Annotated in this window: 146 protein-coding genes, 4 tRNA genes and 14 pseudogenes; 75 read left to right on the top strand and 89 right to left on the bottom strand. The window is 45.9% G+C overall.

All coding sequences use genetic code 11. The features are described from left to right. Positions 1-379: 379 nt before the first annotated feature. On the bottom strand, positions 380-1156 hold the full coding sequence (locus JCM14467_RS10230; RefSeq protein ID WP_054850051.1) for a hypothetical protein: 777 nt from the start codon (positions 1154-1156) through the stop codon (positions 380-382). 528 nt (positions 1157-1684) lie between these two features. On the opposite strand from JCM14467_RS10230, the gene JCM14467_RS17835 reads away from it, so the two are divergent. The 6 genes from JCM14467_RS17835 to JCM14467_RS10210 all read left to right on the top strand — a co-directional run bounded on the left by JCM14467_RS17835 (position 1685) and on the right by JCM14467_RS10210 (position 4896). After that, entirely contained in the window at positions 1685-1828 is a 144-nt protein-coding gene (locus tag JCM14467_RS17835) for a hypothetical protein (RefSeq protein ID WP_252901343.1), read from the top strand. A 125-nt stretch (positions 1829-1953) separates the two neighbouring features. After that, positions 1954-2223 (top strand): FkbM family methyltransferase, encoded by a 270-nt coding sequence (locus JCM14467_RS10225; RefSeq protein ID WP_256359244.1) that lies wholly within the window; start codon positions 1954-1956, stop codon positions 2221-2223. A 158-nt stretch (positions 2224-2381) separates the two neighbouring features. Next, a complete protein-coding gene (locus JCM14467_RS10220) occupies positions 2382-3272 on the top strand; it encodes a hypothetical protein (RefSeq protein ID WP_252901342.1) in 891 nt (296 codons plus the stop codon). A gap of 12 nt (positions 3273-3284) precedes the next feature. After that, positions 3285-3833, top strand: a complete 549-nt coding sequence (locus tag JCM14467_RS17830) for a hypothetical protein (RefSeq protein WP_252901341.1) — start codon at positions 3285-3287, stop codon at positions 3831-3833. A gap of 2 nt (positions 3834-3835) precedes the next feature. Next, positions 3836-4384 (top strand): hypothetical protein, encoded by a 549-nt coding sequence (locus JCM14467_RS17825; RefSeq protein ID WP_252901340.1) that lies wholly within the window; start codon positions 3836-3838, stop codon positions 4382-4384. Beyond that, positions 4369-4896, top strand: a complete 528-nt coding sequence (locus JCM14467_RS10210) for an HAD family hydrolase (RefSeq protein ID WP_054850048.1) — start codon at positions 4369-4371, stop codon at positions 4894-4896. The genes JCM14467_RS17825 and JCM14467_RS10210 overlap by 16 nt, the downstream gene beginning before the upstream one ends. Positions 4897-5016: 120 nt before the next feature. Here the strand turns inward: JCM14467_RS10210 and JCM14467_RS10205 are convergent, their stop codons facing one another. The 14 genes and pseudogenes from JCM14467_RS10205 to JCM14467_RS10145 all read right to left on the bottom strand — a co-directional run bounded on the left by JCM14467_RS10205 (position 5017) and on the right by JCM14467_RS10145 (position 16361). Beyond that, a complete protein-coding gene (locus JCM14467_RS10205) occupies positions 5017-5205 on the bottom strand; it encodes a carbamoyltransferase C-terminal domain-containing protein (protein WP_252901339.1) in 189 nt (62 codons plus the stop codon). Next, positions 5186-5290 (bottom strand): annotated as a pseudogene (locus JCM14467_RS17820) (hypothetical protein); the annotation flags it as partial. The pseudogene JCM14467_RS17820 and the gene JCM14467_RS10205, both read right to left, overlap by 20 nt. Positions 5291-5529: 239 nt before the next feature. Then, positions 5530-6189, bottom strand: a complete 660-nt coding sequence (locus JCM14467_RS10200) for a hypothetical protein (protein WP_054850046.1) — start codon at positions 6187-6189, stop codon at positions 5530-5532. A 517-nt stretch (positions 6190-6706) separates the two neighbouring features. Then, a complete protein-coding gene (locus JCM14467_RS10195) occupies positions 6707-7195 on the bottom strand; it encodes a hypothetical protein (protein WP_054850045.1) in 489 nt (162 codons plus the stop codon). Between the two features lie 107 nt (positions 7196-7302). Then, complete coding sequence (locus tag JCM14467_RS10190; protein WP_252901338.1) at positions 7303-8019, bottom strand: hypothetical protein; 717 nt, start codon at positions 8017-8019, stop codon at positions 7303-7305. After that, positions 7956-8783 (bottom strand): hypothetical protein, encoded by an 828-nt coding sequence (locus JCM14467_RS10185; RefSeq protein ID WP_054850043.1) that lies wholly within the window; start codon positions 8781-8783, stop codon positions 7956-7958. The genes JCM14467_RS10190 and JCM14467_RS10185 overlap by 64 nt, the downstream gene beginning before the upstream one ends. Next, positions 8773-9114 carry a hypothetical protein gene (locus tag JCM14467_RS10180; RefSeq protein WP_054850042.1) on the bottom strand — a complete coding sequence of 114 codons (342 nt, stop codon included), beginning with the start codon at positions 9112-9114 and terminating at the stop codon, positions 8773-8775. The genes JCM14467_RS10185 and JCM14467_RS10180 overlap by 11 nt, the downstream gene beginning before the upstream one ends. Positions 9115-9346: 232 nt before the next feature. Further along, entirely contained in the window at positions 9347-9568 is a 222-nt protein-coding gene (locus JCM14467_RS10175; protein WP_252901337.1) for a hypothetical protein, read from the bottom strand. Continuing rightward, entirely contained in the window at positions 9523-10413 is an 891-nt protein-coding gene (locus tag JCM14467_RS10170) for a hypothetical protein (RefSeq protein WP_054850040.1), read from the bottom strand. Before JCM14467_RS10170 ends, JCM14467_RS10175 begins: the two co-directional genes overlap by 46 nt. Before the next feature lie 41 nt (positions 10414-10454). Then, entirely contained in the window at positions 10455-10838 is a 384-nt protein-coding gene (locus JCM14467_RS10165) for a hypothetical protein (RefSeq protein ID WP_054850039.1), read from the bottom strand. Between the two features lie 11 nt (positions 10839-10849). Beyond that, complete coding sequence (locus JCM14467_RS10160) at positions 10850-11992, bottom strand: hypothetical protein (RefSeq protein ID WP_054850038.1); 1143 nt, start codon at positions 11990-11992, stop codon at positions 10850-10852. After that, the gene (locus JCM14467_RS10155) at positions 11970-12215 is read right to left on the bottom strand and encodes a hypothetical protein (RefSeq protein ID WP_054850037.1); all 246 of its coding nucleotides are present in this window, start codon (positions 12213-12215) and stop codon (positions 11970-11972) included. The genes JCM14467_RS10160 and JCM14467_RS10155 overlap by 23 nt, the downstream gene beginning before the upstream one ends. Next, entirely contained in the window at positions 12203-14920 is a 2718-nt protein-coding gene (locus JCM14467_RS10150) for a hypothetical protein (protein WP_054850036.1), read from the bottom strand. Before JCM14467_RS10150 ends, JCM14467_RS10155 begins: the two co-directional genes overlap by 13 nt. A gap of 292 nt (positions 14921-15212) precedes the next feature. Beyond that, positions 15213-16361: a hypothetical protein gene (locus JCM14467_RS10145; RefSeq protein ID WP_054850035.1), complete on the bottom strand. Its 1149-nt coding sequence runs from the start codon at positions 16359-16361 to the stop codon at positions 15213-15215. A gap of 340 nt (positions 16362-16701) precedes the next feature. On the opposite strand from JCM14467_RS10145, the gene JCM14467_RS10140 reads away from it, so the two are divergent. Both JCM14467_RS10140 and JCM14467_RS17815 read left to right on the top strand, forming a co-directional pair. Further along, on the top strand, positions 16702-17181 hold the full coding sequence (locus JCM14467_RS10140) for a hypothetical protein (RefSeq protein WP_054850034.1): 480 nt from the start codon (positions 16702-16704) through the stop codon (positions 17179-17181). After that, on the top strand, positions 17181-17444 hold the full coding sequence (locus JCM14467_RS17815) for a type II toxin-antitoxin system RelE family toxin (RefSeq protein WP_252901336.1): 264 nt from the start codon (positions 17181-17183) through the stop codon (positions 17442-17444). Before JCM14467_RS10140 ends, JCM14467_RS17815 begins: the two co-directional genes overlap by 1 nt. Positions 17445-17453: 9 nt before the next feature. Here JCM14467_RS17815 and JCM14467_RS17810 read toward each other — a convergent pair whose 3' ends face one another. Beyond that, on the bottom strand, positions 17454-18107 hold the full coding sequence (locus JCM14467_RS17810; protein ID WP_252901335.1) for an AAA family ATPase: 654 nt from the start codon (positions 18105-18107) through the stop codon (positions 17454-17456). A gap of 26 nt (positions 18108-18133) precedes the next feature. Then, positions 18134-18532 carry an ATP-binding protein gene (locus JCM14467_RS17805; protein ID WP_252901334.1) on the bottom strand — a complete coding sequence of 133 codons (399 nt, stop codon included), beginning with the start codon at positions 18530-18532 and terminating at the stop codon, positions 18134-18136. An 86-nt stretch (positions 18533-18618) separates the two neighbouring features. On the opposite strand from JCM14467_RS17805, the gene JCM14467_RS10130 reads away from it, so the two are divergent. The 4 genes from JCM14467_RS10130 to JCM14467_RS10115 are packed head-to-tail and all read left to right on the top strand — an operon-like array spanning position 18619 to position 20135. Then, positions 18619-18981 carry a retroviral-like aspartic protease family protein gene (locus JCM14467_RS10130; RefSeq protein ID WP_054850033.1) on the top strand — a complete coding sequence of 121 codons (363 nt, stop codon included), beginning with the start codon at positions 18619-18621 and terminating at the stop codon, positions 18979-18981. A 35-nt stretch (positions 18982-19016) separates the two neighbouring features. After that, positions 19017-19418: a HEPN domain-containing protein gene (locus JCM14467_RS10125; RefSeq protein WP_054850032.1), complete on the top strand. Its 402-nt coding sequence runs from the start codon at positions 19017-19019 to the stop codon at positions 19416-19418. Beyond that, on the top strand, positions 19406-19729 hold the full coding sequence (locus JCM14467_RS10120; protein ID WP_054850031.1) for a nucleotidyltransferase family protein: 324 nt from the start codon (positions 19406-19408) through the stop codon (positions 19727-19729). Before JCM14467_RS10125 ends, JCM14467_RS10120 begins: the two co-directional genes overlap by 13 nt. A 46-nt stretch (positions 19730-19775) precedes the next feature. Continuing rightward, positions 19776-20135, top strand: coding sequence for a retroviral-like aspartic protease family protein (locus JCM14467_RS10115; protein ID WP_054850030.1), 360 nt, complete (start codon positions 19776-19778; stop codon positions 20133-20135). A gap of 21 nt (positions 20136-20156) precedes the next feature. Here JCM14467_RS10115 and JCM14467_RS10110 read toward each other — a convergent pair whose 3' ends face one another. Both JCM14467_RS10110 and JCM14467_RS10105 read right to left on the bottom strand, forming a co-directional pair. Further along, entirely contained in the window at positions 20157-20828 is a 672-nt protein-coding gene (locus JCM14467_RS10110; protein WP_054850029.1) for a hypothetical protein, read from the bottom strand. Positions 20829-20876: 48 nt separating this feature from the next. Next, entirely contained in the window at positions 20877-21434 is a 558-nt protein-coding gene (locus JCM14467_RS10105) for a 30S ribosomal protein S4 (RefSeq protein WP_054850028.1), read from the bottom strand. Positions 21435-21468: 34 nt separating this feature from the next. On the opposite strand from JCM14467_RS10105, the gene JCM14467_RS20100 reads away from it, so the two are divergent. Genes JCM14467_RS20100 through rrp4 form a run of 8 tightly spaced genes read left to right on the top strand, consistent with a single transcriptional unit; the run spans position 21469 to position 24615 of the window. Continuing rightward, on the top strand, positions 21469-21732 hold the full coding sequence (locus tag JCM14467_RS20100) for an ATP-binding cassette domain-containing protein (RefSeq protein WP_342765524.1): 264 nt from the start codon (positions 21469-21471) through the stop codon (positions 21730-21732). Further along, on the top strand, positions 21729-22361 hold the full coding sequence (locus JCM14467_RS10100; protein ID WP_342765523.1) for an ABC transporter ATP-binding protein: 633 nt from the start codon (positions 21729-21731) through the stop codon (positions 22359-22361). Before JCM14467_RS20100 ends, JCM14467_RS10100 begins: the two co-directional genes overlap by 4 nt. After that, positions 22348-22482, top strand: a complete 135-nt coding sequence (locus tag JCM14467_RS19515; RefSeq protein WP_256359241.1) for a hypothetical protein — start codon at positions 22348-22350, stop codon at positions 22480-22482. Before JCM14467_RS10100 ends, JCM14467_RS19515 begins: the two co-directional genes overlap by 14 nt. 38 nt (positions 22483-22520) lie before the next feature. Beyond that, the gene (locus JCM14467_RS17800; protein WP_252901333.1) at positions 22521-22949 is read left to right on the top strand and encodes a hypothetical protein; all 429 of its coding nucleotides are present in this window, start codon (positions 22521-22523) and stop codon (positions 22947-22949) included. After that, positions 22949-23104, top strand: a complete 156-nt coding sequence (locus JCM14467_RS17795; protein ID WP_252901332.1) for a hypothetical protein — start codon at positions 22949-22951, stop codon at positions 23102-23104. Before JCM14467_RS17800 ends, JCM14467_RS17795 begins: the two co-directional genes overlap by 1 nt. A 45-nt stretch (positions 23105-23149) precedes the next feature. Further along, complete coding sequence (locus JCM14467_RS10090) at positions 23150-23848, top strand: ribosome assembly factor SBDS (protein WP_054850027.1); 699 nt, start codon at positions 23150-23152, stop codon at positions 23846-23848. A 45-nt stretch (positions 23849-23893) separates the two neighbouring features. Beyond that, the gene (locus tag JCM14467_RS20095) at positions 23894-24025 is read left to right on the top strand and encodes a hypothetical protein (RefSeq protein WP_342765522.1); all 132 of its coding nucleotides are present in this window, start codon (positions 23894-23896) and stop codon (positions 24023-24025) included. A gap of 23 nt (positions 24026-24048) precedes the next feature. Beyond that, a complete protein-coding gene (rrp4, locus tag JCM14467_RS10085) occupies positions 24049-24615 on the top strand; it encodes an exosome complex RNA-binding protein Rrp4 (RefSeq protein WP_342765521.1) in 567 nt (188 codons plus the stop codon). On the opposite strand, the gene JCM14467_RS10080 is transcribed toward rrp4, so the two are convergent. Then, positions 24605-25585: an acyl-CoA thioesterase gene (locus JCM14467_RS10080; RefSeq protein ID WP_054850026.1), complete on the bottom strand. Its 981-nt coding sequence runs from the start codon at positions 25583-25585 to the stop codon at positions 24605-24607. The genes rrp4 and JCM14467_RS10080 overlap by 11 nt on opposite strands. Before the next feature lie 84 nt (positions 25586-25669). On the opposite strand from JCM14467_RS10080, the gene JCM14467_RS10075 reads away from it, so the two are divergent. Further along, positions 25670-26443 carry a nicotinamide-nucleotide adenylyltransferase gene (locus tag JCM14467_RS10075; protein WP_342765520.1) on the top strand — a complete coding sequence of 258 codons (774 nt, stop codon included), beginning with the start codon at positions 25670-25672 and terminating at the stop codon, positions 26441-26443. 18 nt (positions 26444-26461) lie between these two features. On the opposite strand, the pseudogene JCM14467_RS10070 reads toward JCM14467_RS10075, so the two are convergent. From JCM14467_RS10070 to JCM14467_RS10060, 3 genes and pseudogenes are all read right to left on the bottom strand, one after another. Beyond that, positions 26462-27520, bottom strand: a pseudogene (locus JCM14467_RS10070) (acetoin utilization protein AcuC). Between the two features lie 74 nt (positions 27521-27594). After that, a complete protein-coding gene (locus tag JCM14467_RS10065; protein WP_054850025.1) occupies positions 27595-28494 on the bottom strand; it encodes a hypothetical protein in 900 nt (299 codons plus the stop codon). A 47-nt stretch (positions 28495-28541) separates the two neighbouring features. Next, positions 28542-29027: an HIT family protein gene (locus tag JCM14467_RS10060; protein ID WP_054850024.1), complete on the bottom strand. Its 486-nt coding sequence runs from the start codon at positions 29025-29027 to the stop codon at positions 28542-28544. A 78-nt stretch (positions 29028-29105) separates the two neighbouring features. On the opposite strand from JCM14467_RS10060, the gene JCM14467_RS10055 reads away from it, so the two are divergent. Beyond that, positions 29106-29375: a hypothetical protein gene (locus tag JCM14467_RS10055; RefSeq protein WP_054850023.1), complete on the top strand. Its 270-nt coding sequence runs from the start codon at positions 29106-29108 to the stop codon at positions 29373-29375. Next, on the top strand, positions 29347-30417 hold the full coding sequence (locus tag JCM14467_RS10050; protein ID WP_252901331.1) for an AAA family ATPase: 1071 nt from the start codon (positions 29347-29349) through the stop codon (positions 30415-30417). The genes JCM14467_RS10055 and JCM14467_RS10050 overlap by 29 nt, the downstream gene beginning before the upstream one ends. On the opposite strand, the gene JCM14467_RS10045 is transcribed toward JCM14467_RS10050, so the two are convergent. From JCM14467_RS10045 to JCM14467_RS10035, 3 genes are read right to left on the bottom strand one after another with little or no spacing between them, the layout of a single operon-like run. Further along, positions 30414-30719: a hypothetical protein gene (locus JCM14467_RS10045; RefSeq protein WP_252901330.1), complete on the bottom strand. Its 306-nt coding sequence runs from the start codon at positions 30717-30719 to the stop codon at positions 30414-30416. The two genes, JCM14467_RS10050 and JCM14467_RS10045, sit on opposite strands and share 4 nt — an antisense overlap. A gap of 40 nt (positions 30720-30759) precedes the next feature. Next, complete coding sequence (locus JCM14467_RS10040) at positions 30760-31062, bottom strand: glycosyltransferase family 2 protein (RefSeq protein WP_054850020.1); 303 nt, start codon at positions 31060-31062, stop codon at positions 30760-30762. 13 nt (positions 31063-31075) lie between these two features. Beyond that, on the bottom strand, positions 31076-31594 hold the full coding sequence (locus tag JCM14467_RS10035; RefSeq protein ID WP_054850019.1) for a glycosyltransferase: 519 nt from the start codon (positions 31592-31594) through the stop codon (positions 31076-31078). Between the two features lie 132 nt (positions 31595-31726). Between JCM14467_RS10035 and JCM14467_RS10030 the strand changes: the two genes are divergently transcribed. Continuing rightward, positions 31727-32707 (top strand): hypothetical protein, encoded by a 981-nt coding sequence (locus JCM14467_RS10030; protein WP_252901329.1) that lies wholly within the window; start codon positions 31727-31729, stop codon positions 32705-32707. A 108-nt stretch (positions 32708-32815) separates the two neighbouring features. Here JCM14467_RS10030 and JCM14467_RS10025 read toward each other — a convergent pair whose 3' ends face one another. Then, the gene (locus JCM14467_RS10025; protein ID WP_054850018.1) at positions 32816-33283 is read right to left on the bottom strand and encodes a GNAT family N-acetyltransferase; all 468 of its coding nucleotides are present in this window, start codon (positions 33281-33283) and stop codon (positions 32816-32818) included. Positions 33284-33347: 64 nt separating this feature from the next. On the opposite strand from JCM14467_RS10025, the pseudogene rrp41 reads away from it, so the two are divergent. The 6 genes and pseudogenes from rrp41 to JCM14467_RS10000 all read left to right on the top strand — a co-directional run bounded on the left by rrp41 (position 33348) and on the right by JCM14467_RS10000 (position 38403). Next, positions 33348-34087 (top strand): annotated as a pseudogene (gene rrp41 / locus JCM14467_RS10020) (exosome complex exonuclease Rrp41). Between the two features lie 53 nt (positions 34088-34140). Then, the gene (gene rrp42 / locus JCM14467_RS10015) at positions 34141-34992 is read left to right on the top strand and encodes an exosome complex protein Rrp42 (RefSeq protein WP_054850017.1); all 852 of its coding nucleotides are present in this window, start codon (positions 34141-34143) and stop codon (positions 34990-34992) included. Between the two features lie 121 nt (positions 34993-35113). After that, positions 35114-35239, top strand: a complete 126-nt coding sequence (locus JCM14467_RS19510) for a hypothetical protein (RefSeq protein ID WP_256359240.1) — start codon at positions 35114-35116, stop codon at positions 35237-35239. Continuing rightward, the gene (locus tag JCM14467_RS10010) at positions 35239-35769 is read left to right on the top strand and encodes an endonuclease (RefSeq protein ID WP_252901328.1); all 531 of its coding nucleotides are present in this window, start codon (positions 35239-35241) and stop codon (positions 35767-35769) included. The genes JCM14467_RS19510 and JCM14467_RS10010 overlap by 1 nt, the downstream gene beginning before the upstream one ends. A gap of 25 nt (positions 35770-35794) precedes the next feature. Then, positions 35795-37256 (top strand): annotated as a pseudogene (locus JCM14467_RS10005) (carboxypeptidase M32). A 47-nt stretch (positions 37257-37303) separates the two neighbouring features. Then, positions 37304-38403 (top strand): annotated as a pseudogene (locus JCM14467_RS10000) (S-methyl-5-thioribose-1-phosphate isomerase). On the opposite strand, the gene JCM14467_RS20090 reads toward JCM14467_RS10000, so the two are convergent. The 7 genes and pseudogenes from JCM14467_RS20090 to JCM14467_RS09970 all read right to left on the bottom strand — a co-directional run bounded on the left by JCM14467_RS20090 (position 38389) and on the right by JCM14467_RS09970 (position 42592). Further along, positions 38389-38985 (bottom strand): hypothetical protein, encoded by a 597-nt coding sequence (locus JCM14467_RS20090; protein ID WP_342765519.1) that lies wholly within the window; start codon positions 38983-38985, stop codon positions 38389-38391. The pseudogene JCM14467_RS10000 and the gene JCM14467_RS20090 overlap by 15 nt on opposite strands. Positions 38986-38990: 5 nt before the next feature. Continuing rightward, on the bottom strand, positions 38991-39764 hold the full coding sequence (locus tag JCM14467_RS20085; protein WP_342765518.1) for an NAD(P)/FAD-dependent oxidoreductase: 774 nt from the start codon (positions 39762-39764) through the stop codon (positions 38991-38993). 55 nt (positions 39765-39819) lie between these two features. Continuing rightward, on the bottom strand, positions 39820-40509 hold the full coding sequence (locus JCM14467_RS09990; RefSeq protein WP_054850016.1) for a metal-dependent hydrolase: 690 nt from the start codon (positions 40507-40509) through the stop codon (positions 39820-39822). 45 nt (positions 40510-40554) lie between these two features. Further along, positions 40555-40833, bottom strand: coding sequence for a hypothetical protein (locus JCM14467_RS09985; RefSeq protein ID WP_054850015.1), 279 nt, complete (start codon positions 40831-40833; stop codon positions 40555-40557). 43 nt (positions 40834-40876) lie between these two features. Next, positions 40877-41295: pseudogene (hjc, locus tag JCM14467_RS09980) on the bottom strand (Holliday junction resolvase Hjc). Positions 41296-41297: 2 nt separating this feature from the next. Continuing rightward, the gene (locus JCM14467_RS09975; protein ID WP_054850014.1) at positions 41298-41885 is read right to left on the bottom strand and encodes a hypothetical protein; all 588 of its coding nucleotides are present in this window, start codon (positions 41883-41885) and stop codon (positions 41298-41300) included. A gap of 126 nt (positions 41886-42011) precedes the next feature. Then, positions 42012-42592, bottom strand: a pseudogene (locus JCM14467_RS09970) (TATA-box-binding protein). A 124-nt stretch (positions 42593-42716) separates the two neighbouring features. Between JCM14467_RS09970 and JCM14467_RS09965 the strand changes: the two are divergent. After that, positions 42717-43067 carry a 30S ribosomal protein S25e gene (locus tag JCM14467_RS09965; RefSeq protein WP_054850013.1) on the top strand — a complete coding sequence of 117 codons (351 nt, stop codon included), beginning with the start codon at positions 42717-42719 and terminating at the stop codon, positions 43065-43067. Here JCM14467_RS09965 and JCM14467_RS09960 read toward each other — a convergent pair. Next, positions 43005-43991: a hypothetical protein gene (locus tag JCM14467_RS09960; protein ID WP_252901327.1), complete on the bottom strand. Its 987-nt coding sequence runs from the start codon at positions 43989-43991 to the stop codon at positions 43005-43007. The genes JCM14467_RS09965 and JCM14467_RS09960 overlap by 63 nt on opposite strands. A 53-nt stretch (positions 43992-44044) precedes the next feature. Between JCM14467_RS09960 and JCM14467_RS09955 the strand changes: the two genes are divergently transcribed. Next, positions 44045-44863, top strand: coding sequence for an ArsR family transcriptional regulator (locus JCM14467_RS09955; protein WP_054850012.1), 819 nt, complete (start codon positions 44045-44047; stop codon positions 44861-44863). Positions 44864-44866: 3 nt separating this feature from the next. After that, positions 44867-45463: a methyltransferase gene (locus tag JCM14467_RS09950; protein WP_054850011.1), complete on the top strand. Its 597-nt coding sequence runs from the start codon at positions 44867-44869 to the stop codon at positions 45461-45463. Positions 45464-45482: 19 nt separating this feature from the next. On the opposite strand, the gene JCM14467_RS09945 is transcribed toward JCM14467_RS09950, so the two are convergent. From JCM14467_RS09945 to JCM14467_RS09925, 5 genes are all read right to left on the bottom strand, one after another. Then, complete coding sequence (locus JCM14467_RS09945) at positions 45483-46538, bottom strand: phosphate signaling complex PhoU family protein (protein WP_054850010.1); 1056 nt, start codon at positions 46536-46538, stop codon at positions 45483-45485. A 102-nt stretch (positions 46539-46640) separates the two neighbouring features. After that, on the bottom strand, positions 46641-47072 hold the full coding sequence (locus JCM14467_RS09940) for an Hsp20/alpha crystallin family protein (protein WP_054850009.1): 432 nt from the start codon (positions 47070-47072) through the stop codon (positions 46641-46643). 99 nt (positions 47073-47171) lie between these two features. After that, positions 47172-48344 carry an NAD(P)/FAD-dependent oxidoreductase gene (locus tag JCM14467_RS09935; RefSeq protein ID WP_252901326.1) on the bottom strand — a complete coding sequence of 391 codons (1173 nt, stop codon included), beginning with the start codon at positions 48342-48344 and terminating at the stop codon, positions 47172-47174. Next, complete coding sequence (locus JCM14467_RS09930) at positions 48341-50143, bottom strand: FAD-dependent oxidoreductase (RefSeq protein WP_054850007.1); 1803 nt, start codon at positions 50141-50143, stop codon at positions 48341-48343. The genes JCM14467_RS09935 and JCM14467_RS09930 overlap by 4 nt, the downstream gene beginning before the upstream one ends. Positions 50144-50180: 37 nt before the next feature. Further along, complete coding sequence (locus JCM14467_RS09925) at positions 50181-50417, bottom strand: hypothetical protein (RefSeq protein WP_054850006.1); 237 nt, start codon at positions 50415-50417, stop codon at positions 50181-50183. A gap of 100 nt (positions 50418-50517) precedes the next feature. On the opposite strand from JCM14467_RS09925, the gene JCM14467_RS09920 reads away from it, so the two are divergent. From JCM14467_RS09920 to JCM14467_RS09905, 4 genes are read left to right on the top strand one after another with little or no spacing between them, the layout of a single operon-like run. Further along, the gene (locus tag JCM14467_RS09920; protein ID WP_054850005.1) at positions 50518-51087 is read left to right on the top strand and encodes an ATP:cob(I)alamin adenosyltransferase; all 570 of its coding nucleotides are present in this window, start codon (positions 50518-50520) and stop codon (positions 51085-51087) included. Between the two features lie 41 nt (positions 51088-51128). Beyond that, the gene (locus JCM14467_RS09915; RefSeq protein WP_054850004.1) at positions 51129-51365 is read left to right on the top strand and encodes a hypothetical protein; all 237 of its coding nucleotides are present in this window, start codon (positions 51129-51131) and stop codon (positions 51363-51365) included. Then, the gene (locus JCM14467_RS09910; protein WP_054850003.1) at positions 51343-52014 is read left to right on the top strand and encodes a TIGR00296 family protein; all 672 of its coding nucleotides are present in this window, start codon (positions 51343-51345) and stop codon (positions 52012-52014) included. The genes JCM14467_RS09915 and JCM14467_RS09910 overlap by 23 nt, the downstream gene beginning before the upstream one ends. Beyond that, positions 51992-52690 (top strand): PHP domain-containing protein, encoded by a 699-nt coding sequence (locus tag JCM14467_RS09905; RefSeq protein WP_054850002.1) that lies wholly within the window; start codon positions 51992-51994, stop codon positions 52688-52690. Before JCM14467_RS09910 ends, JCM14467_RS09905 begins: the two co-directional genes overlap by 23 nt. Here the strand turns inward: JCM14467_RS09905 and JCM14467_RS09900 are convergent. The 7 genes from JCM14467_RS09900 to JCM14467_RS09870 form a co-directional block, all read right to left on the bottom strand. Further along, positions 52674-53186 (bottom strand): hypothetical protein, encoded by a 513-nt coding sequence (locus JCM14467_RS09900; protein WP_054850001.1) that lies wholly within the window; start codon positions 53184-53186, stop codon positions 52674-52676. The genes JCM14467_RS09905 and JCM14467_RS09900 overlap by 17 nt on opposite strands. Positions 53187-53229: 43 nt before the next feature. After that, positions 53230-53439 carry a hypothetical protein gene (locus JCM14467_RS09895; protein WP_252901325.1) on the bottom strand — a complete coding sequence of 70 codons (210 nt, stop codon included), beginning with the start codon at positions 53437-53439 and terminating at the stop codon, positions 53230-53232. A gap of 65 nt (positions 53440-53504) precedes the next feature. Continuing rightward, positions 53505-54182 carry an HAD family hydrolase gene (locus JCM14467_RS09890; protein ID WP_054850057.1) on the bottom strand — a complete coding sequence of 226 codons (678 nt, stop codon included), beginning with the start codon at positions 54180-54182 and terminating at the stop codon, positions 53505-53507. Positions 54183-54228: 46 nt separating this feature from the next. After that, positions 54229-54960 (bottom strand): DUF1614 domain-containing protein, encoded by a 732-nt coding sequence (locus tag JCM14467_RS09885; protein WP_054849999.1) that lies wholly within the window; start codon positions 54958-54960, stop codon positions 54229-54231. Between the two features lie 38 nt (positions 54961-54998). Continuing rightward, positions 54999-55985 carry an NfeD family protein gene (locus tag JCM14467_RS09880; RefSeq protein ID WP_252901324.1) on the bottom strand — a complete coding sequence of 329 codons (987 nt, stop codon included), beginning with the start codon at positions 55983-55985 and terminating at the stop codon, positions 54999-55001. A gap of 359 nt (positions 55986-56344) precedes the next feature. Continuing rightward, positions 56345-57181 carry a slipin family protein gene (locus tag JCM14467_RS09875; RefSeq protein WP_252901323.1) on the bottom strand — a complete coding sequence of 279 codons (837 nt, stop codon included), beginning with the start codon at positions 57179-57181 and terminating at the stop codon, positions 56345-56347. 69 nt (positions 57182-57250) lie between these two features. Further along, positions 57251-57730 (bottom strand): hypothetical protein, encoded by a 480-nt coding sequence (locus JCM14467_RS09870; RefSeq protein WP_252901322.1) that lies wholly within the window; start codon positions 57728-57730, stop codon positions 57251-57253. A gap of 167 nt (positions 57731-57897) precedes the next feature. Here JCM14467_RS09870 and JCM14467_RS09865 point away from each other — a divergent pair, with 167 nt between their 5' ends. Then, the gene (locus JCM14467_RS09865; protein ID WP_054849997.1) at positions 57898-58440 is read left to right on the top strand and encodes a phosphoribosyltransferase; all 543 of its coding nucleotides are present in this window, start codon (positions 57898-57900) and stop codon (positions 58438-58440) included. A gap of 2 nt (positions 58441-58442) precedes the next feature. Here JCM14467_RS09865 and JCM14467_RS09860 read toward each other — a convergent pair. Beyond that, a pseudogene (locus JCM14467_RS09860) lies at positions 58443-60071 on the bottom strand (B12-binding domain-containing radical SAM protein). A gap of 113 nt (positions 60072-60184) precedes the next feature. Between JCM14467_RS09860 and JCM14467_RS09855 the strand changes: the two are divergent. Then, on the top strand, positions 60185-60901 hold the full coding sequence (locus tag JCM14467_RS09855) for a hypothetical protein (protein WP_054849996.1): 717 nt from the start codon (positions 60185-60187) through the stop codon (positions 60899-60901). On the opposite strand, the gene JCM14467_RS09850 is transcribed toward JCM14467_RS09855, so the two are convergent. The 5 genes from JCM14467_RS09850 to JCM14467_RS09835 form a co-directional block, all read right to left on the bottom strand. Continuing rightward, positions 60896-61603: a phosphoglycolate phosphatase gene (locus JCM14467_RS09850; RefSeq protein WP_054849995.1), complete on the bottom strand. Its 708-nt coding sequence runs from the start codon at positions 61601-61603 to the stop codon at positions 60896-60898. The genes JCM14467_RS09855 and JCM14467_RS09850 overlap by 6 nt on opposite strands. A gap of 32 nt (positions 61604-61635) precedes the next feature. Then, positions 61636-61827, bottom strand: coding sequence for a hypothetical protein (locus JCM14467_RS17790; protein WP_252901321.1), 192 nt, complete (start codon positions 61825-61827; stop codon positions 61636-61638). Between the two features lie 90 nt (positions 61828-61917). Continuing rightward, positions 61918-62136 carry a hypothetical protein gene (locus JCM14467_RS17785; RefSeq protein WP_252901320.1) on the bottom strand — a complete coding sequence of 73 codons (219 nt, stop codon included), beginning with the start codon at positions 62134-62136 and terminating at the stop codon, positions 61918-61920. A gap of 229 nt (positions 62137-62365) precedes the next feature. Then, entirely contained in the window at positions 62366-62812 is a 447-nt protein-coding gene (locus JCM14467_RS09840; RefSeq protein WP_054849994.1) for a class I SAM-dependent methyltransferase, read from the bottom strand. 8 nt (positions 62813-62820) lie between these two features. After that, positions 62821-63240: a NifB/NifX family molybdenum-iron cluster-binding protein gene (locus tag JCM14467_RS09835; protein ID WP_054849993.1), complete on the bottom strand. Its 420-nt coding sequence runs from the start codon at positions 63238-63240 to the stop codon at positions 62821-62823. 122 nt (positions 63241-63362) lie between these two features. On the opposite strand from JCM14467_RS09835, the pseudogene psmA reads away from it, so the two are divergent. The 4 genes and pseudogenes from psmA to JCM14467_RS17775 all read left to right on the top strand — a co-directional run bounded on the left by psmA (position 63363) and on the right by JCM14467_RS17775 (position 65559). Further along, positions 63363-64105: pseudogene (gene psmA / locus JCM14467_RS09830) on the top strand (archaeal proteasome endopeptidase complex subunit alpha). Positions 64106-64133: 28 nt separating this feature from the next. Next, positions 64134-64742, top strand: coding sequence for a YkgJ family cysteine cluster protein (locus JCM14467_RS09825; RefSeq protein WP_054849992.1), 609 nt, complete (start codon positions 64134-64136; stop codon positions 64740-64742). A 27-nt stretch (positions 64743-64769) separates the two neighbouring features. Continuing rightward, positions 64770-65267, top strand: a complete 498-nt coding sequence (locus JCM14467_RS17780) for a methyltransferase domain-containing protein (protein WP_252901319.1) — start codon at positions 64770-64772, stop codon at positions 65265-65267. Positions 65268-65349: 82 nt separating this feature from the next. Continuing rightward, a complete protein-coding gene (locus JCM14467_RS17775; protein WP_252901318.1) occupies positions 65350-65559 on the top strand; it encodes a hypothetical protein in 210 nt (69 codons plus the stop codon). Here JCM14467_RS17775 and sepP read toward each other — a convergent pair. Next, entirely contained in the window at positions 65512-66192 is a 681-nt protein-coding gene (gene sepP / locus JCM14467_RS09815) for an undecaprenyl-diphosphatase SepP (RefSeq protein ID WP_054849991.1), read from the bottom strand. The genes JCM14467_RS17775 and sepP overlap by 48 nt on opposite strands. Before the next feature lie 119 nt (positions 66193-66311). Here sepP and JCM14467_RS20490 point away from each other — a divergent pair, with 119 nt between their 5' ends. The 5 genes from JCM14467_RS20490 (at position 66312) to JCM14467_RS09800 (ending at position 69718) form a co-directional block, all read left to right on the top strand. Continuing rightward, positions 66312-67088, top strand: coding sequence for an ATP-binding cassette domain-containing protein (locus JCM14467_RS20490; RefSeq protein WP_252901317.1), 777 nt, complete (start codon positions 66312-66314; stop codon positions 67086-67088). 2 nt (positions 67089-67090) lie between these two features. After that, positions 67091-67567, top strand: a complete 477-nt coding sequence (locus JCM14467_RS20485) for an ATP-binding cassette domain-containing protein (protein WP_252901316.1) — start codon at positions 67091-67093, stop codon at positions 67565-67567. 13 nt (positions 67568-67580) lie between these two features. Then, a complete protein-coding gene (locus JCM14467_RS20480; RefSeq protein WP_444823190.1) occupies positions 67581-68123 on the top strand; it encodes an ATP-binding cassette domain-containing protein in 543 nt (180 codons plus the stop codon). Positions 68124-68167: 44 nt separating this feature from the next. Then, positions 68168-69280 carry a saccharopine dehydrogenase family protein gene (locus JCM14467_RS09805; RefSeq protein ID WP_252901315.1) on the top strand — a complete coding sequence of 371 codons (1113 nt, stop codon included), beginning with the start codon at positions 68168-68170 and terminating at the stop codon, positions 69278-69280. Positions 69281-69388: 108 nt separating this feature from the next. Next, entirely contained in the window at positions 69389-69718 is a 330-nt protein-coding gene (locus JCM14467_RS09800) for a hypothetical protein (RefSeq protein WP_252901314.1), read from the top strand. A 53-nt stretch (positions 69719-69771) separates the two neighbouring features. On the opposite strand, the gene JCM14467_RS09795 is transcribed toward JCM14467_RS09800, so the two are convergent. Beyond that, on the bottom strand, positions 69772-69996 hold the full coding sequence (locus tag JCM14467_RS09795) for an AbrB/MazE/SpoVT family DNA-binding domain-containing protein (RefSeq protein ID WP_342765517.1): 225 nt from the start codon (positions 69994-69996) through the stop codon (positions 69772-69774). A 295-nt stretch (positions 69997-70291) separates the two neighbouring features. Between JCM14467_RS09795 and JCM14467_RS09790 the strand changes: the two genes are divergently transcribed. Together JCM14467_RS09790 and JCM14467_RS09785 are read left to right on the top strand one after the other, a co-directional pair. Beyond that, positions 70292-70366 (top strand) — tRNA-Val (locus JCM14467_RS09790). A gap of 155 nt (positions 70367-70521) precedes the next feature. Continuing rightward, positions 70522-70881: a hypothetical protein gene (locus JCM14467_RS09785; protein WP_054849990.1), complete on the top strand. Its 360-nt coding sequence runs from the start codon at positions 70522-70524 to the stop codon at positions 70879-70881. Here the strand turns inward: JCM14467_RS09785 and JCM14467_RS09780 are convergent. Together JCM14467_RS09780 and JCM14467_RS09775 are read right to left on the bottom strand one after the other, a co-directional pair. Beyond that, complete coding sequence (locus JCM14467_RS09780; protein WP_054849989.1) at positions 70873-71787, bottom strand: Gfo/Idh/MocA family protein; 915 nt, start codon at positions 71785-71787, stop codon at positions 70873-70875. The genes JCM14467_RS09785 and JCM14467_RS09780 overlap by 9 nt on opposite strands. A gap of 39 nt (positions 71788-71826) precedes the next feature. Beyond that, positions 71827-72291 carry a hypothetical protein gene (locus JCM14467_RS09775; RefSeq protein WP_252901313.1) on the bottom strand — a complete coding sequence of 155 codons (465 nt, stop codon included), beginning with the start codon at positions 72289-72291 and terminating at the stop codon, positions 71827-71829. Positions 72292-72424: 133 nt separating this feature from the next. Between JCM14467_RS09775 and JCM14467_RS09770 the strand changes: the two genes are divergently transcribed. Together JCM14467_RS09770 and JCM14467_RS09765 are read left to right on the top strand one after the other, a co-directional pair. Beyond that, positions 72425-72775 carry a hypothetical protein gene (locus JCM14467_RS09770; protein WP_054849988.1) on the top strand — a complete coding sequence of 117 codons (351 nt, stop codon included), beginning with the start codon at positions 72425-72427 and terminating at the stop codon, positions 72773-72775. Further along, positions 72772-73266 (top strand): hypothetical protein, encoded by a 495-nt coding sequence (locus tag JCM14467_RS09765; protein WP_054849987.1) that lies wholly within the window; start codon positions 72772-72774, stop codon positions 73264-73266. The genes JCM14467_RS09770 and JCM14467_RS09765 overlap by 4 nt, the downstream gene beginning before the upstream one ends. Before the next feature lie 69 nt (positions 73267-73335). On the opposite strand, the gene JCM14467_RS17755 is transcribed toward JCM14467_RS09765, so the two are convergent. After that, positions 73336-74067, bottom strand: a complete 732-nt coding sequence (locus tag JCM14467_RS17755; protein ID WP_252901312.1) for a carboxypeptidase-like regulatory domain-containing protein — start codon at positions 74065-74067, stop codon at positions 73336-73338. After that, complete coding sequence (locus JCM14467_RS17750) at positions 74010-75347, bottom strand: hypothetical protein (RefSeq protein ID WP_252901311.1); 1338 nt, start codon at positions 75345-75347, stop codon at positions 74010-74012. Before JCM14467_RS17750 ends, JCM14467_RS17755 begins: the two co-directional genes overlap by 58 nt. A gap of 271 nt (positions 75348-75618) precedes the next feature. Between JCM14467_RS17750 and iorA the strand changes: the two are divergent. Both iorA and JCM14467_RS09750 read left to right on the top strand, forming a co-directional pair. Beyond that, positions 75619-77468, top strand: a pseudogene (gene iorA, locus JCM14467_RS09755) (indolepyruvate ferredoxin oxidoreductase subunit alpha). A gap of 10 nt (positions 77469-77478) precedes the next feature. Further along, positions 77479-78075, top strand: coding sequence for an indolepyruvate oxidoreductase subunit beta (locus JCM14467_RS09750; RefSeq protein ID WP_054850053.1), 597 nt, complete (start codon positions 77479-77481; stop codon positions 78073-78075). Positions 78076-78107: 32 nt separating this feature from the next. On the opposite strand, the gene JCM14467_RS17745 is transcribed toward JCM14467_RS09750, so the two are convergent. The 3 genes and pseudogenes from JCM14467_RS17745 to JCM14467_RS09740 form a co-directional block, all read right to left on the bottom strand. Further along, entirely contained in the window at positions 78108-78278 is a 171-nt protein-coding gene (locus JCM14467_RS17745; protein WP_252901310.1) for a hypothetical protein, read from the bottom strand. A 62-nt stretch (positions 78279-78340) separates the two neighbouring features. After that, positions 78341-78568: pseudogene (locus JCM14467_RS17740) on the bottom strand (MFS transporter); the annotation flags it as partial. Positions 78569-78716: 148 nt separating this feature from the next. Next, entirely contained in the window at positions 78717-79274 is a 558-nt protein-coding gene (locus tag JCM14467_RS09740; RefSeq protein WP_252901309.1) for a hypothetical protein, read from the bottom strand. Between the two features lie 168 nt (positions 79275-79442). On the opposite strand from JCM14467_RS09740, the gene JCM14467_RS09735 reads away from it, so the two are divergent. Continuing rightward, complete coding sequence (locus JCM14467_RS09735; protein WP_252901308.1) at positions 79443-79889, top strand: hypothetical protein; 447 nt, start codon at positions 79443-79445, stop codon at positions 79887-79889. A 609-nt stretch (positions 79890-80498) separates the two neighbouring features. Next, positions 80499-80643 (top strand) — tRNA-Tyr (locus tag JCM14467_RS17735). A 20-nt stretch (positions 80644-80663) separates the two neighbouring features. On the opposite strand, the gene JCM14467_RS09725 is transcribed toward JCM14467_RS17735, so the two are convergent. Then, on the bottom strand, positions 80664-82169 hold the full coding sequence (locus tag JCM14467_RS09725; protein ID WP_054849983.1) for a hypothetical protein: 1506 nt from the start codon (positions 82167-82169) through the stop codon (positions 80664-80666). Between the two features lie 150 nt (positions 82170-82319). Then, positions 82320-82511 (bottom strand): chromatin protein Cren7, encoded by a 192-nt coding sequence (locus JCM14467_RS09720; protein ID WP_054849982.1) that lies wholly within the window; start codon positions 82509-82511, stop codon positions 82320-82322. A 155-nt stretch (positions 82512-82666) separates the two neighbouring features. On the opposite strand from JCM14467_RS09720, the gene JCM14467_RS09715 reads away from it, so the two are divergent. Further along, positions 82667-82742, top strand: a tRNA-Gln gene (locus JCM14467_RS09715). Positions 82743-82840: 98 nt separating this feature from the next. On the opposite strand, the gene JCM14467_RS09710 is transcribed toward JCM14467_RS09715, so the two are convergent. Together JCM14467_RS09710 and JCM14467_RS09705 are read right to left on the bottom strand one after the other, a co-directional pair. After that, positions 82841-83578 (bottom strand): hypothetical protein, encoded by a 738-nt coding sequence (locus JCM14467_RS09710; protein WP_054849981.1) that lies wholly within the window; start codon positions 83576-83578, stop codon positions 82841-82843. A gap of 26 nt (positions 83579-83604) precedes the next feature. Next, positions 83605-83910, bottom strand: a complete 306-nt coding sequence (locus tag JCM14467_RS09705) for a hypothetical protein (RefSeq protein ID WP_054849980.1) — start codon at positions 83908-83910, stop codon at positions 83605-83607. Between the two features lie 110 nt (positions 83911-84020). Here JCM14467_RS09705 and JCM14467_RS09700 point away from each other — a divergent pair, with 110 nt between their 5' ends. After that, positions 84021-85103 carry an AAA family ATPase gene (locus tag JCM14467_RS09700; RefSeq protein ID WP_054849979.1) on the top strand — a complete coding sequence of 361 codons (1083 nt, stop codon included), beginning with the start codon at positions 84021-84023 and terminating at the stop codon, positions 85101-85103. A gap of 6 nt (positions 85104-85109) precedes the next feature. On the opposite strand, the gene JCM14467_RS09695 is transcribed toward JCM14467_RS09700, so the two are convergent. From JCM14467_RS09695 to JCM14467_RS09685, 3 genes are all read right to left on the bottom strand, one after another. Then, positions 85110-85667, bottom strand: a complete 558-nt coding sequence (locus JCM14467_RS09695) for a hypothetical protein (RefSeq protein ID WP_054849978.1) — start codon at positions 85665-85667, stop codon at positions 85110-85112. Between the two features lie 17 nt (positions 85668-85684). Further along, positions 85685-85975: a hypothetical protein gene (locus tag JCM14467_RS09690; protein WP_054849977.1), complete on the bottom strand. Its 291-nt coding sequence runs from the start codon at positions 85973-85975 to the stop codon at positions 85685-85687. Positions 85976-86153: 178 nt separating this feature from the next. Continuing rightward, positions 86154-87311, bottom strand: coding sequence for a molybdopterin molybdotransferase MoeA (locus tag JCM14467_RS09685; protein WP_054849976.1), 1158 nt, complete (start codon positions 87309-87311; stop codon positions 86154-86156). A 51-nt stretch (positions 87312-87362) separates the two neighbouring features. On the opposite strand from JCM14467_RS09685, the gene JCM14467_RS17730 reads away from it, so the two are divergent. Both JCM14467_RS17730 and JCM14467_RS09680 read left to right on the top strand, forming a co-directional pair. After that, positions 87363-87701 (top strand): hypothetical protein, encoded by a 339-nt coding sequence (locus tag JCM14467_RS17730; RefSeq protein ID WP_252901307.1) that lies wholly within the window; start codon positions 87363-87365, stop codon positions 87699-87701. Beyond that, positions 87695-88432 (top strand): hypothetical protein, encoded by a 738-nt coding sequence (locus tag JCM14467_RS09680; RefSeq protein WP_252901306.1) that lies wholly within the window; start codon positions 87695-87697, stop codon positions 88430-88432. Before JCM14467_RS17730 ends, JCM14467_RS09680 begins: the two co-directional genes overlap by 7 nt. Here the strand turns inward: JCM14467_RS09680 and JCM14467_RS09675 are convergent. Genes JCM14467_RS09675 through JCM14467_RS09665 form a run of 3 tightly spaced genes read right to left on the bottom strand, consistent with a single transcriptional unit; the run spans position 88429 to position 89532 of the window. Then, complete coding sequence (locus tag JCM14467_RS09675) at positions 88429-88728, bottom strand: hypothetical protein (RefSeq protein WP_054849975.1); 300 nt, start codon at positions 88726-88728, stop codon at positions 88429-88431. The two genes, JCM14467_RS09680 and JCM14467_RS09675, sit on opposite strands and share 4 nt — an antisense overlap. Positions 88729-88760: 32 nt before the next feature. Continuing rightward, positions 88761-89177 carry an HIT family protein gene (locus tag JCM14467_RS09670; protein ID WP_054849974.1) on the bottom strand — a complete coding sequence of 139 codons (417 nt, stop codon included), beginning with the start codon at positions 89175-89177 and terminating at the stop codon, positions 88761-88763. 43 nt (positions 89178-89220) lie between these two features. Next, entirely contained in the window at positions 89221-89532 is a 312-nt protein-coding gene (locus JCM14467_RS09665) for a hypothetical protein (protein ID WP_054849973.1), read from the bottom strand. Positions 89533-89825: 293 nt separating this feature from the next. On the opposite strand from JCM14467_RS09665, the gene JCM14467_RS09660 reads away from it, so the two are divergent. Together JCM14467_RS09660 and JCM14467_RS09655 are read left to right on the top strand one after the other, a co-directional pair. Next, positions 89826-90407, top strand: coding sequence for a ZPR1 zinc finger domain-containing protein (locus tag JCM14467_RS09660; RefSeq protein WP_054849972.1), 582 nt, complete (start codon positions 89826-89828; stop codon positions 90405-90407). 49 nt (positions 90408-90456) lie between these two features. Then, a complete protein-coding gene (locus JCM14467_RS09655; RefSeq protein WP_054849971.1) occupies positions 90457-90630 on the top strand; it encodes a preprotein translocase subunit Sec61beta in 174 nt (57 codons plus the stop codon). Here the strand turns inward: JCM14467_RS09655 and JCM14467_RS09650 are convergent. Next, positions 90616-91389, bottom strand: a complete 774-nt coding sequence (locus JCM14467_RS09650; protein WP_054849970.1) for a geranylgeranylglyceryl/heptaprenylglyceryl phosphate synthase — start codon at positions 91387-91389, stop codon at positions 90616-90618. The two genes, JCM14467_RS09655 and JCM14467_RS09650, sit on opposite strands and share 15 nt — an antisense overlap. Before the next feature lie 31 nt (positions 91390-91420). After that, the gene (locus JCM14467_RS09645; RefSeq protein WP_054849969.1) at positions 91421-91861 is read right to left on the bottom strand and encodes a hypothetical protein; all 441 of its coding nucleotides are present in this window, start codon (positions 91859-91861) and stop codon (positions 91421-91423) included. Between the two features lie 212 nt (positions 91862-92073). On the opposite strand from JCM14467_RS09645, the pseudogene JCM14467_RS17725 reads away from it, so the two are divergent. The 4 genes and pseudogenes from JCM14467_RS17725 (at position 92074) to JCM14467_RS09630 (ending at position 94493) form a co-directional block, all read left to right on the top strand. Continuing rightward, a pseudogene (locus JCM14467_RS17725) lies at positions 92074-92549 on the top strand (DUF92 domain-containing protein). Then, on the top strand, positions 92546-92983 hold the full coding sequence (locus tag JCM14467_RS17715; protein ID WP_252901304.1) for a DUF92 domain-containing protein: 438 nt from the start codon (positions 92546-92548) through the stop codon (positions 92981-92983). Before JCM14467_RS17725 ends, JCM14467_RS17715 begins: the two are co-directional and overlap by 4 nt. 142 nt (positions 92984-93125) lie before the next feature. Further along, positions 93126-93464, top strand: a complete 339-nt coding sequence (locus JCM14467_RS09635; RefSeq protein ID WP_252901303.1) for a hypothetical protein — start codon at positions 93126-93128, stop codon at positions 93462-93464. A 60-nt stretch (positions 93465-93524) separates the two neighbouring features. Then, complete coding sequence (locus tag JCM14467_RS09630; protein WP_054849967.1) at positions 93525-94493, top strand: thiamine-phosphate kinase; 969 nt, start codon at positions 93525-93527, stop codon at positions 94491-94493. Here the strand turns inward: JCM14467_RS09630 and JCM14467_RS17710 are convergent. From JCM14467_RS17710 to JCM14467_RS17700, 4 genes are read right to left on the bottom strand one after another with little or no spacing between them, the layout of a single operon-like run. Next, complete coding sequence (locus JCM14467_RS17710) at positions 94490-94657, bottom strand: hypothetical protein (protein ID WP_252901302.1); 168 nt, start codon at positions 94655-94657, stop codon at positions 94490-94492. The genes JCM14467_RS09630 and JCM14467_RS17710 overlap by 4 nt on opposite strands. Continuing rightward, on the bottom strand, positions 94642-95898 hold the full coding sequence (locus tag JCM14467_RS09625) for an MFS transporter (protein WP_252901301.1): 1257 nt from the start codon (positions 95896-95898) through the stop codon (positions 94642-94644). Before JCM14467_RS09625 ends, JCM14467_RS17710 begins: the two co-directional genes overlap by 16 nt. A gap of 25 nt (positions 95899-95923) precedes the next feature. Continuing rightward, positions 95924-96829: a COG1361 S-layer family protein gene (locus tag JCM14467_RS17705; protein ID WP_252901300.1), complete on the bottom strand. Its 906-nt coding sequence runs from the start codon at positions 96827-96829 to the stop codon at positions 95924-95926. Between the two features lie 35 nt (positions 96830-96864). Continuing rightward, positions 96865-97764 carry a hypothetical protein gene (locus tag JCM14467_RS17700; protein ID WP_252901299.1) on the bottom strand — a complete coding sequence of 300 codons (900 nt, stop codon included), beginning with the start codon at positions 97762-97764 and terminating at the stop codon, positions 96865-96867. Between the two features lie 112 nt (positions 97765-97876). Between JCM14467_RS17700 and JCM14467_RS09615 the strand changes: the two genes are divergently transcribed. Continuing rightward, positions 97877-97964 (top strand) — tRNA-Leu (locus tag JCM14467_RS09615). A 15-nt stretch (positions 97965-97979) separates the two neighbouring features. Here JCM14467_RS09615 and JCM14467_RS09610 read toward each other — a convergent pair. Then, the gene (locus JCM14467_RS09610; RefSeq protein ID WP_054849966.1) at positions 97980-99503 is read right to left on the bottom strand and encodes a hypothetical protein; all 1524 of its coding nucleotides are present in this window, start codon (positions 99501-99503) and stop codon (positions 97980-97982) included. A 184-nt stretch (positions 99504-99687) separates the two neighbouring features. On the opposite strand from JCM14467_RS09610, the gene JCM14467_RS17695 reads away from it, so the two are divergent. Continuing rightward, positions 99688-99834: a hypothetical protein gene (locus JCM14467_RS17695; RefSeq protein WP_252901298.1), complete on the top strand. Its 147-nt coding sequence runs from the start codon at positions 99688-99690 to the stop codon at positions 99832-99834. On the opposite strand, the gene thpR is transcribed toward JCM14467_RS17695, so the two are convergent. From thpR to JCM14467_RS09590, 5 genes are all read right to left on the bottom strand, one after another. After that, complete coding sequence (thpR, locus tag JCM14467_RS09605) at positions 99829-100392, bottom strand: RNA 2',3'-cyclic phosphodiesterase (protein WP_054849965.1); 564 nt, start codon at positions 100390-100392, stop codon at positions 99829-99831. The two genes, JCM14467_RS17695 and thpR, sit on opposite strands and share 6 nt — an antisense overlap. A gap of 39 nt (positions 100393-100431) precedes the next feature. Then, positions 100432-100866: a MarR family transcriptional regulator gene (locus JCM14467_RS09600; protein ID WP_054849964.1), complete on the bottom strand. Its 435-nt coding sequence runs from the start codon at positions 100864-100866 to the stop codon at positions 100432-100434. A 134-nt stretch (positions 100867-101000) separates the two neighbouring features. After that, positions 101001-101846: a transcription initiation factor IIB family protein gene (locus JCM14467_RS09595; protein ID WP_252901297.1), complete on the bottom strand. Its 846-nt coding sequence runs from the start codon at positions 101844-101846 to the stop codon at positions 101001-101003. Then, positions 101812-101934, bottom strand: coding sequence for a TFIIB-type zinc ribbon-containing protein (locus JCM14467_RS17690; protein ID WP_252901345.1), 123 nt, complete (start codon positions 101932-101934; stop codon positions 101812-101814). The genes JCM14467_RS09595 and JCM14467_RS17690 overlap by 35 nt, the downstream gene beginning before the upstream one ends. Then, positions 101918-102130, bottom strand: a complete 213-nt coding sequence (locus JCM14467_RS09590; protein WP_252901296.1) for an H/ACA ribonucleoprotein complex subunit GAR1 — start codon at positions 102128-102130, stop codon at positions 101918-101920. The genes JCM14467_RS17690 and JCM14467_RS09590 overlap by 17 nt, the downstream gene beginning before the upstream one ends. Before the next feature lie 247 nt (positions 102131-102377). Between JCM14467_RS09590 and JCM14467_RS09585 the strand changes: the two are divergent. Continuing rightward, positions 102378-103300, top strand: a pseudogene (locus JCM14467_RS09585) (carbamate kinase). Positions 103301-103327: 27 nt separating this feature from the next. Here the strand turns inward: JCM14467_RS09585 and JCM14467_RS09580 are convergent. After that, positions 103328-104770, bottom strand: coding sequence for a cytosine permease (locus JCM14467_RS09580; protein ID WP_252901295.1), 1443 nt, complete (start codon positions 104768-104770; stop codon positions 103328-103330). Further along, complete coding sequence (locus JCM14467_RS17685) at positions 104749-104934, bottom strand: hypothetical protein (protein WP_252901294.1); 186 nt, start codon at positions 104932-104934, stop codon at positions 104749-104751. Before JCM14467_RS17685 ends, JCM14467_RS09580 begins: the two co-directional genes overlap by 22 nt. Positions 104935-105036: 102 nt before the next feature. Here JCM14467_RS17685 and JCM14467_RS09575 point away from each other — a divergent pair, with 102 nt between their 5' ends. The 5 genes from JCM14467_RS09575 to JCM14467_RS09555 are packed head-to-tail and all read left to right on the top strand — an operon-like array spanning position 105037 to position 107032. Next, positions 105037-105225 carry an enoyl-CoA hydratase/isomerase family protein gene (locus tag JCM14467_RS09575; protein ID WP_054849963.1) on the top strand — a complete coding sequence of 63 codons (189 nt, stop codon included), beginning with the start codon at positions 105037-105039 and terminating at the stop codon, positions 105223-105225. Between the two features lie 5 nt (positions 105226-105230). Further along, the gene (locus JCM14467_RS09570; protein ID WP_342765525.1) at positions 105231-105779 is read left to right on the top strand and encodes an enoyl-CoA hydratase/isomerase family protein; all 549 of its coding nucleotides are present in this window, start codon (positions 105231-105233) and stop codon (positions 105777-105779) included. Positions 105780-105811: 32 nt separating this feature from the next. Continuing rightward, the gene (locus JCM14467_RS09565; RefSeq protein ID WP_054850052.1) at positions 105812-106345 is read left to right on the top strand and encodes a hypothetical protein; all 534 of its coding nucleotides are present in this window, start codon (positions 105812-105814) and stop codon (positions 106343-106345) included. A 19-nt stretch (positions 106346-106364) separates the two neighbouring features. Further along, the gene (locus tag JCM14467_RS09560; RefSeq protein WP_054849961.1) at positions 106365-106652 is read left to right on the top strand and encodes an NAD(P)-dependent oxidoreductase; all 288 of its coding nucleotides are present in this window, start codon (positions 106365-106367) and stop codon (positions 106650-106652) included. Then, on the top strand, positions 106601-107032 hold the full coding sequence (locus JCM14467_RS09555) for a precorrin-2 dehydrogenase/sirohydrochlorin ferrochelatase family protein (RefSeq protein WP_252901293.1): 432 nt from the start codon (positions 106601-106603) through the stop codon (positions 107030-107032). The genes JCM14467_RS09560 and JCM14467_RS09555 overlap by 52 nt, the downstream gene beginning before the upstream one ends. Here the strand turns inward: JCM14467_RS09555 and upp are convergent. The 3 genes and pseudogenes from upp to JCM14467_RS09540 all read right to left on the bottom strand — a co-directional run bounded on the left by upp (position 107029) and on the right by JCM14467_RS09540 (position 109527). Then, a complete protein-coding gene (upp, locus tag JCM14467_RS09550) occupies positions 107029-107688 on the bottom strand; it encodes a uracil phosphoribosyltransferase (RefSeq protein ID WP_054849959.1) in 660 nt (219 codons plus the stop codon). The two genes, JCM14467_RS09555 and upp, sit on opposite strands and share 4 nt — an antisense overlap. Positions 107689-107894: 206 nt before the next feature. After that, positions 107895-108749 (bottom strand): Fis family transcriptional regulator, encoded by an 855-nt coding sequence (locus JCM14467_RS09545; protein WP_252901292.1) that lies wholly within the window; start codon positions 108747-108749, stop codon positions 107895-107897. A gap of 32 nt (positions 108750-108781) precedes the next feature. Continuing rightward, positions 108782-109527 (bottom strand): annotated as a pseudogene (locus JCM14467_RS09540) (HesA/MoeB/ThiF family protein). Positions 109528-109585: 58 nt separating this feature from the next. On the opposite strand from JCM14467_RS09540, the gene JCM14467_RS09535 reads away from it, so the two are divergent. Then, positions 109586-110015, top strand: a 430-nt coding sequence (locus JCM14467_RS09535; RefSeq protein WP_252901291.1) for an MFS transporter, incomplete at its 3' end; no start/stop codon positions are given.

Raw genomic sequence — 110015 nt, 5'->3', positions numbered from 1 at the left:
TTTTACATTTTTCATTTAACATATAATATAATATTTAATACAAAAGTATATTTTCTTAGGTTCTTTAATACTGATAATATTAATTATTGATCATAAACTCTTCCTGAATTATAATCTTTATTTAACTTGATCTTGATCTATATAATATTTTACCAACTCCCTTACATCATTTAAGGGCTTAAGTAAGATGATGGCTTCATTAGACTTAACCAATCAAATTATTTGTCAGATTGTTAAACAGGTATGTAACGATTAAACCCTCTTATACGTAAATACCGTCATAAAAACTATCATGGTTAAATACCATTATTTAATGAGGTTCCCTAGATTTCTAATCATAGACAATGAGTACTTAATTCTGTATCTCATGAACTCATGCCTATGAAACTCCCTGTATAGCCTTGGCGAATTGATGATGAGCAATAGCTACAAATAATTCAGTGATTTTTCCCAGAGTTGACCCGTGATAGTGATGATGGCTGGCTATTGTCCAGAGAGTCTCCTTAATATCCATTAAATAAGCAATCACCCCCAAGAGCGTTTCATCGCTTATAAAGTTTCTGAGCCAGGGATCGATTTGATTAACGGTCTTCTCTACACGGTTTATTAACTCAATGTCTGGTAACTTCATGAAGGCAATTACTTGTTTAGGACCTATAAAGAATATAGGGCCGCCTCTAAATAACCCGCCTAATGAATCGTCATAAACCTTATATGCATAAATGGGTCTCGTGTCATTACCCAGCTTAACATCGCCTATCTCCCTGCTTCTAATTAGTAAATGCTTGGGGTTTCTCTTCCACGTCTCGACATCAAGTATTGTGTATATAGGAGCTTGGGCACTCAGTACTTTATGAACCTCGGTTAATACTGGCTCAACAACGTTATCGCTATCCACAACCATGACCTCACTACCAATGCTATGGAAGTCTTTAAGCATTGTTAGCCACGTGTTATTCCTATTGCGCCAATTACCAAGCTTAACTTCAATACCGTTCGGCACTACTTTACTAATGATCTCTTTCTGTCTCTCATGAAAGACATTATCTACATAAACAATGGCAGTCTTTGGCATTAAAATCTCAACATTTCTCATGAAATACTCATTAATCTCATGAATCCTATAAAACGGTAAATAGGTTACTAAAGTCACCATTTCAAATTCGCTTAAAGAAAGGATCTATTTAAGTTTGAAGACATCTTAAGACATAATCCATCTTATTATGACGGTTATAGATCAGTAAATAAGTCATCGAAATAAGAAATAAAACATAATAGTATGAAGCTTAATTAAATAATATTTAATTTTATGTCTATTTTATTAGATAAAATTAGGATTAAGTTTAAATATGTTATATTTAAGAAATAACGAAAATTAGTGTCCCTACACTAATTAGGATAATTCTAAGTAAGTTCTATCAAACGCAATGAAAAGAAACTGTATTAAGATTAATGTAGGTCAGGAGGTGAGACTTGTATTGGTACTTTACTTTATTCGAACATTATATGATACTTTACCTTTGGTCTCTTTAGGAGATGTTAAATGCTATCCTAAAGCGATGCCCTAATAATTAATGGCTTAACTGTTAAGCTTCAATTTCATGATGACTATATAAATTTAGGACCTGCTAAATTTAAGGATCTCCATCTTGAAGATGGCTATTCTCCGGTAATCGAAACTTTCGTGAAACAGGAGTATTGGTTTGGTAATGTTAGTGATTTTGTTGATGATTCTGTAATTTACTTCGCACTTAAAGGTGCCAAGAAGGCTTACGCTGTTGAGCTCATCCGTGTGCCCAATGCTGAAATGCTCAAAACACCAAACTAAACAAAATGACGGAATAACCTCAATAAACACAGCAATAGGAAGCAGGCCGGGAAAAATCAGTATCAAGCAGTATTGATATCGGCAGTACGAGAAATGTCTATTACGGCCTATGAGTCAATGACGATATTGAGGTACCAATGGTCACGCTAAAGCAATTAATCAACAATTACAATATCGAACCAGGCATACTTAAAATGGACTACGAAGGCTGCGAATTTGACATAATACTCAACGACTACGAAAGCGTTAGGTTATTCAGGGAATTAATATTCGAATTACATGAGTACAGGGGTCCCTCAAAGGAATTAATGAATAGATTAATTAACGATTATAGGTGCAGGGAGGTAAGGATTGGTAAGGATTTAGAGATAGTACATTGCGTAAGACTGTGGTGATTTAATACCTGGTCTTTCATTAAGGCTGAGGATTATGCCTTAGGGGTTTAAAGTAATAACAGTGTTAGGATGAGTGGAGTTAATATTAATGGTTGTATTCATATGATTTAGTACTTAGTGTGTAGGTTTAGGATTTAGTTTTTATTTGGGTTTCCTTGATGTGGGTTGTTATGTCTGTGTTTCCGTTTGGTAGTATTGCTGAGGTTAGGCCTGTGCTTGTTGGTATTGCCGATTATGCTGTTTGGGGTTCCGTCTTTAGGGACTTTGATAGTTCAATTAATTTGTACGCATCTATTTGCGGTGGTCCCCGGGATTGTTCCATCGTCCTTTATAGGTCACTTGATGGGATTTCGTTTAGGGAGGTTGGCACAGTGATTAGTGATGGGTTGACTGCGGCGCCCTTTAGGTTTGGTGAATTGTATTACATCGTTTATGTGGATAGGAAGAGGGGTAATAGGGTTAGGCTTGCGGTTTCGAGGAATCCGGACTCCGGCTTTAAGGATGAGGCGATAATCGCAACACCACAGGTCTTTGGTAATGCCGCTGAGATTGACCTTGGGTGCAACGTATATATGAGGGGTCCCATGGTTGATTTGATAGTGAGTAATATATTGCCGTACCCAAGGAATCTATATCTACTTAGGTTTTCCGTCAGCGGCAATTTCGTAATGGCTAGGCCCCTGGTTAATGGCTCCGGTGTTCCAGGTCCTTGGCATAGCCTGCATAATGCGTCTGTTTATAGGGTTGGTGATACGTACTACCTATTATCGGCATCTAATGATTACTCACAGAAGCCGTATAGAGGCTACATACTTACCTTCATAATGGATTCCCCATACAATGTTAGTGACTCATTTAGGTACGTACTCATCGACGCAACACAGCTATCTAAGTTATTTGTCGGTAGGGAGACGGTACTTGGTGCGGACACGCCGTCACTGTTAGTGAGCGGTAATGAGATATTACTATACCTGAGTGTTGTGGATAGGAGTGATGGTCCCTGGAACCTCTATGTAATTAAATATAAAGGTGAGAATTACGCGTTTTAGGGGTTGAGAAGAATGCGTAGTGTCAGGGCATTAATCACGGGTATTGGCGGTATTGGCGGTGTAAACTTCGTCAATGCCTTAAGGCTCGCGGAGAGCCAGGTTGGTTTGAAGTTATACCTCGTGGGTACTGACCACAACCCATACTACATACACTTCGCCAGTGTAGACACCAGGTATAGGACACCACGCCATGATGACCCAACCTTCCTAAGCACGTTATTGGACATAATCAAGAGACACGGCATCGAATTCCTACATCCACACCCAAGCGTTGAGGCTAGGGTGGTGGCGAGTAATAGGGAATTGTTTGATTTAATCAAAGTGAGGACCTACTTACCGAGCCCTGAGTCCATAGCTCCCGATAAGGACGTGATAGTCGAGAAGATGGTCAGGGCGGGAGTTCCCGTACCAAAAACGGTGGCCATAAAGTCCCTGGATGATATTAACGAGGCATTTTCCAGGCTGGGAAGCCCACTGTGGATAAGGGCTAGACGTGGTGCGGGTGGTAGGCTTAGCCTTAAGGTTAATAGCCTGAGGAGGCTAAACTTTGGGTTAAGCTAAATGTGATTCAGGGTAGGGCATCAATTGAGGACTTCATAATACAGGAGTACCTGCCAGGTAGGGACCTGGCCTTCGACTCCCTGTGGTATAGGGGTAAGTTAGTTACGTCCTACTCTAGGGAACGCATTGAGTACCCATTTAAACATATATCTCTCTCGGGAATAACAGGCACGCCCTCAGTGGCTAGGATAATAAGCAATGATGAGGTTAATAAAGTGGGTGTAAGGGCCGTACTCGCACTCGACCCAGAACCTCACGGCTTCTACTCAGTCGACTTAAAGGAAGGTCCTGATGGAAAAATAATGGTTACAGAGGTTGACGGTAAGTGGCACACAACCGCGCCTCTCTGGGGTTTCTCAATGGCGAAGGCTTACCAGGAACCAAGATATAACCTAGCCTATATCTACCTGGCACTCGGCATGTGGGGTGAATTACCCTGGGATCTTCCTCAGTACGACTTATTCCCAAGTGATCACTACCTAATTAGGCAAATGGATAGTGGCGTACTACTAATGCGTGGGAGGGATGGTAATCTATGGAGAATACTATAGCCAGGGTTAATTACGCACTTGTCCTTGACTTTGACGGTGTAATAACCAGACTAAGCATTAATTGGAAATCATTAAGGGAAGAACTCAGTAGGTACCTGGGCATTAAGGTCGTGAGTATTAATAAGCTCTTTGAGGAAGCCTATGGAACACAAACCTACTGGTTAGCGCACGAATTCGTGGAAAGGCAGGAGTTAGAGGCAATAAAAACGAGCATATTGAATAGTGGAGTCAGGGAGTTAATCACATCATTCCCCGGCATTAAATACATAGCAACACTACAGTCCGAGAAAGCGGTAATCGAATTCCTAAAGATGCATGGACTGCTCAACCTTTTCAAAGAAATACTCGGCAGACCAAGGTTTGCTAATAAGGAGCAGGAACTTAGGTATATAATTAACATGATAGAGCCAGATAGGGTAATATTCATAGATGATTCACGAAAAAAACATAGAGACCTGCGAGAAACTCGGAATAAAGTATTGTATTCACATGAGAGATCCCTCAGAGATTAATCATATCATTAAATCACTAAAAGATTTGCTTCATTAAGGCAGCCATGTTTCAAAGAAAACCGTGAAACAAGAATAGCAATACTCAGGTAAGACTGTATAAGGTTATCTTTTATGAATTAGTCATCCTTGTATGTATATTGCGTTGAATTTCTTTAGTGCGAAGTCTCTCAGTGCCTCCTGTGGTGTTTCTACGAATGGTTTTCCGGCCAAGTTAAAGCTTGTGTTCAATATGATTCCTTCGCCGGTTATGTCTTTGAAGGCTTTTATGAGTTCGTACCATGTAGGGTTCTCATCCTTGGCAACGCCCACCACTCACGACCCTTAACATCATTGACCATCCCCACACGTCAGCCCTCCTCGGGTCGGCAATGATGGACCTATTACCAAGAACCCTAGGACCAAGCCCAGCCCTACCCTGAAACCAAGCAACAACACTAGGTTAATTCCTCAAAAACCCATAATTAACCCTTACGTTGCCCTAAAGAACCCAGAGCTCCAATGAACGTGAGACAATAATTTCCCCAGTCATTAAGAGCTGTGATGTCCAATATTCCTAAAAGACGTGAACCTTATTGCCTGGGCCTTACCCTGGGAATGGGGTTCTCTCGTTACCGACCTCGATTAGCCACACGCCTAATTCTTTGGCTTTCTCCACGGCGTCCGGCAGTGCCTCATGCAGTAGGCAACAATAATGACCCTCCCAGGGAATTTATCTGGGAATAATTTCACTGCCTCCTTAACCCTCTCCACGACGCGGTCAATAATTGCGGCACTGACCCTAATCTTCGCCTCGCCAACAATGGTTACCTGCCCGTTCGAGCCATAGATGCCGAACTCGTACCTATAGTCGAGCTGAACCCTATCCGTATCAATATTAATACCCCTCCGCCTAAGGTAGTTAGACACTAGGCTATTAGCCTCAGCCTCAAGACCCAGCGTTAGATTCTCTACGGTTCTATCTAACTTATTCAGTCTCTCCTTCACCTCCCCCATATCCTTCCTTAACCCCTCCTGACCCTTCTCCAGTGAGTCTACCTTAGCCTTTAAGTACTCAACGTCTTGCTTGAGCACGTTGAAGTCCTGCCTTAGGGCAGTTACCTCCTTAGCCAAACCATCAACCCTATCCTCCAACTTACCAACCCTTTCTTTTAAACCGGCAACCTCGTTGGTTAAGGCAGCCACAGCCTTAATAAGCTCCTGAACACCCAACAAACCCATCACAGCATACCTAAATTCCCAATCCTCCTCCAAAGCCCTCAGAAAACGCTCCTTCTCCTCAGAACTAAGACCCATGACCCAGCACTAATATCCTATAACCAATTTATAAGTCTATTACCAATTAAATGAGTTAAGTATGCCTAATATAAGATTCATGTCTGACCTGGTAATCCTATCCGCGAGTTTAAGATAAGCCTATCCTTCCTATGATGTGAGTTAATCATTACCAACCTGCACATCAGCGAGACGCTTAACCGTTTAAAACTGCCGGACTTTCATTACAAGTGTATGATACGATGTAAGGTTGAATCATGATAGTTTTTCTAATGGCTGATTTTTTTGACTTCATTAGTCTTGTAATCATTGATGGAGATTACAGATTGAAGAATGCTAGGACTTACCGGTTTTAAGGAGGCGGTTAAGAGAATGCCGTGAAGCGTAAGGCTCGGAGTATCATTGGCATGATGATACACGCCATGCCTGACTCTATGTAATACCTATAAAATGATTGTGTCAGGAAGTCAGACCCTCCTTAGGCCCTTACCTCCTGGAGTAGGGCGTTTTGCACGTCCTGCATTGCCCTAACCTCCTGTCAGAGCCTTCCCTGGGACTCAATGGACTGCCTGAGTAGGCTTAGTACCTCGCCCTCGTCACTGCGAACCTGCCCAACCACCTCCCAGGTGTTTCTCTGGGCCTCCACTAACTGCTTAACGGCTTCCCCAAGACCCTCCTGCGCCTTGACAATCCTCTCAACCATGTCTATGTCCCTGCCCAGAGTCTCGGCTAGGTTCATTATCGCCTCATCAATCTTGGCAAGCGTGTCAGTGACCTTACCAAGCATCTCCGTAATCCTCTCCTCACCCTTGGTCATTCCCTGCATGGCATTGACCGACTTGCCCTGGGACTCGGCAAGCCTAGCAATAGCGCTGACCAACTGCTTAATGCCGGACTGGATATCCATGATACCCAGCAGACCCATTACCGCGAGCCTAAACTCCTCATCCTCACGAAGCAGCCTAAGCAACTTATCCATATCAACACTGAGTTTGGTACCATTAGCCAGTAACCACGGCCTGAGCATATAAGGTTAGTGGCGTTAAGGGAAAGAGGGAAAGGGTGAAGGAAAAATTGAGGGAATTTTGAAGGAGGAATTTTGAGGCTTTTAAGGTGTTCTAGGCGGTTAAGTCATTACTTCGGCGGACCAAGTAGGCCGGCTAGTCTCCTCCTCCTCCAGTTGCTGTACTCAATCAGCAGTATCACTATCAGTATTATCACTATTATTATCACCACAGCCAGCAGTATGAAGGTGCTCACAGGCACAAAGCCAACGCCAGGTATTTTAACGCCACTCACCGGTATCGTCAGCGTCCTCGTTATCGTCTGCCCAGCCTCACTACTCGTCAAAGTCACTGTGGTGCTCGCACTCTTTCCATAGCTATAGCCAGTTATTGTACACGTTATTGAGCCACTGCTCGGTATTGGCACAACAACGGTCTGCGCACCAACACCACTGGCAATAGGCACGCCTGAGCACGTCACATTAACCGTGGCCTCACTCGTCAATGGCTGACCACTGGCACTCACAGGCGTTACTGTTAACTCAACGGCTGGTACGGACACTTGAATTGGCGTTGTGGCATTGCTACTCGTCACGTAGTAGGTGTAGGTGTAGCCCAGTGGTATGCCCTTCCATGACTGCACTGACACTGTTACCTGGGCTGCGAATGGGGCTATCGGCGTTACGAAGGTCGCCGTAGTCAACTGGCCCTGGGCATTCGTCGTTCCAGTACCAGTTACTGCAGTGGTTGATGTACATACACTTGGTGATGGCATTAGCGGAGTCACACTGTACGTGTAGCCAACAATTGTTGATGCCGGTGATGCTGCGTAATCGTCACTGGGCACTCAGGCTCAGACACACTGTAGCTTAGGGTAACGCCGGGCGCTGGGCCGAAGCTCGACAGCACAACCACTATGTTGGCTGTCGTCAGTATGTTGCTTAGTGTGAAGGACTCAATGGCCTCGGTAGCCGTCACAGTCCTCTGTATGCTGAAGGTGTTCTCAAACACAGGCACTAATTGCAATGTTACACTATGACTTGAACTACTGCTTATTGCCTGCTGTATCTCCTGCCAAGTCAATGGCGTGCCGTTAGCGGCGTAGTAGGCAACAACGTAGTAGTTAGTCGGCGGTAACTGGCTCGTGGCTGGTGGGTATATCCTATAATCAACAGGTGTTATTGAGCCGTCAGTGCCGGTCACGTTGAAGGCCAGGAGCTCATTGCCCGTTGTTGGCTGGTCAAACACAACAACCAAGGCGCCAGGTATCCCAGTGCCCGTGGCACTCTTTAGGTATATTGTAGCGGGCACAACGTGCGTCTCAACAGCCGTTGAACTAAACGCATTGCCTAGCGTCTGTACGTCAGTGGTTATGTTGGTGTCGTAGATGTTGATGTATGGGTAGGCGCCATTTGTTATCTTATACAATAGGCAGCTGTCGTACCAATACACAACAGTCCTGTTATTAGCTGGCAACGGCTGCATTAACTGCCCATAGGCATTGCTAAAGTCTATCGCAACCGCTCCAGTGCCTGCGCAGAGCCACGGTGATGTACTTGTTCCGTAGGCAACAACCATCTGGTTGGGCAGCGGCCTACCATCAGTCCTCAATAGCCGCTAGCGGTATTGTCGGGTACGTGAACACCAACTTAGCCTCAGTATCATTGCTCGCACTGGGCAGTAGGTCTGGCGCCGATGGAATACCAACATAGCCAGAGACATCCCACCATACACCTGAAGCAAATGGCATATTAATAGTTGCATAGAATGTCGGTGCCGGTATTGGGTATGGTAAGTCATCGTAGAACACGTGCTGAGCACCAGTTATCGAGCTTGAGCTGCTGTAGTATGGCGGATACAGCGGTATTACTACTGTCATGTTTACATTATCTAGCTCACTGCCTGCATATAGCGTGGTGAAGTTAATGGGTGGCGACGTCAACGTAGCTCCAGCTGACTTATGTTGTAGGTGTACGGCCCAATACTCACCGTGCCATTCGGGTACACTGTGAATGGTAATGCCGTGCCATTGGCTAGGTAGAAGGTGGCGTTAGGCGGTACATAGTAGACAGTGGCGGATAGGTCCGGTATATATGGCGCGTAGCTGCCGTTATCGCACCACGTTGAGGCGAACTCATAGCTGCTGCCGTAGATGTACTTAACGGGTATATCGACTATCGCCCCTCGGGGAGCTCAACGGTTGGTATACTTATTGGGAATGTCTTGCCAGCCGATGAGTACTTGAAGCCAACTATGAATATTGGGAATGATGCATTGTTATAGACCTCAACACTCTCCAGGGCAACCGTCCTAATGTTATACACTCCATTAGCCGGCATTGTACTCAGCGTCACGTTCCACAGGTCCTCTGGGAATAGCGTATCGACAAGTAGCATTGGGCTGATGTACCGCCAGTGCCTGCGCCTATCGCGGTCATGTTACCATTTGGCACCCTTATCTGGAACTGCTGCGGTCCTATTTGCTGCGGCGCACTCCCACTCACTACTACGCCAGGCGGTATCTCGCCCGTGTATACCGCCTTAGCTCCATACTTAGGCGTTATGTAATTCAACAACACGTAGCTGCTTATGGCTAGCTGAGGCAGTGGTGATGGGGCTGTCGGCGTGTACTGGCTCGGCGTGTACACAGCCTTTATGCTTCCGTAACCAATGTTAGGCGTGCTCGTCGTGCCCATGACCCAGAACCTCGCGATCCTCGTGCCGTAGGCGCCAGTCGTCGGTGCCCACCACGGCATGTCAAACACAGCCTCACCACTGCTTGGTACTGGTATCACAACAGTCAGTGGGCTTCCGAAGTACGGGAACCACTCACTATTTGGCGTTGGGTAAGTGAAGGGCAAATATCCCGTAATGTCCGTACTATTGGTCGAGTTGTAATAGGTGTATAACGGTGCCTCGTAGTGCTTCACATAACCGCCAAATCCAGTGCTTAGCACTGGGGTTAGCACATGCACGTGGTCGCTCTCAGTAGCTGGTGGTAGTACGTAGTAGGTGCCGCTGCCGTAGACGTAGAGTATCACTGCTAACCCGGTGATCTTTCCTTCCACCTTGGTCTCTATCAAGGTGATATTTAGTGGTAGGTATAGCGGAACCGTCCTAGTCATCGCCTCCTGGAATAGTGACGTCTCGTTAATACTGTAGACGTAGTACCACGTAACCTTGCCTGTACTCGTTACGTTGGCTGCGTATATGCCTATCGTGGCGTTGGTTATCGAGGTCATCCCAGTGGCGTTTATGTAGGCCTCCCACAGTCTATAGCTTATTAGGTTGGGCGATAGTGTGTAGTTGAAGCCAGTATTGAGTAGGTGTTCTGCGTTATGTAGATTGCAGGTATTGGGGCAGGCCCATTGGGTATCTCCTCGAAGTAGTAATTCGTGGCTAACTGACCGGGTGCTATATGTGAGTACTGCACTGGAGTGCTTGTGCTATTTAGCAGGAGTATACTCGGCGTTAAGTACGTCTCATTGACCAGGAGTCTGAACTCGCTATAGCCCGTGGTGCCGACATACAGCATCGAGTCCGCAGGCAGTGCCGTCACTAGTTGACCAGCCGCTGTTGCATAGATTGGTATGCCCATCGTTAGGTTGAAGTAAACATCGTTTGGCATTGTGGCCTCGTCGAATACGTTCGGGGAAATGCTACTCATGTATAGTGGTGTTAGGCTTGTTGTTGGAATACGTGAGTTGACGTAGAAGCCATTAGGTCTGGCAGTACGTAACCAGCCATCGAGTATAGATTATCAATAAGCTCAGGTGTTGGTGCTGGCACTGGGACTGGCGTTCTTGATACTGACTCTGATATATTCTTAGTACCGTTTAGGTACACGTATAACTCATTCGGCGTTAGTATTCCTGAACCAGCCACGTTAAATGGATATAGTATGTCGCTAATGTACTGCTGTACCTCATCGCTGTATAGGTTTGACCCTGGCATTACGTATTCCCTGTATAGTACGTCTGTGAATGTTAGGCCTAGGTAGGTGTTGCCCACTGGGTATAGCCCACTCTTACTGGTTATGTTGAACTTGACTGGGTAGACACTCGCCTCAATGACTATGCTGCCCGGCGGCACTGAGACCGCCTTACCGCCCTCGTAGACTGTGTAGCTCGTCACGTACTGTACCTGCCCGGTCGGCGTCACCACGGCTATCTCATTGGGCTGCGGCACTGGGACTAGGTTGTTGAAGACTTCCTGGCCTAGGTAGTAGACCTTCATTGGGAATACTTGGCCCGGCATGAATAGTCTAACGAATATGGTGCCCTCGTGCGGCGGTATTGATGGGAAGCTGAACACAGCGTATGGCGATGCAGTGCTGTAGTTAGCCAGTAGCGCGGCTAGTGCGTAGTAGCTGTAGTTGCCCACGTACCAGGCGAAGTACTGCTGCTGCGTTATTGAACCACTCTGGTAGGCGGACTGCGTGGTTGATAGTAATGACTCAAATGTGCTCTCTAGGCTCTTGTATATTGGCTGCATCCAGGTCTGCCCAACAACCCTGAAGTCAGTTAGGTTGAGGTACAGCGTTGGGAATGACTGCCACTGGCTGGCTAGGTAGTACGGGCTGTACTGGTCATCGATCACCAGCGTCACGTTGTAGTAGAAGCTTGGGCAGTAGCTCGGTGTCGCGCATGGGTAGACCGGCTGGCTACTCAGTACATTGCCTTCCAGATCCGTCACATAAATCTTTAGAGTCTCAACGGCCACGGTTAGTGGGAATACTTGGCCGCACGTGGTGGTCACTGGTATGCTGAACTGGGCGTTGTAGTACACGGTTAGGTCCTCATCGAATGGACCTAGTACCAAGCGTGTATACGTAGGAGTTTGGTGATAGGCCTAGGGCAGTTGCATATGCTTGATATGTCTGCCCGTAATCAGACAATACCTTGGCATATGAGTAGGCACTGTCCGTGGCTGGGCTTATGGTCCTCACCTTAAGCACCACGTATGACACGGGCTTTATGTAGCTTGCATTCAGCGGCACATTCATTACGTAGGCATAACCACTGGAGTTGGTTATTGCTCCCACATCTTCTGCCCAGTCACTGCGCTATACATATTCACTGCAAAGCCCCACAGTGGGTATGCCGGCGTTGTATTGCTCAGCACCTGCACGTTGATGTCGATCAGTGGGAAGTAAACGATACTGATCACGCCAGGCGTCAGTACGTAGTTATACTCGGGCTGCCTACTGGTGTAATTGACGCTGGGCATTACATAGCCGTAGTAGTTCAGCGTGAAGTTGAACGTCGGTGATAACATCTCTATATACGGCGCGCCGGATACTGAGGATATCTCCAGCGCCACGGGCGCCGTGATCTTCAGCACATACGCCGTGGGACTCAGGGTGACCGGTGGTAGTGTCGCCGTTGCACCACTCGGCGTCTTCTCGGTTATAGACACAACACCGCCGGTCAGCGTCTCATTGCATAGGTTCAGGAACTGCACGTTGAAGACCGTGTAGGTAGCCGCTATGTAGGCAACCTCGGATAGGACATTCTCATACTGCAACATACCATAACCAGTGGCATTAATGTGTACACCGGTTGGTGTGCGGATGTAAGGCTCAGTAGTACTATTATCGTAGAACGAGAGCAACGTAGTATTACTCTCGCTTATTGGGTACACATCAAACATTGGCATCCATGGTACCGTTACTCCATTGTTCTTTAACGAGCCTGGCTCGTAGCCGAGCTCATACACTCCGTAGCCCACTGTCACGCCGTTGTACATTAGCCAGAAGCTGTAGTAGTAGTACTGCGGTGATTTAACCGTTATTGTTAGCTTTGTTTGCTGTCCGACACTTATTGAAGCGTTTAGTGGCGGTGCTGGGAACCAATTAACCTCGGGCGTCACCAACACGCCTGATATTGATGACTGCTCAAACGGTGGGAATTGGGCTATTGTGGCTGGGAATGTCGTTGGCGTTGCACCCAGTTGGGTGGTTGCTGAAACCTGCTCCTCGTAATATAGCATACCAGAGACTGCGCCGGTTGGCGGTGTCTGGCTTATTATTGGGCCTGTTGATGAGAATGCGTAGTAAATGGTTACGTAGGGTACCTGGTCTGGGCTGAGTGGTAACTGCTGTGATGCGGAGACTGTGGATGAGAACTGCGTTATGTTTATGAACACGGGCATCAACGCAACATATATATTATTTATCGTCACTGGGGTTAATGGGCCTTTCAGGAATGATTGGGCAACGCTTATTGTGGCTGTGAATACGGGCTGGTTCTCATAGAATATGTAGAGTTCGGGCGTTGGGAATGAGGAGCTCTGGAATGACGGCGCTCCTGGACCAGTACCGCTGAAGTAACCGATGGGTACCAATGCCGCTGTTGTTTCGTAGTACTCAAGGTAGTTCTCACTGACTACGGTTGCCACAGGCGTTGTCTTGAGTAGCCACTTGACGTAGAGCTTCTGGGCAAGTATTGGGTTGGGTATATTCGTGGCACTATAAATTATTGGGTTGCCCTTCAGGTCATAAACACTACCAATGAGGAACTCAACGACTGGAATGCCGATAAATAGTGCTGGGCTCGTATTTGATGCATTATCTAGTGCCGTTAAGGCTACTGCACCAACCGTCCAGTTATAGGCCACGGCTACATTAAATGACTCAGGCGTTGTATAATTATTTGTTGTTGCCGTTGTGTAGTTGAATAGTACCACTGACTGGCCGCTTGGGTATACGTAACTAACGGTTATTACTATTGGCTGGGCTTTGACGCTTGGGTAGTTATTATCTGCTGAGTTGAGCCCACTGAATTCATTGGTTACGTAGTAGATTGGGCCGAAGCCCGTGTATTCACCGTTGAATAGTGCTGATACGGTGCTGTTGTACGTGGTTGGTCCAAAGACCGTCACGCCAGTGCCCAGTGTAACCGAGGCCTCAAGCTGCGATGCTGATGATAATGGCTCTAGTGGTATTGATGCATTTGCAGATGCACCAACGTATAGGAAGAAGAAGTATAGGTCTGGAAGCACCACGTATAGGTCGCTTGATGTAGTCTCGCTGCCATTGACGGGCCTGAATAGTGGGTATTTATACGCCGTTATGGGTGTCTCGCTTGGTGGTGTGTAGGTTACCGTAGTTGTGACTTTAGGTATTAGGTATTTAGCTATTGATGGTGATACCGGTATGTAGCTGGCGGTGCTGACTGTTGTTAGGTTGTTCATTAGGTCTGCCAGGTCCATGAATGTTGATGTTACGTTGAATACGAGCCAGTTGGCGCCGCCGTAATTATCAAGCACCACCACCACTGTCCAGTTTGCGTAGACCTGGCTTGGTAGTACATTGCTGAATGGTGTGGTTACTGTCCACGTGATGCCACCGGTGCTGTTTGCTGTGGCGGTTGCGTGCATCATTACCGGTGAGAATAGCTGAAAACCGGTGCCATTCCAGTAGTAGACGTCGCTTGCGTTGGCTATGTAGATGGTGAAGGTTTTACCGGCTGTGAAGTACCATGGAGTCATATTACTAATTAAGTAACCATATATTAGATTGGCTAGGCCGCTTGGCGTTACTCCGTACTCAAGCCTTGCGTCTGTTAGGTTCCAGGATATTGTCCATGTTGTTGGTGGTATTGGTACTGACGTTGGTCCGTATGTTGGTCCGTATTGCTGGGCGAGTGCTGGGTGTCCTAGTCCGGCAACTACTCCTATTATTACTAGTAGAGTTATTAGTGGTATTATTGGTTTAGGTAGTCCCCAATTGGTTTTGGACCTGGTCATCGGGCTACGCACTACGGCTGGGTTTATAAGGGACTCGTTTGGAAAATTCGTTGAACAGGTTCGTGGAACTTGCCCGCTCTCGTGGAACAAATAAATATAATATATAGAATCATACCTATTATATATTTTGATTACGGGCGATTATTAATGCCTAAGGGTTTTTACTGTGTGGTTATTTTAATTCCTCTTGGTCTTGTTTATGGTTTTATTATATTTACGTATTGTTGGGTTAGCCATGGGGCTGGTTGGGGATTGCCGTTGTTTACCTGCCAGGTGAAGAATACCGCCGGGGTTAGTATGTCATTCTTACAGTTTTGGAAGTTTGGGGGTGAGCTAGGTATACGGTGCAGTACTTGACCCAGATGATCATTATTAGGTAGTAGTTGTTTGGTTGTTGTGGGGCTGTTATCGTTACTGGGTTTGTGATTACTGTTGCTGGTGTGTTGTTTATTGTCGTCACATTCATGGGTAGTGTTAGGTAACCAGTGTTGCCGTTCCAGGTTGGCCAGTTTGTGGTGTTTAAGTTTTTGATGTAGTATACCTCGCTGTATGTGAATTCCGCATTGCTTGTTAGTTCGAAGATTCCAATTGCCGTGGGCAGGCTACTGTATAACGCCGTGTTGCTGGGTATTGTTATGCTTAGCTCATTCCCCGAAGTACTTATTGATGGCCAGTTCCCCTCGAAGATCTCGTTGTTGCCGCTTGGTGGGGGCGGTGGGCATATGTTTTGGTAAAGTATTGTGCAGCCTATGATGCCGGGGCCTGCGTCACCGCTGATTCTGCTGTTGAGTGTTGTTAATGGGCCTACTAGGAATGGTATGCCCGGTGTTTGGCTTAGGAAGTAGCTCCATGATTCGCCATACAGCGGATTGAGGTTTATTGGGTCGGGTCCTAGGCTGAGTAGGTAGTAGCCGTTGCTCAGGTTTATTATGATGCCCGCAAAGCTTAGGTAATTAGTGTCCGAGGCACCTACGTAGTTAAGTGCGGCTCCGTATGCGTAGGTTGCGTTAACGCTAATCTCAACCCAGTGATAGAGGTAAGGGCCGTAATAGGCATTGTTGGCTGTGTCTGCAGCATCCAATGCATTACTCGTCTGCGGATCAAGCATCACAGGCCCCACATTCGTCAGTAGCAACACGGGTTCTGTGTTGTTGCTCACGTATTCGTAGGATGTGAGGTTAATGAGGGTAAATGCACTTGGTGTTACTTCGCCTATTATCGTTACAGGTCCCTTGGTGCTTATTAGGGTGTTTCCCTGGGTTATTAATCCGCTGTATGTTGCCGCTGCCCTGCCCACGGTATTTACGTGGTTAGCAGCCATGTTCTCCAGGGTTATTACCGTCGATAGTACGGTTATGGCTATGCCAATGCCCATGAGTAGGGCGATAAGCACAAGCACTCCTGCGAGTATCGTCGATAGTGAACCCTTGTTCCTACTCATCAATTAATTATTAGCAATACTGTTAATAAGGCACTACGAGGAATACCTACGGAAGGTATTTTAAGGGGTGATAAACGACAAATTACGTGTTAGCACCAGCAGTGTCATTACAGCACCTAGTTCCTAAACCCATAGGACTTGGTGGAACTGTGGCGCTAACCGTGGGGCAATTTAGCGATTATGTGGCCGCTTTAGGTGTACCACGTGATTTGATGGATTATGTTATGAGGCGTTTAAAGATGCCCTGGATCGTGAGGTACGTACGGTCTTAAACTCCACTGACCTAACCAATGAGTTTCTACTTGACTTATCAATGTTCACAAATAGGGTTATTAATCCCATGATTAGGTTGACCCAGGAGTTGGCTAATGGTATCGTCTTTAGGGGAATTTCTGTTGATGACTTTAATAAGGCTGAGTTAGCTATTGGTAAGGAATTGGCTAAATTAATTAGGTCTACGAATTATCCATATGCTGAGGACCTTGTCTATGCATTATCAATATTAATTGAACATGATCACTGGGTCATAAATAATGTGGCCAGGTATGGGTTTAACGGGCTCCTGTCTCGGATCAATGAGAGGGCGCTTAATGAGGCGGGTGACACGTCGGTATACTTAATGGCTACGGCATTTGCGTGGTACTCAGCCACTGCCGCTGTGCTGGGCCTTATCAAGGAGTTTAGGGGAGTTAATAGGGATGCGCTCGCTCAATGGTCTAGGGCGTATGCTGAGGAATTGAATGCATATATAGACACCCTGGATCTATTGATTAATGATGAAACGTATAAGACGTTAAAGGAAGAGGGCGTGATTACGTAATGAGTGAATATAGCGTAAGGTTTACGCGAAAAGCCAAGAAGACATTAGATAATTTGCCTAATGATGTTCGAAATAGAATCCTTGCTAGAATTAACGAGTTAATCATCAACCCAATCTGCGAGAAGAGACTTAAGGGAAGGCTTGAGCGATTATGTCGAATGAGGATTGGCGATTATAGGGTGGTTTATTTAATAGACCATGAGAATCAGGTCGTAGTGATCATTGATATTGGTAAACGTGAGAATATCTATGACAGATTATGAATACCCTACTCATTTTGTTAGTCTGAGCACGGCGTACCTAATTATTGGGTCTGGGATTCCGTATTGCTCACCGTCCTTGGTTAGGAAGCCCATTTTCACGAGGTTGTTCAGGTCCCTGGACAGGGTGGCGTTTGTTGGCTTCGCTCCAGTCCTAGCCATTACGTACCTCAACACGTCACTCCACCTAGCCCTGCCAAGAACGGCCACGGCCTCCATCACGTACCTGTAGTACTGGCTCCTCGAGAACAACTCCTCAAGCTCAGCCCTAACCAGGTTCGCGCCCAATTCCTTAACCTCCTCAATCGCGTCTTCGCCCTTCTCCGGGTAGAGCCTGCCGAAGTAGACGAGCCAGCCCACAATACCACCGAGCTCATCCGCAGCCCTCTCCAGGACCTTGTCCTCCACGTTAATGCCCAACTCCCTGAATCCCCTCCTTAGGAACTCGATGGATTTCTCCCTATCGAATGGCTTGAGCTCTATTGCGTAGTAATACCTGCCGTAGAGCTCCGATGACGGGTCGTCAAGTCCCAGGAAGTCGTGCAGCAGCCCAACCTCGCTGCCCGTGAGTACCATGGTTATGTTCCTCAGGTGGTCATAGGTGTAGGCTAGTAGGGGCCTAAGCCCAATCGTTGAGTACCTGAGGTACTGGGCCTCGTCAAGCACGAGGATAACGTGCTTACCAACGTTGTTTATCGCCTTAAGAACCTTGCAATGCCATCCCTAACCCTCGAGGCGCTAACTCTAACCCTGGCAGGTCCGAGGGCTATGTCAATTTCGTTAATGGCGTCTTTAATCTTACTCCAGATGCTGAGATTGCCCAGCGATGCCTTCAATTCCTCGTAAATCCTCTCCGCAGGGACCTTCCTGGAAACATTGTCATAGAGCTTCCTGACGTCGATGAACACATAGTCAATACCCAGGGAGTTGAGTACTGAAAGTACTAGGCTTGACTTACCAACCCTCCTAATACCGAGTACGAGGACCAACCTCTCGTTAAGACCCCTCCTGAACCTATCAACCTCAAACTCCCTATCGAATAACTCATCTAGTGAGGACTTGGGCTCGGTGCTGAATAACGTTAGTATCACCCCTGATACTAAGTATCACTCCCAATACTTAAGTCTTCTCTGAAACGAAAAAGTTTAAGGTTAGCGGCTTAGGATAAATATTGATTATGGGCCATGTGTATGTTGATGTTGAGGTAGTTGGAAGTAAGGGAGTTGGTAGGTTCAGGGCTCTCGTGGATGCTGGGGCTACCTACACGGTTATTCCCAGGAAGGTTGCCGAGGAGTTGGGCGTGGCCACCACTGGTAGGCGTGTTAGGGTTGCCACGGCGAAAGGCGAGGCCTTCCTTGATGAGGGCATTGCGGTCATTAGGTTGATGGGTGAGGAGAGGGCTAACGTGGTCCTGATCAGCGATGATGTTGACCGAGTGCTTGTTGGCGTGACGACTCTCGAGACCTTCGGCCTCAGGGTAGACCCAACAACGGGTCAGTTGGAGAGGGTTGGCGTACTCCTCCTTAATTTACGTCAATAGGTTTATTACCCTGAGCATCGGCATTAATATACTTCATGAGTCTCGACGCAGCAGAGGACTTCATGAGGAGGGCCGAGGAATACCTAATGGTTGCCAGGGTATCCTTTGAGAGAGGTTTCTATAATGCCACGGCTGTTAATGCCGAGATGGCCGCTCAATTGGCTGTTAAGGCATTGCTCATTAAGTTGGGTGTTGAGCCACTAAGGACGCATAATATTAGGGCATTGCTGGGCCTACTGGCTAATCAGTTGAGCGGCGGTGTTGGTGAGGAGGTTAGGAATTTCGTGGGTAGTAATCGTAGGGATTTAATAATACTTGAGGACTCAGGGAGTTTGGGTCAATACGGCGCGCCGAGTGTTGATAGGGATAGGGCCGAGATTGCGTTGAAGGCTGCGAAGTCCGTCATTGACCTGGTGAGGAGGTTATGGAACCTATAGAGAGGATTAGGTTGCTCAGGGATTGGAGGTCGTTGATTAGTAAGGTCCTGCCCATACTCAGGAAGTACGCCATTGAGACTTACGTGTTTGGTTCCGTGGTCACGGGCAGGGTGACTGGCTCTAGCGACCTGGACATACTCCTCGTAATTGAGGATGGAGACCCTCTCGACGTTAAGGTTAGGGTAATTGAGGAGGTCGAAGACGCGTTTGGCGAGTTGGCTTACTTGATTGATGTTAAGGTTGTTAATGCCAGGGATAGGGATAGGCCGCCGTATGCGTGGTTTTTGAGGAATGCCGTTAGGGTCCTTTAGGCGGGGCTAAAGACTTATTAGTCCAGTCCACGGTATTAGATCGGTCATGGGTGAGGTTTGGGTTAGGGTTAGGATTGGTTCCCTGGATGGTTCCGTGATCAAGGATGTGGATGCCCTAGTCAATACGGGTGCCACCGACACTGCCGTGCCTAGGGACCTGGCCGATGAGTTAGGGTTACCTGCATTTTATAGGGATGCCGCCGAGACCGCCAGTGGTGAGGTTGAGTATGTGGCGAGTGCTGCGTTAGTGGAGGTTGAGGGCCGTAGGAAGATTGTACCCGTAATGATAATCAACGGCTTGGATAAGGTCCTCATTGGACAGACGACTCTTGAAACCCTGAACCTAATGGTTGATCCGGGCACTGGTAGGTTGGTTAGGAAGAGGAGGGGTGCGTTGCTTTATTGAGCCAGGCACCGGGTTTGGTGCTTAGCACTGCTTCTGTTGTTCCTGCCCTTTCCGCTCCTCTTGCCCCTGCTGTTGCTGCTGAGACCTCCTGATGGCCTCACCAACCATTATGCTGGCGTAGATATGTAGCTTCCAAGCCTCCGGGTACTCACCGTACTCCCTAACCACCTTCCTAGCAAGCTCACGAAGCTCCAGGGCCTCCTCCAGCGTGAGCACGTCCTTATCAAGCAACTCCTTAATCCTCTCCCACTCTTCCTTACTCAGGGGATTGCCGGAAACCGCGAGTCTCATAACCCTCCTGGCCTCATTACGGAGCATCGATGCCTTCTCAGCCTTAAGAAGCCCCTCAGCACTCAAGTACTCAACGAAGAACTCCTGGTAATCACTGTAAGCCTCGGCCAACCTACTAATCCTAGCATTAACTTGGTTAAACTTCTCATCAACGTAGCTCTTTAGGTTCTTTTCTAGTTCGTTGAATCTTTGGTTTATTTGTTCGAATCTCCCGTCGATCTCCCTGAATCTCTCGTCGATTTGCCTAAACCTCTCGTCAATCTGCCTGAACCTTTCATCAATCTGTTGGAACCTCATCTCAATCTCCTTAAACTTGCCGCCAAGCCAGTAAAGCGAAGTACCCAAAATAACAATAATCGTCACTACAGGCCCAACAATACCAAGTAGCAGCGATGCATCCATATCTAAGATAAGGTGATACCTTGGGTTAAAAACCTTCCCTCAGCTTGATTACTGGCTTTGTTGGGCCTCCTGGGCCTGTTGAGCGCCCTGCTGTGGCTGTGCGAGTAGCCTCTTTAGTATTGGGCTTGTTATGGCGTAGGTCACCTTGTCCTCCAGGTCCCTGGGCACTAGGTAGCCTGGTGACTTGACAACCCTGCCATCCACCGCGATGTGCCCGTGAGTCACCAACTGCCTAGCCTCGTATATGGTCCTTGCCAACCCCTTCCTATAGACAATGGTCTGTAACCTCCTGTCCAGTATTGCCCTGACATCGAGTGATAGGACTGCGTCGAGTGGTATGTCCTGCTCCGGTATGAACCCCGCCTTGAAGAGCCTAGCCTTGAACTCCGTCTCAAGCTTAGCCCTCTGCTCGGCTGGCATTGAGAGTAGTGACCTCGCCCTATGCTTCAACCCCCTCAGTATGGTCTTGGCAAGCCAAAGCTCCCTCTTATTCCTAAGCCCGTACTCACCAATGAGCCTAAGCTCCTCCTCGAGTAACTGCCTATTCCAAAGCCTCCTTGGCTTACCGCCGATGTACTTCTTCCTTGGCTTCCTTGGATCGCCCATTCAAAACGGCATATGCACAGAACCCTTTTTAAATTTGAGGTTCCCCACAGCTACGCAAATGCAAGCAATAATGGTTAGGGGATTACGAAGAAGCTTTGGAACCAGAGAGGTCCTTAGGGGCGTCGACCTTGACGTTGATTACGGCATGATAGCCACATTACTGGGCCCCAATGGCGCCGGCAAGACTACACTCATTAGGATATTAACCACGGAATTAATGCCGCATAGCGGCGAGGCCTATGTTGCTGGCTTTGACGTTGTTAGGCAGGCACCCGAGGTTAGGCGTAGGATTGCGTGATTCCACAGGATGCCAGGCCCATATCCTACATGACGCCGCAGGAATTCGTTTACTCATACTTACTACTTCGTGGCTTGTCCAGGAATGATGCAAAGAGGGCGACTAGGGAGTCGCTTGAGGAGCTTGGTTTATGGGAGCTTAGGAATACGCCTATCTACCAATTGTCGGGTGGCATGACTAGGAGGGTTTTAGTTGCTGCGGTGCTCGCTTCGAACGCTGAGGTGGTGTTTCTCGATGAGCCAACCGTGGGTCTTGACGCCGCGTCCCGGCGCGTTGTTTGGAATTCCCTACGGCGATACAGCAACAACGGCGCTTCAATATTCCTAACGACCCACTATATCGAGGAGGCTGAGCAGATATCGGATATGGTATTCCTAATTGATAAAGGCTTGATAGTTTCTCATGGTCGGCCAGACGAGCTTGTTGAGAGACTGCCTGGTAAGTACGTGGTTGAGTACCCAGCATCTATGAGTGATGGATCGTGCATTCGTGTTGGCTCCTCATGCTTCTCCTTCGTGAACTCCCTGGACGAGGTTGGTGATGGCGCCATTAGGGTTTCGCCGAAGTCCCTTGAGCACTATGTCCTGGTTACGATTAAGTCATGGGGTGAGGAGGGTGAGGAGGGTTAGGGGTGGCTTGAGGCATCAGTTGAGGGCTATCCTAGTGCTTGCCTGGCTCAATGGATTGCTACCAATACTTAGGTCTCCACTTTGGACGGTATCTACCTGGCAACCCCAATCTCCCTACTGATATTACTTACGGTGCTTTACCGGGGCATTGGCATGATCATGGGCATTGTGGGAGGGCTTGTTTGGACAATGCTGTCAAGTGGCACAGCCCTTATTGGCGATGCCGCGTATTATAGGCTTGAACTCAAGTTCCAACAGATGATTGTGGCAACACCAACAAGCCCGTTGGCATATACCATCGGTCTCGCACTTAGTGAAGTCATATTTACGTTGCCTGGCATCGTCCTGTTTACGGTGTTATTAATTCTTAAGGTGCCCATTAATTTGTGGGGCGCCTTGGAAATCATGGCATCACTAGTACTCCTTTGGTATGCCGTGTCCTCCATAGCCTTTTACTCATCGACCCTATTCACATACATTAGGTATACATGGGCTGTTGTTAGCCTACTAACGCTGGCGCTGGGTGTTTTACCCCCTGTTTATTACCCAGCCACTTACCTGGCAGTGCCTGGTGGGTTGCGTATTTAGTGCCGACCTCGGTCACTGCCATGGTTATACAAAATGCAGTTGGGGTTACCCACTACTCCATGCTTCAAATAAGCATTGCCTATGTCTCCAGCATTGCCTGGTGCGTCGTGGGTACCGTGCTAACACTGAAGGTTGCTAAGTGGAGAACCCCGTAACTTACGTGTAAAAGAATTAAAAATTCCCCTGCATAGTTGGGTGATATGAGTAAGAGAAATTATGTGATTGCCAGGTATGAGAAGGATGGCTACGTCTTCGAGATACTTGTCGACCCGGATGCAGCCCTGGACATGAGGCTTGGTAAGTCAGTGAGTATTGATAAGGTTCTGATAACGGACACGATATATAAGGACGCCAGGAAGGGCCTTAGGGCTAGTGAGGAGTCTTTGATGAGGGTTTTCAAGACCACGGACCCGAGGAAGGTGGCTGAGTTCATTGTTAAGAATGGCGAGTTACCACTCACGGCTGAGCAGAGGAAGAGACTCATTGAGCAGAAGAGGAAGCAGATAATTGATTGGATTAGTAGAAATTGCATAGATACTAGGACCAGGACTCCCGTGCCTCCGCAGAGGGTTGAGGCTGCCATGCAACAGGTCGATGTAGCGATAGACCCATTCAAGCCCGTTGAGGAGCAGGTTAATGCCGTAATAAAGGCCCTCCAGAGGGTGTTGCCGCTTAAGGTAGCCGTTAGCGTCCTCGAGATTAGGGCGCCAGCCGAGCATGCCCATAAGGTCAGGAATACCCTATCGAGGATGGGTAGGGTGATTAAGGAGAGGTTTGAGGGTGATGGCTCGCTGGTCATGCAGCTGGAGGTCCCCGCTGGGCTTCAGGACACGATAATTGCTAAGGTGAATGAGTTGACCCATGGTTCTGGTGATGTGAGGATTATTTCCACGTCGTAACGCTTAGTCTAGGATTAAAAATAAAATAGGGAAAACACAGGTTATTTGATTATGCCACTATACGTCAGTGATAAGCAGATAGTACTGCCGGGGGATGCTGTGGCAACTAAGGACTACAACATTAGCGGTAGCGTTTACTGGGATGGCGATGTGGCTACTCAGCAGTTGTTGGGCTAATAAACATCAGGGGTGAGAGGGATGTGGAGGTAATACCGCTTAGCGGCATTTATAAGCCTAGGATTGGCGATATAGTAATTGGTTACGTAGTCGACATCGGACTCACTGGGTGGGTTATCGACATTAAATCTCCATACCCAGCCTACCTACCTGTCCAGGAGGCCACATTAAAGCCCATTGATTTGACGACCGTTGACCTGAAGAGCTTATTGGGTATTGGTGATATCGTGTTAGCTAGGATAATCGACTTTAACCTAACCAAGGACTACCCAGTGACGCTCACGCTCAAGGAGGCTAGGCTTGGTAGGATTGAGGGTGGTACCCTTGTTGAGATTGATGCGAGTAAGGTGGCTAGGGTCATTGGTAGGAGGGGTTCCATGGTCGGCATATTCACTGAGGAGCTTGGCTGCGACGTTACGGTTGGCCAGAATGGTAGGGTTTGGATTAGGTGCAGGGATCCTAGGGATGAGTCGTTTGTTGCCAGGGTCATAAAGCTAATAGAGCGTGAGAGCCACACGAGTGGGTTGACTGATAGGGTCAGGTCTATAGTGACTCAATACAAAGCTAATAAGGCAGGTACTAAGGGTTAGGGCCGGGGCTTAACCACATCCTCTTAATCCTAGCCAACTCCTCATCCCTAACCTGCCTCCTCCTCTCACCCTCCATGAATAGTTTCCTCTCATAATCATTACTAGGTATGTACTCAGGAATGGGTGCGGGTCTTCCACTACTGTCAACATGTATGTACGTGTAGTATGCCGTGCATACATGCCTAGCCTGACCGTATGTACCCTCGGCAATTACGTCAAGCATTATCTCCATTGATGACTTACCGACATATGTAATCCCAGCCCTCACTATGACTATGTCACCAACCCTAATTGGTGCGTAGAATGCCGTCTCATCCACGGAGCCCGTCACGGCCGCACCACCCGAGTACCTAGCCGCCAATAGCCCGGCTATCTCATCAAGCCAGGCCAATAATCTGCCTCCAGATACCAGGTTTCCCACGAATGCGTCTGAAGGCATGGCCCAGCGACTGGACTCAACACGCCACCTAAGTCCCTTAGTCGGATCCGTCAGGTCAAACCTCTTGATTTTCCTATCCCCAATCTTTCTCTTCCTCTCCTCATACCTCCTCCTGGCCTCCTCGTAAATCTGCCTCTCATCCTCAGCCGGCTCTATGGAGTTCTTTATCGGCCTTGGGACTCCGTACTCGTCAACAGCCACGTAGGATGCCGTGGTCATGGTGACCAACTCCTGCTTACCGCCTGGGCTCTCCTTCCAAGCCTCGATCCTCACCTCCATGGATGATGTACCCACGTACTCCACCCTCGCCTTGAGGATTACGAACTCGCCGAGCCTGACGGGCCTTATGAAGAAGTGCCTATCTAAATATGCAAGGACTGCTGGGCCCCTGGAGAATCGTGTGGCGGCTACAGTACCTATGTTAGCCATCCACTCAAGCATTCTGCCGCCGAATAAATTGCCGAGGGAGTTTATGTCGAAGGGTTGGACGGCCTCAACGAGCGTCACCTCCGTATCCTTAATACTAACCATACCATGTTACTTCTCAGTGGCATTAATTTAAGTATAATCGTTCCCTGGGAAATAGATAAAATGTCCTGCACTAATTAGTGTTGTATGGTTAGGGCGTTATTCGTTGGAAGGTTTCAACCCCTGCATAAGGGTCATGAGGAGGTGATTAAGTGGTTATTAAGTAAGTATGAGGAATTGGTTATTGCAATTGGGTCTGCTAATGAATCGTTCACGCCGAGAAATCCCTTCACAGTTGGTGAGAGGATTGAAATGCTTCATTCGATGCTTAAGGAATTGAACTTAATAGGCAGGGTCCTTTACTGTGCCGTACCCGATACTAAGGGCGATTCGGCCTTGTGGTATGCCTACGTCCGTGAGCAATGCCCCTCATTCGACATAGCCTACACGAATGATGAGTTCACCAGGTTATGCCTTGAGTATGGTGGTGTTAAGGTCTTAAGCACGCCGCTCTTTAATAAGGAGGTTTACAGTGGCACGAGGATTAGGGAGTTAATGGCTGCTGGTGATAAGTCGTGGCGGGACCTGGTGGCAACCGGCGTATTGCCGGTATTGAGTAGGATTAATGCCGAGGATAGGGTGAGGAGGATAATGCAAAAAAATAATTTAAGGGGTTTCCTTAACCGATTCGGCGTGAGTGAGGAGTTCTTTGAGGAGGGCGGTGAGGAGCAAACAAAGGCATTAGGTGAGGGGGGTGGCGGCGGTGAGGAAGGTGGTGAAGCCACTGGTCGAAAGATATACATGTGCCTTAGGTGCGGCAGGGTATTCTCGCTTGAGGACATGATAACGCCAGGCGTTCACTGCCCATACTGTGGCTATAGGATTATTGTTAAGATAAGTCATTCCAGACAAAGAGGATAACGCATATTGAGTGAGTAATCATAAACCAAACCTCTGCTTTATGGCGTCAATCACATACAATGCCTCCTCATAATAACGCCCTGGAGTCCTCGTGGGCTCTTTATCGAAGTAACCTGAGTACTGACTGAGCTTGCTGGGGTCTGTGAGGAATACTGTGGCTAGGAACCAGGTCTTAACCGTATTATAGACGTCATAACCTCCACCGCCCGTTAGGACTAACTTGCCGCCGGCGTACTTATGGGCGATTTCATGAACGACGCGAAGAACCTTCAGGTACGATTCCGTGGTTAGGTCAAGAATTCCAAGCTCATCGCCTGTATGGGCATCAACGCCAAATTGAAGCACTAGGAATTCGGGTGAGTACCTATCGAGTATGGGCTTTATTACCTCGTCAATCACCATTGAGTACACGTCATCGCCTATATGGGGTGGTAATGGTATATTCACCTTAAGCCCCTTACCTGCACCGACGCATCCTCATCAATCCACCCAGTGCCTGTAGAACCGACCGTCGTAACCGTGGGTTGATATTAACAGCACATCCTCATCATCAAAGACCGCTTGTGTACCATCAGCATGATGGACGTCGACATCGACCACGGCAACGCGCCTAACGCCATGATTCCTAAGCCACCTAACCGCAATCGCTATGTCATTATACACGCAGAAGCCAGCCGCCTCACTGGGCTTGGCATGGTGAAATCCACCACCTGGGTTAAAGCCATGCACGTACTCACCCTCATTAACGAGCCTCGTAACGAGTAATGTACCACCAACCCTAATAGCGGCAGCCTCATGAACGCCCCTGAAGGCAGGTGTATCGCCATAGTCCAGGTAGCCAACACCGTTAATGCTAGCGCTCTTGACATAATCGACGTAATCCTTAGTATGAACCAACATCAACTCCTCATCTGAGGCAGGACTAGGTTCCACTAAATCAATGTATAAACCCAACAGCCCATGCTCCCTAAGCAAATCGACTAACTGCTTCTCCCTATGCGGCTTGAATGGATGCCATGGACCGAAGTTATAATCTAAGTATTTATCTGAGTATGCTAGTACGAGTTTTTTCCATATTCTAATTATGTAAAGTTGAGGAATAATTAAGCTTTCTGAATAGTTATTTATTTATTAAGTATATTAAGAAATAACTATTGAAGATGAATCTCTGAAATCTCAACATCAAAGTAATGCTCGATTAAATTATTATCTACCAAAGCATTCAACAGTAACTGAGACTTACTACCGGCTCTGATTATTAACTTATCCCCATCAACACTGACCAGGAACCCGTGAAGCTTAAGCACATTTGATATATTATCAAGGCCGCCGTGAACCCTAACCACAACCTCCAGGGGCTTACTCTCCCGTACCTTAATGCTGTGCTCCTTAATTAATTGAATAACCTCACTGGTTATTTCACGTGGTTCGGCATCCCTGGGTACCGATAGTATTATAGTTGGATAATTCTCAAGAGAGAAGTGGTGAACAAAGTCGGCTGGGTCTGAATCAACGATGCCGTAGTCATTAATTCTTATTGACTCGGGGGTTACTATTGACCACTTATCGGAGTTCATGAGCATTATTATGAGCTCGGGATTTACCTCATGTACGAGATTATGAAGCTTTATTGAGTACTTGCTCCTAAGCGTTAGTGCATCATACCTTACTGGTATTCCTTCATCGTCAATTGAGTAGAATGGCCCCTTTCCTCGGATCATGTCCCATGAGTTGTATGGCCAGGGGTTTGCCATGGGTATTACCTTAATTGACCACTTGCTTAGTTGTGAGGCGCTGAAGGTAGGTATTGGGTATATGTGGTTCACGCATTTATTAAGAACCATGTAAATCAACGTATTGCTTATCCTGTAATCATTTACTGAGAACCCAGTCACTATTAATATTTGCCTTGTTCCAGCACCTAGCGTTAGTATTGGGAATTCCCTATCTGTTACTGAGCCACACTTGAGGGATTCCATAAGTGAGTATACGTACTTGGGCGTTACTATGTCCGTGAGTAATGCCTTCAATGGCTCACCTGTAAATGGCACAAATCCCGTTAGTTTAGGCGTTTATAAGAAGTACATTTATTGGTTGCTTATTCAATGAATTGCTGCATAACCTCCCTAAGTCTCTCTGCAATTTCCTTGGTCTTATTCATTACGAATTCAGGATCCACCGACTTGAAGGATATCACTGATGGTTTGGGAACAACGTGAATGTGCATGTGCTCCTCAATACCTGCGCCGGCGACTCTCCCAATGTTTATCCCTACGTCAAAATCACCATATTCAATACCGAGGACCTTGGCCAATGCCTTAATAATAGCCACTAAGAGCATTCCACATTCACTTACTTCATTGTTGTTTAAATCTGTTATTGATGGTACGTGCCTATTGGGTACTATCATAACGTGACCAATGTTGTATGGGTACTTATTCATGATGATGAAGCACCACTTACCCCTGTAAACCATCAACCCATCATCATTACCTCGCAGGTAAGCACACAGCGCACACTCACTGCTTTTGTTATTCGTTGATTTTATGTAGCTCCACCTCCACGGTGTGAATACAACCTCCATTCATGTACGCATTACTTTAGTTAATAAAAGGCTTATCCGGCGGAAAGATATTTTACCCTACATAGGCGATTATTTTCAATGACAAAGATAGTCCATGTCAGGAAATTCATACCACTCAATGTGAGCGTTGGTCAGTTAGTCAGGGGCGTTGAGTTTGATGTTGCGTTGAATAGGCTTGATGAGTCGTTAAGCAAGGCATTGAGTGAGTTAAGTAGTATTGCTGGGTCGCATATTAGGCAGGTGGGTATTAACGTTAGTAATGTGAGCCTAGGCAATGTTAGCGGAATATTAATAATAGCCTACGCACTGGTTGATGAGGATGACGAAACTCGTGAAGACAGTGGTTAAGGGGTTCAAGGGCCTCGGTAGGGGATTAACCGTAGACTTAAATGGTAATACAGTGATTGTGGGCCGCAGTGGTTCAGGTAAGACGAGCCTAATGGAGGCCCTAGCCCTATTAATGCAGAGCCGGGGCGAGGAGTGGCTCGTCCTTGAGGGAAACCTATTAATTATTCATGAACCTGAGGACCTGGCCTATGGGTTAGACCCTAGCGAGGTCATAACGATTGGTGTTTATTACGAAGTTGATGAGGATGGGGAAAACCTTGGGCGTAGTACAGGTCTTGAGTTAAGTAGGGGCTCCATCATTGGCTATCACTATAGTTTCAGGCTGAGTGATTACTGGGTTCGCCAGGAACTATACCTGGATGGGGAATTAGTGGCGGTTGCCGAGAAGGTGGGTAATGAGGGGTACATGAGGTATCCTGTGAGTGCCAGGTTATGTATTGCGCCGACCCACGTTATGCATGAGGATGCATTCATCACGTGTGACGGAGATGCCTCAAGGAGGGCTTATTCCCTGGCGTTCATTTTGAGGAATATGCTTAAGAATAAGTTTTACTACCTCAGTGAAGGCAGGGTTTGCTGGTGGAAGAGGGATTACGAGACCACGGTGGATTTACCGAGCAACTCCGTGGGATCTGACGGTCAATACACCGTGCATCAACTCTCAGTAATACAGACGAGGCCCGAGTATGAGGGTATCTACAATGAGTTGATGGATCTGGTTAGGGAGCTTGGTATAGAGGGTGTTAAGGCAGGTTTCACAGCTCCAAAGAGGGTCTCTGGGTACATTAAGGTTGGTGGTAAGTGGGTTCCCATGTTCCACACCGGCCTTAAGATGAGGGCTCTGCTGCCGATATTCGTTCAATTAATCCTCACACCGCCAGGCTCTGTATTGCTTATTGATAGTGTTGACCTGGGTCTCACGAATGATGAGTTAAACACCGTGGTTGATATAATTGATAGGATGGCTAGGAGGATTGGGTATCAGGTGGTAATGAGCAGTAAGGTGGCTCCTATCGGTAACATAAGGGTTGTGACGATTTAACGGGCAGTCTTCAACCAATTATTGACTGGCACTAGCGGTGATGTTATTGTCACCGTACCAAGTAATAACCAATACGCTGGTAATAGAATGATCGCCCTCCCCATGTTCATGCTCTCATTTATGAAGTCACGCATTAGGTATAGAACTACGACCTCCGATATAGCCATAGCAAATATTAATTGATAAAGGGATCCTAGTGCGAGTATCCTCGTTATTACGGCCATGTAAGTAACGGCGATAAAGCCAATGATGGAGATTAGTAGTAATGCCGAGGGTAGCGCTATTAATATGTACAACGCCAACACCCTGAGGCATAATCTAATTGAACACCCTGCTTAAGTATCAAAACCAGGTTCTGGGCATAGCCTTATTCCACCTAATCCTCTGCCTTATGAAACTAATTATATTCACAGGCGCCAACTCATACACGTAGGAATCAAGGAGGCCCACTGAGTATCCATGGCTGGATAGCTTTAACGATAATAATGCATCCTCAGCTAGGCTAAGTGGTATTGAATCGATGACGTCCTTCCTTATGAAGAGCCCCTCCCCGGATAGCGGCGTTATCTTGATTGTCGACTTTAGAAATGGTATGACTGCATTATACCAAACCATTGACTCAAGGTACATTAAGCCACCAAGCACGCTATTCCTAAACCTATAAACTGGTGCCCACGGCTGCGTAATTCCTCTCAATCATTAGGAGAACGGCATTGAGAACCTGGTCGTTTGGAAACACGTCATCAGCGTCGTAAAAGCCGATTATCAAGCCTCCCGCATGTTTAATCGCGGTGTTCATAGCCACGGCTTTAAGCCTACGTCCAGAATTCTCATTAATCACCATCTTAACATTGAGCGAGCTTAGGAATTTCTCGACGGCCTTTAGCGCCTCATTGAGGGTGTGCATATCGTCCTTATCAACAATTATTAGGACCTCGAGGAGGTTCTTAGGGTAGTTTTGCGATGATATGCTGTCGAGGGTCTTCTCAATACTTTGTCTCCGCTCCTTATAAACGGGTACTACGATTGAAACCTTTGGTAAATTCTCAACCTGGGTATTGGTTAATGATGGTCTTTCATATGCGTGGACCTTCCTTGAAATTAGGTATTGTATTGCCCATAATGACGTGCCTATTATTACTAGGGCTTCTAATACGGTGATCACGCTGGCTGTCATATTACGGGTATCTATGTTTAAGCCATTTAAAGCATTTTTATTCACAGGATAATAAGGCTGGTAATATTGTGGTGGGTATTACAGCTATGGCTGAAATGAGTGCTTTAAATAGTGACAGGTCATTGATGTGCTGTGGACCTAAGCATTAGGATTATTCAGGAGAGTGATGAGTATCAAGTGATTATTGAGGGTGATGGGGCGACGCGCATTCTTAAGGCTAAGTCCATTAACGAACTCATCGATTCATTAAGTACTGAGATTAAGGACCTATTAACGGTTAAGGAGAGCAGTGATACCCTAAAGTCAAGTAACTGCACCCTGAGGGGTTGGTACATCAGGATACCAATCACTAAGTTGCTCGACATGATCGCATTCCTGGTAAGGAATAGGCAGGGTGGTGATGATACGGAGTTAATAATGAAGTACCTGGACTCCCACGGGCTTAGTAGGTCGAATTATAGGGTCATCATTCCAACCCTATCGGCGCTAGGTCTTTGGCGGCAGGGTAAATTGGCGAGGGAGGCTGAGGAGTTAGGTAAAGCTGTAATTAGTGGTGGTTCGGAATTACCCAATTTACTTTATAGGATTGCCATTAGGAACTGCGCATTGAGGGAGGTAATTGAGAGGATGGCGGAGGGATTGCCGATAAATGACTCGATAAAGCTTCTGGGGCTTACGAGGAGAGACGAGATTAACTACACGAGTAACCTGCTGGAGATCATAATGAGTAGTGATGAGTTTAAGTGTCTTCAATACTCAAAGGCCCTGGATAATTACCTAAGGGGTAGTGGGTGCTTCACCGTGAACGACCTACCCAGGGGTTGCGTATTGAATCAGGTGATTACAATATTCAATTACTTAGTGAGCAATAAGGGCTTTCACCTAATGAGCCTTCTCGGTGATGTTGATGTTACGGTAAATCTAAGCCTAGTTACTACACAGCAGAGCAATGATTATGCGATGATAATCCAGGGTGGTAAGCCCATTGGCGCGTTGATTGGTGATGTCATAACCACGAACAGTAACTACGCGCCTAGGGCTAGGGAGGCCGTGGATAGGCTTGAACCCATTGCGGCGAAGGTTATCAGGCTAATAACCTATTGTTTAGCATGATCATAGTGCCTATCGTCATAATGGATGAGTGCCCCAGGATAAAGGTTTACGTAATGGTTGGTAATAAAATGGGGGATTGGATTGCGAGGGTTTTTGACTTGCCCTGACTCAGGTCTCCCTCGCATAGATGCTAACGAGTGATCTGAACCCCATCTTATTGTAGAAGTTCACCGCTATTTGGTTCTGCGTTGGGAACTCAGCCGTTATTAATTGAGCGCCTCTCTCACGGAGCATCATTATGGCCTTTTCAAGCATTGTCCTACCCAGGCCCTTACGCCTGTACTCAGGCATTACGTAAAAGTCCACGATGGCGCCCTCAATACTTGGTGAATAGAATAATCGCTCCCTAATGTCGGCCTTCAACACGCCAATTATCTTACCCATATCCTCAGCAACAAGCACCAAGTGGTTCTTGTTATCACGTATTGTGTTTAATAGGTATTCCCTGGTACGCTCTGCACAGTCACTCCTCGTGCTGAATAATGGGTCAAACTCACTATTAAGTCTTTTTAATCTAACCAAGAGATCTACCAGCACATCCACATCACTTTCCCGGGCCTCCCTGATCGTAACCATACAAATAACTAGAGGAGTCACTGCCTTAAAAATGCTTTTATACCAAAAGGCGAGGGGTGGCTTAATGGGTAAGCAGCCTCCTGTACCATTGCTTGCTAATGGCAGAAGAAGCGATGGTAGATTACCGAATGAGCATAGACCCGTTAGGATGGAGGTTGGCGTAATAAACAATGCCGAGGGCAGCGCATTGGTTGCTTATGGTAACACCGTAATACTCGCAGCTGTTTATGGGCCAAGGGAGGTACCACAGAAGCACCTGGAATTGCCGGACAGGGCCATATTGAGGGTTAGGTATCACATGGCTCCATTCAGCACGTCTGAGGGTAGGAAGAGCCCAACACCGTCCAGGAGGGAGATCGAGATTTCCAAGGTGATTAGAACGGCGCTTGAGCCGTAGTTATTCTTGAGAGGTTCCCGAGAACGACAATTGACGTATACATAGAGGTTCTCCAGGCAGATGGTAGTACCAGGGTTACTGGCATAACAGCCGCCTCATTGGCTTTGGCGGATGCGGGTATACCAATGAGGGACTTGCTGGTTGGCGTCTCGATAGGTAAGGTGTCCGGGACCATAGTCGTGGACCTTAACCAACTCGAGGATCAATACGGTGAGGGCGACATGCCCCTGGCCATAATGTATGGGCGTGGGTTGATAACCCTGATGCAGGCGGATGGTGAGTGGACGCCAGCGGAGGTTAACCAGGCGCTTGACCTTGCCTTTAAGGCTGCTGAGCAGATATATAGAATGGAAAAAGAGACTCTCAAGGGCAAGTACGTTGAGCCCTCAGTAACGATCATTGCTTAATCAAAGCATTATGGTGAGTAAAATTAAAAGGGCTTGAGTAACAGCCTCCTTAAATGCTGAGTGTAACTCAGGAGAGGGGTGTTATTCCTAAGCTTAAGCAGGATGTTATGAGGAAGATGATTGAGCAGGGTGTTAGGATTGATAATAGGGGGTTGAACGATTACAGGGAACTAAGTATTAGGGTAAACGTCGTAAAAACAGCCGATGGGAGTTCATTAGTATCCCTTGGTAATACAAAGGTTATGGCAGGAGTTAAGGTTGAGGTTGGTAAGCCCTTCGAGGACACGCCAGATGAGGGTGCACTAATCGTTAACTTGGAAATAGCTCCAACGGCATCCCCAGACGTTGAGCCGGGACCGCCTGATGAGAATGCGATCGAGATAGCAAGGGTTGTGGATAGGGCGATAAGGCATAGTGGTTTCCTGGACTTTAAATCATTATCGATAGTTACGGGTAAGCACGCGTGGTTCCTATGGGTCGACATATACGTGCTTAATCATGATGGTAACCTGGTTGATGCATCAACAATAGCCGCCGTAACCGCATTAATGAGCACCGCATTACCAAGGGTGGAGCTTGACCCTGCAGGTAATATATTGAAAATTGATAGGAGTGTTAGGTCACCTCTCAAGTTCAATACTGATAAGTTGCCACTAACAATAACGCACGTTAAGATAGGTAATTTCCTACTCGTTGATCCAACCCGCGAGGAGGAGGACCTATCAGACGGTGTTTACATAACGGGCATTGCTGGTGGCGATATAGTGGCTATTCAGAAGGTTACGGGTGCATTCACGAAGGATGAGGTGAATAGTATGATTAGTAATTCCGTTAATCAATACATGAAGCTCAAGAACACGGTAATGAATGCCATGGCTAACCCACAGACAGACCTCAAACTGTGACCTCAGTCTTCAGCGGTTTCGTCATGCAGTCAGGGCTGCAAACCATCATCACTAACTTATTAATTATTAGTGATAATGAGTATCAAAATTAATTAAAGGGTTTGCGCCATTACTAGTTGCAGTGGCTAATGTAGGTATTAGGTTTGAGGATTACGTGGCCGAGTTATTAAGTAGGCTTGGACTTAGGATCTTGGCAGGAGGGTTAAGGTCACGGTTAATGGGGTTGAGGTTGGCGAGGTCGATATAGTGGCTGAGGATGGGTCAGGCAATAAGTATGCTGTCGAGGTTAAGTCGGGTAAGGTTGATGTCAGCGCCATTAGGCAGGCATATGTCAATGCCAAGGTGCTAAATGCCAAGCCCCTAATCGTGGCCAGGGGCTTCAGTAACGACTCAAGTAAGGCACTCGCCGATGAGTTGGGGGTATCGGTAATAAATCTTGAGGAAGCAGTTGTTTTGACTATTGACGAGTTGAGGACTGTTATTGAGAACGTGATTTATGAAGCGGTTGGTGACTTGATAAATACCGTGTTCACCCTAGCCATGAAATCGTGTAATAATAGGGTTAGGGATATCATGAACGCCGTAATGAACTGCAATGATTGGTCCTGCGTGTGCGAGAAGTTGGGTGTAAATATGGATAATTGCGGTTCGTTAATAAGTGATGTTAGGAGGGAGCTTGGGCTTGGGAACCTTTCACTAAGCAAGTTAAAGACCGCAATCCGACTTTACAATTTGGTATCCCTATTAATTAATTCGTGTAGTAGAGGAAATACTTAAGTAGAACGATGCAAGAAACGGGTTGATGAGGATTGACGATCTACTTAGGGAGTATAAGTTCGTGTGGGCTCTTGACCATGCAAATTCATTACTTGGGTGGGACCTGGAGGTTAACATGCCTGTTGAGGCTGCGTCAGCACGTGGCGAGGCGTTGGCGCAGTTGGCGCTTATACGTAGGGAGTACCTGCTTAGGCTTAGGGATTTAGTTAGTAAGTATGAGGAGGTCAAGGATTTGACGGACTTCGAGAGGGGCGTTATTAGGGTTTTGAAGAGGGAGCTTAAGTACTACACGTCAATACCACCTGAGGTCATTGAGGAGTTGAATAGGACCACCACAAAGGCTGCCGTGGTTTGGAGGGAGGCCAGGAAGGAGTCGAATTTCGAGAAGTTTAAACCGTACTTGTCCAAGATTGTGGAGTTGGAGAGGGTTATTGCCGATAAGCTTGGCTATGAGGGACATCCATACAATGCGCTGCTGGACCTGTATGAGGAGGGCTTCACAGTTAATGATGCCGATAGAATATTTAATGAATTACTTCCCAATCTGAAGTCAATACTTGATAAAGTATTAAGTGAGGGTAGATACCCAAGTAAGCACCCACTTGAGGATGTACCTTATGACGTTAATGTCATGAAGTCGATCAATGAGGAGTTACTTAAGATACTCGACATGCCCGTGGGCACTAGGTTCAGGATGGACGTATCTGCACACCCATTCACAATAAGCATGTCCATCAATGACGTCAGGATAACCACCAGGTATGAGGGAAAGGACTTCAGGTCAACCATGTTCTCAGTAATTCACGAGAGCGGCCATGCAATGTATGAATTAATGATCGACCATCCTGGAAATGACGCCAGTTGGGCGTGGAGTCTCCATGGGAGTTCATGAGAGTCAATCAAGGTTTTGGGAGAACATTATTGGTAGGAGTAGGGAGTTCGTGCACTTAATCTACCCATTACTTAAGGAAAGATTGCCATTCCTCAGGGACTATAGTGAGGAGGATGTCTACAAGTACTTCAACATCGTTAGGCCAAGTCTCATTAGGGTAGACGCCGACGAGGTCACCTACAACTTCCACATAGCCCTACGTTACGAGATTGAGAAAGGGTTGATAGCAGGTAAGTTGGACGTCTCCGACTTACCCTCGCTGTGGATTGACTTCATGGATAAGTACCTGGGCGTCAGGCCTAGGAATGACGCGGAGGGTGTTCTCCAGGATATCCACTGGTCCCAGGGATCGTTCGGCTACTTCCCAACCTACACATTGGGTAATGTCATTGCTGGCATGATTTACGCAAAGCTGCCTGGACTTAAGGATAAAGTGGCTAATAGGAAGTTTAATGAGATTAAGGAGTTCCTTAGGGACAGGATTTGCAGGCACGGCGCCATATACCCACCTAAGGAGTTGCTCATGAGGTCCTTCAACGATACATACAACCCCACGTACCTACTGAACTACCTACGTGAGAAGTACCTGGGTTAGGAAATCGCCGAAAAGGCTTAAAAAGTTATTGATATTATCAGTTGAGTATGAGGATTGATCTTGAGGAATTGAAAAGCAAAGTAAAACCCAAGTTAAGGCCAATAATTTGGCGCGACGAGGATAATACCCTGGTATTGCTTGACCAAAGGAAACTACCTTTTGAGGAAACTTACGTGGAGCTGAGGGACCCAGTATCCACGCTGACGCCATTAGGCAAATGATTGTGCGTGGGGCACCTGCGATAGGCATAACGGCAGCCTATGGCATGGTCCTAGCCGTAGCGCACAGCAAAGCATTAACGTTAGATGATTCTCTGAAAGAACTATCCAGGGCCCGGGATGTTCTTAATGCGGCAAGGCCAACAGCCCAAAACCTGTTTTGGGCCACGGAGAGGATGCTTAATAGGGCTAGGGATGCAGTAAATAATGGTGAGGCTAGGAGTATAAAGGAGTTGGTTGAGGTATTAAAGAGGGAGGCTAAGGCAATCTTTGATGAGGAATTTAATGCCGAGCTTATGATGGGGATTTACGGACTTGAAAAGATTAATGATGGAGACACAATACTGACACAATGTAATGCAGGTGGGTTAGCGACTGGTACTGGCATTGGTACAGCCACGGCACCAGTAAGAGTTGCTCATGCGCTGGGTATTAGGGTGTCAGTTATCGCGCCGGAGACTAGGCCGTGGCTTCAGGGCGCCAGGTTAACCGTATATGAGTTGATGGTTGATGGTATACCAGTCACGCTAATAACAGATACTGCCGTTGGCTATGTGATGTATAGGGGCATGGTAAATAGCGTCATGGTTGGTGCAGACAGGATACTTAGGGACGGGCATGTCTTTAATAAGATTGGCACGTTTAAGGAGGCCGTTATAGCCCATGAACTCGGCATACCATTCTACGCCATAGCCCCATCATCAACCTTCGACCTTAAGAGCAGGGTTGAGGATGTTAAAATTGAGGAGAGGGATCCAGATGAGGTTAGGAAGATAAGGGGTGTGCCAATAGCCCCTGAGAATGTTCCAGTGTTTAACCCAGTATTTGACGTCACGCCTCCTAAGTACGTCACTGCATTAATAACGGAAAAGGGAATTATCTACCCACCATTTGATAAGAATGTGCCTAGGGTATTAAGCGTTACCTAACCACTTCATTGAAATACCCAATTTACCCGTGTACTCACGGTAAATACTCACCAACCTCCTATACCAACTTGACAAGCCTTCGGGACTCCCTGGGTAAGCCTCGTACAGGCTCTTAACCTCATTCATGTACCTCAACGCAAGTCTAAGCCTAGCCGCTACGTCAGGCACCTTCATTAGGCGCAGACCAATCTTTAACTTATCAATGAAGGATAACTCCAGTGAGCCCTTCTCGGATATCTCGAGCACTTCATCCTCAGTAAGGAGCCTAGCCCTCAACCCCCTATTTAATTGGTCGTTAGTGAGTGTTTGAAGCATTAGTCTAAACACATCAAGCATTGCCTGCTTAATGCCGTAGGCCTTAAGGTACTCAATGTTATACCTCCATAATCCCCTCTCTGTGAAATCACCCTTCTCAAAAGCCTCCATCACAGCCTTTGACGCTAACTCAGCCGAGAGGAGGGCAGGACCTATACCACCACCATGCACTGGGTTTACCGTAACCGCGGCATCGCCGGCGGCCAGGAAGCCATTGGCCACGAGTGATGGCAAAGGCCTACGTGTGGGTACGATACCACCACCCACATGTATTATCTTCCTACCCCTCGTATATTGCTGTTGGCTAGGTACCTATCGTAATTATGCCTAGGATTTAATCCCTGCTCCTCGCTTAACTTGCCCCATAGGCCAAGCCCAATGTTCATCGTGTTTCGGCTTTTTGGGAACAACCACCAATAACCACCCGGCGCTATGTTGGCGTCAAGGTATATCTTTATGAACTCAGGCTTCTCAATATCATAATCAACCTGAATAATCTCCCTATAGGCATTTGAAACGTCCTCAGGCAGTAACGGCTCAGAAACCCACCACTCACGGGGAAGCCTGCTCCTAACGACGGCTCCAACACCGCTTGCATCAATTACAACCTTAGCCCTGAAGTCCTCGGTCGAGCCATCAGGCTTCAATACCCTAACCCCCGAGACGAAACCGTTCTCAATTATTGGTCCCTGAACCTTATGATTATCGAATATGTGCGCACCAGCCCGCTCAGCCTCACCAATCAGCCACTGCGCCCACTTAGCCATGTCAAGCCCAAAACCCTTGCCAAGAACCACGTACTTAACCGACAGGTCAGGGCTATACAACTCCGCACCTTCATACCTTATCATGATGACGTCACTGGGCGGCTTAATGCTCATTCGCTCAATGTGATGAATACCGATTGCGTCGCCAGTCGTCTTAAAGACCTTATCCCTCCTCTTCATCTCTATTAACGCCACATTAAGCCCCGCCTTAGCGAGTAGGTAGGATGCGTATGAACCGGCTGTGCCTGCACCAACGACAATAACGTCGAAATTAACCATACCAGCAACGATGTGAATGAGGGATTTTAAATATTAAGGGCTTGGTAACAATTAATTATTTGATTGGCAATTGTAAAGTCTCGCCAGGCTTCAAAATGAATACCTTAACATCGGGTAGCATCGACTCAGCAAGCTCCTTAAACACCTGTGGGTCCTGCTTAATGTCTGGGAATGTATTATAGTGCATGGGTATTACGGCCCTGGGCCTGAGCATTGTTAATGCGTAGGCTGCCTGCCTTGGGTCCATGGTGAATAGGCTGCCTATTGGTAGCATGGCCACGTCAATCTTAAACAACCTGCCGAGCAGGTCCATCTCACTGAATAAACCGGTATCCCCAGCGTGGTAGATGGTTGCCTCAGGAGCCTTTATTATGAAGCCCACGGGCACGCCCCTGCTCGAACTATGCAGTGCCGGTGTTACGTAGACCTCAATCTCACTCGTCAATTTAACGGAACCACCAACATTCATTCCTATGGTATTCTTAACGCCCTGCTCACTAAGGTAATTAACCAGTTCGAAGACACCGACCACCGTTGCATTAGTCTTTTTGGCAATATCAACTGCTTCACCCAGGTGGTCGAAGTGGTCGTGGGTTACGAGTATGTAGTCCACATTGGTTATCTCATTGAGGGTTACGGGTGATAGTGGGTTGGAGATCCAGGGATCAATCAATATTTTCTTACCGCTTAGCATAACTTCGAAGGCTGCGTGACCAAGCCATTTAATGTATGATTGCGTGCTCATTAATCTCTAGGTAATCCCTACAATTAAATAAGCTTTACCGCAAATTCACCTTTTAATGATGAAGGATAGCCTAATGGCCCTTGAGTGGGGTGAGTATATCATTACCTCATCCATGGCAACGCCGTACTTATTGGTCACAGCTCTTGCCAGCTCATAAATACTGTTAAGCCTCATTGGGTGTTCAAGGTATATCTTTATACTCACCTCGAGACCCCTTTCAGAACCCTTAACACTAACCCGCGTGAACCTGAGGGACTTTGTCTCTGATGCCTTAAGCATCTGGTCAACAAATGTCTTAATCTCCCGCTGCACGGTCGACGACATTAACTACCTAGTACTTGGGAAATTATTAAGGTTAATCATTCAACTACTTCAGGAACTCTGTCAGGGATTTGCTCATGTACTTATTGATCAATTGCTCGAGCGTATAGGCATTACCTAGATCGTCAGGTCTTACAACAAGGTCACCCCCATTGGTGATTGGTAGGAAACGCCAATCATCACCCCTAAACTTCACGGCAATGTATGCATCACCCCTTGCCCTACGTGCAAATTCAAGAAGCTTCTCCACCTTCTCACCCTCAATCCTTATGGAACCCCTTTCAGACCTGTACTTCGCCTCGATTACGAGTACAAATCCAGGCCCATGGCTACGATGTCTGGCACAAACCTCTTCCTAACACCACCGCCTGATGAGCAACCCCTGAGGACTGCAAGCCCCATATCCCATAACCTATTTGCCAAAGCCCTCTCATGCGCCGAGCCCTTCCTCTTCGCTAGGCTCATAATTACTCAACCCCAACCTCCCTAACCAAGTCAACGCTGGGGCAGGTCAATAAACATAGTGGGTTTGACGCATTGTCGCAGAACCTGCATTTAGCCCCGACATTAATCTTAAGACCGCCCATGAAGCTACCCTTAATAATACCATTATAGAGCTCGGCTAATCTAACGTCATAAGTAAAGACCAACCGTGAATGCATGAGCAAATTAATATCATTAATAGAATCACCACGTACTAATACGTATAAGTCACCCCCTGAATCCACATAATCCATTAACCAATCAATGACAACCTTAGGTAAAGCCTTGGGAACCACCATAACATCGTTGGCATCAATTACTGGATCTATGAACAACTCACTAGGTATGTTAAGTAGGCTTGGCCTTATTTTCGTGAACCTCATCAATGAATCGAGAGTGAATCCTATTATTGTGTTTGTAAGGCTCATTACATACTTAAGCCATGATATGCCAACCCCAGGCCCTAGGAGAACAATAGTCTTATTAAACCTGCCCAGAGAACTTGGCAGCTTGGTGTTGAACTCGTCATTGACCCTGATGATACCAATTACCTCCTTACTCAGTGATCCCAATTTTTTTGAGTATCCTTAAATCTACGTCATCCCTCACCTCCAGCGCTAATTTGCTAGTGAATACTAGATTCGGTATGTGATTAACCTCCTGATGAATTATGGGCACAGCCTCTGGGAACATGGTCATTAAATCTCCTCTTCCTCCTTACCTCCCTCCTCCTCGTACAAAGCTCCTATGTCTTTGAGAATATCGTGAATCTTAAAGACGGCATCCCTAACCTGCTGCTCCTTCTTGGCGCCTGTGCAGACTATCTTTCCTGAACTGAATATTAGGAGGACGACCTTGGGCTCATCCATCCTATAGATTAGGCCGGGGAATTGCTCGGGCTCATACATCGAATTCTCAAGCATTAGGGCTGACTTCTCAATGTCAACTTCAGCGTGGAGGTTGCCGGAGGCCACTATGTTCTGTACCTGTATCTCGGGCGTGAGTGGTACATCAGCCCATGCTCATTGAGCAGCCTCACCAATTCCTTAACAGCCCTCTTAAGCTCATTCTCACTCTTGGCGCCAGTGCATACCATCTTACCTGTCCTGAATATCAATGCTGATATCTTTGGCCTTTGCAATCTCAGGATTAATCCAGGGAATTGCTCTGGGTTATACTCAGCTGCGGGAAGTCTCTCTGCGAGTTTATCTAGGTCTAGGTCAATGCCGAGGTTTACCGTGGCGACGATATTCTCAATGCGATAAGTGGGATTTGGCATTATTCATGATTTAAAAAAAGCACTTAAAAAAACCTTTCCGACACAATCATGGGCATAATACCTATTTCGTGTATTCTGCGAGGAATAGTTTATAAAGGGGATTGGCGTTAAGACCTTGACCTCTATGGGTGGTAAGAAGAAACCAACATTATCACAATTAGCAAAGAAACAGGAGAAGCAGCAGCAGGCTCAGGCTAAACCAGCTGCAAAGGGTAGGAGAGCACCCGCCGAGGAGAGACCGACAGTTAAGGCTTCGCTCATTGATCAAAAACTCCTTAGTGACGTTGAGAAGGAGATTGTTAAGTGGGAGTATGTAACGCCTTACCTTGTAGCCACGAGATTCAATACAAAAATGAGCGTTGCCTATCAAATACTGAGGACACTGGCGAGCAAGGGTACACTTGTACTCGTCTCAAAGGGTCATAGAACCGAGGTATACACAACGCCTGAGAGACTTAAGCAATTGGCTGCTTAAATCAGGTAAATAATGAGTCAAGCCTAACCTTAACAAAGTCCTTTGGTAATTCCCTGACCCTATTAATAACGCCAGGCTCGACAATCTCGATAATGCCGAGTTTCCTAAGGCCCTTAAAACGCCGTCCTCAATCCTCATTATATTCTCATTAACACCACCAAACTGTTTAGCAATGTCGAGCTTAAGCCTTAACTCACCGACGCTCCAGTACCTCTGCAAATAATTTAGCATCGTCATTGCGATCTTATAGCCCTCCTCCCTGTTCTGCGGTAGTTCCTCCTCAATAGCCCTCCTAAGCATTACTGCGAAATCCTCCATAGCCACTGTGGAGTAATCAATTGGGACTGCCGCACCCTCAGCATTAACAGTCCCTGTCGATTCCGTCTTCTCTCCCTCCTTAATACTAGCCTCAGCCTTACCACCCTCCTGAACACCCTCCACCTCCTTATGTTCTGCAACATTCAACTCCTGCCCTTGCTTTTCTTCCCCCTGCTTAGTCTCTGAAGCCACGGTCTTAACCTCTCCCTCCCTCCTTTTCTCGCCCTCACCACCCTCTACGACGGTTTGCTTAACCTCAGTTTTCCTTTCCTCGCCAAATACTTCCAGGATACTCGAGCTCTTAACACGCCTTTGCTTAACCTGGCGTTTGGCCTGCGTCGTTGATTTAACGCCCTCGCCCGGCACCTCTATGTACATTGGTATTGACAGCTTAACCTCACCATTACCCACCCTAATACTGCCAATTACATACTCACCAGATACCCTAAACCTCTTCTCCCGAATCAACTCCCTAATTAATAAATACAGTAGGGCATTACCGACCTTATTACTTGACGACCACTTCAGCAGGTCCTGGTAAGTAACCCGCCTATTCCTCATTATGTACGTACTCAGCGAAACCTTTAAATCATCAAAGCTAACCACAGAATACTCCCGAGAAAGAACTCTTTTATACTTACTCTATAAGTATTGCTGTAATGAGTAGGGACTTCGACGATATAAGCAGCATAGTCCTTAAGCCAAGGAGATTGCAAATACTAAGGTTGTTGCTTAGTCAGGGCACAATGAGGATATCAGACCTCAGGAAGGCGCTTAATGCGCCAGTGTCATCCATTTACTACGACGTGGAGATTCTGAGGGCTAATGGCCTGATCATTAGGGATGGACCGTACGTTAAGATAACGAGTAAGGGAAGGATGATTATTGAGAGGATTGATGGATTAATGGGTTCTGGCGAGAGGACCGAAGATTTGGGTAAGAGGACTGAGGAATTAACTAACATATTATTAATGAGACCATTAACAATAAACATGTATAGGCTTGGGCCAAATACGCTCCTCATTTATTCAATGGTGATTATAGTACTTGGTTTAATCACGGCTTTTTTCCAGAATTACGAATTACTACTGCTAGTATTTGTGGAGGGCGTGAATGTAATGCCCGTTGGAATAACTATAATCTCATTACTGGCCTACATGGGTGTTGCATTGCTTATTTACAGGTACCTGCTAGGCAGTGAGATCGTTGATGCGAGACTATTAAGTGGTATTTTGACGTCACTAATACCGTTATCGCTATACCCAACGATAATGGCATTATTAACCCCGTGGTTACCGCCATACCCACTCTCGATAGTTGATGCCCTACTCAAGGCATTATTACCACTCGTAAGCCTTGTGATCCTCGCCACGGTATTATCAATGAGTTCGGGTAAGCCCATGGAATACTCACTACTATTTGAGACACTGCTTCTATTGATACCCTCAGTAATAATATACATTATACTGTTTAAGTGAATCATGAGGATTAAAGTATTAAATAATGTTTATCCACCTGCAGAGGACTCCTGGCAAACCACTGAATTACTTCGCTGGGTCGTAAGTAACCGTGTCGGTAATACGACACTGCGCATAATCGATGTAGGCTCCGGGACTGGCGTATTAACACTAACGGCGTTAGAGGAGACGGTAAGTAGAGACAATGCTGCTTGGGTTTTATCCGTAGACCATGATGCCAATGCATCAGCGAATACGAAGATTAACCTAATCGATAATGGTCTTTATCAGTATGCTGATGTAGTAACTATGAACATCCTGGACGCGGTTAGGGATAGGTTCTACGTCGATATCGTGGTTAGTAATCCTCCCTACCTACCTGGTAATTGGCATGAGGATTGGAGAATATTTGGTGGACCTCGCGGCAATGAGTTGGCTAAGCAAATAATACAGTGGGCATGCCGGAGCGGTGCCTCCACGGTTGTCCTCACCCAATCATCATTATCTGATTGGGATGACGTGGCTTACCACATGGGATTATGCGGTTTTAAACTAACGGTTGTTAAGGCCGTTCATTACTTCTTTGAGGATATAATAACAATGGTTTTTGAAAAGAATTAACTTAAGTAATTTCTTGATTTTATGCAAACTGTTCAATTGCGAGGTTAAGTAGCGCCTCTCCAACGTCTGATGCGTATTCGGCTATCCTATAAATACTATCAAGTATTAACCTAGCTGATGCCGCCGCCTGTGCGGTTAAGTCATAGCTTGACAGTGACGAGTCTAGAGAGTCGATAGCTGACCGTAATTCATACTTAACAATATCGATTATATAGTTAACCTCCCTCATATCTATTTTCTCGGTCATTGCCTTACCGATATTACTCATTATCATGGAGTCCTTACTAAGGAGCTCACTGAATTTCTGCCTAAGCTCCTGTGGTATTAGGAGAACGTACTTATCGCCCAGGTTCACTATTTCCCGGGCTATCTTGACGGCGTGATCCGCAGCCCTCTCCAGCGACTTATTAATTATTGCATACTCAATAATGCTCCTCGGGTCCTGAATACCTGATAGGCTCAGGGCATGCTTACTCACGAGAACCCTCTTCAACTGCCTATTAAGGAGCCAGTAGAACTTGTCAACCTCATTATCCCTCTCAATTATGTCTGACGCTACCGCCCTATCACCACTCTCTATTGGGGTTCTCAAATCATCAATCATTCCTACGACAGTCTTACCGAGCTTAATTATTATGTCCCTAATGTTTATGTCGGGCACATTAACGAGGTTTTGAATAACAAGTGAGTTCCTACCTTCCTCAATGATCTCCACGCCCGTTAGCTTCCTCCGTACAATATCCTTGACCTGCTTCTTAAGGTTCAATGTCGATATGTCGAAATTGAGCCTGAAGATATCATAGCCAGATAGGTAATGGGCAAGTAATATCCTCTCAAGGTGGTCTATGTTTGATAGGTCCTGGGTCACATTTATCGAAGACTCGAGTAGTGGCGCCTTAACCATCTTCTTAGGCACAACAAGCAGTGAAAGGTCTGGTTGCGGTATTACCAGGACTTCATCACCTGGTTTAAGATCTACCTGCCTAGTCCACTCCTTAGGTAGTGAAACTATTAAGGTGGCTCCACCCGTTAACTGAACCCTCCTGGTCTCCGGCTCAAATTTCACTATAGACATCACGACCTAATAATTAGACCCCTATAAATACCTTATCTTAATAAATCAGTAATTATTAATAGCGTGGTTTTTAGAGATGAAATACCCATTTATTGCCCATACCTATTCTATTAAAACCTCCGTCTCAGCTATACTACCTAATTTAGGTATAATTATCTGCAACACGCCATCCCTATACACGGCCTTTGCACCATCAACCTTAAACCTAACCCCAAGCTCAACCTTCCTATAAATCCTGAAATTACTCAACCTCTCCACCCTCGCCGCCTTACCGACCGCCGGCAATGGCTGTGGTTCAGCCATTATCTCGACATAATTATTGCCAACCCTAACCTTAATGCTCTCCTTCCTAACGCCAGGTAAATCAGCAAGTATTATTATTGAGTCCCCATTATCAAAGATGTCCACGGGCGGCTCCCTAGTCACTAATCTCGGATCAATTACCGTGGCTAACTTACTAATTAACTCATTCACCCCAGCCTCCACCTTATTCACACTCATTGCAATGTCTGTTGTGCTTTGCTCCATCGTCATGAGTAATAATTGGTTACGATTAATAATTACCCAAACACATTAATTAAATGATACTCCATAAATCACACATGAATAAATACGAGGTGCACCGTCTACGTTTTAAATGACTAACAATTCCTTAATCAGGTTACCCGTAATAAACCTATCAGGTAAGAATGGCTTCATTATTGGGTCAATAACGCCATTGGCCATGTAATTAGCCAATAACTCGGCGGCGTAGGGACCGAACATGAAGCCATGACCTGAGAAGCCGGACAGTACGTAGACACCCTCGGGCCACGTGCTTAGTCTACCCATTACGTGGCTATGGTCTGGCGTCATCTCGTAATAGCCTGACCATATCCTCATTATCCTTATCTTCCTTAAGCTCGGCACCAACTTCACGGCTTCCCTGGCCCAGGCTGTTAGCCAAGTCAACGTGTTTCCATAAGGTAGGAAACCCTCTTCACCTTCAAGCTCTATACTGCCTAGGATTTCGCCCCTCATTGTCTGGCCTAGGTATAGGTTTGTCTCGGTATCTATTATGTACGTGTTGATTATGGGCTTAACAGGCTCGGTAATCCCAATCTCCCTCCTAACGGGCTTTATTGGGATATCTATATTGAGGGTGTTCTTCATGACCTCACTGGTCCATGCACCTGCTGCGAATACGACATTCTTAGTCTTCACAAAAACATTGCTGCTTGACACATTGGCAACCTTACCATCCTCTACACCAACGCCTTTAACCTCAGAGTACTCGTAAACCCTAACCCCCAGGTCAAGCGCCCTCTCGTAATAACCCATCACTAGGTAGTCATGGTGGAAGGCGCCATCCTGCGGACCATAGACGGCACCAACTATGCCCTGGGTATTAATGTATGGAAATCTATCCCTTAATTCCTCAACCGTGAGTATCTGAACTGGCACGCCCATGGGCTTCCACAGTTGCTCATTCAATTTCTCATAATTTTCAAGGACCTCTTTACGTCTAACAAGCCAAAGATAGCCCTGCCTCTCGAAGATTCCATTCCAACCAAGCTCACCACTTAGCGACTCAAGCTTTCTAATAGCCCTAATCGCGAACTCCGTATTCTCCCTATTCCCAAAGTGAACCCTATACCTACCCGCATTCCTCGTGGAACTTCCCGAACCAACGTAATTCTTCTCAAGAACGACGACGGAGAAGCCCCTACGCGCCAGGTAATAGGCAACGGCCAAGCCAACAATACCAGCGCCAACCACCACGGCATCTGCAGTTAACGAGATTAGACCACGACCCTCACTCATCATTCACCACCCGCAAGTGTAGCCATTGGTATTGGTGCCTCGGGGAACCTAATCCTCGGTAAACCAATCTCGTTAGGCTTCTTTTGATAGATAAAGCTAAGTATTAGGTTCGTACTGACCAGGCAGAACTTGCCCTGGCAGGGCCCCGTGCCTAAACCAACAACCCTCTTGATCCTCTCCATACTCGGCAACCTCAACGATTTATACTCCTCTTCCTCACCATGTAGAACCCTGACCTTAATCTCCCTACCATGCATCAATACCCTAACGGCCTTTAAAACATCGTCCAGGGTGACATCCTCACAGAAGCATAGGTACTGTCTATTGGCGCTCTTCAATGCATTCTCCACATCTTCCACAGACCCAGCCGCCGCCCACATGGGTGCGTGAGCCACGTTAGGCTCGGCGTAATAACCAGCGCCCTGAAGACCCTGCTCAAACCTAAGGATTACGTTGTAATAGGAGGAATTCGTAGTCACTAAATCCCTCTTAAACTCCGCCAATTCCTTATCAAGGACGTCACTCGGCACAAGGCCCTCCCTAGAGCCTATACTCAATGCCGTTATCCTAGCCTGCTTAATAATTAAGGACTCTGGTAATAATCCTCCAGCATCGCCAACTACGTAGACATTGCCAAGCCCGAGATCGCCGGTGAAACCCCTCCTAGGCACGAGACCCCCTATCTCCGGTGCATAAACAATGGGTGCGCCTAGTTGGGCAGGTAAATCAATGACGGGGACCCTAACGGCACTCACCAATACATCGACGGCGATCTCCTCTCTCCTCCGTACCTTAGCCTTACGACCCCTCACATTCTTAAGAATCAACCTTAAACCATCGCCTGAGTCCTTAGCATCGACTATGTTCATGCCAATGAAAGTCTTAATGCCCAGGGACTCAACCTTACTCCTATACAAATCACTCCTCACTATGACTGAGTTATCGCCGAGGTAAGTCTCAATGCCTAATTGGGCTAGGTTCATGGCAACCCTAACACCCCAATCATCGCTACCCCACACCAAAACCCTCCTTGGCTTAAAGCCCCACCACTTAATGAGCTTAAGTATTGTCAACCCGGTCATCATGCGTGGAGTACCATTACCTGGGAAGACAAGCGGGACTTCACGAAAGCCCTGGGCAAGTACTAAGTACCTGTAATTGAATACGTATAGCTTTGAGAAGTCCCTGGAATGCCCAATAACTGCGTCCTCAAGAAAGCCGTCAAAAACCGTGTCCGTGAGTACAGTGACTGAGTCGCTAACCTCCTTACTTAACTTACCAATGAAATCACTACCCCTTCCTAGGTCTTTAACCTCAGCATCATCAACTATCAAGTGCCCGCCAAGGTAATGCTCACCCTCAATTAGCACGACCTTCAAACCAAGCTTATTAAGCTCCTTAGCCACCGAGAGACCTGCTGGGCCGCCACCAACGATCAATACATCGGCATTAACATTAATTCTTGATGCCTTCTCAGGGATGCTTGGTAATTCATTTATTGAGGACCTATTCAGGGAGTTCCGCACGGTATTGCGTATTAATGGCCACAGTGATATTAATAGCCTATTTCTTGGGAATGATGATGGACTTGCAAGCCCCTTTAATATTGAGGGAACACTATTAGGCCTGCCCGGTATTGTTGGTTTTTCATTGCATAGATCGTAATAACCGGATGATGCCCAGTAACCCTCACACCACCACTCACAGCATAGGAAGCCCCTAGGCTCACCATACCTTGAACTACGCATGACGCCGTAGTTACCGCGGTTAAGCTCCTCAACGATCCAGGGCCGTCCACTCATTCATGACCTATAGACCCAGTATAGTTATAAGTTTTGTCTATTGCGTTGATTCACCGCTCCTGAGCGATGACTTGACATACTCGTCGCATTTACCACGGTATAGGCAGTAATTACATGATTGTGGTAACTCACCCGCGAGTCTCCTCCTTACCAATGGGCAATGCTTCACGTAATAATCAGGGTAACACCTCTTACATATTACGAGCGAATTCCCTATGTAGGCCACCTCCCAAAACGATACGCGCCTCCCGCATATACTACATGTGAAGCTCACTTTCGCCCACCCCTCCCCACTGAATTCCTGCCCATTATAGCATTATTAAATTAAATACTACTTATATTAATCTCCCCGATGATGAATTACATGTTTTGTTATGACTAATGTGTTTGTTGATTGCCTGAGGATTGATGGTTCAATACGGTGCCCAGGAGATGGCGGGTTCAGCGAGGTCATCGTATTTGGTAAGCATGTTAGGCTTAGGAAGGATCACCCAGCCATTGAACTCATGGGTAGGCTCGACGAGCTTGAGGCACTGGCTGAGTGGGGTCTTCGGGAGATTGGTAATAATGAATTCGGTATAATTGCTGCAATGACCGCGGCACTAAACACGTACTTAGCCACTGGAGATAATACTTGGCTTAAGCCTGTCAAGGAGATAATTAGTAAGGCGTGTGAGCTGGATAGTAAGGAATTGGGCTGGTTTATACCCACCGATAAGGCAACCGCGTTGCTCAACCTGCTCAGGGTCAAGGCTAGGGAGGCAGAGAGGACGGCTGTTAAGCTTCTCGACTATGACTTACCAATTAATAAGGTTAATGAACTCATAGGCATGCTTAATCAATTAAATAAGTACATTGCTCACCTAATATTCCTGAGCAATGTTAAAGTATTTAGGAATGTTAATGATAAGATAAGGGCACTATTGGGTGAGGGCTCTTCGTAGGCGGTAACTTTTATATTTTTAATTATCATGGTTTAGGATTAATGAGGTATACCGTAGTACTGGCCACGGTATTATTCATAGTGACCATCATAATACTTATTTACTACGCTGTCTTCATGGATAAGGGCCAATTCCTAATCGGTAATGATACAAATAGGGCTTTGGACGTCTTAATGCTTTCTCTCGTTATTCTTTCGGGGATTATCACGGGCATAGTGTATTTATTTAGCTCTAGAGTAGAGAAGAGTGGTGGTAATGTTCAGACCGTACAGTATTGAGGAGGGGAGGTTCCTAGTCAAGTTGGCTAGGAGAGCGGTCGAGGAGTACCTACGTAGTGGTAAGATAATTCAGGCACCGCAGGATACACCGCCTAAGTTGCTTAAGGATAAGTATGGCGTGTTCACGACAATAGAGGTTTTCATGGGTAAGGACAGGAGGGGTGAGCTTAGGGGTTGTATTGGCTTTCCACAGGCTGTTTATAACACGGTGAGTGGTGTTATTAGGAGCGCCATAGCGGCTGCCGTTGAGGATCCGAGGTTCGAGCCAATGAGTATTAACGAGTTGGATAAGGTAACCTTTGAGGTATCGATATTAAGCCCGCTTGAGTTGCTTGAGCCGGGTAACCCAAGGAGTTACCCTGATAAGATCGTGGTTGGTAGGCATGGCATTGTTATTCAGAAGGGCTATTACTCAGGGTTGCTCCTTCCCCAGGTTCCTGTTGAGTATTGTTGGGACTCCATGGCATTCCTAAATGAGGGTTGTATGAAGGCATTCTTACCACCTGATTGTTGGTTGGATGAGGATACTTCGGTGTTGATTTACGAGGCGCAGATATTTAAGGAGGCTGAGCCAAATGGTGAGGTTGTTGAGAGGGATTTGATGGAGGAATTGAAAGGGTGCAAAAATGCCAATAAGAGTGAAGGCTGACCTGCATACACACACCATATACAGTGATGGCGAGGGCGAACCAAGGGACGTAATAATAAGCGCCCTAAACAGGGGTATAAGTGTATTGTCAATAACGGATCACGACACATTCAAAGGCTCACTCAAGGCGTTAGAGCTTATAAGGAATGATGAAAAACTTCGTAGGAATAACTTAATATTTATCGTGGGTAATGAGGTAAGGACCGTTAATGGCGATGTATTGGTGCTGTGTAGGGAGTACCCGGGTAGTGACGATGTGCCAAGGTTAATACCAGAAATCCTTGATTGGGTCTCCGAGAATAATTGCATTGCAGTTCCTGCACACCCATACGATATCCTGAGGCATGGTATTGGCGATAGGGTGAGGAAGTATAAATGGCATGCAATAGAGGTGTTTAATGCCGGTGCATTACCAATATTTAATTGGAGAGCTGCCAGGGCAGCAAGTGAGCTCGGCTTGCCAGGCCTTGCAAATAGTGATGCGCACGTGCCTGAGCTCGTTGGTGTTGCGTACACGGTCTTTGAGGTCGAGGACTTAACCGCTGAATCCATATTTAAGGCATTACTTAACAATAATGTTAAAGCCGTAGCGCACTACCCCAGCCCTGGGCTGCTTATTAAGAGAATTTCCTGGTCCGTTAGGCGTAGGTTAAGGAGGATTAACCCTGCGGTTTAAGTACTTCATCGATGAACCTCCTAAATAATAGCCTTACCAAGCCACTGCTGACCGAGTCTAGATACTCATCTGTTAATAGGATGAGTGAGTAATCATCATGTTTCACCAAATAAATGTACTTATTGTTGCTATACATCACCATGAAATCCATGTTATAATTAATGACCGACCTCACCAGCCTCTCATCAATGTTTAATTCCCCGGTATACTCAACCATGTCATTACCCCTCATGAGACCCACGAAAGACGCCCTAAATAACTCCTTAAATTCTGAAAGGCTTGATGGGACGTAGCCCATTTGCGTGAATGGTGGGTTCTGCATGAGACATTGCCTCTCTAATTGATTGATATAGTTCTTCAGCTCGTTTATTCTTGAAATAATGACGTCCATGGTATCCGCAGAGGTTTGCTTAAGCACCTGCACTAGCTCATTCTCAATACCCCTAATGAGCTTCTCAATCCTCTCAATATCAATAGGTCTCTCGGGACTTTGCAAAGGCCTAATCTCAGCTGGCTTGCTCTCAATAAGTAACGCCCTACTACCTTGCCCAGCAGTTACTTCCTGCGATGATGGACTGCCTTTGGCGCTGTTGAACCTTTTGTTCAGGCTTGTACTGTGGGATCAACTCGGTTATTTGCCCCGGTATTTCACCCCGAGACTTTCTTTCACGTCGACCCCCAAGATAGCCCAATCTATATAGTAGGGCAATGATTATCGCAATTACGACTATTGCAATCACCGCAACCATAATTACATTAAATTGTGGAGTTAGCATTACGATAAGTACTAAGGGAAAATTAATAAAATTAATGCTTAATTGGAAAATTGATCAAGGTACTCAATAATATCCAATAAGCCCCTAATACTTATTACCCGAGAATCGTCGTAACTACCCAGGAAGAACACAACCCTAACCCCCGCATTTAGGGCCATTTCAACGTCATACCTCGAATCACCAACAACCACAACATCATCCACCCCAAGACCTAATAACCCGAGTATTTTCAGTAATGGCTCAGGGTCAGGCTTACCCCTATTAACGTCATCCCCAGCGATGAGGGCATCCACGTACTTATTAAGCCCCGTAACCTCAAGAACCCTAGTGGCGACCTTCCTAGAGCTTGACGTAACAACACCCACCATGAAGCCCCTATCCTTAAGGAACTTTAACAACTCAGGAGCGCCGTTAATTGCCCTGGCATTACCCAGTAATGATAGGTATATCTCATTCTTAATCTCAAGGGCTCTTTCGGCAACCTCCTCGCCACATAACCTCCTGGCTATGTCGAGGGCTCTAAGTCCCATTAACGTACTAACGTAATCCATGGCTGGTGCAGGAAGCCCAAGGCGCTTACATGTTTCTATCCATGACAGGACATGCAGGGGCACCGTGTCCACCAGGGTACCGTCCAAGTCAAATATCACGGCCCTTATTCCCCTGGCGTCAGTCAGCAAGGCATCGTCATTGTCATCTGTAGACCTGTAACTCATCACATTCAATGGTTAATTCAATGGGGGTTAAAAGCTTGTTCATTGCTTAAAGAATAACCTTGTAAAGCGAGGCCAGTATTAGTGACATGAGCCCCGTTATGTATATACCATCGAAAACTCCCGCACCACCAATCGATACATAACCCCTCATCAACCTTATCACCTTCCTAATATTGAGAATGTCCGCACCAAGTAATGTTGATAATGAACCAAGGCTGTAGGAAAAAGCCAGTGGGTTTGCGTGGAATACAGCCGTGGATATTAGGGTGAACATTAGCGTTAAAAGGACCGGCAATGCCGTCGGTAGTGTGATCCCAATGCCAGGTATTAGCCTGGCGTTCTGCCATATTATTAATGACGATATTATTAAGGATACAATGAATGAAGCCAGTATTAACATGTCGTGGATTAAGTACGTGCTTATTAAGTATATTGATACTATTGTTGGTATCACGGCACCACCAATATTCACCTCAAGGAATAACTTATCAATCCTCTGTATAATGATTGGCATTGGGAGCAGCTTCATGAGGTCCATGAATGGGTTAAATGGGACGTAGTAGGTGACCTCGGCAATAACCACGTTGATGTAACTCGTTAGGAGAGAACCCAGCGTCAGCGTTAGTGCGAGTAATGGCTGTACGCCAATGGTGATTAGGACTAGGAATAGAAATAGGAGCAGGGGCGATATTACTAGGAATCCTATGAACATCAGTATATTCACGGGTAATGAAAGCCTAATACCAAGCCTCGGCCTCACGTCATACCTAATTGACATTACCCGCTAATGAACGCTATTAAGCTTAATAAGCGTAACTAACTGGCGGGTTTCACGATCAGCGTGTCGCCATCAATACCAACAATAACGACCTTGGAACCCCTTTTAACATTCTCAAGCGCCTTAGCCCTCCAGTACTCACCCCTAACCTTCACATAGCCAATCTCATCCTTATTAATATCATCAATAGCAATACCAACATCGTTAATGGGCCAATAAAGCCTCTCCGAGAGAGGCTTAGCCCTTACTATGTCTATCACCCTGGACGCTATGAAGCCGCCGAACCCGCCAACGAAGGCTATCAGCGTGTAAAGCACGATTCTAGCCTCAACCTGATTCGCGGCTATTAACCAGGACTGGGGTGTATAGGTTGGTTGAAGCAGTATGATGCCCAGCGCCGTGAGTATTATACCGACTATGAATAGTGCTGCATGTGTTGTGAAGCCTGCATGAACATCAATCGCAATTGCAGCTAAGCCAATAATTAGCAATGCCAGCCCGAGCCAATTGATGGATAGGCCCGTGAGCATGGGTATTATCATTAGTATGACCCCAACCCCGGCTAGGTAATAATGCCTTATTGCGAAGCCGATGATTGCCAGTAGCAAGCCCAAACCAGCCAGTAGGTTTTGAATCGTCGGATTAACGAGCACCTCATAGACCTGATACCCAACACCTGGTTGATAATACGTAATTACTGGATTGATTACGTAGTATGTTACTCCATTTATTGTGCTGCCATTAATCTCATTAAGTAGTGAACCTACGTCAGTGGCTATGAAGTTTATAACGCCATACTCAAGCGCCTCCCTGGGTCCAAGGTTCGTGTTGTAGAAGACGCAGTCATGGGCGAAGGTCGCATTCCTATTCCTAAACTCCGCAACCTCCACGAAGTACTGACTAATTGCATTGAGTATTTTGCTCTCATTTATGAATATCTCCTGCCCAGTTATTGGATTTATCTCGATGGGTTGGCAGGAACCAATGACAGTACCTGGCGCCATGGCAGCTATCGTAGTTGACAATAAAACAAGCGTACCTGCGGACCAGGCATATGAACCCGTTGGGTAGACAAAGCTATAACCGGTATTTTTGAATCCTCGATTGCAGTCACGATATTTAGCGCGGCATCCAACTCTCCACCTGGTGTCTTAAGGATTATGAGAAGTGCCGAGTTTGGTGTTGACTCTGCTAGCTGTAAAGCATTCTGCAACTCGTTGTATGTTAAATCGGTTATTTCACCATTAAGGTTAAACACGTACACCTCATGAATCACGTAGATATTGGAACTCGCGATTGATACATGCATTAACGTAAATGCTAGCAATGCTGCAATAATTAACGGAATTAATAACCCACGTTTAAATTGCATAGTCGCTCCCTACTACGTCGCACCCGAACCTTCCTGTTGTCTCTTCAAAGCGGCTGCGGCTAACGTTGATAGCGTCGTTACCTCAAGTGAACTGGGTACGACAAGTATTAAGTTATGTTCCTTGGCAACCTCGAGCAGTGTGTCCAACTGCCTAAGCGTTAGCGATATTGGGTTTTTGGTGTAGGTCTCAGCGGCCTTCAGGTACATCTGCGAGGCCTCGTAATCAGCCTGGGCCAGGATTACCTTAGCCCTCCTCATCCTCTCAGCCTCTGCCTGGGCTGCCATGGCCCTGATTAATGTGTCGGGTAGCTTTATGTCCTTAATCGCGACTGCCGTTACCTTGACACCCCATGGGCTTACGTGCTCATCAATTATGGACGCAATCTTCTTAGCAACCTCCTCCCTCTGCGTGAGCAGCGTGTCCAGGTCAACCATGCCAATCACATCCCTAAGAACGGCCGCACCGAGAGTCGCAGTTGCGCTCCTATAATCAGTGACTGAGAGCACGGCCTTTGCCGCATCAATAACCCTCATGTAGACTGCGGCGTCTATCGTAACCTCAACATTATCCTTAGTTAACGCCCTCTGGCTCGATAAGTCAATAGATAAGACCCTCAGATCCATCGTTATTGGCCTATCAATAATGGGCACTATAAACACAATGCCAGGGCCGTAAATCCCCTTGAACTTACCAAGCCTTAGCTTAACAATCCTCTGGTACTCAGGTACTATCCTAATGGAGTATGCGAGTATTGCTATGATGATTATTAGTAGTATTATTGCTAGGACGGTCGCCACTATTATTGTGCCCGCCTGAAGCACCACCTGAAGTGGTAATTGCATATACATTATAATAATTGAGATAAAAGTCATTAATAAACCTATTTACCAACGTAGATTTTACCAGTATTAGAAACGTTAACTGCGTAAAGCACGGCGCGTGTATCTATCCCTTAAGTAATCACCCACTGCAATCAAGGCAAAACCAATCATTATAAGTACCACACCAACAACAAAGAGGTATATTGCCATTGCATACTGCCCAATGAAAACATTAACCACGTAATTACTACTCACATACGCGCAATGAGACCTGCCGAAAATCTCGATATTACCTGAAACCATGGGCGTTATAGCCACACCACTCGCCCCAATGGGTATGTAATAGCCGTAAGTCACGCTTGAACCATTTGCATACTCTATGTTTACCTCGATTGAAATCAGCAATGACCGATCCATAGACTTAATGATACTATCTATCCTATCGCTGGTTAGGGAACCGCTAATGATGCTATTCAGAACCCTTAGGCATGTGGTTGCATTAACGTGGCTATACGAAATCGACGACTCCAGATGTGAGTAATAAATCGGTATTGATGAAACCACTATTAATAACACTCCTAAAATCATTATTGCATGATACTTATTAATCATTTAGTCTCTCGTTGTTCTATCGTTTAGTGAAATAAATACTTTAAGCATCCTAACCTCGGTTTCGTTAATTACGGTATTTATTTAAGTACGTAAAACGATTGGTTTATAAACCACCCTAACCACAAGTCATAATGGCGGATTATCACCGGTATAAGTGGGAGGATATCGAAATGGGTGTTGTGAAACTGGTCCAGGACATTATTAAAAGTGGTTATCAACCAGATGTTTTGATAGGTATCTCCAAGGGCGGTGTCGTGATGGCATCGTTAATGTCTGACATGCTTGGAATACCCACCGACCTAATTCAGATGGCTCACTGGGGCTTTGGTAGGGCTAAGGATGATATCACCATTAAGTATAGACCAAGCATTGACGTTAAGGGACTTAGGGTGTTGTTGATAGATGATGTTAGTGATACGGGGCTAACACTCAGTACCGCTAGGGAGTTATTGATTAGGCTTGGCGCTAGGGATGTTAAAACGGCCGTCCTAGATTATAAGGCCATATCGAGTAGGTACGCACCTGATTACTACGCCTATAAGTGGGTTAAGTGGGTTTACATTATATATCCATGGGAGAGCTTTGAGACGTTTAAGAATGTGGATCTCAACGTTGCAAAAGTGATATTCACAAACTACGAGTTAGTTAAAATGCAGGAGTTAATGAGGCCTTAATCCTAAAATTCCTCTTCAGACGATGTATAGAGCTCCATGAGCTTTGGAGCCTCTATCTTCGACACAAGCCTCCTATTCTTAATCTCAGCAGCAATTTGGTCAAGCCTATCATAGAGTGCCCTAACCCTCTTCTCAACATAATTCATGAAATAATTAACAGCAACCCTCACCGGCCAATACTGTGGACCCCTTAGGTAGAAGTGATTGACTATGTCCTTAGCCCAGTAAATACTGTGCTCAAACATTTTCTTCATCAACTCAATGTGTTCAGGCAGTAGGTTATACTTAATGGTCCAACCATCCTTCTCGGCCTTATATGGTTCATTGGCACATAGAACATGGGCACCACCAGGCTCCTGTATGGTCTGATCCTGTCCAGGAGTTCTATCGTCTCCATAACATCATCCTCAGTCTCGCCGGGTAAACCAATAATCACGGTTAGTGCTGGTATGAGTTTAATATCATGCATCACGCCCAATGTCTCCTCAACAACGTCCCACCAATCCTCAATCTTAAACGGTGCAGCCTTGCCTGGCATTAGGGCCTTGGCTAGTCTCCTCGAGCCAGTCTCAAGGCCTACCTGTGCACCCCACCAGTCCTGGTGCTCGTCCTCGATTATTTCCGCGATCTTCGTAGCCAATCTATTGTACTTCTTCTCCGCCAGTAGCACTGAGGCGAGCGTCGTGTGACTCCAGGCCATTGTTAGGTAGTACCTCTTAACTAGCTGGTGAAGCTTTATCAGCTTATCAGGGTTAAGCTCAACACCCGTTGATCCATATAGCGGTACATCATCGGAGTGTATTAGGCCGTGCACTATGCCGTGCTTAACGTGTAGTTTCAACTCCTCCTCAATCTTCTCAAGCGGGTACACCTAAGTGGCCTGAGGGTTACTGAACAGAATGCGCAGCCTCTCGGACAACCTCTGCCGATCTCCACGAAGCCATTAACCGCTGGGTACTTTATCGTGGGTATTTCATCAATGCTCGGAACATCGTTCACACCGACATATACGTATCGAGCACAGGCTCATTATTTAAAACCCTCTTGACTAGGTCAACCACGAGCCTTTCACCCTCCCCATCAAACACCGTGTCAACTCCGAAGAAGTCCATGAGTTCGGGCAGGTACAGCCACTGCCACGCTGATGGCCCGCCGACGATTACCTTAAGCCCGTTCCTGCTCTTGGCCTCCATTATGTACGGCCTAATCCTCATCATGAACCTCCTAAACGAGTATGCATTTAGTGGCTCCCTACCAACTATTGCTGACCAAGTCGATGATGGTGGGTTAAGCCCGAAGTAATCATGGTGGCTGAGCATAAGTATCTTAGCACTAGGTATATACTTATGCACGTGGTCTGAATCGATTATTGCTGCGTTAATGCCGGCATCAATCAATGCCGCCTCTATTTTCCTCATTCCATAGGGTGCTTGGTAGGGTCTACCGTACTTATCAACCTTCATCTTTGGCATCGCTATATACTCATGAATCCACTCACCAAGCTTCTTAAACGGGCCTACCGTTATGAATAGGGGACCGGTTGTAACGAATCCGAGGAACTCCTTACCGTGATAATTGCTCATCATTGATCGATCTGTCGTCAACACAACATCGTACTTTGGTAATACCATTAATGATAGCAGGGGCACAATTCCTTTAAAAGCTTTTACCACTGTTTAAGATTCTTAGTTGTATCAATACCTGTGAATTAAGGAATATTAACCTCGACGAATAAAATCATCACGTGGAAATAATACAGTTAATAGAAACCTCAACAAATGACTTGAGTAAAGTCGAGAGTATTATCGAGTGGGCGTTCAGGGAACTTGAGGTGCCAGATGATGACGCCATTATTTATATAACCGATGACCATAATAAGGTGAGGGAGACCCTGGGTCTTGAGAAAGCAGCCCATGAGGAGTGGCCCGTGAAGTACATTGACGCTGAAGGACAGGCAGTAATATCCGTGATACCGAGTAAGTTACTTCAATTAAGAGAGGATGAGGTAAGGATAATGGTATTGAGGGAAGTTGCTCTCATAAGGGTTATGAATGACCCAGTACTGATTAGCATGTGGGTTGCGTCGCAGGGCATTAGTGATAATGCTGTGCATAGGGTTTCCCTTGCCATGCTTAGGAGGACTGTCGATTTCGTGATAGCCAGGCAGGATTCGCTAGTTCAATTCCTGGTTAATACGTTTAATAAAGATGAATTAAGGAACATGCTTAACACCTGCCAATTAACCGTTGACTGTGCAATAACGGCATTAGCGCTCGATGTACCGCTAAGTATTGAGTTAGTGGGTAATGCGGGTCTTGGTAAGTCCCTATGGAATAATGTCGTGATGGGCCTGAGCAATGACTTTGTTAGGAGGTATGATGACTTTAGGGATTTCGTTAGGAATAACTTCAACGTGGAGAACGCCTATAATTACTTGCTCATGATGTTCAGGAGGTCATAGACTTGGCAGGTAATTCCTCAGGAAATCGGCGACGCCCCTACCACTCGGCTTATCAAGTACGATCCTAGCCCTCCTCTTAAGCTCCTCAGTTGCATTAGCCACGGCAACTCCATAACCCACAACACTCATCACGTCAACATCAGTATCACTATCGCCAATGTAAACAACACTGCCACAGGGCACACCCATTACATCGCATAGGTACTTAACGGCCACGGCCTTACTTGAATTCATTGGTTGTAGGTGAAGGGCATAACCACTGTGGGAAACCCTAACCTTACTGTCTAAGCCCATTTTTCGTAACTCCTCCTTGACAATCCCTATTAATTCATATGGGTCCTTAGGCGCCCATAGTGTTATGTCGAACCTCCTATAATTAAATTGATACGTAGGTCTCAAGCCAGGTATTAACTTCATAAGCCTTAACGCAACCTCCTTAAGGTTTAAATCCTCGCATAATTCACGAACCTCACCATTATAATCCACAAGGCACCCATTCTCCGCGATGACCGGCGAACCCTTGGGCAGGCCTATGTATCGTGAGAGGGCTTGGGCAACTATTAGGGCATTGCCCGTTACTAGACCGACAACGTATTTATTCACTATCTCCTGCACAGCTGCTATTGCATCCGGGTCTAAGGCCTCTGTATTTCTGTTCCTCGTTAAGGTACCATCAACGTCAAGAAGCACAACCCTAATCATCGAATCCCAATTGCAGTATCCCTTTTTACCCTTTACATCACAGTAACCTCCTTAGGAATAACCAACTCCCTCCATTTAGTATTCATCAATACATCCTCATCACGATAATACTTCCAATCCCTAACCCACTCACCAGTTATTAAGTACACAACAAATGCCGTAGCCACCAGTTCATGCTCATTCAAAGCCTTTATTAATACGGACGTTACTGATGACATAGCCAACGATAAAATAACAATAACATAATACAAAAAAGTTATACAATGCATTATAGAACAACAATGCTAGTGCCACTACAATCATTAGTGGCATTGCTATGAGAATAAGCGGCTCAACCCTCCTCGCGCCAACTTAAACAATAATGATGGGGGTCTTTGGAAAAGTACGTGATGAAAAACCTCATGCATTAATACCCTACCAAGTAGGGGTCTCGGCTTCTTCATCAATTCCGTGGATACGTATATGATGGACATCGGTTTACGCGGCACATATACGGCATATGCATCGAAGAAACTTGTCATGAAATCAGACATTATGACCTTAATAGGATCATACCCACAACTGATCAATGATTTATTTATTTCGTTAATGAAGGATTGAAGATTGATGTCGCTATTCTCAAATTTATATAACGCAATTCTTAATTTATTGATAATATCCCCATATTGGATAAGCCATTTTGGCTCGTGAATCATTTTTCATCATATTTCTAACTATTGATACCTATATTTAAACCATAGTAAAATATATCCAGCCTGCACCTCACCTCATCTTTTTAAGGATGAGCATGTAATGATATGGAGAAACCTCGGCATAACCCTCCCTAACAAAGCCAGCACCACTGAAGTACTCCTCAACCTCCTCAGGACTAAGCTTGAACGGAGGACCAAACAGCACATTCTCCTTAAACTCAATAATTAATAACCTACCGCCTGGCTTCAATATCCTACTGATCTCCTTAACCGCCGCCTCCTTATCATCAACATCATGAAATACGTTAGACATGAAGACTAAATCAACACTACCGCTCGGTATTGATGTGTGGGTAATGTCCTCATTAAGTATTGTCACGTTACCGTAATTCCCGAACCTCCTACGAACCTCCTCAATAGCCGCCTCATCAATATCAACGCAGTAGAGTTTCGAGGCATAGTCCTTAAAGAAGTCACAGTAACGACCCTCACCACAACCCAGGTCAGCAATTACCAAACCACTACTTACATAGGCTTAAGGAACTCATACTCACCAAAACCCTCAACATGTCTATGCCAATGATGACCGTGGTGACCATGATGCTCGCCATGCGTTGGTCCCTGAGCCTCGCTCAATTTACCCTCAATGAATGCCCTAATTGCATCCTCGACCCGTCCCTCAAATATGTAGATCCTAATCCCCTTCTCAACTGCCCACCTATAGCCTGGGGGACCTATTTCGGAAAGTATTACCGTATTAACGCCATGATCAAGAACACTCCTTAACATAAACACACCCCTAACCTGCTGAGCATACCTCGCTGGGTTTTCATAACGCTCAACAACCTCGTAAGAGCCATCATCCTTAACCTCGACTATCCAGACCTCATCGCCTTCGCCAGGTCCTGATACGAAGCCATTACTCACGGATATGGCTATCCTCATATCCGATATCGGACTCGATTACTAATTTAAAAAAGCTTACGCGCTAAGCCACACAACAGAAAATAAGTAATTAGGTAGGTTTGATTTAAAAAAGCCCGCCTAATAAGGCATTAACGAAGGGTATGTTCTCACCACAGGTTTACGGATATGATAGGGCCATAACAATATTCAGCCAGAAGGGGAATTATATCAGGTGAGGTATGCAGGTGAGGCTGTTAAGAGGGGTTGGGCGACAGTTGGTATTAAATGCATTGATGGTGTCGTGCTTGCGGCAGAGAAGAGGAAGGTTAGCGCATTAATTGATTTGAGCAGTATTGAGAAGGTGTATATGATTGATGACCACGTTGGAATTGCAGCATCAGGCTTATTATCGGATGCCAGGGTGCTCATTGAGTATGCGAGACAGGAGGCGCAAACGCACAAGTTGCTTTATGACGAGCCTATAGACGTGGAATTACTAACCAAGAGAATCAGTGACTTAAAGCAAATGCATACGCAGTATGGCGGTGTAAGGCCCTTTGGCGCTGCTCTAATAGTTGGCGGTGTCGACAAGCATGGACCAAGGCTATTCCAAACAGACCCAGGCGGTATATACTTCGGCTTCTATGCAGTAGCCATGGGAGCCGAGTCATCAAGGATAACTGAATTCCTCGAGAAGGAGTATAAGTATGACATGAGCCTTGATGATTGCATAAAGCTAGCCATTAGGGCGCTGGGCCTTGTGCTTGAGGCCCCCGAGCCTGACAGGCTTGAGATTGGTGTTGTTGATGTTAAGACAAAGCTATTTAGGAAATTGACTATGGAGGAGATAAATAAGTATTTACAGGAGACTAAGGGTTCCTCATCCCAAACACAATCCTCGTAATAAGCACGCTTAAAATAGCCGAATAAATATGAACATTGTTATAACCAGGGCTGAATTTCCAAGGATTAGATTCACATGCGTATTGTGTGGTGAGTGCTGTAGGCGTTATTGGATACCAGTGACTCATAGGGATATCGCTAGGATTGCCAGGTACACGGGTATGAAGCCCAGGGAGTTCCTAGCCTTATTCCCTAAGGACATGGCCGCTGACTGGGATGAGCCAGTGATAAGGCTTAGGGATGGTGAGTACTACCTAGTGCTTAAGAAGAGACTCGACGGGACCTGCATATTCAATAAGTGGGTTGGCGATAAGCTAATTTGCTCAGTACACCCCGTTAAACCCAATGTTTGTCGGTACTACCCATTCATTTACTGGCTTGATAGTGGCGTGGTTAAGTTCGAGGTTTATGATAAGGCCCTTGGATATTGCCCAGGGATTAATAAGGGAGGCTACGCAAACTTTAAGGTTGAAATTGCATCGATAAGCGATGCCGTGAAGGCCAAGGCTGAGTTTAGGGAGATAATCAATAGGTGGAATGAGTTGTTTAAGAAGGGCTTGGTTAGTGGGACTCTTGATGAGTTCATGAATTATATTGAGAATGTGGTTGATGAGTACTCCCTAAAAATTCATAAATAATTCATGCTTAATCGATTGTTAGTGAGTATGCCCATTAAGGAGGGGGATTACGTATTAATCGTTGGTGATGGCGTTAGGTCTGTGGTTAGGGTAGTTAGGGGTTCGAGGATAAGTACGATAAGGGGTATTATAAATGCTGATGATATCATCAACCGCGAATACGGTACCTTAATAAGGACAAACCTCGGCTATAGCGTAGCCCTGTTAAGGCCGTTGATCACGGACATGCTGCTCGAGAGGGCTGATAGGGTTACCCAGGTCATTTACCCAAAGGATGCTGCCCAAATAATAATTGGTGCTGGGGTTGGCCCAGGTAGTAGGGTCGCTGAGGCTGGTGTCGGTAGCGGATTCATGACAGCAATACTTGCCTATTACGTGAGACCAAGTGGCAGGGTTTATGGCTATGATAAGAGGGAGGATGCAATAAGCACTGCCAGGAGGAACCTTGAGATGCTTGGTCTCCTTGATTGGGTTGAACTGAAACTTAGGGATGTTATCGCCGACGCTTTGCCGAGAGGGACCTAGACGCGGTGATACTGGACATGGGTGATCCCTGGAACGCAATACCTAAGGCAACAGAGGCCTTAAGGCTGATGGTACTCTCGTAGTGTATGTCCCAACCGCGAATCAAGTCATTAAGGTTCTCACCGCGATGAGTGATTACGGCTATGTTGATGTTAAGATGGTTGATGTGATGGTTAGGGAGTGGAAGACCGAGCCTAACGAGGTCAGGCCGCAGACCTGGGTCAACGCGCATACGGGTTATATTCTAATTGGCCGGAGAACCCTCAGGTCGGTAACTCAGCCAGCCAAGTAGCTTCTTCATTATTAGGTGGATGAGGTCGTAGTACCAGGGAAGGGCGAGCACAAGCTCCACATTAGCGATTCCCAATAACCAACCAGCAACTACATCAAGCGGCCAGTGAACACCCACGTAAACCCTACCGTAAGACACCAATAGCGCCTCCACAGTCAGGGGTAACGAGATGTACCAGGGTAATGCCACGATTGATGAATACGCACCAGTACTGACGATTAATGCGTGCCCCGATGGATATGATGAGTCGGGTTGCTCATGGATCAACGGCGTTATGTGTAGCACTAGGAATGGCCTTGGCTCATATAATACGTGCTTCATAAACTCACCAAGTACCAGGCTAATCACAAAGGCCGAAACCATAAGAACGCTAGCCCTCCTATACCTGCCACCGAAGTACCATAGTATTAAGGCCACGGGTATCCAGAAGAACGCCCTTCCATAATCGTCAACGCTTATTACCGTGAGCAGTGGCGTTAACTGGGGTAGTTTGTTGTTGAAGATTGCGAAGAATAGGTGGGTATTCAATGGATTGTTCTCTCCACTTGTGATTATGTAAACTGTTAACAGTGCATAAAGCAGGTAAAGCGTTAATGCTGCGTAGAGGTGCTTACGCTCAATCCTCAAATTCATTAACCGAGCCTAATGACCAAGCCTTAATTAGTATTACTCTCCAGCGTGATTTATTCAGGGCATAAGGTTTAATTCCACTTAAGTCTTCATAAACCGTCGATAATGCCGTTAGGGTAGCCGTGGTTGATAAGGACCTGTGCCAGCCGAGGAAGTGTAGCCAAGAGTGTATTAGGTTTTGCCCAATAGTGAGGGGCGGCAAGAGGGCTATTTACATGGATGAGCAGTTGGGCCACCCAGTCATTACTGACCTATGCACGGCATGCGGCATATGCGTTAGGAAGTGCCCCTTCGAGGCCATAACCATTGTTAACCTACCAAGTGAATTGGGTGAGGATTGTGTCCATCAGTATGGGCCTAGTGGCTTCAAACTGTTCAGGCTGCCCATGCCTAAGCTCGGCAGGGTACTTGGGATAATAGGTCAGAACGCGATGGGTAAGACAACGATAGCTAAGATACTCGCTGGCGAGTTAAGGCCTAACCTATGCACGGACTCGCAGGTTAGTACTGAGGATATACTGAGGTTTTTCAGGGGTACGGAGTTACAGCCATACCTGACAAGGCTTTATAGGGGTGAGGTTAAGGTCGTTCATAAGCCTCAGTACATTGAGTTAATACCCATGTACGTTAAGGGGACTGTTAGGGATGTATTAATGAAGGTAGGTGGTAATGTGGAAAATGTTCTAAAGATTGCCGAGAAACTGAACCTCACACGCCTACTCGATAGGGATGTTAGTAAGTTAAGCGGCGGTGAGCTCCAGAGACTCGCCATTGCAGCAGCCCTCCTTAGGAATGCCGATACTTACATATTTGATGAGCCGACAACGCACCTCGACATAGTCGAGAGGTTGAGAGCTGCGAGGCGATTAAGGAGGTTGCTGGTGGTGATAAGTATGTAATCGTGATCGACCATGACCTCGCCGTTCTTGATTACCTGGCTGATCAGGTGGTTATCCTTTACGGTAAGCCTGGCGCTTACGGTATTGTGTCGCACACGAGGGGTGCGAGGGAGGGAATCAACGAGTACCTCAATGGTTACCTGGCAAGCGAGAACATGCTGATTAGGAGGGAGCCCATTAAGTTCAGGGTTAAGCCAGCCCCAAGACCCATGCAGAAGGAAAAGGTACTCCTTGAGTGGACTGATTTAACAAAGAAACTTGAGGACTTTGAGCTTGAGGTTAAGGCAGGGGTTATACATAGGGGTGAGGTCATTGGCGTATTGGGTCCCAACGGGATTGGCAAGACCACCTTCGCAAGGCTCCTCGTTAATGAGTTAGAGCCTGATTCAGGAGTTGTAATACCACATGGCGAGGTTAGAATCAGCTATAAGCCCAATACGTCAGGGACCTGGCCGTTAAATATGGCGATAAGACCGTAAGGGAGTACCTAGCATGACAGTTGGTAGTGACTTCACGTCAAGGATTATTTGGCCTGACCTCGCTAATGGATTGTCACTAACGCCCTTAATGGATAGGGAATTATCAAGCCTAAGCGGTGGCGAACTCCAGAGGGTCGTTGTTGCCGGCTCATTACTTAAGGATGCAGAGGTTTACCTACTTGACGAGCCAATGGCTTATCTCGACATTGAGCAGAGAGTTAGGGTTGCATCGGTCATTAGGAGGATTATTGAGGAGAGGGATGTGGTGGCGCTAGTTATTGAGCATGACATAACAATGATCGATTACCTAAGCACGTCAGTCATGGTATTCCTAGGCGAGCCAGGCAGGCATGGCATAGCCCAACCACCCACTGACCTAAGGACTGGAATGAATGAGTTCCTTAAGAGCCAAGACGTTACGTTTAGAAGAGAGCCCCAGGTGGGTAGGCCGAGGATCAATAAGAGGGATTCATACCTAGATAGGCTTCAGAGGAACATCGGCGAGTATTATTACTACCTGAGTACTGAGGAGGGTGAGGAGGCAGGTAATCAATGACTAAACAACTTAGAACTTAATAAAGAGTGGGCAACCTATGTTTTGTGGTTTCTGTTGGTGTTGTTGGTTTAGGTCCCATGGGTCGTGCAATTGCATATTACCTGGTTAGGCATACAGGTCATGTTGTTAATGGTTATGACGTTAGTGAGGAGGCCATTAATGAAGCTAGGCGGTTGGGCATTAACAACGCGGTTAAGGCTAATGCAACGAAGCAGGAGGACTTGAGGAGGATTGCCAGCGAGAATGATGTGATTGTTAGCGCGGTTCCACAGTCAATCGCTGATGACGTCGTCCTCAAGATTCACGAGCTTGGCAAGCCCATTATTGACCTAATATTCATGTGGAAGTACAGTGAGGAGCTAGCCCGTAAATTAAGTAATGGGCCGATTGTTATCCCTGCCTGTGGTTGGGCCCCCGGGCTCACAAATTTACTGGCAATGGCTGCCGCCAGCGAGCTTGAGGTTGTTGAGGAGGTTGGCATACACGTTGGTGGCAATCCAGTTGATCCAAGGCCTCCCCTGTACTATGAAATCCTATTCTCACTCGATAGCACAGTTGATGAGTACGTTAGGCCAGCAACAATCATTAGGGATGGCAAGGTGGTCAGTGTTGAGCCTTTGGCGGAAATCTTCGAGTTCAGGACCTGGCTCGTCAATGGCGAATTCGCGGAGTTTTACACTGATGGTTTGAGCACGCTACTCGTTACACTACCCAAGTACTTCAGCACTTTAAGGAGTGCTTATGAAAGGACGATTAGGTGGAAGAAACATTTAGAAGTTATGAGAATTCTCAAGGACCTTGGCTTACTCAGTGACTTTGAGACTGCCAAGCTAGTCCTCTCCAAATCACTTAAGCCTGGTGCTAATGACTTCTCGTTAATGATTATCGAGGCTAGAGGTAAGATGGGTGATGACTATGCCGCAGTTAGGTTTGAGGGCGTTGATTATGCCCAAGGTGGATTCACGTCGATGGCTAGGCTAACGGGCTTCACAGCAGCCGTAGTGGCTGACCTAGTGGCAAGGGGTGAGGTGAGGGGTGAGGGATTAACACCAATCGAGGAGACGTACATGAAGAACAAAGCAATACTAAACCAAGTACTAAACGCATTAAGGAAGGAGGGCATAAAGATATATAAAACAAAAACAGCAATAGAATAGCAAGATTAATAAGGATCCTTACTTTACCAAGCGATTAAATATGGTTAATTGGGTTAAATTAACAATACCACCATTAATGACGGGTATAGGCTATGCATGATTGAGGCCATGATCTTACCCGAGCTTATATATGCATTTCACCACGACCCAACAAACTCTTGGTACTTAGCGCTCGTTCATTACCACCCATGGCTCGGAATGTGGCTTTATAGGATTGGCGTGGCCATCGTGCTTGCAATACCCTGGGTAGCCTTTGGTGATTTCTGGCAGTGGTTGTTTGCGGCTGATGTTGCTGTGTGGAGTGAGGATGCAATGTTCTGGCTGTTTATTGGTCATGTACACATTCATGGGGCTACATTAGGAATTTACACATCTTTACATACCCAACAATACCGATACATGGCGGACTGCCGTTGTACTACATACCAGCCGCCATAATACTCTACATAAGCGCCACAAAGATCCTGGAGAACGAGAGAAGGAAGGCAGGTTTAGGGATTTAGCACAGCATTCCTCCTACCAGTAATCTCAACAGGCTCTACACTAATGATCTCGATCTCATCAAGGGGCTTTATACCATAGGCCTCCCTGATCTCTCTAGGGATTGTGAATTGCCTGGAGGTTGCCCGTCTGTTTCTAAGGAGTCTAACGCCATTGATGCTTATGACCCTACCCTCATGCTTAATAACCACATCAGCAAAAAAGACTCCTCTCAATACCAAGAAGCTTAACTAATTCGGACGGTATCAGGACCTGGTTATTAATATAAACACGGGTTTTATAGGGTAACCCGTTAACCTTAATCCTCCTATTCATACCAAGCAGTCACAACCAGGTTTCAAATATAAGACATACTATCCAATTAACATAACCTACAAAAATAACTAAGTAAAAGGAGACTAAGAGATTGAATGCGGAATCAGCAATATAACAAGACCCTGTAATTAAGCAACGCCACGGGGTAAGTCCATGAGAAAAATACTTTAAAAACAAATAAAGGCTAATGCCTCAGGGCCCGTAGTCTAGCGGTTAGGATGCCCGCCTCACGCGCGGGAGATCCCGGGTTCGAATCCCGCGGGCCCACCAAGTCATTATAAACCTATTCTCACTTCCTCCTATTTTATGAGCGATTCCCATATTGGGAACTTCCATATTCCAACGCTTGTTGTGAATCATTGTGTTAATGGTTTTAGTCATTAAAAATGATACCTTTATTTGACTTGGTATGTTGATTATTTTCGATGGCGAATATTTACATGGGGCGTGGTAGTTGCTATGCGATTAATGAGGGTATTTACGTAGCGCCTGGTCCAATGAACCTTGGCAGGATCACGGCTCATCTACTCCTTCATTTAAGGGATTTGAGGAGAGGTTGGACTTATGATCATGATTGTAATAGGGTTGTCATGGATAGGGACTTGTTTGAAGCTAGGAGTAAGTACTTGGTTAAGATCTGTAGGGATCAGGGATTGAGTGATTGCGGTGATGCGGAGGCCCTAGTTAATGAGGTAATAGTAATGCTCAAATTGCCTAAGTGGGCTGAGGATTTAGCTAGTAAGTACATTGTTAGGGTTAAATCAATTATTGACTTTTCACGTTAATAATTCACTAAGGTCTATAACGGGATTATTCATAAGAATCCCATTAACTACGGCCAACGCCTTAATACCATCGGCCATGTCTATGATGGGCTTCTCAACACCTCTCAGGGCATTTATTACATGCATTAACTCCTGCCTTAATTGGTCGGGACCCTCTACCACGTGTCTGACCCCATCACGAATAAGCACCTTATTCAGTAGGTCAGCATCATAATACCTATTCCTTAAAGTAACCTGAATCCTCCTAATCCTAACCTCATAGTCCCATGATGCGTGAAGTAGATATATTGTATCGCCAATACCCAGTAACGCCCACGCCGTGGTAACAGGAACACCCTTAAGAACCGTACTTAGGACCCTAACCTTATCCTCATTAATCATGCTAAGCACGAGGTCTATATCGTGAATCCCGAGGTCAAGGAGTACATTACCGTATGATTGTAGATTACCCCTTAACTTGCCAGCCCTTATTGACTCTATGTAGATTGGCTTCTCATTACCAATATCATTAATTAAAGCCTTATACACGGGGTTAAACCTCTCGATATGGCCAACGAATATCCTCCTGCCGAGAGATTTCGATTTACGGTATAGGTCAAGGGCATCCTCAAGTCTCTCCGTGACTGGCTTCTCGATCAGTAGGTCCATATGACTTATTAGATCGCTTGCGACTGCGTAGTGAAGCGCTGTTGGGACAGCTATTATGCCCAGGTCAGGCTTACGCGCTAGAGCATCGTGATAGTCAGTGAATACTAAGTCAGCACCCAGGTTCTTAGCAACCTCAAGCCTTTGTTTATCAATATCTACTGCGTAAATCTCAGTCACTAAACCCTCCTTTCTCAACTGTGCTAATACCTTAATGTGATTCATTCCCATTGAACCAACGCCAATGACAAGAACCTTCACGTGATTTTAACAGGCAAACAATGAATTTATTAAGGTTAATCACCTCGGGACAATCTTTTTCACGAACTCACTCTTCGAGGCTATTAGCAACGTTGATACGGATTTCGGCACATAGACCGTGTTCACATTGACTATCCTAGCAACCTTATTCTTTATGATATCATTATTAACATCCTCAGCGAAGATGAGCTCGTCCATGTCCTTAAAAATCACGGGCTTATCTAAAGCCTCTAGGTCTGCCCTTGTCACGGTTAGTGATGAAACACCGCTTATTACAACAACGTCGCCTGACCTAATCATGTTATCAATGGCTCTAGATATATTTTCGAGGGTTGTTATATACCTTCTAAGGGCCTCATTTACTATCTCACCTATTGTGGTCCCCGTCTCCCTAGCAAGCTTGCTTACCCTGTCATAAATGTCAGTACTTAATCCCCTAATAGTCACAGTCTTCCTTTCACCACTTTCCTCACCACTGCCTGAACTGCTTGACATGTTAATCATGTATTTCAAGTATTACTGAGTATTTAAGCCTTTCTCTACGTTTTTCATCCCTTCAGTTACTTTCCTCCATTACATTCAGATCGAGCCCTTCCTTAAGTTAAAATAATAAATCAATAAGTAGATCGTTGAGGTAATGAAGTGTGAAAATATTGATGTGATTGATAGGGGGGACGTTAGAGAGTACGTGTGTGGAGACGTTTCACTGGCCAGGCTTCTGTTAATAAATGAGACAAAGAGGATACTCAGTATTGATGTACTTGCTCCGTGGAACTTACCAATTGATCAATCAATCAGGGTTGGTGATATACAGTTAATTTACCGTAGGGAGGTGATCAATGGCCTTGAGTGGGAGTTCGTGGGTTATGATGATGGGTCACGTAGGGAATTAATAGCAGTGAGGGTATCATTGAGCGGTTCCGCTGAGGATTCACTTGTTAAAGAATTAATAGCATTTGTTATTAATACATACGTGAAGAACCCATGAGGCAATTCACATTGATACTAACGTACACAAGCAGCGACGAGGTTCAGGAACTAGTGAATAAGCACTTGGTAGGTTCAGGGCTTTTAATACTGCCTAACGTGGTCATTTCTTGGTTGCCTAGGCAGGATTTAGAGAGGAGGTTGTTGGGTATTAAGGAGGAGTTGATCAACATGATGGAGAGGGGTTTCGAGGGTGAGTTTGCTTACGCCATTATTGAGTTAACAGATGAGCAGTTTAAGGCTGTCAGGCCGATGATCGTTAGGAAGCTGGAGAGCGATAGCCGAAGATTAATTTCGTGGGGTGAGACATTACTCAAAAGGATTAGGTCTCAGAGGGTGGAGAGGGTTAAGAAGGAGTTTCTTAGGTTTGATAGGGAGTATAGGCAGTTAGTATCCATGCATGATGTTTTCGATGTTAAGCATGAATTGCTCAATAAGGTGATGGAACTCGCGAGGGAGTTGAGGATTGAGTATGAGAGGAAAGGTCATTGATTATTGATTATTTTTGATTATTTTTAAGGAAAAAATTGCTTTGAAAAAATTTTACGATTTAGGCGAGACTTACATAGTCACAACATCGTAATCCTTACCGCCCCTCCTATTAGCGAAGGCGAAAGCTATGGCTGCAGCGCCACCAAGCCCTAGCGTACCTATTAATGCCTCCATCGTGGTTATTGGGAATCCATCAATTATGGCGAGTATGTCTGACTTTATTGTTATCACGTCATTACCATTAATCGTCACCAACTCGCTATACTTCAGGTTGCCGTATTGGGCAGTGACTAGGTATGTGCCGCCAAGGACGTTAACAAAGCTCATTGTTCCCGTGCTGCTTGTTGTGCCGTTATAAACCGGTCCCGTGCCAACTCTATACAGTGTTATCTGCGCATTAGATATTGCTTGGTTCCTCGCACCGACGAATAGCACAGTCACGTTATACAAACCTATTGTTATGCCTATCGGCTGGTTGATTAATGAATTCACGTTGACGTAGTAAATGGGCACATTGTCGTAATAAACCACTGCAGTGAATGGCATGGGCTCCTTAATGCTTATGTAAGCATTGCCATTTGCATCACTAACACTGCTTGCTATGAGTGACCCATTTATGTATGCCTCAACCTTAACGCCGCTTATTGGTGCATTCAACGTGTTTGTGAAGTGCATTGTTATTGGTGTCCAGTTGACGTAAACCGTGTATGTACCAGTCTCACTAACACCAAGCGTTGAGACAGCTATGTAGGCCTGTGAGCCATCAGGCTTATTGAAACTAACCTCTCTGCCGAGCCCCATGGTATCTCGGAATTCACTAGACCTGTGTACACCGTGCCGCTCGGCGTGACTATCTTGTATATGTGGGCTATCTCGGGTAGCTGAACAACAAGCGCCGTCCATAAGCCGCTGGAGACATCAGCACTACTCACTGTGACCTCTAGGTTACCATTAACCCACTGCCCAACTGGCTTGTAGATTATTGGCATGAATGTCACGACCAAGGGTACATCTAGGTTATCAACCACTTCGAAGTATCTGCCATACACTATGTAGATTCCAATCATTGGCGCAAACCTGATGAATGGCGGTAGTAAGTAGCTGATACCACTCACCTGTATTAAGTTGCTATATAGGTAAGCCGGTGATATCATATTAGCCACTATCTCAAAGTGACCGGGCTGCTCACCAACAACTAATGGCTGTACAGTATACACAGCAACAATATAACCCAGCAGATTCCAGCCAGATGGAACACCAAACTCTGAACCTGTGATCTCAAGAGTCTGGCCTGGGTTAACGGTGTAGTTCAGGAATTCCGTACCCTTAATCAACATTGCACTCGGTATAACGTACTCACTACCGTAATTAATCGTTATTTGGTACTGACCGGGCGGTAGCTCATTGGCTATTAACTCCACGTACTTGGGCTCAACCTTTATGTAATTGGCTAATGGGCTCCAGGCAGAGACTAACTGCGATAATGTGGTTCCATTGGGTAACGCCACACCAGCTATTTCGAAGGGCATGTAATTCGGTATCTCAAGCTCAACCACCTGTTGCGTCACGTACTGGATCGTGCTGTCCGGAATCGAGACATTTAATGCAAATGATGATGCCGAGGTATTCAATGGTATGTACTCCTCATTAACGAATACGTAGGTGATGGATATCGTTTCATTCAAGGGCTGATTACCTGAGTTGGCTATTGATAGGCTGTTGCTCGTTGTGTATGCATTAACTATTGCGCCAACCTCATTCTTACTATACATCACATTATTACCACTAATTAGTATGGCTGGTGATGGTGGGTTAACACTAACCTCTACGTAGTTAAGTACGTAACCTGGGCCAGGAGGTAATGGCGCCTGTATGGTAATTGATTGACCCGGCGCGAGTGTTACAGCTTTCGTAGTGTTTATATAGTCAATATACTTAAGTATTGCGTAGTATGGCTGGTTTATTGTTGATGGTGAATTCACATTGGGTGATACTTGGTACTGGGCTGCCAGGGCCACTACTGAAATTGTTATTGCAAGTACAGCCAGGAGTATCGTCAGGTTCCTCCTCATATTGTTCACGAAATCGTCTAGGGACCAGGTAATATTAAATAAGCAATTAAAATAACTAGTGTAATACCTAGAAACGCGTGATTCATGTTTGGGTGCATTAAATATATAAACTAGTATTACAAGTAAAACATACATGATGAACCCTAGACATGCAGATGTGTGATGAAACCATTCTAAGCTGAATATAAACTATATATTCATACCGAATTAAATATATTACTAATTAATTTATCAAGTTCTAGGAGAAAGGCTTTAAATTAAATATGCCTAGGTATTGCCGATGAGCAACTGCGTGATTAAATTAATGTTGGGTAACCACGCAATCGCGCATGGGGCATTGGAGGCCGGCGTGGCCGTTGCCGCCGGTTATCCAGGTACACCGTCGAGTGAAATCATTGAGTACTTAATGGATTATGGAAAAGAATTTGGTGTTTATGCTGAGTGGAGTAGTAATGAGAAGGTGGCCTTTGAGGTAGCCTACGGCGCGTCGCTTACTGGCGCTAGGTCGATGGTCACGATGAAGCATGTAGGGCTTAACGTGGCGATGGACCCACTAATGTCAAGTGCCTACACGGGCGTGAGGGGCGGCTTCGTCATAGTCACGGCTGATGACCCAAGCATGTGGAGTAGCCAGAATGAGCAGGATAATAGGTGGGTTGGGCTTCACGCATATATTCCAGTCATTGAACCTTACGATCCGCAAAGCGCTAAGGACTTCGTAAAGCTTGCCATTGAATTTGGCGAGAAGTATGGGCACCCAGTGATGATGAGGACAGTGACTAGGGTATCACACGTTAGAGGTCCGGTAACTATATGCACGCCAGAGACGCCAAAATACTCGAGGGAATATGTTAAGGACCCAAGGAGACATGCGTTAATACCTGCAAATGCACGTGCACTTAAGGAGGAATTGCTAAGGAGGTGGGAAGCCATTAATAGGGGTGTTGAGGAATTACCGCATACGTACATTGACGGCGGTAAAGCCCTCATAATAACGAGTGGCGTGGCCTACACCTACGCGTTAGAGGCCGTTAAGAACTATGGCGTGAAGGCTAGCATACTGAGTGTGGTTACTCCGGTTCCACTGCCTAGGAAGATTATTATTGACGCAGTTACGAGGGCTGATAAGGTAATCGTTATTGAGGAGGGCGATCCAGTACTTGAACAGCAGTTGAAGGCCCTGCTCTATGATGAGGGTGTTAGGGTTCCCGTGCTTGGTAAGGCCGAGGGCGTTTTTTAACAGGGTTGGTGAGTTAACGATTAATTCCGTAACGGATGGATTATCAAAGGCCCTCGATATGGTGAATCCATTCATATCAATAAGTACCATTAAGGTAAATTACACACCACCACCTAGACCACCTGTCTTCTGCCCAGGATGTCCCCACGCGGCTTCATTTTATGAGTTGAAAGTTGCAACGGCGAAGTCAGGGGTTAAACCCATATTCAGTGGAGATATCGGCTGCTATAGTCTTGGCATTAATAATCCATTCAATGAGCAGGACCTATTAACTAACATGGGTAGTTCCCTGGGCCTCGGCATGGGGCTTTACCACGGGACCAATGGTAGGTCAATCATTGTATCAATAATTGGCGACTCAACATTCTTCCACACAGGCCTACCCGCACTTGTCAATGCCGTCTATAACAAGACACCAATGCTTGTGCTAGTCCTCGATAATAGGGTCACTGCAATGACGGGCGGTCAGCCGAACCCAACGAGTATGATTAATATAGAGGATGTGGCTAAGGCAATGGGTGTTGACTATGTTAAGACCGTGGACCCATTCGACATTAAGAATACGCAGCAGGTAATGACTGAGGCCATCAACGTCGTTAAGAGGGGCGGCATTGCGTGGTAGTCATGAAGAGGGGCTGCGCGCTAGAGGCGACTAGGCTGTTTAGGAGTTACGTGGCGCGTTATTACGTTGATCCAGATGCTTGCAGGGCCTGTGGGATATGTTATAACTTAATCGCATGCCCAGCAATAGTACCGCTCGAGAATAGGAAGGCTTGGATAGACCCCAACATGTGCGTTGGGTGCTCTGTCTGCGCCAGGTGTGCCCATACAATGCCATTAAGCCCGAGGGTGATGTCAGGGATTGGTTGAAGAAGTGGGCTGAGATGTGAGGTGGTAGTTATGAGACTCAACATATACCTGGCTGGGGTTGGTGGTCAGGGATTGATAACCTTCGCCACAGTGCTGGGTGACGCAGCCATAAGGGCTGGTTATAAGGCCCTCGTTGCCGAGACCCATGGACTAAGCCAGAGGGGTGGCTCCATTGATGTGCATGTGAGGATTGGCGATGTCGATGCACCATTAATACCCAGGGGTGGTGCGGACGTAATTGTTGCCTTTGAAATGCTTGAGACTTTTAGGGCTGTTGGCTATGCCAACGAGGGCACGGTATTCATAGTGAATAGGCGATTAATAAGGCCACCAGCGACAAAACAGAAAATACCAAGCATCGACGAGCTAGAGAATATACTGAGGAGAAGTGTCAGGAGGATTTACATCGTGAATGCCTATGATGATGCTGTTAAGTTAGGTAACGTGATTTATGAAAACATGGTGATCCTCGGCGCCCTCTACTCAATAATGAACCTAAACCAATACATACCACAAAACATAATTGAGGAGACAATAAAGACAAACATCAGGAGAGACGTAGACAAAAACCTAAAGGCATTCACCATGGGCTTAAGGTATGGAAACCCAGAGACAAAAACAATGTAACTTTTAACACCAAAGAACCAAGACTAGACCCATCACCTTTCCCTAACTATCCTTAAGTCAATGCCTATTGTCTCAGGACCTATTGCCGCCGCAATGCCGTAAACCACACCGGCAAGTATTAACCAGAAGGCCGCGGTAAACCATATGTTGGTACCTTCAATGGCCGCGAAGACGCCATAAAGCGGTATTGAGTATAGGGGCATCTAGCACTAATAAATATGCCCGAGCTATAACCAAAACCAACGCCCGAACCCCTCCTCTGCATTGCAAAGCGCTCAGAGAGATAAACCGGCACCAGGCCCCAGGGCCACTGTGAGAGCCAACCCATTAGGAATGCGCCAAGGACCAGTAATGGCACACTCCTGACGACAGCGCTGTAGTAAACCACGTAATAAGCGGGTACGGCTAGTACGGCGGAGACTATGGCGGATATTATCAATGCACGCTTCCTACCAATGAAGTCGCTAGCAAAGCCCCAAAGAGTCGCCGCAATAGTCGCGAAAAATACCCATGATGCCGTAATAAAAGCTTGCTAACCCCTCAGTTAGACCAGCCCTCGTGTAAATACCAACTGCGAATGCCGGAGTTGAACCTGTAAATTCCGTATACGTTCTAACCAAATTAATGATTTATTCATGAATTCATTTTGATCCCACACATACGTACTTACTTAAATCATCGGCGCATTTATTTACTTCCACACCGTAATCCCTAAGGACCTGCATAAGTGCACCGAAGTCCTCGGGTCTGAGCTCAGGCACCTCATACACAAAGCCCCGATACTTAATGAAGACGTCGTATTGACTAACCCTCATGAACCTTAGTACTTTATAGCAAATGAATACCTCATCTAGCCCAGCCGTGTAGGTGCCGTTTATGGTATTAAGCGTTAGTACACGGTCCCTAACCTCAACACCCCTCAAGCAACCCAGGGCCCTCCTCAACGAGCTCATGTATGAATAGGATAATGCCATTAATGATATGAGGTAAGCCAACACAACCGATACTATTACCAAGAAAACAATAAGCCGAGTACCACCAAGACCCACCGCAGAAGGTAAAAGAACGAACACAACAACCACGTAGAGTATCAAAAACAGCGCAATAACTACCACGAACGACGAGTAACTACTAACCGCCCGCTCAGCCACATCACTAGACCAAGACCAACCACCCATAAACCACACCACAAGGCACAAACCCACTAATACACATTACCCCACATAAGTCATACATGGGCAAAGAATAATTATTCTTTTAGCCTCTGATCAAATTTTATTTGTAAAATTACCTGTTATGGTGTAGTGCCTTATTAATTATTTTGAGTATTCATTAAATGAATAATGACTACTGCTCAAACTACGACCGTGGAAATTAATAAGGAATTACTTATGATGAATCACTTCTGTAAAGGCATCAAGCATGGTTATAAGTATGAATGCGGTAATGAAGCTGATGAGGAAGTTAAGAATGTGGCTATTGAATTGCTAACCGAGGCCATTAAACGTATGTTGCGTTGGCAGATTTGGAATGATTGGTGGATTAATGAATATAGAGGGAAGTGGCTTGAGGCGAAGATAAGCATTGAAGAGAAACTCAGGGGTAAGTATAGTGGCGAAATCGTTAATACATTGTCAGGGTTAATTGACGAGATTATAAACTATATGGATAATAAATTAGGGAAATATTGGTTAAGTAATAATGTAGGTAATGAAATTAAAGAACTTATTGAATACGTAAAAATGGTAAAGCTAATATTATTATTTGGAAAAAAGAATCAGGAATTAGTATTTATGACGAGCATACAACACTGATCATTAACAAACCTAAAAATAGGAGGAGCATAGTAATGCAGCTAACGTTTAAGGGTCTTGAGGGTTTAACGGTTTATGTACCTAATGTATTTAAGGGGACAATGAACGAAGAGGATTACGGTAGGTTCATTAAGGACTTACTTATAGCATTAAAAAAGTGGACTTAATGATACTGATGGTAGTATAACCCGTGGAAAACCACGTATGGGAACTTCAAATCTCTGGCAGATAATTGCTTGATTATTATTACATCCTCCATATACGTGCGGATACAATTAACGTGAACAAAAATAGTATTACAGTAAGATGGAGCTTAACAGCTAATGATGAATCATATAAATGTAGTATCCTTAGGATGGCTAAAAAGCTCAGCGTTGATACACTGATGAGTTTCATGTTTACTGCATTGTTAGGCGACGGTAGTGTTTTAAGCCATAAAAAAGGCGGCAATAAAGATTACAATATCAAGTAGGAAGTTTAAGAAATGGGTTTCATTACTTGATAGGTTAACAAGACTAACCACATACACAGAGAATAGAACCGCCACGAACATACACAACAATAAATGATGAAGAAAGACTTAAAAACCACGAAATTACATCAACCACGCCCCCGGTAGCTCAGCGGTCAGAGCGGCCGGCTGTAGCTCAGCCCCACGGGCAACAAAACCAAAAGCCCGTGGCAGCAGAAACCGGCAGGCCCCGGGTTCGAAGCCGTGGCTACGGCCACGGCGAAAGTCCCGGCCGGGGGACCAGGTACGTTCAATTTCTTATACTATGCATTGTTCAATTTATCTAACCATTTCTTTGCTAATGTTCTTATTCTCTCGCTTTTTTCGGGATTATTCATGGCTTGTTGCAGCCATTCAATTATTTTACTAAGCATGTAATCGTGCTTTTTGATTATACTCCAGGGTATGTATATTTCTGGTACATCGTTATTGTTTCGTTGCTTGAACTTTACGCCATGCCTATTTAATGTACTTATTAACTCATTTATGTCGCAGCCCTTTCCACACCATGTCCTTAGCTGTATCGTCTTGTCTGTTAATAATACGTTAAACCTAATTCCGTAAATCTCTATTTGAGATGAGCCATGCCTATGCCCAATGTTCATATTGGCCAATGCCTTTAACCTACCCCACTTATCGAGGCCTAACTGCTCTTCAAGCAGGTCAAGTATGTGCTTTAATTTATCCGGTAAATTATTAACTATGTATCTGGCTAGGATTACGGCATTACTGTTCCAGAGCATTATTCCAGCTCCGTTATCCCTCACAGACGTTCTACGATTAATACCTAACTGTGCCATTAATCCTGTCAAAGCTTTATCTAGTTCTTCGTAATTGCTCAGTCCCGCACTTATTTTAATATTCTTTTTCTCTAAGTCTATACTGCCATCACTAAGTATTAGTGTAAGTAAGCTTAATGGCGTAGGATTCTTTTGCAATTCCTTAAATGCCTCATACTTACTTCTAATAGTTTCCCTATGAGTATCGGAGTATATAAACCATGTAATGCTAATACCCTTTTTCGTGAATCCCAAGCTTCTTATCGCCACCTTATCCTTACCAGGGTATAGTAATATCCAAAATACTAATTGCCATATCTGTCTTGTCTTCATTGCAGGTTTACCCCTATACATTGTTCCATCGCCTGCCCTAAGACCGAGCTTTAAATTACGTAATTCATACTCACTTAAGTTTAGTATATCCGGTACTTCCAGCATTTCCAGGGTTAAACCCCTTAGATATACTTGAGAGGTTATTGACTTTCTATTCTTCTTAATCTCGATTTCTACTGATACTAATTCTCCACGTATTTTAAGAAATAAGCTACCGTACTTACCACTAACTACGTATATCCTCCTCTTACCCGTGAACGCATCTTCAATTATTTTGTTAGCATCATTAATGTAAATCTTTAACCATTTCTCTTTAACTTCATTAATTAAATGTATTAACTTCTCATCAATATTATTATTAGATGAAATAATACCCTGCGTATTATCATTGGTACCCATTAGATTATTTAGGACTTTAACAAAATTCCTGAGTTTATTTACCGCATCCTCGGTTACCCCATCTATATTATAATTATTAATGCGCCTATGAACCTCAACTAATGCATCGAATATAAATTGCTTAATATCATTATCAGTTACCTCACCTATCGCTCGACAGCCCCGTCTCTTCTTACACTTAGCCCAAACTGCGTTAATATTCATATACGTAAATTGTGTAGACGGTGTAGTTACTTTATCGGAGTTATCGCCGGGCATGGCTTTGTTGTGGTTTTGGGTTTATTATTTTTCGTGGTTATTCCTGTTTAGTTGGGTTTTGTGAAAGTTTTGCTAAATAGCTGTGGTGGTTAAGGGGAAATAGAAGGAAAGGAGGGTTTTATTTTTAATTATTTTGACTGGCTTTGTTTCTTAGGTTATTATGTTTCCTTGTTCGTCTACTTTGGCGATTACCTTCCTGACTGTTTTTCCGTCTGGTGTCTTGAAGAGGGCCATTACGAAGCCCTTCCTACCCTTAGGCTGAACCTTCCAAACCTTTGTTGGTTTTAGTCTGTGTCCTTCGACCTCATATTCCTTCTTTGCTAGGTCCTCTAGTGTGACCATATTGGTCATTGCTCCCGTGGCTGCGTGGTTTAATATGGCAATTGATTATTTTAAGTGATTCCCTTATTAATAATCTTCGTTGCACAGTTTACGTGTTGAGGTATTGGCCTCCTCGATGAGTAGCGCTTTTAAACTGGTGTTTGTCTTTGCTTCTTAGCCGGGTCGTCTAGCGGCCAAGGATGGCGGGCTCTGGACCCGTTGACCCCGGTTCGAATCCGGGCCCGGCTACCACTTCTCCCCTTCAATCCCAAAACACCATTTCCATGGGTTAATAATTACCGGCTACGGTTTCACGCATTACCATGTTAAGGGCTTGGGTTTATTCGTGCTCAGTGGAATGGGCCTATGATGATTGACGTGGGCTTTGGCAGTAGTGGTATTGTTATGTTTCCAATGTCTATGTTTAGTGTTACGTATCCGTAGGGTAACTGTGTCGTGTTCATTGGGAACCAGTAGTTGGTTGTGCATTTGGCTGTATCGATTATGTAGGTGTTTATTTGCGGTGGTGGTTCATATACCTTGAACGTGGTTGATATCGATGGTAATGCCAGATATGCAATGCTCGTTGAGTTAACGATTATTGCCTTGGTCAGGGTGCATGAGGTTAGTGTTGAGCCGTTGTATGAGTATATGCTGTAACCCCTGATTTGTAGGGTTGTTGGTAGTGGGTTTTCAAGGGCAAGAATTATGCTGGGCCCGCAGACAGCCGTCGTGATGGGGCAGGTCAATATTTGGGGCACTGGCATGTATACGGCATAGCCCATTGGCTTATTCATTGATGTAATGCTTATTATTGGTGCGCTATACGTGGCTTGGGTTGGTATTAGGGTGCTGTTGATTGTTACTGATAATTCCGCGCTCATGAAACCAACCGCATTTATGCCCCTCATTAAGCTGAAATCGATCATGACATAGTTGGTTAGGTATGCCGTTGTCTTATTTAATACGGCTAGCATTAGTGGTATCATCACCGTGACTCTAGGTGGTATTACCACTGTGGTTGGGATCCACGGTAACTCCCTGGATATTGGTGGGCTGATTTTTATGGAGATTATCCCAATGCTCACTGATTCGTTTGTTGGGTTTGTTATGTTTAGGTATAGTGCGAGGATGCTCCTGGTCCCGTTGTAGATGTAAAGTATGGGTTTGACCTCAATGAACCTGCCGTATATCGAGTCGATGAGCTTGTGTAATTGATCAATAGGCTGTTGTATTGCAACTCAAGTGCCTTATACTTTGTCAATAGCCCATTGACCTCGCCCTTTAGTGTGGTTATGGTTATGGATTCGTTAATAATTGCTATGGTTAGGTATATGATGATTAGTGCTAGGGCGATTAGTGCAGCGGCATACGCCATGGTTCTTGGCGCCATGGCTATCCCATTGGGTGTATTTGCCACTCTTATTATTCCTAGAGCTTGGTTCGCATAACGTTTTAGGGGTTGGTACGGGTTGTTTATTGGTTAGGTTTTTACGCTTCCGCTGTGAAAGTTACTTCCGGTGTGGAAGCGTGCTATTTGACGTGAAGCCTAAGGTTCGTAAGGCTGACCTATTTGACTTCGATGAGGAATTCAATAGGCTTTTCAGGCTCATTACTAACTCCTTAACCAGGCTCATCATTGTCAGGGGCTTGAGGAGGACTGGTAAGACCTCGTTAATACTGACTGTGCTTAATGAGTTGGGTGTTCCCTACGTCTTCATTGATGTTAGGGAGGTTGTTAGGTCGAGGAGGGGTTTGTACGAGGTTTTGTCCAGGGCATTAAGTGACTTCCTTAGGAGGTATTCGCTGCGTAGGGCGTTGATCGATAGTGTCGTTAAGGCATTGAGTAGCGTTAGGGGTGTTGGGATTCATGGGTTTGAGGTTGTGCTTAATTGGGGTAGGGATAGGCCGTTGCTTAGTGAGTTGTTTAGGGAGTTTGACAGGGTTTCGGGCGATGTTGGTGTTAGGCTTGTTATTGTCATTGACGAGGCTCAGAGGTTGAGTGGTCCCGTGGGTGTTGAGGTTTGGAATGCCGTGGCTCACGCCTACGACTTTCTCAACAACCTCCTCTTCATATTATCTGGCTCGGAGATGGGTGTCTTGGGCTCAATACTTAGTAACCCTGAGTCGCCATTATTTGGTAGGGCATATGCCGAGGTTACCACGAGGAAGCTGAACCGTGATGAATCCCTGGAGTTCCTACGGCGTGGGTTTTCCGAGGTTGGTATTGAGGTTGATGAGGGTGAGCTTGAGGGTGTTGTGGATGGGCTTGATGGGGTTATTGGCTGGTTAACATACTATGGATACTCGAGGAGTGTTGGCGGTAGGGACTTGGACTCCATAATTAGTGATGCTGTTGGCATGGCTAGGCAGGAGCTCGAGAACTTCATAAGGCTTAGGGCTAGTAGAAGGTATAGGGTAGTGCTTAGGCTATTGGCCTTGGACGTCAGGGAGTGGGGATTGTTGAAGAGGAGACTTGAGGATTATGAAGGTTCACGAATAAGTGATAGGGTTCTTCACGATATACTAACGACACTGAAGAGACACTCAATAATTGATGAGAACCTGGAGTTCACAGACCCGGTAATTAGGGAGACGGCGAGGGAGTTGTGACTAATTTCACCATTGTCGCTGTGGCCGGCCCATGTATACGTACTTACTTAAATCATCGGCGCACTCGTTCAATTCCACGCCATAACCCCTGAGAACCTGCCTAAGTGCGCCAAAGTCCTCAGGCCTAAGCTCAGGTATTTCATATATCAGGTCTTGATACCTTATGAATATGTTGTAGGCGATTGGATTAACGCCCCACATTCTGGCTCTATAGCATATGTTTATCTCATTTAATTTGGTCGTGTATGTACCGTCTGCAGTATCGAGAATTATTGATTTTTCCTTAATTTCAACTCTCCTTAAAAATGCGGCGACTCTTTTTATGAATCTTATACGTAGGTAAGCATATATGATTGTTGCTAGAAGGATGGCTATTAGAAAGGATGCTAATATGAGGAAGGCGATGAATCGATAACTACTAAGGTCTCCAGATTGGTATGTAAGGTATGCAAGAAATATGGTTATAATGTATATTGCTAGGGGAATTGAAATAATCAATATAACTAATGAGTAGTTATGGATTGGTTGATTTAATTTATTGTTTGCCCATGTCCACTCACTCATGGTAATAAATTAACTCCTTACTTAGTTATTATGTATTTCGCATTTCCCTCCCTCTCTATTTTTAATTGCATTTCCTGTGCCACGGCTGGTAGGTAGAGTACCAGTGTCCTTATGCATTGTTGTGATGCCCTTGTTCCATACTTTGTTTGGTGCCATGCGTGGAAGCATGCCATCGTTATCTTATACTCGTTGTCCCTCATTATGTTCCTCCTGCAGTTAATCAATACGTAGTTCATTAAGAATTCCTTAATGTCACTTATTCCACACCTATGCCTTTGTTCCTGCCTTTGTAGTAATGTTTGTTCCACATAATTATTTTATCCACTTGATTTATAAGTTACTTTCAGTGTTGGGTCTGAAATACCCTGATTGAATATCATTCACGAGGCGGCTCCCTAAGGAGTAGTACCTCGACGTAATCGCCCTCCTTAAATACTTGGCCCTTCCTCGTGAATACGAGTCCATTCACGGTGAGCAACGTATGCGTCAACGAACTACCCTGCCTAGTAATTCCTCAATCACGTACTCATTACCAACCCTCCTAACCCTAACCCTATACTGCCTTGCGAACTCCTCATCGCCCAACACACCCCTGGCAAGCCTAGCCATTACCCTCGGCTCGGCAATGTCGACCTTAACGCCGGCTAACCTCTTAATTACCTCCTTGACCACGAAGGTCATGGCATTCAACGCCGATATTGGGTGACCCGATAGGTTAATGATGACCTTATTATTGCTCAGTATTGCTAGGCCCGTTGGTCTGCCAGGCCTCATCTTCAACCCCCTAATGTATATCCTTGGGCTTAATGACTTAGTGACCTCATAAACATAATCAATACCACTAGGCCCTGTACCTCCCGTCGTTATGACTATGTCCGCCGTGTCTAGGGCTCTTACTATGGCGTTCTTAATGGCCTCCTGATCATCAGGGGCTATTACCCTGCCCACAACCTCTGCATAGGGTATGTACATCCTCACGTAATTGCCTATGAATGATGCCGTGCTCTCAACAACCTTACCATTAACTATCGCATTTAACACCTCACCCGGTGTTTTGACCTCGACAAGCTCCGAACCCGTGGCCACTATGAAGAGCTTGACCCTCCTCCTAACCCAAACCTCACCAACACCGAGCTCTAGCAATGCTGGTATGTCCCAGGGCATTATGACAGTGCCCTCCCTAAGCACGACATCACCCTTCCTGGCGAAGTCACCGGCTGGATCCACATTCTCCCAGGGTTTGACGGGCTTATTAATAACGACCTCATTACTATTGATGACATCAACGAATTCCTCCGGCACAACCGCGTCAGCACCATCCGGTAAATAAGCGCCCGTGGTTACGTAAGCGGTCTCCATGGGTCCAACCTTAATGCTCGGAACCTCACCAATGTGGACTAAACCAACGAGCCTCAGCTTAATGGGTGTTTTAACTACGTCCTGACTCCTAATGGCGTAACCATCATAGGCTGCCCTGGGGCGTGGTGGTATGTCCATGGGCGTAACAACATCCCTAGAGAGCACCCTGCCCATCGACTCCCATACGGGCACTAATTCCTCATTGACCATACCCAATGTATTTATTGCGTTTGTTAGCTCCTCGAGCTCGTGAGGTACCACGAACTTATACTCATGGGGCTTCACGTGGGTTAAAGTGCAATGCGCTATTTAAAGCCTATAACCTTAAGTGATAATGTGGGTGAGCAATTAAGTATTGATGTGTTGGAGGGTGCGTATCAACTGATTAATTATGATGATGAGGATGATGAGGCGTTGATCCAGGACTTCAATCTAAGGTATGGGGATAGGTACGCTGATGTCCTCAGGCAGGTTAGGGAGTTCATATCATCACTTGGGGAGAACGTGGGTGAGAGGATCAAGAGATCTTATGAGCTATTAGCTGACTACGCAATGGATAGGGTTAGGGGTTTTGGTGATGCTGCTTATGCATTGGTTAAGTACATGGGGCTTGGTGGTAATGAGGATGTCCTTAAGGTTCAGTTCAGGCTTATGGATTTAACGAGGACGTGCTAACCGAGTTAATAAGGGCTGGCATACTAATGCATAAGAGGGGGGGTGTCGTCTTCGTGCCTGAGTACTTAATACCTAGGCTGCTCGAGGTTTCAGGCGACATACCAGCACCCAACGTTAGGGAGTTGCTAAGTGGCCTGGATCAGCTTGGGTATGTTGCAGTGGAATCCGCGGCGTTTGGTTCAAGACCCATAGGTTGGTTGTTTAGGGCTATTTACGGAATTGATTTTAGGGAGCTCGTGCTTAAGACAAGGATTGACAACATACTTGACGGCTCAATCGGAGAGTTGGTGCTTAACCCAACCATTGACCTGAGGGAGCTTAGAATGGTAGTTCATGAGATGAAGGACTCCAGCGCCAGGGCCATGAGGAGGGTTATAAGTCCGCACGGTCAGTACACCTATAGTAAGGTCGCTAGGTGCGGCATTGTCTATACGGTGTTTGGTGAGGGTAGTAGGGAATTGATAATGCTCTACCCATGGATTGTACCGAGTAGGAGGGTTTTGGATTACCACCCACGCGAGGATAGGGTTATCGTAATAATGCATAAGCCCAATGAGGAGTTTACGGATATAATGAACGAGCACATTAACGATATACCACCACGCACGGGCTTCGTGTTCATTAGTGGTGGTGATGCCATGGTCTATAAGCCCCAGTCCATGGGTAGGGCCTTTGACTCATTCCTCGACTTCCTATATAGGTCGAACCTGAGGGTTACCTACCTTAACTAGCCCTTTATCAAGCCAATGACTAAGCCTATTATGAACGCCAGTGATGAGTATGGGATAGCCCCTATGAATTGCTGCGCCTTTGAGTATGCAGCACTCATTGCATAACCCGCATAGTGAAATAACGTGACTAGAGTCGATGGACTTAGGTAGCCGAGGGCTATCGCAAGTATTACTATGGCCAGCAGTATTAAAGCGACTCCTATTAACCTCCTTATTAGGATTCCCACGAGTAGTCCAAGCACGAATAAACCCAATATACTGACTATCTGTGTTAGTGTTAAGCCAAATATTTCCATTAAGGGGAATAATAGGAAATGGTATATAAAGGTTAACCCATATTGCTAAGTACTTCCTTAACGGCCTTAGCCAGTAACTCAGACACTTCACGACCCTCCTCCTCAGTCAGGTAGTGCCTACCCATTATGTGGCCTTTCATTGGTATTACGTGGAAGTGTATGTGAAAGATCACTTGACCGGCCTCGGCGCCGTTATTCTGGATAATTCTTACGCCAGGTACATTCAACGCCTTAAGCACGGCCATCGCCACGGCCTTCGTAACCTTAATGACACGGCATAATTCGTCACTTGGTATCTCCGTTATGTCCCGGTAATGCTTCTTCGGCATGACTAGTGTGTGGCCCCTACTTATTGGGTATTTATCCAGTATTGCGATTACGTACTCATCCTCATAAACCACATAGGCAGGTTCCTTACTCTTAACAATCCTACAAAATACGCAATCCATAGTGTAAAACGACGAATATGCACACTCTTAAAGGTTTAATCGCTTAACATATGCCTCCGTATGACGATATGGAGAGTAAGTAGAAACTCGCCGTAAAGATCACGATAGCTACTACAAAGATTATTAGCAATAAATCATTGATGCTGCCCCTACCCAGGTAATTCATTAATACGTAGGCACCGGCAATAGCCAGTATTAGGGTTAGGATCTCCATTAGGGTAAAGGGCTCTGAACATGCTAAGATGGCGTTTGGCATGTAGATAGCGTACCAGAACCCCATTATGAATAGCATAAGTATTAACACGGCTACAATACCAAGGGCCATAAGCCACTTACTCGGCGTTACTGAACTCATCAAGGGTACGCCGGAACAACCCCTTTTAAAGATGACTTACCACCATAGAAGGCAAGCATTATGTAGTACATGGAGCAAATAGGCATGTTAAATCACCAATAAATAGCTTAATCATTATCATTTAGCACACCCAATGGTTCTTCCAAAATGGCCATCACGTACTCATTGTTCATAACCGTGAACAACAATGACCATAGGATGGGATTAGGCGCAAGTACGAATACTGTTGGAATGCCCTGTTGATGCCCTTAAATAATAATGTTTTAAATATAGGGGCTGAACCGTGAACCCTAATGAATAGTAATGACTTGAGTGTTCATGGCAAGTTGCTTTATACTGGAATTGAGAAGTGCCCTGTGTGCGGTAGGGAGAGTCTCCACGTTGTAGAGATCCTATATAATGACCCAACTTTCGGTGACTTAATACTATATAGTAATCAATGCGATTACTGCGGCTATAGGAGAGTTGATATTCAGTACCTGAACTCCAGAGGCCCGTCAAGGATAATCTACGAGGTTGTGGATGATGTGGATGTATATAGGACCTACATATTCAGGTCTAGGACGGCTAGGATAAGTAGCCCGGAGCTTGGCTTTGACATTGACCCAGGACCTGATGCTGAGGCCATGATAACGACAGTCGAGGGCCTACTACTGAGGATGCTCGACGTTGCCGAGAGGATGGAGGTCCTGAATGAGGATAATGAGGAGAGTATGCGCAGGTTGAGGGAGTTTAAGGATAAGGTCAGGATGGCGCTCCAGGGTAATTTCAGGTTTAGGATAATCATTGAGGATCCAAACGGTAATTCAATGATTAAACCCCCACCTGGCCGTGATTCACGTGTTCACATCGAACCATTGAGTCTGATAGCATGAATTTATATATTGAGTTAAGTTTTTATTTCCCTCATTACGTTAATAATCAATGCCCAGGCGTAGGAGAACATCTGGGATGTCACCATTCATAGCCGCTGGGTTGGTTAAGTTTAATGAGGCTAAGGAAATCGAGAGGATTAAGTTAAGTCCGCAGGCAGTGATCTTCATCGGTATCGCCATTTCGGTAATAGTGATAATTCTAAAATTCCTAGTTCCTCTCTAATCCTCTCCTCCTCGTAATCCCGCCATCATGGACGGCCCTTATAATGTCCTTAACCAATTCAGGTCTTTCCTCAATTATCGTGCCAGTAACCACGGCATCGGCACCGGCCAGGGCCAACTCAGCGGCCTTCTCAGGATCCCTAATACCACCGCCAACAATCAAAGGCTTACTGACCAATTGCTTCACCCTGGAAACCATCCTTGGCCTCACAGGTTCATGAGCACCACTACCAGCCTCTAGGTAAATCATGTCGAATCCCATTAACTGGGCCGCGTATGCGTAGGCTAGTGCTATGTCATCCCTCTCATAGGGTATTGGCCTCGCATTACTTACATAACCAACGGCACCGCCATCACCAACTATAATGTAGGCTAGGGATATGGGTTCAAGGTTCCTAAACCTCTTCAACAATAGAACTGAAGCTTGTATTTGGGCGCCGACTATGAAATATGGATCCGCGCTGTTAAGCACGCTGAGGAAGAATACGGCATCGGCATACCTACTGAGGTTCGCCACACTACCTGGAAATAAAATAACGGGTATCTTTAACGAACCCTTGACGGCGCTTAAATACTCATCAAGTTGACCTTCAGATATACCTAGGGAACCACCAACCATGATAGCATCACTGCCATAATCCTGAACCATCAACGCTAACTCTCTGAACTCCCTTGCAGTGACCTTATCTGGGTCGAGTAAGGTCATGTGTATTGCGCCAACCTCAGCAATACGCCTAAGTAAGTAATCCTTAACACCCATTGGATGAAAGCTTATGCTCGGATTTTAAGCATCACTCCTCGGTATACTCAGTATCCTCAGTGTACTCGCCCTCCTCGCCATAAACCTCCTCAGCCCCACCCTCACTAAACTCCTCACCGCCTTCACTAAAGGGTTCTGTTGATTCCTGCATCTCCTGCTCCTCACTAAGTAGTGGATTTGTCTTGGTTGTTAATTGCGATAATGATACCGTCACCTCCTTCTTCGGCTTTATCTGACCCTGGTAGTAGAGATCGACGAACTTATTGAAGTAATCCACAGGGAGTAATCCAGGTATGTAGTTGAATTCCGCCTCAAGACCGCAATTACCACAGTTAACCAATACCTTACTCTCCTTCCTATCAATCTTCACATTAACTAACGGCGCGCCGCAGTGTGGGCACGTGAATATCTTTGGCAACGTCTTCTTAGGCCTAAGCATTAGTTTCTTACGACTTTTCCTCCTACGACCCATCGAAGCCCACAACTAAACTTTAATATAAATATCTTTTTCTTCATAATTCCTAATTCTTCCTAGTGCTGTAAAAGTGATGAAGGCTCAGCCGGGTATGTTCTCGTCATTAATCCGCGTAACTCTGAATCATCATAAGCAAACCCGCCGACCACGACTAGGACTCAATAAGTATTGAAATAATACTTAAAAAAACCTTATCGAGCATTTAATTGATGCATGGAGCAATCATGAGTACTATTGATATGGTGGTTACGTATTTGATAATTGTGATTGTGGCATTAATGATATCGATAGTGTTGGCCTACGCTGCATTAAGGATTAGGGTGATAACCAGGGATGCCGTCATACCGTCAGTGCTAGTCGGCTTCATGATACTCCTTGGCGGGCCGTCGTCAATACTACCATTCATAGTGTTCCTAGGCAGTTCAAGCGCGCTCACTAAGCTTGGTGTTGAGAAGAAGGAAGAACTCGGTACTGCCGAGGATGTGAAGGGGAGGAATTGGAAGCAGGTATTGGCTGTCGGCCTTGTACCAAGCACGCTGGCGTTGCTGGCTGGAGTGGCGTACTTCGCACGCGATGTATCAATGTACCAATTACTTTCTACGGCGCTATGACTAGCATAGCCTATTCAAATGCGGATACCTGGGCCTCAGAATTGGGTGTTCTCAGTAAGTCGAGGCTAGGTTGATCACAAAGCCCTGGATGACCGTTGACCCAGGCGTGTCCGGCGGCGTTACGTTACTTGGTGAGCTGAGCTCGTTCCTCGGATCATCCGCAATAGCGCTCACGTACCTGGGGATCCAATACCTGCTTAAGTCCTTGGGGTTTATAGATTCGGTTAATACATTACTTGCCGTGATCGTTTTAATCCTTGGTTACCTAGGCGAGGTTCTTGATAGCGTCTTTGGGGCTTTGCTCCAGCCTAAGTATAGGTGCCCTAGGTGTGGTGTTATGACCGATAGGGAGGTTCACGTATGCGGCGAGAGGACCGTGAGGATCATGGGTAATTACGACCTTGAGAATGAGGATGTTAACCTACTCGTATCAGCAATTATAGCTGCCCTTTCAGTAATCGCCCTATTACTACTAATAGGCCCCCGCATGGTTATACTCGATTTATAAAGCTAGTGAGTAAGTAATCGTGCACTATCGATAGCCATAAGTACAGGCATATTTATTACATATTTATGCCTGGATATACAGGGCTATTACGTATACGTACTTAATCATGAACCCTTTAAATCCAGCTGTCTACGTCTACTTAATGACCCAGATAACGAACATTTACGCTGACTTCAAGAAAATCGAAGAATTGGTTGCAAGAGGACTTTGGGTAGCCGTTAAGTATGCCAGGGGTACCTGCGTGAGCTTCACGCCTAAGAAGGTCCTTGAGTATGCGGAATTCAATGAGGCAATACCTGTGGTTCTCACGTTGGTTAAGCATGTACTTAAGCAATTGAGCGATTTAGGTTACCTTCAGGTTGATAGTAGTAGGAGCGTGGTTAGGTATAGGTTATGCAAGGATTCCAAGCTTTGGGGGTTAATCAAGCAGAGTAGTGGTCCTGAGGATGTATTAAAATTCCTTGAGGAGGTTACCCAATAAGCCATTATCAAAACCTTCAACACCAACACCTATATATGCAATAAATAAATTCCCATTTAAATGAGGGCTGGAAACTCACTGAGGGGAGTTGGCGAGACAAACCTAATAAACATTATTAGGAGTATCACTGGTTCGACTGAGGATAATGACTTGGAATTTATTGAGGTTAATGGCATTACACTAGCTATTAAGATTGATGGTATATCACTGTCAACGTCGAGGATGCCCTTCATGACCTATTTCGACATGGGTTGGAAGGTAATGACTGCGGTGGGCAGTGACTTCCTCGTGAAGCTTAGTAAACCGCTTTACGCCGTGGTCTCGATAACATTGAGGGGTAGTTCAAGCATTGATGATTTTAAGGAATTAATTAACGGACTTAATGATGGGGCTAGTTACCTGGGCATGAAGTACCTGGGTGGTGACTTAAATGAGGGTCTCGATGATGTAATTGATGTTGCCGCTGTGGGTAGACCGTTGGCGGGCATTATAGGTAGGAGGCCTAGGGTTGGCGATGTTCTCGCGACAAAGCCCTACTTTGGCTATACAGGCCTCGTCTTTAAACTATACTATAGTAATGAATTAGATAGGTGGGTTGACCTGAGGGTTGTTAGGGAAGGAATTGAAATGATTAAGAGACCCAGGTTGGAAATTGGCCTATTAAATGACTTATTGCGGTATAGGGATTGTATTTCTGCTAGCATGGATTCGAGTGATGGGCTTGGTAAGGTACTTTGGACAATGTCGGTGAATGGCAAGGTGAGGATTACCGTTAATGAGCTACCCGTGACTGAGGACTTCCTCAACTCAATAAGCGAAATTGGTAATCTTAATGTTGAGGAAATCGTGTTTAACGGTGGTGAGGAATTCCTACCAATATTCTCAATAAGAAGGGACTGCGCACCCGAGTTTGAGAAACTCGGCTTTAAATCCTTCGCAACGGTTGAGGAGGGTAGTGGTGTTTATTTTAAGGATTCCCTGCTTAGGTATAGGGGTTGGGACTACTTCATTGGTTGGTCAAGCACCTAAACCTCCAACGCCCTAATCTCACCCTTCACGAATATCTCACGCGTTAACGTAATAATCACCACAATAGCCATTATGTAGAGGGCCGTGGTTATTACGAACATTAATTGGTAGGAGAACTTGGCAGGCAGCGCTATCCAGAGTAGTGGCTTTAACGAAATAAGCACCGAGCCTGGTACATACTCATTAATGAACCAGCCACCGCTGGGCCCCAGGCACCACCTATGTTCCTGAACACGGAGTTTAAGCCTGTGGCTAAGCCCATATTCTTCCTGCCCACGGAGAATACTAGGATGTTTATTACGGCTACATTAACCATGCTTATCCCAGCTGCCAATATGGACATTGAACCTATCACGTATGATAAACCATAAAATGATGTGTACGTGAGCATTAACAAGCCGATTATGGCTATTGAGGCACCAATTACTGCCAGCCTCTTGGCGCCTATGTTCGTGATTACCCTACCAGCTATTGGCGCAACTATCATCTGGACAACAGCCATTGGTATCATCATGATACCCGCATCCAAAATCGATAAGTCATAACCAAGTGGTTTAGGCGACTCAAGTAGGTAGGTTAGGGCTTGGGCCATTAGGAATAGGGCAAAACCCGCCAGGGCAACACCTATGTTAGCTGCTAAAACATTCCTGTTACTCAATAGATTTACTGGGACGAGGGGGTACTCAACCGTTGTTTCGTAAAGTACGAACACGCCAAAACCCAATATGAAGAGCACGAGCATGGATATTATCAATGGGTCTGTCCAGCCGTAAGTCGGCGCATCAGTGACAGCTATTAAACCACTGACAAGAGATGTTGAGAGTAGGAATAAGCCTACCCAATCAATTGGCTGTGGATTCCTAACCCTACTCTCCCTAATGTATAAGTAAACCATCAGGTCCTCAATTATAATGAATGGGTAGACCGTGTGGTACGTGGCTTGCCAACCCAGGGTTTGCGAAACGTAGGCGCCCAGGGGTAGTGATACGGCCATGCCCACGCCGAACATGGCACTTATTAATCCCTGGACCTGTGGTATCATGCGTGGCGGGAACTCCTCCCTGACTAGGGCGAAGGCCAGGGGCATCATTGCCATGCCGACCCCTTGCAATGCCCTGCCCACCAGGAGCATTCCATAACTCGTGGAGAAGCCAGTTATTAGGGCGCCTATTGTGTATATAATCATCGTTATCATGAGCATCCTCTTCTTGCCATACATATCGCCTAGCTTGCCCATTATTGCTGAGGATAGCGTACCCATGAGTATGTATATAGAAAGTATCCAGGAGGCATCAGCGGCGGATATGTTCATGTCCTTTTGAATAGTTGGTAAAGACGGCACTAACATGCCCTCGGTGTACATGACAACTAACGTTAACGTGACTAATATGGCGGTTGCCTCCATGCATAGGCAACGTCATACTCACCCTCTACACTAACTCCACCTCTACGCACCTATCATCACCGCCGCAAAGCACTTCGTAATAAACCAACCTACCCTGGTAATTACCTGGCCCCTGATTACCGTAGGACGCTTGTATTCCACGGCTATTACTATTACCAAGCCTACGCCTCCTTATCGCGGCGATTATCCCAATCACTATCACTATAATTATCAATATGAGGACGATCCAGAGAAGCACGTTAGGAGCTGGCTCCACAGTTACGTATGTGGTCACGGACTCCGTCAATGGATAGAGGGAGCCTGTTTGATTCCATATGAGCGTAAGCACTAGTGGGTAGTTGCCCGGCCTCGCGTTCGAGTCAACATCTACTAGGAATGTGACGTTTATTTCCTGCCCAGGTTTTAAGTCGCCAATAAATGCCTGGGATGCGGTGAGTGCTGATAGTGGGTTGCTTGATGATACGTGTGGTTGTATTACCTGGCCCGTTGATATCGTCACCATTATGTTCTTAGCCTCCACAGGCCCTTCATTCAATATTGTTATTGTAATGGGGACCTTAGAGGCACCGGGCGATAGCGTTGGTGAGGTAATCGTGCTAAGTAATGCACCAAGGTTTGATAGGCTTGGACTTGGTGGCTGTGGGTAACTAACACCAACAACCACTAGGTTTGCCCTGGGCCTTACGTCTAATTGATAGTACCTAGTCGTTGACCCACCGTCGTAGGTCACGGTTATGTTCATCGTGTAATTACCTGGATTACTCGGTAGGCTTACGGGCACTGTTAACTGTATTGGCTGACCCGGCGGTATTGCACCAAGTATCAACGGCATGCTTACTAATGGTGAGGCACCCGTACCATTTATGTAAAGCTCGGCATCATAAGCAATCCCAGAACCAATATTGGCAATACTCAGTATTAACTGGGCCATTGGGTAGCTCTGGAATACCTCGGGTGGGTTTGTGGCTATGGACTGTATGTAAACGATGGTTCCTGAGGCACCACAAGCGTTGCGTTGATTACGTCATCAACGCCCGTGAAATAATCAACCCTGAGCGTAAGCGTGTAATTACCCTGAGGTATGTAGGTAGGCACATATGCGTAAAACGTAAGTGGCACGGGTTGGCCAGGCGGTAGGGCCGGTAGGTGCTGCGTTGTGTTCACTATGCTGAGCTGTGGTGGTGCTGATAGTAGGGTAACCGTAACGTTATAGATCGGGGTATTCCCATAATTCGTTAGGTATATCGTTATTGGTACGTAGGACTTAGGTAACGCCTGAACCACGTTATCCGGCGTGCCTATCATAGCCGTAGCCTCAAAACCAACATAACCAAGTATGGGTATGGATACGTTCGTACTCACGCTCTCTGAGGATTGCGATGTTGATATTGATGGTATTGAACCCATCACAGTCGGTATCTGTATCGTGACCGGCACCGTCTTAACACCAGTTATGACCGGCTCACCATTGTACAACGTCGTAGTCACAAGCGTGGTGACGGGTATAGATATCGTCTGATAAACAATCAATGGCTTAACACTAGTCGTTATGTTAACCTCCGTGTAATTAACAGTCACCGGAACCTGATAAATACCCATTGACGCATTAGGGTCAACCTGCACATAGACAACGCATGAACTATTACCCTCAGGAGGTACGACGGGTATTTGGCAGTAGTTGGATGAGGAGTTGACGTAGTAGATGGGCTTTATCAACGAGGAGTTTATGATTATGGTCATGTTGAATAGGTAGGCCTGGGTTGGGTTAAACACCGTGAATACTAGATACGAGTCTTCGCCAGGTACTACCGGCTGGTTAAGTAGCCAGTGTGCCAGTACTATTATAGATAGTGATATCGGGTCCATCGAAACCCACAAGGTGCATAACCCCTTTAAAAACCATTCTTAATTATCGAATAGATATCGATGAGAGACACGTACGAAAAATTAATAAATCAAGGACATGAGTATTGATTTTGCGGGGGTGCCCGAGCCAGGTCAAAGGGGACGGGTTTAGGTCCCGTTGGCGAAGGCCTGCGTGGGTTCAAATCCCACCCCCCGCACCAGTAAAACCAGGTCTTTTACTTTCCATTATTTACACTAATAATGGTGACTATAATCATTATTAGGGTGATAACCCATAACGCCATTACCAAATATGTATTGTCAAATAGGGCGTAATACCACCAATCATTAATTAGTTGTGCTTCATTCGTAATAAATAATTGACCGTTGAAGTAGTAAATGACGTATTTGTTGCTTGCCGTTATTGGTATAACCATGGAAAATATGGAGGAGGAGCTTGGCGTGTTTATTATGGGTATCTTTAACGTTCTAATGGCTCGGTGTATTACAGAGCCACTGGTTACATTTATAACCGCTAATAATTCCCTATAGCCGTAAACACCGTAGGATATACTACATGGGTATACCGCCAATAATGCGATGCCATTGCTCATTAAGTTAAGGCGTGAACAATACTCACCCAGTTCAGCGTGTAAATTAATGGGTATGTCCATACCTCCGATAATAGAGCCATTGCCACTTATTTTTACCATTGAAACACCACTGTAGTTTTGGGTAAGCACTAGGCCGTAATTATCCACATTGAATACCGTACCGTTTAATCCATTGATCATGAACTTCGATCTTGTACCATTACTCATAACTTCCATACCGCAGAGGGAATCTTCGCAGGGATAGAGTAGGGTGTTGCCAATCATCGTTGATGAAATTATCGAACTCATGCCCGTAACATTGGCATTATAGATTACGGCGCCATTTGAGTCATTAATGAGGACCAACCTTACATAACCTGCCCCAGTGCTATTGTTAAGGGCTTCATAAACAAAGACCACATAATTATTAATCGCATCAACCATAGGGCTGCAACGCCCATCTGAGCATCCCATTTCAAATATACATGGGTGCATGGGTGTTTCCCAAGCAATACTTAGCGTGCCATTCTTTCTAATCAAAATCTTAGCTAAGTCGCCGCATGTCATGTTAATGGCAGCATATTCAGCTTTATTAAATTCATTGGTTCCATTAACCTTATATGTATCTATAAATGGTAAAACTATATAAACGCTATCATTGATAATGTCATAAACTAAACCATCACTTAAACCTAAGTACTTAATCACGGACTTATTGCCATAAATAGAACTTAAGAAGTACTGACTCATAACCTCACCATTACTAGCATTAACTTTAGTTAGGCATAACCCAACTACATTGTTATTAAATAGGTTGTTCCAGCCGATACATGTATAAACAATGTTTATAATATTGTTATTACAATTAACCGCCATTTGGGGAATTAAGGATGATGCATTAGTTATTAATGATGGGTGTATTGTTATGGCGTGCCCTGTCCTTAGGTTAATTATTAAGAACCTCTGGAACTGACCTGGGGCGATATTCACGTTTACATAGCCGAGCACGGCGTAATTACCGCAGAGGGCTACTGATGCTAGGTAATTCACGTCGCCTATTGACCATGTGTAAGGTAGTGGACTTAAGTATAGGTTAGCGTAGGTAATTAATAGGGTTAGGGCGACCAGTATTGTTGCCGCAATGATCAATGCCCGTAATTTAGACATTATATTTACTCACGCCATAATGAGGAATATAAGCGTTACGTCTCTGTGAGTTAGGATTTTAATAATGCACCCCGCGGTCCTTGTATGTTCATTGAACATACATATGAGGGTAATGATTATATAAACCGAGGGTTATGGCGATAGTTGGTTTGATAACCTCAATAGCCTCCTGCTGTTCATAAGGTTGATTAGGCCCATAGACCTAGTCCTGCATAGGGACTTGGTTGGCGTTGGTTTGTTCCTGGTATCAATCCTCTTCTTCCTGTGGATGCTCGTAACATCAATGAGGAGTGGGCGGGTGATTCTACATAGTGGTGCTTTGAAATTATGATAATTTTATCGTCATTAAATCACTGTATATGGGTCCCTTCGGCGTGAGCACGCTCCTCTTCAGCTTTACTTCATTCACGAGTTGAGTCCCAAAGTCCATATTCTCGTACTTCCTGACAACCTCCATGTACCTATCCCTATTCCTCACGTACTTAACCCTGGCAACGGTTAGGTGAGGTACGAAGCCCCTCTCATCCCTCTCGCCAACGTCTCCCGTGAGCTTCATTATTAATTCATGCAAGTTCATCAGGTCCCTGGCACCCTCCTCAATGCCTACCCAAATTACCCTAGGCCTATCTATGCTTGGGAATGCCCCAATGCCCCTAATGTGGATTGTGAATTGGTTATACTTAACGTTGCTGAGTCTCTTCTTCAACTCCTCAACAAGGTCCCTACTAATCTCGCCAATGAACCTCAGGGTTATGTGTAGGTTCTCTGGCTCCACAGGCTTCATGTCAACACCGGCGCCCATGAAGTCCCTCTGCATCTTGATTATTGGCTCCTTCAATTGGTCCGTCAGGTCTACGGCAATGAAGACCCTGTACAACTCCCTGGACATCAACCTAGTACTGATGTGGTGATTAATTTAATTTTACTATTACCGAGCACCTCCCCTACTAATCATCCCATAAATCCACTTATTAAGGTACTCACACTTTTCAGGTGTTATTTCATCGGTTGTTCCGCATATGTCTATGTATGGGCAGTAGAAGCAGGGTATCTTAGTCAATAGGTCGTAAGTGAGCACCTTCATTAATGAGCCAGCCTCGGTCAACTCCCTAGCCACGGCCATGCCAAGCTCCGTCAGTCTCACCCTGTACATAACCCTCTTACCACTACCAACATTCTCCTTAACGAGCAAGCCCCTCTTCTCGAGCTTATTTATGAAGGGCATACCGGCCTTACTCTTAATGCCCATGACCCTCCAAATATCCCTAAGCATTATCTCACCACCAGCCCTGTAAATCTCCTCAAGGATCCTGGTCTCCTTATCACTCAACTCCTTAATTAATGAAGATACGTCACTACCCACGAACAAAGGCATTAAAGGGCATCCCTTTAAAAATTTCTAATCACACTATCGTGACTATTTGCCTCACGACACCTAAATTAAGGTTTAAACAATTAATTATTTTTAACGTGGAATTAAATCAATGCCCCAAAGAATCACACTTCAATGACTATGTTTATCTTAGATACAACCTCCTTATAGCGATTTCTAATTGTCACATCAGTCACGCCGGAGGCTTCGGCAACATCACGCTGTCTCTTCCTAACACCCATCAGGGTTACGGCTATATAAACTGCGGAAGCTACCAATGCATAAAACGTTCTACCGTTGGTTAGGCGTTTACGTTGACCCTCATTGATGATCTCCATGGCCAACTTAGTCACGTGGTACCTAATGTCCTCATTAAGTTTAAGCACATTAATCACCCTTTGGAGAAATCTACCAAGCTCCTCCTGACTCTTCATAACGACATCCCCATTACCAACAACCTGCCTAACAAGGCCAAGCAACCTACTAATCCTCTTACTCCTCTCAACATTCAATGCATTCCTTAACTCACGGAGTGGGCAAACAACCTTAGACCTCTTACACGCCACGTAAAGCAGTACTAGGGCGAGGTCCTTGGTCCTCACACCCCTAAGGTCATACTTACTAGCTAACTGCCTGAAGAGTACCATGGCCTCGTCAATCACGTTATCGGGAAGGTTCAACTCATACTTAACGGGCTTAATAACGTCGAGGAGCTCGGCAATCCTCCTCTCCGTGTATTGATACTGATTATACCTATTAAGCCTAATCAGAGCCCTTAACTTATTATGAAGTATTAGGTTATGCTTTATACCAATAACCGAATTACCAAGACCCTGCCCAGGCAATGCTGGGCTTATTGGCTTAGCCCTCTCGTGAGCCAGAGCCTCATCACCACTAAATGCCCTCCACTCAGGCCCCAGGTCCATAACGTGCTCCTCAATCACCAGCACAATGCCTACAGACCAACTCACCCCTCTCTGGGTCAAAGACTATGTCCGTGGAGCCACAGTTAGGGCATACAAATCTCTCGGTCTTGACCAACTTATTTGCCGTGACCATGACCACCACCCCTAGCCCTTCTCCTTAAGTCTACATCTCTAACGTATGCTGGTTTACCCACGAAGTCCTCGGGCCTCGATAATTGAGGGTCAGGCTTGACCAAGCCGTATGGTGAATTCACGGGACCAATAATGTCATAGAGAACCCCCAGTCTCTTCATTGCATAGTCATACACCGTAATACCGAGCGGGGGCATTAGCGATAATTTAATTACGAACCTCCCATCATGGATAAATGCATTACATCACCTATCTTCTTGAGCATCTAGCGTATACGTCGTATACAATATTTAAAAGTAATACTTTTCGTCATGGAGAATACGGTTGTATTACAACAATATCAGGTGAGGAATAATAAAGTATGCATATACTTAAGTATATACATGGCGGGTAGTACGTATAATAATACGAAATAAATTTAAATACGTATAATGGCTTTAATGTGTGCTTGCCGTAATTGCACTGGGTGGGAATGCCTTCGCCAGGAGGGTGCCAGGTTGGTTCACCTGAGGAGCAGTGGGAGCGGGTTAAACTTGCGGCGAGTGATGTTGTGGATATGATTGAGGAGGGCTTTAGCGTGGTTGTCACCCACGGTAATGGGCCACAGGCAGGATTACTGGCTGAAAGGGTTGGCGATTACCTGAGTCTTGACATGATTGACGCGGCCACCGAGGGTTGGATGGGTTACCTAATAGCTAATGCCCTGATTAATGAATTCATGCGGCGGGGTATTCGGCGGAGCCTGTCGTCGTCATCTCACAGTCAATAGTAAGTAAAAATGACCCAGCCTTTCAAAACCCCACTAAATACATAGGTCCCGTATATGATAAGAATACCGCGGATAAATTATCGAGGGAGAGGGGTTGGATATTCAAGTGGGATGCACGTGGCGGGTTTAGGAGGGTCGTACCATCGCCAGAGCCATGGGCATAATGGAGCTTGATCTAATAAAGTTATTATTGAGGGAGGGCTACGTACCGATAGCGGTGGGTGGCGGTGGAATACCGGTGATTAGTAATGGCGAGGTTAGGGGTGTTGAGGCTGTCATCGATAAGGACTTGGCAAGCCAGGTATTGGCCAATGCAATCAATGCTGACTACCTATTGATACTGACTGACGTTGATTACGTATACATTAATTACAAGAAGCCTAACCAGACCAGGCTTACGGAAATCACCGTTAACGAACTCGAGAAATACTACAATGAGGGTCAATTCCCACCGGGCAGTATGGGTCCAAAGGTTCTGGCAGCAATTAGATTCATAAGGAATGGTGGGAAGGCAGCGTACATAGGGCCGCTGGGTAGGGCTAGGGACATAATTAGGGGTATAATTGGAACCAAGGTAATACCGAGGAAGTCATTTTAATGCTTTAATTTTAATGACACAATAGTCCTATGTATTTCTACTGCTAAATACCGTCATCACCTCATCACTCACATAACCTCCCCTAAATATTGAACCCTTCAACTCTGGCTGGTACTTGGGTATTACCCAACGCGTCATGAGTGGTACGTATATTAGACCTGAGAGTAGGAAGGATAGGAGCCAGGAGTTGCTGAATACTATGTCGTGGTATGGTATGAACGGCGCATAGATTATGAACTCCACGATTGCGAAGGTTATGAAGGCGGCCGGATTAATACCCCTCCAATACCTAAACCTGCCTCTGCTCCAGAACACGTCTGTTAACTCGAACTTAAAGCGCCTTATTAATGCATAGTCGAAGATTATGATACCCTCCACGGAACCCAGTAACCCGCCATAAGTCAGGAGCCAGTTGTATAGGTAGCCATATGCCGAGCCGTAGTACGTCCATGCACCTAGTATTATCGAGACGGCGATCACAATAAGTGCTCCCCTGAACCAAGTGAGTTTCCTTGGGAATGTGTTTGCGAAGTCATATGCGGGGCCCACGGTGTTTGCAAATACGTTCACGGAGAATGTGGCCAGTAGGAATAATGCATTTATGAATATGGCCATTGCCGGGTTTAAGTATAGTGTGGCTGCGAGTATTGGGTCCCAAATGGCTACGTGGTAGACCTGCTCCATGGCCCCTGTCGTCATGACACTGAGGAATGCTATTGCAAGCATCATGAATGGCATGGGTATTTGACCAACGGTCTGCGCAAACTGGCTCTTGGCAAACCTGGTGTAGTCAGGCATTGAAAGTGCCATTGTCGCCCAGAAGGCTATGTTAGCGTTTAGGAAGGCGAACCACGCAATCCAGTAATTAATCCCTGTGACTGTGGGCCTTATCGAGAGTACCTGCCCAATGCTCCAGTGGGACATGGTCATGAAATTGTACCAGAGTAGTATGAAGCCTAGGAGCACCAGGGGCGCAGTGAGCCTTGCGAACCACTTGAGGGCCGGCTGTGCCTCGGGTACTGGCGAGAAATACAGCAGCGCCACTTGCAGTAGTATTATTGCCGTGAAGGTAGCCCAAAAGACCTGCGGGAAAGCTAGGCTCAGTGTGTATGGGCTTGCAATGCCCCTGGCTACGTAGCTCTCTATTACGTCGAGCCTATGCGTCAGTATTGCGTATATGCCTACGGCTGCCTCGGTCATTATGTAACTCTCTATTCCCCACCAACCAGCCCCAATGACCGCTCTAACCCAGCTTGGGAACATTGCGCCATAGACTCCCCACCTGGTTCTGGTGAGCACGGGCTCCGGTATGCCATACCTAGCACCGCCGTGGCTTTGTATTATCATTGGTATAAGGACTATTGCGTTGCCCAGGAGCACGAGTAGTATTGAATCAATAGTGCCCAGGCCGAAGGACAGACCAACACTCGCTAGTGACCAGCTGGGTACTATGAAGCCATGCCGAACCAAATGGCTGCGTAGGTGTACCAATCCCAATTCCTCTTCCTTATTGGCGTTGGGTGAAAATCAACATTCCATAGAAACTTCTCCTCCGGATACCCCTTGGTTAATTCAACCTGGCCTCTTTTTACGTCGTATTTTACAGCCTCAACCCTGTCCGTTGGGTATGCCAAGATGCCCTCACCACGTCTTTGAGTGCATTTATAAGGATTACTCGTAATTTGGGAACTAGATAGGTTAAGTTATTATTAAGTCATTATTTGTGAATTAAGGCTATGAATTCCGTAATTACAACACCCATGGGGAATTCATTAATCGTGAAGCTGAATAGGCCTGAAAAGAGGAATGCATTCAACCTTGAATTGACTTTGAGAACCAAGGATACAGTGGCTCTGGGCTGCAGGGATTATAGCGGTGTCATAATCACTGGTGAGGGTAGGGTCTTCTCGCAGGTCTTGACTTAGCCGAGATTTATAGTTTCAAGACGATTGAGGAGTCCAGGAGGTACTTCACGGCAATTAAGGACTTGGTAATTACAGTAGCCAATTGCGAGAGGCCCGTGGTGGCCCTCGTTAATGGCTCAGCCTACGGGTTCGCAACCGAACTCCTATACTTCGTTGACCAGGTCGTCGCCATTAGGGGCTCCGAGTTCTCACTGCCCGGCATTAGGTATGGGCTTGTGCCTGTTACTCCAGCCTTCGCGCCATACCTCTTCGGCATGCTCAGGTCTAGATTCTTCCTCGACAGGGACTTTAGGCTTAGCACTGACGAGGCTGTTGATTGGGGTCTCGTGCATAAGGTTGTCGATAATGTTGATGAGGGGTTGAAAGTATCCCTCGAGCTCATTAATAAGATGGGTGCGGTGCCGCACGGTGTCTATAAAACGATTAAGAGGATGATCATATCCTCACTAATCAGTGAGGTTAGTAGTAGGTGGGATGAGTTATTGAATACATTGGCCGAGGAGTCTTTGAAGCCTGAGGTTAAGGCTAGGCTTGAGGAATTCCTCAGGAAGTAATGCTATTAAGCATCGCATTAATGCGCCCACTAATGATCGAGATATTCGATAGTGGTGAGTATCAAGTACTCATTGATGATAGTGTCATGATCTTTAGGCCAAGGACCATAAATGGTAGTGCATTATTGTTACCACCACCGAGTGTTAAGCCTCAATTTTATTCGTTACTGGCAGTACTACTTGCAAAGTCTGGCGTTGAGGTGGTGATGCCAAGGTGGCATTTACCGTGTAATCCATTGGGACTTAGGAGAATCATTGATGAATTACTTAGGAGGGGTAATTATGGCTTGGTCATAATGCTTGGTTTTGACATGGACACTGTTAGTAATCCTAAGTTGATTGTTAGATTCAATGGCGATAATATCATTAGGCAGCTGGCTAGGTCCAACGTGCCTGGGGCTGTGCGTGGTTCATTAATTAGCGACTGTGCCTGGATTAGGGATAGCATTGAGAGAGCTGATTTGAGTGTTGATGAGGAATTATCCTCACTCAATACGATTATTAGGATTAGGGATTTAGCCCTCGAGACCTTACATTTGAGAAGTGTAAGTAAAAATAATAATTGAGACCGGCAATTAAGTTCTTGTGAGGGTACCACTCTTCATAGAGTTTAGCGGTAGGAATGTGTTGGTGATTGGAGGTGGTGGTGTTGGTACGAGGAGGGCCATTAAGTTCCTCCTCGCAGGCGCCAATGTTAGGGTGTTGAGCCTCGAGTTCAGTAATGAGTTACTTCGTTATGCTGAGCAGGGTAAGGTGGAGCTTATCAGGGTGATGCCCATGATGAGGAGCTGCTTAGGAGGAATATTGAGTGGGCTGACCTGGTGGTTATTGCAACAAATGACCCAACAATTAATGAAACAGTTAGGAAGTTAGCTAGGGACATGCGAAAGTTCTTTAATGATGCCACGAATGCCGAGGAGACCGAGGTCGTGGTCCCCTTTGAGAGCGAGATCAATGGCATTAGGATTGCAGTAACGACAGAGGGACTTAGCGGTATTGTCGCTAGGAAAACCCTTGATAGGATAATGAACATGCTTAGGGAGGATGAGGAGTTGATGAACATGGCCAGGGTTTGGTATGCGGTTAAGAACAAGCTTAAGGAGGTCGTGAACGACGTAAGGGCTAGGCTGAGCCTATACATGGAGTTGGATAATGATGAGGCGTTCAATGAACTGGCTAAGAAGGGTTTAGTTAATGAGGCTTTGAATTACGTAATGAGCAAGGTCTCATCACGTAATCAGGGCATGGTTTAAGGACCGCCGAAGGCCCTATCCCCTGCATCGCCCAGCCCAGGTACTATGTAGCCCTTCTCGTTTATTTCAGGGTCTATGGCCACCGTGTAAATCTCGGCAAATGGGTACTCCCTAAGTACCCTCTCTATTCCATACTTAGTGGCTATGACACTGGCTATAATCGTCCTCTTGGGAATCCCGTACTTAAGTACGTGCTTCAGGACCGAGGTTATTGTGGAACCCGTCGCGAGCATTGGATCCGCGACTATTAACATGTCGTCCTCGAATATCTTGGGGACCTTAACGTAGGTAATCTCTATGTCGAAATCCAGTGAGCCTGGTTTATGGGACTCCTCAACCCTCCTGGCACTGACAACGCCCATTCTGGCATTCGCAAATATCTTAACTAAGCCCTCAACCAGCGGCATGGCGGCCCTAAGTACTTGAATAATGACTATGTGGTCAAGGTCCCTAATCCTAACACCCTTAGCCTTAACGCCGAGTGGTGTCTCAATCTCCACCGTCTCCACGTCCATTGACTTCACAATCTCATAACCCATCAACCTACCAAGCCTGACGAGGCCTTTCCTAAACTCGATCTGCTTCGTATTTTTATCCCTGAGAGTCGTCAAGATTGCCTGCGCTAATGGGTGGTCAATAACGATGACCCTGCCCAAGGAAACCCGCCATAACCATGAAAACACACATTTAAAGAACTTTCGCCACTCAGTAATTAGGTACTACGGGTGGTGATGATAATGGTAGCCACTGACTAGTGACGATGGTCCAAAGCGCTGACATTAATACGTGGTGGTTCTTACGGAGTCCCTAGCCAGTTCGAGAACCTCGAGCCTATCAACATTCAGGTAGGCCTTTAACGTATTTACGAAGGCCTCAATACCCTTACTCGGTTGAAGAACGGCGATTTATACTGAGCGCCTGAGGCGTATTTATGACCGCCACCGCCAAGCCTGGTGGCTACCCGTGTGCAGTCGTATGGACTGTCCTTATCGGCACCGCAGTAGTACCTGAAGGTCCTCCTGTTAAGCCTAAGTAGTATGTTGACCATCTTAGCACCCCTATGCTGTAGTTCAATTGTTAATTGCCTATAGGATATGCCGAGGTCAATGGGGCTGTAGATATTAATTATATCCTTAATCGGTATTCTATTGGCGATCTCGAGCATGAGCTTCTTAGCCCTATAACCCCTCTCAATTAACTTACCAATCCTTTGATTACTCAATGCCTGAAGCCCATTAACCGCAAGGCTCCTGGCAATGAATATCTTCTCAGGGTATGATGCAAATCTAACGGCTAGGTCAAGCTTCTCAGCCTCCTCACTCGATATGCTTGCAGTGTCAGTCTCAATGGCAACCTTAACAAGGCTATTAGCCACTGAGTCATTCTCGAGATTTAGGGCCTTCATGGCCATGAGGGCTGAGCAGGGCGCTTCAGGGTCATAAAACTCCACCTTAGCGCAGGGCTTATTGGTCCTGTGGTGATCAGCCCTCATGAGGACCTTACCTGGGCATGGCAGGTCGGCCACGAAGGTCCAGAAGAACCACCTAATCCACCAAGACTTATTAACCTCGCTGGGTGCTGCAAGAACTACAACACCGTTTGGGTACTTCCTCAGGAATAGTGCGGCGCTAGTTATCCCATCAACATCGCCACTATCGCATAGCGCCAACGGCCTGTTAATCAGCTTAGCCCATAATGCAGTTAGGAACCTCCTCATGAGCAATTATCCCGATAATTAATCCCTTAAAATTATTTTTCCTTAAGATACCTTGAACAAACTGGGCAGTTTTCAACCCTGCTAAGCTTAATCTCGTCAATGACCCAGTTCTTACCATCAATAATCAACAACTTATTGACCAGGGGCTCGCCAATACCCGTTATTAACTTAATGACCTCCGTAGCCTCTATCGAAGCCACAACACCAACCACGGGACCGACAACTGGGCAGTAACCAACACATTGAGGTAACGACCTAACCTGGACCAACTCATAAAGGCAGGGCGTCTTGCCAGGTATTATAGTCGATACCTGGCCATACCAACCATTAACCGCACCATGGACCAGGGGCTTCCTCAACCTGACAATGGCCTCATTAAGTATCTGCCTACTCAACCAATTATCCAACGCATCAACCACAACATCAACATCCTTAAGAACCTCCTCCGCATTCTCATTAGTTAATGCCTCATTCACGGGCCTTATCCTGACAGTTGAATTAAGGTCATGGAGTCTCCTCGCCGCAACCTCGACCTTAGGTTTACCAATATCCTCCTCCCTATATAGTAATTGCCTATGTAAGTCCGTAAGGCTTATCGTGTCATAATCAATTATTGCCAGCTCCCCAACACCAGCACCAACAAGGTACATAGATACCAGGGTACCCAGCCGCCCAGACCAACAACAGCCACATGAGCCTTCGACAACTTCTCCTGACCCTCCCTACCAATGACCGCCACCTGCCTCGAATACCTATCAATCAATTGTATAGTACCCATATCAGGAACCACTACTTAAAATTAATATTAATAAGAATTAAGCATCACGCTAACACAAATGAGAAGCGGAAAGTCGTTATTACCATACCTACCAATACTAATGATTAGGATCGGGTCAGGAGCAAACACATTCCTAATATCCTACCTATCGCCAGGTAATAACATAATGATCGGCTTAATACTGGCTTCCTACCCATTCGTTGAGGCCTTGAGCTCCTTCGTGGCGGGTTACATGGCTGATAGGCTGGGTAGGAGGTTAACGCTAATACTGGGCTACACCTGGATATTAATATTCGTAATACTGATATACATGGCAATAGCCCTACTTAGAAACCCACTGGCCACGGCCCTGTTCAACGGGGCAATGGGCTTCGGCGCAGCCCTGGTCCTCGTATCCACGCTGGCCATGATAACAGACCTAACCGAGAGAGGGTACAGGGGTTTGGGCATGGGGATTTTCGACTTCACGAACATATTCGGCTACGCCC

Origin of the sequence: Vulcanisaeta sp. JCM 14467 (genome assembly GCF_001316245.1) — an archaeon.
Taxonomy (GTDB): Archaea; Thermoproteota; Thermoprotei; order Thermoproteales; family Thermocladiaceae; genus Vulcanisaeta.
Note: the sequence above shows the minus strand (reverse complement) of the source record. Positions and strands in the feature narration are given on the sequence as shown.

What these genes read in the sequence shown, in the direction of transcription:
- JCM14467_RS10220 (WP_252901342.1), top strand. Translation starts at nt 2,382, where the DNA reads ATGTGGGTTGTTATGTCTGTGTTTCCGTTTGGTAGTATTGCTGAGGTT.
- JCM14467_RS09665 (WP_054849973.1), bottom strand. Translation starts at nt 89,532, where the DNA reads ATGAGTTCAGTAACGCCGAGTAAGTGGCTTATGGCCCTTGGTATTGTA.
- JCM14467_RS10055 (WP_054850023.1), top strand. Translation starts at nt 29,106, where the DNA reads ATGACAAAGATAGTCCATGTCAGGAAATTCATACCACTCAATGTGAGC.
- JCM14467_RS09965 (WP_054850013.1), top strand. Translation starts at nt 42,717, where the DNA reads ATGGGTGGTAAGAAGAAACCAACATTATCACAATTAGCAAAGAAACAG.
- JCM14467_RS09630 (WP_054849967.1), top strand. Translation starts at nt 93,525, where the DNA reads ATGAGGGCTGGAAACTCACTGAGGGGAGTTGGCGAGACAAACCTAATA.
- JCM14467_RS10060 (WP_054850024.1), bottom strand. Translation starts at nt 29,027, where the DNA reads ATGGAGGTTGTATTCACACCGTGGAGGTGGAGCTACATAAAATCAACG.
- JCM14467_RS10145 (WP_054850035.1), bottom strand. Translation starts at nt 16,361, where the DNA reads ATGAGTAGGAACAAGGGTTCACTATCGACGATACTCGCAGGAGTGCTT.
- JCM14467_RS09785 (WP_054849990.1), top strand. Translation starts at nt 70,522, where the DNA reads ATGGCGAATATTTACATGGGGCGTGGTAGTTGCTATGCGATTAATGAG.
- JCM14467_RS10110 (WP_054850029.1), bottom strand. Translation starts at nt 20,828, where the DNA reads ATGGATGCATCGCTGCTACTTGGTATTGTTGGGCCTGTAGTGACGATT.
- JCM14467_RS09890 (WP_054850057.1), bottom strand. Translation starts at nt 54,182, where the DNA reads ATGAGTTACAGGTCTACAGATGACAATGACGATGCCTTGCTGACTGAC.
- JCM14467_RS10090 (WP_054850027.1), top strand. Translation starts at nt 23,150, where the DNA reads ATGAGTAAGAGAAATTATGTGATTGCCAGGTATGAGAAGGATGGCTAC.
- JCM14467_RS09675 (WP_054849975.1), bottom strand. Translation starts at nt 88,728, where the DNA reads ATGGAAATATTTGGCTTAACACTAACACAGATAGTCAGTATATTGGGT.
- JCM14467_RS10175 (WP_252901337.1), bottom strand. Translation starts at nt 9,568, where the DNA reads ATGCTACTTGTCGATACGCTATTCCCAGAGGACCTGTGGAACGTGACG.
- JCM14467_RS09770 (WP_054849988.1), top strand. Translation starts at nt 72,425, where the DNA reads ATGAAGTGTGAAAATATTGATGTGATTGATAGGGGGGACGTTAGAGAG.
- JCM14467_RS09625 (WP_252901301.1), bottom strand. Translation starts at nt 95,898, where the DNA reads ATGGAGGCAACCGCCATATTAGTCACGTTAACGTTAGTTGTCATGTAC.
- JCM14467_RS17700 (WP_252901299.1), bottom strand. Translation starts at nt 97,764, where the DNA reads ATGGACCCGATATCACTATCTATAATAGTACTGGCACACTGGCTACTT.
- JCM14467_RS10120 (WP_054850031.1), top strand. Translation starts at nt 19,406, where the DNA reads ATGGAACCTATAGAGAGGATTAGGTTGCTCAGGGATTGGAGGTCGTTG.
- JCM14467_RS09575 (WP_054849963.1), top strand. Translation starts at nt 105,037, where the DNA reads ATGAATTCCGTAATTACAACACCCATGGGGAATTCATTAATCGTGAAG.
- JCM14467_RS09590 (WP_252901296.1), bottom strand. Translation starts at nt 102,130, where the DNA reads ATGCCCCCGCTCGGTATTACGGTGTATGACTATGCAATGAAGAGACTG.
- JCM14467_RS17755 (WP_252901312.1), bottom strand. Translation starts at nt 74,067, where the DNA reads ATGGGGCTCGGCAGAGAGGTTAGTTTCAATAAGCCTGATGGCTCACAG.
- JCM14467_RS09635 (WP_252901303.1), top strand. Translation starts at nt 93,126, where the DNA reads ATGACCCAGATAACGAACATTTACGCTGACTTCAAGAAAATCGAAGAA.
- JCM14467_RS09725 (WP_054849983.1), bottom strand. Translation starts at nt 82,169, where the DNA reads ATGCCCGGCGATAACTCCGATAAAGTAACTACACCGTCTACACAATTT.
- JCM14467_RS10200 (WP_054850046.1), bottom strand. Translation starts at nt 6,189, where the DNA reads ATGGGTCTTAGTTCTGAGGAGAAGGAGCGTTTTCTGAGGGCTTTGGAG.
- JCM14467_RS09800 (WP_252901314.1), top strand. Translation starts at nt 69,389, where the DNA reads ATGATCTTACCCGAGCTTATATATGCATTTCACCACGACCCAACAAAC.
- JCM14467_RS10140 (WP_054850034.1), top strand. Translation starts at nt 16,702, where the DNA reads ATGATTAGGTTGACCCAGGAGTTGGCTAATGGTATCGTCTTTAGGGGA.
- JCM14467_RS10105 (WP_054850028.1), bottom strand. Translation starts at nt 21,434, where the DNA reads ATGGGCGATCCAAGGAAGCCAAGGAAGAAGTACATCGGCGGTAAGCCA.
- JCM14467_RS09645 (WP_054849969.1), bottom strand. Translation starts at nt 91,861, where the DNA reads ATGGGTCGTAGGAGGAAAAGTCGTAAGAAACTAATGCTTAGGCCTAAG.
- JCM14467_RS09720 (WP_054849982.1), bottom strand. Translation starts at nt 82,511, where the DNA reads ATGGTCACACTAGAGGACCTAGCAAAGAAGGAATATGAGGTCGAAGGA.
- JCM14467_RS09850 (WP_054849995.1), bottom strand. Translation starts at nt 61,603, where the DNA reads ATGATTAGGGTTGTGCTTCTTGACGTTGATGGTACCTTAACGAGGAAC.
- JCM14467_RS17800 (WP_252901333.1), top strand. Translation starts at nt 22,521, where the DNA reads ATGGGCATTGTGGGAGGGCTTGTTTGGACAATGCTGTCAAGTGGCACA.
- JCM14467_RS09885 (WP_054849999.1), bottom strand. Translation starts at nt 54,960, where the DNA reads ATGTCAATTAGGTATGACGTGAGGCCGAGGCTTGGTATTAGGCTTTCA.
- JCM14467_RS10125 (WP_054850032.1), top strand. Translation starts at nt 19,017, where the DNA reads ATGAGTCTCGACGCAGCAGAGGACTTCATGAGGAGGGCCGAGGAATAC.
- thpR (WP_054849965.1), bottom strand. Translation starts at nt 100,392, where the DNA reads ATGTCCAGGGAGTTGTACAGGGTCTTCATTGCCGTAGACCTGACGGAC.
- JCM14467_RS09545 (WP_252901292.1), bottom strand. Translation starts at nt 108,749, where the DNA reads ATGAGGAGGTTCCTAACTGCATTATGGGCTAAGCTGATTAACAGGCCG.
- JCM14467_RS10080 (WP_054850026.1), bottom strand. Translation starts at nt 25,585, where the DNA reads ATGGTTAGTATTAAGGATACGGAGGTGACGCTCGTTGAGGCCGTCCAA.
- JCM14467_RS09655 (WP_054849971.1), top strand. Translation starts at nt 90,457, where the DNA reads ATGCCCAGGCGTAGGAGAACATCTGGGATGTCACCATTCATAGCCGCT.
- JCM14467_RS09670 (WP_054849974.1), bottom strand. Translation starts at nt 89,177, where the DNA reads ATGGATTGCGTATTTTGTAGGATTGTTAAGAGTAAGGAACCTGCCTAT.
- JCM14467_RS09565 (WP_054850052.1), top strand. Translation starts at nt 105,812, where the DNA reads ATGATCGAGATATTCGATAGTGGTGAGTATCAAGTACTCATTGATGAT.
- JCM14467_RS10035 (WP_054850019.1), bottom strand. Translation starts at nt 31,594, where the DNA reads ATGACAGCCAGCGTGATCACCGTATTAGAAGCCCTAGTAATAATAGGC.
- JCM14467_RS09950 (WP_054850011.1), top strand. Translation starts at nt 44,867, where the DNA reads ATGAGGATTAAAGTATTAAATAATGTTTATCCACCTGCAGAGGACTCC.
- JCM14467_RS09835 (WP_054849993.1), bottom strand. Translation starts at nt 63,240, where the DNA reads ATGAGGATAGCCATATCCGTGAGTAATGGCTTCGTATCAGGACCTGGC.
- JCM14467_RS10130 (WP_054850033.1), top strand. Translation starts at nt 18,619, where the DNA reads ATGGGCCATGTGTATGTTGATGTTGAGGTAGTTGGAAGTAAGGGAGTT.
- JCM14467_RS09695 (WP_054849978.1), bottom strand. Translation starts at nt 85,667, where the DNA reads ATGAGTGAGTGGACATGGGCAAACAATAAATTAAATCAACCAATCCAT.
- JCM14467_RS09895 (WP_252901325.1), bottom strand. Translation starts at nt 53,439, where the DNA reads ATGGTTGCGGTGATTGCAATAGTCGTAATTGCGATAATCATTGCCCTA.
- JCM14467_RS09930 (WP_054850007.1), bottom strand. Translation starts at nt 50,143, where the DNA reads ATGAGTGGACGGCCCTGGATCGTTGAGGAGCTTAACCGCGGTAACTAC.
- JCM14467_RS10170 (WP_054850040.1), bottom strand. Translation starts at nt 10,413, where the DNA reads ATGACCTCGATAACCAACGCCACGATAGGCATATACGCAGCCAACGTA.
- JCM14467_RS10050 (WP_252901331.1), top strand. Translation starts at nt 29,347, where the DNA reads ATGACGAAACTCGTGAAGACAGTGGTTAAGGGGTTCAAGGGCCTCGGT.
- JCM14467_RS09875 (WP_252901323.1), bottom strand. Translation starts at nt 57,181, where the DNA reads ATGTATATGCAATTACCACTTCAGGTGGTGCTTCAGGCGGGCACAATA.
- JCM14467_RS20085 (WP_342765518.1), bottom strand. Translation starts at nt 39,764, where the DNA reads ATGGTTAATTTCGACGTTATTGTCGTTGGTGCAGGCACAGCCGGTTCA.
- JCM14467_RS17815 (WP_252901336.1), top strand. Translation starts at nt 17,181, where the DNA reads ATGAGTGAATATAGCGTAAGGTTTACGCGAAAAGCCAAGAAGACATTA.
- JCM14467_RS10230 (WP_054850051.1), bottom strand. Translation starts at nt 1,156, where the DNA reads ATGGTGACTTTAGTAACCTATTTACCGTTTTATAGGATTCATGAGATT.
- JCM14467_RS17690 (WP_252901345.1), bottom strand. Translation starts at nt 101,934, where the DNA reads ATGGTCACGGCAAATAAGTTGGTCAAGACCGAGAGATTTGTATGCCCT.
- JCM14467_RS17785 (WP_252901320.1), bottom strand. Translation starts at nt 62,136, where the DNA reads ATGTCTGATTTCATGACAAGTTTCTTCGATGCATATGCCGTATATGTG.
- JCM14467_RS10075 (WP_342765520.1), top strand. Translation starts at nt 25,670, where the DNA reads ATGGTTAGGGCGTTATTCGTTGGAAGGTTTCAACCCCTGCATAAGGGT.
- JCM14467_RS09905 (WP_054850002.1), top strand. Translation starts at nt 51,992, where the DNA reads ATGCCAATAAGAGTGAAGGCTGACCTGCATACACACACCATATACAGT.
- JCM14467_RS17780 (WP_252901319.1), top strand. Translation starts at nt 64,770, where the DNA reads ATGCCCATTAAGGAGGGGGATTACGTATTAATCGTTGGTGATGGCGTT.
- JCM14467_RS09935 (WP_252901326.1), bottom strand. Translation starts at nt 48,344, where the DNA reads ATGATGAGTGAGGGTCGTGGTCTAATCTCGTTAACTGCAGATGCCGTG.
- JCM14467_RS09955 (WP_054850012.1), top strand. Translation starts at nt 44,045, where the DNA reads ATGAGTAGGGACTTCGACGATATAAGCAGCATAGTCCTTAAGCCAAGG.
- JCM14467_RS17705 (WP_252901300.1), bottom strand. Translation starts at nt 96,829, where the DNA reads ATGGCCCAGTTAATACTGAGTATTGCCAATATTGGTTCTGGGATTGCT.
- JCM14467_RS09945 (WP_054850010.1), bottom strand. Translation starts at nt 46,538, where the DNA reads ATGTCTATAGTGAAATTTGAGCCGGAGACCAGGAGGGTTCAGTTAACG.
- JCM14467_RS09650 (WP_054849970.1), bottom strand. Translation starts at nt 91,389, where the DNA reads ATGGGTGTTAAGGATTACTTACTTAGGCGTATTGCTGAGGTTGGCGCA.
- JCM14467_RS10210 (WP_054850048.1), top strand. Translation starts at nt 4,369, where the DNA reads ATGGAGAATACTATAGCCAGGGTTAATTACGCACTTGTCCTTGACTTT.
- JCM14467_RS09915 (WP_054850004.1), top strand. Translation starts at nt 51,129, where the DNA reads ATGAGGTATACCGTAGTACTGGCCACGGTATTATTCATAGTGACCATC.
- JCM14467_RS10115 (WP_054850030.1), top strand. Translation starts at nt 19,776, where the DNA reads ATGGGTGAGGTTTGGGTTAGGGTTAGGATTGGTTCCCTGGATGGTTCC.
- rrp42 (WP_054850017.1), top strand. Translation starts at nt 34,141, where the DNA reads ATGCTGAGTGTAACTCAGGAGAGGGGTGTTATTCCTAAGCTTAAGCAG.
- JCM14467_RS20480 (WP_444823190.1), top strand. Translation starts at nt 67,581, where the DNA reads ATGACAGTTGGTAGTGACTTCACGTCAAGGATTATTTGGCCTGACCTC.
- JCM14467_RS09610 (WP_054849966.1), bottom strand. Translation starts at nt 99,503, where the DNA reads ATGTCTAAATTACGGGCATTGATCATTGCGGCAACAATACTGGTCGCC.
- JCM14467_RS09940 (WP_054850009.1), bottom strand. Translation starts at nt 47,072, where the DNA reads ATGACGATGGAGCAAAGCACAACAGACATTGCAATGAGTGTGAATAAG.
- JCM14467_RS10025 (WP_054850018.1), bottom strand. Translation starts at nt 33,283, where the DNA reads ATGGTTACGATCAGGGAGGCCCGGGAAAGTGATGTGGATGTGCTGGTA.
- JCM14467_RS09990 (WP_054850016.1), bottom strand. Translation starts at nt 40,509, where the DNA reads ATGAGCACGCAATCATACATTAAATGGCTTGGTCACGCAGCCTTCGAA.
- JCM14467_RS09865 (WP_054849997.1), top strand. Translation starts at nt 57,898, where the DNA reads ATGGCGGATTATCACCGGTATAAGTGGGAGGATATCGAAATGGGTGTT.
- JCM14467_RS09825 (WP_054849992.1), top strand. Translation starts at nt 64,134, where the DNA reads ATGAACATTGTTATAACCAGGGCTGAATTTCCAAGGATTAGATTCACA.
- sepP (WP_054849991.1), bottom strand. Translation starts at nt 66,192, where the DNA reads ATGAATTTGAGGATTGAGCGTAAGCACCTCTACGCAGCATTAACGCTT.
- JCM14467_RS09750 (WP_054850053.1), top strand. Translation starts at nt 77,479, where the DNA reads ATGAGACTCAACATATACCTGGCTGGGGTTGGTGGTCAGGGATTGATA.
- JCM14467_RS17830 (WP_252901341.1), top strand. Translation starts at nt 3,285, where the DNA reads ATGCGTAGTGTCAGGGCATTAATCACGGGTATTGGCGGTATTGGCGGT.
- JCM14467_RS09765 (WP_054849987.1), top strand. Translation starts at nt 72,772, where the DNA reads ATGAGGCAATTCACATTGATACTAACGTACACAAGCAGCGACGAGGTT.
- JCM14467_RS09910 (WP_054850003.1), top strand. Translation starts at nt 51,343, where the DNA reads ATGTTCAGACCGTACAGTATTGAGGAGGGGAGGTTCCTAGTCAAGTTG.
- JCM14467_RS09985 (WP_054850015.1), bottom strand. Translation starts at nt 40,833, where the DNA reads ATGTCGTCGACCGTGCAGCGGGAGATTAAGACATTTGTTGACCAGATG.
- JCM14467_RS09775 (WP_252901313.1), bottom strand. Translation starts at nt 72,291, where the DNA reads ATGATTAACATGTCAAGCAGTTCAGGCAGTGGTGAGGAAAGTGGTGAA.
- JCM14467_RS10150 (WP_054850036.1), bottom strand. Translation starts at nt 14,920, where the DNA reads ATGACCAGGTCCAAAACCAATTGGGGACTACCTAAACCAATAATACCA.
- JCM14467_RS10165 (WP_054850039.1), bottom strand. Translation starts at nt 10,838, where the DNA reads ATGAGTAGCATTTCCCCGAACGTATTCGACGAGGCCACAATGCCAAAC.
- JCM14467_RS17745 (WP_252901310.1), bottom strand. Translation starts at nt 78,278, where the DNA reads ATGCCCCTATACTCAATACCGCTTTATGGCGTCTTCGCGGCCATTGAA.
- JCM14467_RS09660 (WP_054849972.1), top strand. Translation starts at nt 89,826, where the DNA reads ATGAATAGTAATGACTTGAGTGTTCATGGCAAGTTGCTTTATACTGGA.
- JCM14467_RS09920 (WP_054850005.1), top strand. Translation starts at nt 50,518, where the DNA reads ATGACTAATGTGTTTGTTGATTGCCTGAGGATTGATGGTTCAATACGG.
- JCM14467_RS10195 (WP_054850045.1), bottom strand. Translation starts at nt 7,195, where the DNA reads ATGCTCAGGCCGTGGTTACTGGCTAATGGTACCAAACTCAGTGTTGAT.